106 protein-coding genes and 1 pseudogene (1 of these 107 running past the window's edge) are annotated in these 110620 nt (G+C 60.5%); 52 read left to right on the forward strand and 55 right to left on the reverse strand.

The genetic code is table 11. From position 1 onward, the window contains the following. Positions 1-428 carry the beginning of a PA0069 family radical SAM protein gene (locus ACZZ0Q_RS00230; protein WP_463540499.1) on the reverse strand. It extends 634 nt beyond the left edge of the window, so only the first 428 of its 1062 coding nucleotides appear in the window; the start codon lies at positions 426-428; its stop codon lies beyond the left edge, outside the window. A gap of 85 nt (positions 429-513) precedes the next feature. Continuing rightward, positions 514-1509, reverse strand: a complete 996-nt coding sequence (locus ACZZ0Q_RS00235; protein WP_463540498.1) for a bile acid:sodium symporter family protein — start codon at positions 1507-1509, stop codon at positions 514-516. A gap of 87 nt (positions 1510-1596) precedes the next feature. Between ACZZ0Q_RS00235 and ACZZ0Q_RS00240 the strand changes: the two genes are divergently transcribed. Continuing rightward, positions 1597-2391: an AraC family transcriptional regulator gene (locus ACZZ0Q_RS00240; protein ID WP_463560185.1), complete on the forward strand. Its 795-nt coding sequence runs from the start codon at positions 1597-1599 to the stop codon at positions 2389-2391. Positions 2392-2496: 105 nt separating this feature from the next. On the opposite strand, the gene ACZZ0Q_RS00245 is transcribed toward ACZZ0Q_RS00240, so the two are convergent. From ACZZ0Q_RS00245 to prlC, 3 genes are read right to left on the reverse strand one after another with little or no spacing between them, the layout of a single operon-like run. Continuing rightward, positions 2497-3264: a DUF1835 domain-containing protein gene (locus ACZZ0Q_RS00245; RefSeq protein ID WP_463560187.1), complete on the reverse strand. Its 768-nt coding sequence runs from the start codon at positions 3262-3264 to the stop codon at positions 2497-2499. Between the two features lie 5 nt (positions 3265-3269). After that, positions 3270-3536, reverse strand: a complete 267-nt coding sequence (locus tag ACZZ0Q_RS00250; RefSeq protein ID WP_463540495.1) for a YheV family putative zinc ribbon protein — start codon at positions 3534-3536, stop codon at positions 3270-3272. Then, complete coding sequence (gene prlC, locus ACZZ0Q_RS00255) at positions 3536-5584, reverse strand: oligopeptidase A (protein WP_463540494.1); 2049 nt, start codon at positions 5582-5584, stop codon at positions 3536-3538. Before prlC ends, ACZZ0Q_RS00250 begins: the two co-directional genes overlap by 1 nt. Before the next feature lie 116 nt (positions 5585-5700). Between prlC and ACZZ0Q_RS00260 the strand changes: the two genes are divergently transcribed. Continuing rightward, positions 5701-6252, forward strand: coding sequence for a gamma carbonic anhydrase family protein (locus tag ACZZ0Q_RS00260; RefSeq protein ID WP_463540493.1), 552 nt, complete (start codon positions 5701-5703; stop codon positions 6250-6252). Positions 6253-6344: 92 nt separating this feature from the next. Here the strand turns inward: ACZZ0Q_RS00260 and ACZZ0Q_RS00265 are convergent, their stop codons facing one another. Beyond that, positions 6345-7103, reverse strand: a complete 759-nt coding sequence (locus ACZZ0Q_RS00265) for an SDR family NAD(P)-dependent oxidoreductase (RefSeq protein ID WP_463540492.1) — start codon at positions 7101-7103, stop codon at positions 6345-6347. Between the two features lie 121 nt (positions 7104-7224). Here ACZZ0Q_RS00265 and ACZZ0Q_RS00270 point away from each other — a divergent pair, with 121 nt between their 5' ends. Then, a complete protein-coding gene (locus ACZZ0Q_RS00270) occupies positions 7225-8124 on the forward strand; it encodes a LysR family transcriptional regulator (protein WP_463540491.1) in 900 nt (299 codons plus the stop codon). 243 nt (positions 8125-8367) lie between these two features. After that, positions 8368-9015 (forward strand): HAD family hydrolase, encoded by a 648-nt coding sequence (locus ACZZ0Q_RS00275; protein ID WP_463540490.1) that lies wholly within the window; start codon positions 8368-8370, stop codon positions 9013-9015. On the opposite strand, the gene ACZZ0Q_RS00280 is transcribed toward ACZZ0Q_RS00275, so the two are convergent. Further along, positions 9012-10082: an aminopeptidase gene (locus ACZZ0Q_RS00280; protein ID WP_463540489.1), complete on the reverse strand. Its 1071-nt coding sequence runs from the start codon at positions 10080-10082 to the stop codon at positions 9012-9014. The two genes, ACZZ0Q_RS00275 and ACZZ0Q_RS00280, sit on opposite strands and share 4 nt — an antisense overlap. Before the next feature lie 107 nt (positions 10083-10189). Here ACZZ0Q_RS00280 and ACZZ0Q_RS00285 point away from each other — a divergent pair, with 107 nt between their 5' ends. From ACZZ0Q_RS00285 to ACZZ0Q_RS00295, 3 genes are all read left to right on the forward strand, one after another. Next, positions 10190-10603, forward strand: coding sequence for a PA0061/PA0062 family lipoprotein (locus ACZZ0Q_RS00285; protein WP_463540488.1), 414 nt, complete (start codon positions 10190-10192; stop codon positions 10601-10603). Positions 10604-10643: 40 nt separating this feature from the next. Continuing rightward, positions 10644-11054, forward strand: a complete 411-nt coding sequence (locus ACZZ0Q_RS00290; protein ID WP_463540487.1) for a PA0061/PA0062 family lipoprotein — start codon at positions 10644-10646, stop codon at positions 11052-11054. 97 nt (positions 11055-11151) lie between these two features. Beyond that, entirely contained in the window at positions 11152-12501 is a 1350-nt protein-coding gene (locus ACZZ0Q_RS00295; protein WP_463540486.1) for a cation:proton antiporter, read from the forward strand. A 93-nt stretch (positions 12502-12594) separates the two neighbouring features. On the opposite strand, the gene ACZZ0Q_RS00300 is transcribed toward ACZZ0Q_RS00295, so the two are convergent. From ACZZ0Q_RS00300 to ACZZ0Q_RS00315, 4 genes are all read right to left on the reverse strand, one after another. Next, a complete protein-coding gene (locus ACZZ0Q_RS00300; protein ID WP_122492162.1) occupies positions 12595-13020 on the reverse strand; it encodes an OsmC family protein in 426 nt (141 codons plus the stop codon). Between the two features lie 85 nt (positions 13021-13105). Then, positions 13106-14101, reverse strand: coding sequence for an LLM class flavin-dependent oxidoreductase (locus ACZZ0Q_RS00305; RefSeq protein ID WP_463540485.1), 996 nt, complete (start codon positions 14099-14101; stop codon positions 13106-13108). Positions 14102-14425: 324 nt separating this feature from the next. Then, positions 14426-14650 carry a DUF1161 domain-containing protein gene (locus tag ACZZ0Q_RS00310; protein ID WP_463540484.1) on the reverse strand — a complete coding sequence of 75 codons (225 nt, stop codon included), beginning with the start codon at positions 14648-14650 and terminating at the stop codon, positions 14426-14428. A 151-nt stretch (positions 14651-14801) separates the two neighbouring features. After that, on the reverse strand, positions 14802-15017 hold the full coding sequence (locus ACZZ0Q_RS00315; protein ID WP_463384208.1) for a dodecin: 216 nt from the start codon (positions 15015-15017) through the stop codon (positions 14802-14804). Between the two features lie 138 nt (positions 15018-15155). Here ACZZ0Q_RS00315 and ACZZ0Q_RS00320 point away from each other — a divergent pair, with 138 nt between their 5' ends. Beyond that, positions 15156-15479, forward strand: a complete 324-nt coding sequence (locus ACZZ0Q_RS00320) for a DUF883 family protein (RefSeq protein WP_122492158.1) — start codon at positions 15156-15158, stop codon at positions 15477-15479. Between the two features lie 13 nt (positions 15480-15492). On the opposite strand, the gene ACZZ0Q_RS00325 is transcribed toward ACZZ0Q_RS00320, so the two are convergent. Then, positions 15493-16377 (reverse strand): LysR family transcriptional regulator, encoded by an 885-nt coding sequence (locus ACZZ0Q_RS00325; RefSeq protein ID WP_463540483.1) that lies wholly within the window; start codon positions 16375-16377, stop codon positions 15493-15495. Between the two features lie 116 nt (positions 16378-16493). On the opposite strand from ACZZ0Q_RS00325, the gene trpB reads away from it, so the two are divergent. Beyond that, complete coding sequence (gene trpB / locus ACZZ0Q_RS00330) at positions 16494-17711, forward strand: tryptophan synthase subunit beta (RefSeq protein ID WP_122492156.1); 1218 nt, start codon at positions 16494-16496, stop codon at positions 17709-17711. Further along, positions 17708-18517 carry a tryptophan synthase subunit alpha gene (gene trpA / locus ACZZ0Q_RS00335; RefSeq protein ID WP_122492155.1) on the forward strand — a complete coding sequence of 270 codons (810 nt, stop codon included), beginning with the start codon at positions 17708-17710 and terminating at the stop codon, positions 18515-18517. The genes trpB and trpA overlap by 4 nt, the downstream gene beginning before the upstream one ends. Positions 18518-18673: 156 nt before the next feature. Here trpA and ACZZ0Q_RS00340 read toward each other — a convergent pair whose 3' ends face one another. Together ACZZ0Q_RS00340 and ACZZ0Q_RS00345 are read right to left on the reverse strand one after the other, a co-directional pair. Then, positions 18674-19537, reverse strand: coding sequence for a methyl-accepting chemotaxis protein (locus ACZZ0Q_RS00340; protein WP_463542262.1), 864 nt, complete (start codon positions 19535-19537; stop codon positions 18674-18676). Then, positions 19529-20581 (reverse strand): annotated as a pseudogene (locus ACZZ0Q_RS00345) (methyl-accepting chemotaxis protein); the annotation flags it as partial. The pseudogene ACZZ0Q_RS00345 and the gene ACZZ0Q_RS00340, both read right to left, overlap by 9 nt. A 238-nt stretch (positions 20582-20819) precedes the next feature. On the opposite strand from ACZZ0Q_RS00345, the gene ACZZ0Q_RS00350 reads away from it, so the two are divergent. Continuing rightward, entirely contained in the window at positions 20820-21707 is an 888-nt protein-coding gene (locus tag ACZZ0Q_RS00350; protein ID WP_463540482.1) for a LysR substrate-binding domain-containing protein, read from the forward strand. A 7-nt stretch (positions 21708-21714) separates the two neighbouring features. On the opposite strand, the gene ACZZ0Q_RS00355 is transcribed toward ACZZ0Q_RS00350, so the two are convergent. Beyond that, complete coding sequence (locus ACZZ0Q_RS00355; RefSeq protein ID WP_463540481.1) at positions 21715-22173, reverse strand: metallophosphoesterase family protein; 459 nt, start codon at positions 22171-22173, stop codon at positions 21715-21717. A gap of 186 nt (positions 22174-22359) precedes the next feature. On the opposite strand from ACZZ0Q_RS00355, the gene ACZZ0Q_RS00360 reads away from it, so the two are divergent. Then, entirely contained in the window at positions 22360-23418 is a 1059-nt protein-coding gene (locus ACZZ0Q_RS00360) for an HAD family hydrolase (protein WP_463540480.1), read from the forward strand. Positions 23419-23614: 196 nt separating this feature from the next. Here ACZZ0Q_RS00360 and ilvD read toward each other — a convergent pair whose 3' ends face one another. From ilvD to ACZZ0Q_RS00375, 3 genes are all read right to left on the reverse strand, one after another. Next, positions 23615-25456 carry a dihydroxy-acid dehydratase gene (ilvD, locus tag ACZZ0Q_RS00365; protein ID WP_122492150.1) on the reverse strand — a complete coding sequence of 614 codons (1842 nt, stop codon included), beginning with the start codon at positions 25454-25456 and terminating at the stop codon, positions 23615-23617. Positions 25457-25751: 295 nt separating this feature from the next. Next, positions 25752-26948, reverse strand: coding sequence for a class I SAM-dependent rRNA methyltransferase (locus tag ACZZ0Q_RS00370; protein WP_122453000.1), 1197 nt, complete (start codon positions 26946-26948; stop codon positions 25752-25754). Between the two features lie 161 nt (positions 26949-27109). Then, entirely contained in the window at positions 27110-27649 is a 540-nt protein-coding gene (locus tag ACZZ0Q_RS00375) for a type 1 glutamine amidotransferase domain-containing protein (protein ID WP_463384201.1), read from the reverse strand. Between the two features lie 268 nt (positions 27650-27917). Between ACZZ0Q_RS00375 and ACZZ0Q_RS00380 the strand changes: the two genes are divergently transcribed. The 3 genes from ACZZ0Q_RS00380 (at position 27918) to ACZZ0Q_RS00390 (ending at position 30176) form a co-directional block, all read left to right on the forward strand. Further along, positions 27918-28730, forward strand: coding sequence for an HDOD domain-containing protein (locus ACZZ0Q_RS00380; protein WP_463542261.1), 813 nt, complete (start codon positions 27918-27920; stop codon positions 28728-28730). 76 nt (positions 28731-28806) lie between these two features. Continuing rightward, the gene (gene mutM, locus ACZZ0Q_RS00385; RefSeq protein WP_122492147.1) at positions 28807-29619 is read left to right on the forward strand and encodes a bifunctional DNA-formamidopyrimidine glycosylase/DNA-(apurinic or apyrimidinic site) lyase; all 813 of its coding nucleotides are present in this window, start codon (positions 28807-28809) and stop codon (positions 29617-29619) included. A gap of 206 nt (positions 29620-29825) precedes the next feature. Next, positions 29826-30176: a multidrug transporter gene (locus ACZZ0Q_RS00390; protein ID WP_463540479.1), complete on the forward strand. Its 351-nt coding sequence runs from the start codon at positions 29826-29828 to the stop codon at positions 30174-30176. 78 nt (positions 30177-30254) lie between these two features. Here ACZZ0Q_RS00390 and ggt read toward each other — a convergent pair whose 3' ends face one another. The 6 genes from ggt to ACZZ0Q_RS00420 form a co-directional block, all read right to left on the reverse strand. After that, on the reverse strand, positions 30255-31967 hold the full coding sequence (ggt, locus tag ACZZ0Q_RS00395; RefSeq protein ID WP_463560188.1) for a gamma-glutamyltransferase: 1713 nt from the start codon (positions 31965-31967) through the stop codon (positions 30255-30257). A gap of 4 nt (positions 31968-31971) precedes the next feature. Further along, on the reverse strand, positions 31972-32223 hold the full coding sequence (locus ACZZ0Q_RS00400) for a YfhL family 4Fe-4S dicluster ferredoxin (protein ID WP_463540478.1): 252 nt from the start codon (positions 32221-32223) through the stop codon (positions 31972-31974). A gap of 166 nt (positions 32224-32389) precedes the next feature. After that, on the reverse strand, positions 32390-32869 hold the full coding sequence (coaD, locus tag ACZZ0Q_RS00405) for a pantetheine-phosphate adenylyltransferase (protein ID WP_122492143.1): 480 nt from the start codon (positions 32867-32869) through the stop codon (positions 32390-32392). Between the two features lie 108 nt (positions 32870-32977). Continuing rightward, a complete protein-coding gene (locus ACZZ0Q_RS00410) occupies positions 32978-34573 on the reverse strand; it encodes a GMC family oxidoreductase (RefSeq protein WP_463540477.1) in 1596 nt (531 codons plus the stop codon). Between the two features lie 62 nt (positions 34574-34635). After that, complete coding sequence (locus ACZZ0Q_RS00415; RefSeq protein ID WP_463540476.1) at positions 34636-35181, reverse strand: twin-arginine translocation pathway signal protein; 546 nt, start codon at positions 35179-35181, stop codon at positions 34636-34638. A gap of 81 nt (positions 35182-35262) precedes the next feature. Next, complete coding sequence (locus ACZZ0Q_RS00420; protein ID WP_463540475.1) at positions 35263-36693, reverse strand: coniferyl aldehyde dehydrogenase; 1431 nt, start codon at positions 36691-36693, stop codon at positions 35263-35265. Between the two features lie 306 nt (positions 36694-36999). Between ACZZ0Q_RS00420 and ACZZ0Q_RS00425 the strand changes: the two genes are divergently transcribed. After that, on the forward strand, positions 37000-37659 hold the full coding sequence (locus ACZZ0Q_RS00425) for a TetR/AcrR family transcriptional regulator (protein WP_463540474.1): 660 nt from the start codon (positions 37000-37002) through the stop codon (positions 37657-37659). A gap of 3 nt (positions 37660-37662) precedes the next feature. Here the strand turns inward: ACZZ0Q_RS00425 and ACZZ0Q_RS00430 are convergent, their stop codons facing one another. The 4 genes from ACZZ0Q_RS00430 to ACZZ0Q_RS00445 are packed head-to-tail and all read right to left on the reverse strand — an operon-like array spanning position 37663 to position 42119. Beyond that, a complete protein-coding gene (locus ACZZ0Q_RS00430) occupies positions 37663-38646 on the reverse strand; it encodes a hydrolase (protein ID WP_463540473.1) in 984 nt (327 codons plus the stop codon). Positions 38647-38648: 2 nt separating this feature from the next. Beyond that, positions 38649-39248, reverse strand: a complete 600-nt coding sequence (rsmD, locus tag ACZZ0Q_RS00435; protein ID WP_463540472.1) for a 16S rRNA (guanine(966)-N(2))-methyltransferase RsmD — start codon at positions 39246-39248, stop codon at positions 38649-38651. Further along, positions 39248-40771, reverse strand: coding sequence for a M16 family metallopeptidase (locus ACZZ0Q_RS00440; RefSeq protein WP_463560190.1), 1524 nt, complete (start codon positions 40769-40771; stop codon positions 39248-39250). The genes rsmD and ACZZ0Q_RS00440 overlap by 1 nt, the downstream gene beginning before the upstream one ends. After that, complete coding sequence (locus ACZZ0Q_RS00445) at positions 40764-42119, reverse strand: M16 family metallopeptidase (protein WP_122492135.1); 1356 nt, start codon at positions 42117-42119, stop codon at positions 40764-40766. The genes ACZZ0Q_RS00440 and ACZZ0Q_RS00445 overlap by 8 nt, the downstream gene beginning before the upstream one ends. Positions 42120-42265: 146 nt before the next feature. On the opposite strand from ACZZ0Q_RS00445, the gene ftsY reads away from it, so the two are divergent. The 5 genes from ftsY (at position 42266) to ACZZ0Q_RS00470 (ending at position 46988) form a co-directional block, all read left to right on the forward strand. Continuing rightward, a complete protein-coding gene (ftsY, locus tag ACZZ0Q_RS00450) occupies positions 42266-43645 on the forward strand; it encodes a signal recognition particle-docking protein FtsY (protein WP_463560191.1) in 1380 nt (459 codons plus the stop codon). Continuing rightward, on the forward strand, positions 43642-44310 hold the full coding sequence (ftsE, locus tag ACZZ0Q_RS00455; protein WP_122452983.1) for a cell division ATP-binding protein FtsE: 669 nt from the start codon (positions 43642-43644) through the stop codon (positions 44308-44310). The genes ftsY and ftsE overlap by 4 nt, the downstream gene beginning before the upstream one ends. After that, positions 44310-45332: a permease-like cell division protein FtsX gene (ftsX, locus tag ACZZ0Q_RS00460; protein ID WP_463540471.1), complete on the forward strand. Its 1023-nt coding sequence runs from the start codon at positions 44310-44312 to the stop codon at positions 45330-45332. Before ftsE ends, ftsX begins: the two co-directional genes overlap by 1 nt. A gap of 111 nt (positions 45333-45443) precedes the next feature. Further along, positions 45444-46298, forward strand: coding sequence for an RNA polymerase sigma factor RpoH (gene rpoH, locus ACZZ0Q_RS00465; RefSeq protein WP_122452981.1), 855 nt, complete (start codon positions 45444-45446; stop codon positions 46296-46298). 81 nt (positions 46299-46379) lie between these two features. After that, entirely contained in the window at positions 46380-46988 is a 609-nt protein-coding gene (locus ACZZ0Q_RS00470; RefSeq protein WP_463540470.1) for a hypothetical protein, read from the forward strand. Between the two features lie 12 nt (positions 46989-47000). On the opposite strand, the gene mtgA is transcribed toward ACZZ0Q_RS00470, so the two are convergent. Continuing rightward, positions 47001-47711 carry a monofunctional biosynthetic peptidoglycan transglycosylase gene (gene mtgA, locus ACZZ0Q_RS00475; RefSeq protein WP_463560193.1) on the reverse strand — a complete coding sequence of 237 codons (711 nt, stop codon included), beginning with the start codon at positions 47709-47711 and terminating at the stop codon, positions 47001-47003. Between the two features lie 357 nt (positions 47712-48068). Here mtgA and ACZZ0Q_RS00480 point away from each other — a divergent pair, with 357 nt between their 5' ends. The 10 genes from ACZZ0Q_RS00480 to ACZZ0Q_RS00525 all read left to right on the forward strand — a co-directional run bounded on the left by ACZZ0Q_RS00480 (position 48069) and on the right by ACZZ0Q_RS00525 (position 59114). Beyond that, on the forward strand, positions 48069-48650 hold the full coding sequence (locus ACZZ0Q_RS00480) for a fimbrial protein (RefSeq protein WP_463540469.1): 582 nt from the start codon (positions 48069-48071) through the stop codon (positions 48648-48650). 61 nt (positions 48651-48711) lie between these two features. Further along, on the forward strand, positions 48712-49239 hold the full coding sequence (locus ACZZ0Q_RS00485; protein WP_463540468.1) for a fimbrial protein: 528 nt from the start codon (positions 48712-48714) through the stop codon (positions 49237-49239). Between the two features lie 30 nt (positions 49240-49269). Next, positions 49270-50016 carry a fimbria/pilus periplasmic chaperone gene (locus tag ACZZ0Q_RS00490; protein WP_463540467.1) on the forward strand — a complete coding sequence of 249 codons (747 nt, stop codon included), beginning with the start codon at positions 49270-49272 and terminating at the stop codon, positions 50014-50016. 17 nt (positions 50017-50033) lie between these two features. Then, positions 50034-52613 (forward strand): fimbria/pilus outer membrane usher protein, encoded by a 2580-nt coding sequence (locus ACZZ0Q_RS00495; RefSeq protein ID WP_463560195.1) that lies wholly within the window; start codon positions 50034-50036, stop codon positions 52611-52613. Between the two features lie 5 nt (positions 52614-52618). Then, positions 52619-53887: a hypothetical protein gene (locus tag ACZZ0Q_RS00500; protein ID WP_463560197.1), complete on the forward strand. Its 1269-nt coding sequence runs from the start codon at positions 52619-52621 to the stop codon at positions 53885-53887. Between the two features lie 1411 nt (positions 53888-55298). Further along, entirely contained in the window at positions 55299-55673 is a 375-nt protein-coding gene (locus ACZZ0Q_RS00505) for a DUF423 domain-containing protein (RefSeq protein ID WP_463540464.1), read from the forward strand. 118 nt (positions 55674-55791) lie between these two features. Beyond that, positions 55792-55992 (forward strand): sulfur carrier protein ThiS, encoded by a 201-nt coding sequence (thiS, locus tag ACZZ0Q_RS00510; RefSeq protein ID WP_122492123.1) that lies wholly within the window; start codon positions 55792-55794, stop codon positions 55990-55992. 56 nt (positions 55993-56048) lie between these two features. Beyond that, a complete protein-coding gene (locus ACZZ0Q_RS00515; RefSeq protein ID WP_122452972.1) occupies positions 56049-56843 on the forward strand; it encodes a thiazole synthase in 795 nt (264 codons plus the stop codon). A gap of 95 nt (positions 56844-56938) precedes the next feature. Continuing rightward, on the forward strand, positions 56939-57586 hold the full coding sequence (trmB, locus tag ACZZ0Q_RS00520; RefSeq protein ID WP_241000495.1) for a tRNA (guanosine(46)-N7)-methyltransferase TrmB: 648 nt from the start codon (positions 56939-56941) through the stop codon (positions 57584-57586). Between the two features lie 184 nt (positions 57587-57770). Then, a complete protein-coding gene (locus ACZZ0Q_RS00525; protein WP_463540463.1) occupies positions 57771-59114 on the forward strand; it encodes a DUF1329 domain-containing protein in 1344 nt (447 codons plus the stop codon). A 125-nt stretch (positions 59115-59239) separates the two neighbouring features. Here the strand turns inward: ACZZ0Q_RS00525 and ACZZ0Q_RS00530 are convergent, their stop codons facing one another. From ACZZ0Q_RS00530 to ACZZ0Q_RS00580, 11 genes are all read right to left on the reverse strand, one after another. Next, positions 59240-59494: a hypothetical protein gene (locus ACZZ0Q_RS00530; RefSeq protein ID WP_463540462.1), complete on the reverse strand. Its 255-nt coding sequence runs from the start codon at positions 59492-59494 to the stop codon at positions 59240-59242. Between the two features lie 49 nt (positions 59495-59543). Continuing rightward, entirely contained in the window at positions 59544-59867 is a 324-nt protein-coding gene (locus ACZZ0Q_RS00535) for a DUF3392 domain-containing protein (protein ID WP_122492118.1), read from the reverse strand. A 31-nt stretch (positions 59868-59898) separates the two neighbouring features. After that, entirely contained in the window at positions 59899-61107 is a 1209-nt protein-coding gene (hemW, locus tag ACZZ0Q_RS00540; RefSeq protein ID WP_463560199.1) for a radical SAM family heme chaperone HemW, read from the reverse strand. After that, positions 61104-61712, reverse strand: coding sequence for an RdgB/HAM1 family non-canonical purine NTP pyrophosphatase (gene rdgB / locus ACZZ0Q_RS00545; RefSeq protein ID WP_463540460.1), 609 nt, complete (start codon positions 61710-61712; stop codon positions 61104-61106). Before rdgB ends, hemW begins: the two co-directional genes overlap by 4 nt. Then, on the reverse strand, positions 61709-62131 hold the full coding sequence (locus ACZZ0Q_RS00550; protein ID WP_463384185.1) for a DUF4426 domain-containing protein: 423 nt from the start codon (positions 62129-62131) through the stop codon (positions 61709-61711). The genes rdgB and ACZZ0Q_RS00550 overlap by 4 nt, the downstream gene beginning before the upstream one ends. 26 nt (positions 62132-62157) lie before the next feature. Beyond that, positions 62158-62778, reverse strand: coding sequence for a methionine biosynthesis protein MetW (metW, locus tag ACZZ0Q_RS00555; protein ID WP_122492114.1), 621 nt, complete (start codon positions 62776-62778; stop codon positions 62158-62160). 8 nt (positions 62779-62786) lie between these two features. Beyond that, positions 62787-63926, reverse strand: a complete 1140-nt coding sequence (metX, locus tag ACZZ0Q_RS00560) for a homoserine O-succinyltransferase MetX (RefSeq protein ID WP_463540459.1) — start codon at positions 63924-63926, stop codon at positions 62787-62789. Positions 63927-64048: 122 nt separating this feature from the next. Continuing rightward, positions 64049-66031, reverse strand: coding sequence for a dynamin family protein (locus ACZZ0Q_RS00565; protein WP_463540458.1), 1983 nt, complete (start codon positions 66029-66031; stop codon positions 64049-64051). A gap of 270 nt (positions 66032-66301) precedes the next feature. Further along, the gene (locus ACZZ0Q_RS00570; protein WP_463384183.1) at positions 66302-66892 is read right to left on the reverse strand and encodes a YggT family protein; all 591 of its coding nucleotides are present in this window, start codon (positions 66890-66892) and stop codon (positions 66302-66304) included. A 10-nt stretch (positions 66893-66902) separates the two neighbouring features. After that, entirely contained in the window at positions 66903-67736 is an 834-nt protein-coding gene (gene proC / locus ACZZ0Q_RS00575; RefSeq protein ID WP_463540457.1) for a pyrroline-5-carboxylate reductase, read from the reverse strand. Positions 67737-67788: 52 nt separating this feature from the next. Then, positions 67789-68496, reverse strand: a complete 708-nt coding sequence (locus tag ACZZ0Q_RS00580) for a YggS family pyridoxal phosphate-dependent enzyme (RefSeq protein WP_463540456.1) — start codon at positions 68494-68496, stop codon at positions 67789-67791. Positions 68497-68588: 92 nt separating this feature from the next. Here ACZZ0Q_RS00580 and ACZZ0Q_RS00585 point away from each other — a divergent pair, with 92 nt between their 5' ends. Both ACZZ0Q_RS00585 and ACZZ0Q_RS00590 read left to right on the forward strand, forming a co-directional pair. Next, on the forward strand, positions 68589-69623 hold the full coding sequence (locus ACZZ0Q_RS00585; RefSeq protein WP_110615318.1) for a type IV pilus twitching motility protein PilT: 1035 nt from the start codon (positions 68589-68591) through the stop codon (positions 69621-69623). A gap of 164 nt (positions 69624-69787) precedes the next feature. Then, positions 69788-70933: a PilT/PilU family type 4a pilus ATPase gene (locus ACZZ0Q_RS00590; protein WP_122492107.1), complete on the forward strand. Its 1146-nt coding sequence runs from the start codon at positions 69788-69790 to the stop codon at positions 70931-70933. Positions 70934-70972: 39 nt separating this feature from the next. On the opposite strand, the gene ACZZ0Q_RS00595 is transcribed toward ACZZ0Q_RS00590, so the two are convergent. Then, positions 70973-71572: a C40 family peptidase gene (locus ACZZ0Q_RS00595; protein WP_463540455.1), complete on the reverse strand. Its 600-nt coding sequence runs from the start codon at positions 71570-71572 to the stop codon at positions 70973-70975. Positions 71573-71916: 344 nt separating this feature from the next. Between ACZZ0Q_RS00595 and ACZZ0Q_RS00600 the strand changes: the two genes are divergently transcribed. Beyond that, the gene (locus ACZZ0Q_RS00600) at positions 71917-72321 is read left to right on the forward strand and encodes an NINE protein (protein ID WP_463540454.1); all 405 of its coding nucleotides are present in this window, start codon (positions 71917-71919) and stop codon (positions 72319-72321) included. Positions 72322-72390: 69 nt separating this feature from the next. On the opposite strand, the gene ACZZ0Q_RS00605 is transcribed toward ACZZ0Q_RS00600, so the two are convergent. The 7 genes from ACZZ0Q_RS00605 to gshB form a co-directional block, all read right to left on the reverse strand. Next, complete coding sequence (locus ACZZ0Q_RS00605; protein ID WP_463540453.1) at positions 72391-73662, reverse strand: dihydroorotase; 1272 nt, start codon at positions 73660-73662, stop codon at positions 72391-72393. Further along, positions 73662-74690 (reverse strand): aspartate carbamoyltransferase catalytic subunit, encoded by a 1029-nt coding sequence (locus ACZZ0Q_RS00610; RefSeq protein ID WP_463540452.1) that lies wholly within the window; start codon positions 74688-74690, stop codon positions 73662-73664. Before ACZZ0Q_RS00610 ends, ACZZ0Q_RS00605 begins: the two co-directional genes overlap by 1 nt. A gap of 11 nt (positions 74691-74701) precedes the next feature. Then, on the reverse strand, positions 74702-75217 hold the full coding sequence (gene pyrR / locus ACZZ0Q_RS00615) for a bifunctional pyr operon transcriptional regulator/uracil phosphoribosyltransferase PyrR (RefSeq protein ID WP_463540451.1): 516 nt from the start codon (positions 75215-75217) through the stop codon (positions 74702-74704). Positions 75218-75250: 33 nt separating this feature from the next. After that, positions 75251-75688: a Holliday junction resolvase RuvX gene (ruvX, locus tag ACZZ0Q_RS00620; protein WP_122492101.1), complete on the reverse strand. Its 438-nt coding sequence runs from the start codon at positions 75686-75688 to the stop codon at positions 75251-75253. After that, entirely contained in the window at positions 75685-76254 is a 570-nt protein-coding gene (locus ACZZ0Q_RS00625; RefSeq protein ID WP_463540450.1) for a YqgE/AlgH family protein, read from the reverse strand. Before ACZZ0Q_RS00625 ends, ruvX begins: the two co-directional genes overlap by 4 nt. A gap of 85 nt (positions 76255-76339) precedes the next feature. Beyond that, on the reverse strand, positions 76340-77233 hold the full coding sequence (locus tag ACZZ0Q_RS00630) for a TonB family protein (protein WP_463540449.1): 894 nt from the start codon (positions 77231-77233) through the stop codon (positions 76340-76342). A gap of 194 nt (positions 77234-77427) precedes the next feature. After that, positions 77428-78381 (reverse strand): glutathione synthase, encoded by a 954-nt coding sequence (gene gshB, locus ACZZ0Q_RS00635; RefSeq protein WP_463540448.1) that lies wholly within the window; start codon positions 78379-78381, stop codon positions 77428-77430. A 245-nt stretch (positions 78382-78626) separates the two neighbouring features. On the opposite strand from gshB, the gene pilG reads away from it, so the two are divergent. From pilG to ACZZ0Q_RS00680, 9 genes are all read left to right on the forward strand, one after another. Beyond that, positions 78627-79034: a twitching motility response regulator PilG gene (gene pilG, locus ACZZ0Q_RS00640; RefSeq protein WP_108094981.1), complete on the forward strand. Its 408-nt coding sequence runs from the start codon at positions 78627-78629 to the stop codon at positions 79032-79034. Between the two features lie 46 nt (positions 79035-79080). After that, positions 79081-79446 (forward strand): twitching motility response regulator PilH, encoded by a 366-nt coding sequence (gene pilH / locus ACZZ0Q_RS00645; RefSeq protein ID WP_108094980.1) that lies wholly within the window; start codon positions 79081-79083, stop codon positions 79444-79446. A 42-nt stretch (positions 79447-79488) separates the two neighbouring features. Further along, complete coding sequence (locus ACZZ0Q_RS00650; RefSeq protein WP_122492097.1) at positions 79489-80025, forward strand: chemotaxis protein CheW; 537 nt, start codon at positions 79489-79491, stop codon at positions 80023-80025. 85 nt (positions 80026-80110) lie between these two features. Then, positions 80111-82159, forward strand: a complete 2049-nt coding sequence (locus tag ACZZ0Q_RS00655; RefSeq protein WP_122452945.1) for a methyl-accepting chemotaxis protein — start codon at positions 80111-80113, stop codon at positions 82157-82159. A 44-nt stretch (positions 82160-82203) separates the two neighbouring features. After that, the gene (locus ACZZ0Q_RS00660) at positions 82204-83112 is read left to right on the forward strand and encodes a CheR family methyltransferase (RefSeq protein ID WP_463540447.1); all 909 of its coding nucleotides are present in this window, start codon (positions 82204-82206) and stop codon (positions 83110-83112) included. A gap of 25 nt (positions 83113-83137) precedes the next feature. Further along, positions 83138-90934 carry an Hpt domain-containing protein gene (locus tag ACZZ0Q_RS00665; protein WP_463560988.1) on the forward strand — a complete coding sequence of 2599 codons (7797 nt, stop codon included), beginning with the start codon at positions 83138-83140 and terminating at the stop codon, positions 90932-90934. Further along, positions 90931-91950 (forward strand): chemotaxis protein CheB, encoded by a 1020-nt coding sequence (locus ACZZ0Q_RS00670; protein WP_463540445.1) that lies wholly within the window; start codon positions 90931-90933, stop codon positions 91948-91950. Before ACZZ0Q_RS00665 ends, ACZZ0Q_RS00670 begins: the two co-directional genes overlap by 4 nt. 21 nt (positions 91951-91971) lie before the next feature. Further along, positions 91972-92448, forward strand: coding sequence for a chemotaxis protein CheW (locus tag ACZZ0Q_RS00675; RefSeq protein ID WP_122492093.1), 477 nt, complete (start codon positions 91972-91974; stop codon positions 92446-92448). Between the two features lie 153 nt (positions 92449-92601). Beyond that, positions 92602-93132, forward strand: coding sequence for a ferritin-like domain-containing protein (locus ACZZ0Q_RS00680; RefSeq protein WP_122492092.1), 531 nt, complete (start codon positions 92602-92604; stop codon positions 93130-93132). Between the two features lie 135 nt (positions 93133-93267). Here ACZZ0Q_RS00680 and ACZZ0Q_RS00685 read toward each other — a convergent pair whose 3' ends face one another. Next, positions 93268-93987 carry a 16S rRNA (uracil(1498)-N(3))-methyltransferase gene (locus ACZZ0Q_RS00685; RefSeq protein WP_463560201.1) on the reverse strand — a complete coding sequence of 240 codons (720 nt, stop codon included), beginning with the start codon at positions 93985-93987 and terminating at the stop codon, positions 93268-93270. A gap of 583 nt (positions 93988-94570) precedes the next feature. Between ACZZ0Q_RS00685 and ACZZ0Q_RS00690 the strand changes: the two genes are divergently transcribed. Then, positions 94571-95875 carry an OprD family porin gene (locus ACZZ0Q_RS00690; RefSeq protein ID WP_463540444.1) on the forward strand — a complete coding sequence of 435 codons (1305 nt, stop codon included), beginning with the start codon at positions 94571-94573 and terminating at the stop codon, positions 95873-95875. 92 nt (positions 95876-95967) lie between these two features. Here the strand turns inward: ACZZ0Q_RS00690 and ACZZ0Q_RS00695 are convergent, their stop codons facing one another. Both ACZZ0Q_RS00695 and algB read right to left on the reverse strand, forming a co-directional pair. Then, on the reverse strand, positions 95968-97752 hold the full coding sequence (locus tag ACZZ0Q_RS00695; RefSeq protein ID WP_463540443.1) for a KinB sensor domain-containing domain: 1785 nt from the start codon (positions 97750-97752) through the stop codon (positions 95968-95970). Further along, positions 97749-99095, reverse strand: a complete 1347-nt coding sequence (gene algB, locus ACZZ0Q_RS00700) for a sigma-54-dependent response regulator transcription factor AlgB (protein WP_463384171.1) — start codon at positions 99093-99095, stop codon at positions 97749-97751. Before algB ends, ACZZ0Q_RS00695 begins: the two co-directional genes overlap by 4 nt. 232 nt (positions 99096-99327) lie before the next feature. On the opposite strand from algB, the gene ACZZ0Q_RS00705 reads away from it, so the two are divergent. After that, positions 99328-99762, forward strand: a complete 435-nt coding sequence (locus tag ACZZ0Q_RS00705) for a PA2169 family four-helix-bundle protein (protein ID WP_463384170.1) — start codon at positions 99328-99330, stop codon at positions 99760-99762. 203 nt (positions 99763-99965) lie between these two features. Further along, positions 99966-100130 carry a DUF1328 family protein gene (locus tag ACZZ0Q_RS00710; protein ID WP_110615871.1) on the forward strand — a complete coding sequence of 55 codons (165 nt, stop codon included), beginning with the start codon at positions 99966-99968 and terminating at the stop codon, positions 100128-100130. Positions 100131-100207: 77 nt separating this feature from the next. On the opposite strand, the gene ACZZ0Q_RS00715 is transcribed toward ACZZ0Q_RS00710, so the two are convergent. Then, on the reverse strand, positions 100208-100864 hold the full coding sequence (locus ACZZ0Q_RS00715; RefSeq protein WP_463540442.1) for a DUF3313 domain-containing protein: 657 nt from the start codon (positions 100862-100864) through the stop codon (positions 100208-100210). Positions 100865-101021: 157 nt separating this feature from the next. Between ACZZ0Q_RS00715 and ACZZ0Q_RS00720 the strand changes: the two genes are divergently transcribed. Continuing rightward, entirely contained in the window at positions 101022-102251 is a 1230-nt protein-coding gene (locus ACZZ0Q_RS00720) for a nucleoside recognition domain-containing protein (RefSeq protein WP_463540441.1), read from the forward strand. An 81-nt stretch (positions 102252-102332) separates the two neighbouring features. Next, a complete protein-coding gene (locus ACZZ0Q_RS00725; RefSeq protein ID WP_463540440.1) occupies positions 102333-103943 on the forward strand; it encodes a methyl-accepting chemotaxis protein in 1611 nt (536 codons plus the stop codon). On the opposite strand, the gene ACZZ0Q_RS00730 is transcribed toward ACZZ0Q_RS00725, so the two are convergent. Continuing rightward, on the reverse strand, positions 103944-104237 hold the full coding sequence (locus tag ACZZ0Q_RS00730; RefSeq protein WP_463540439.1) for a GIY-YIG nuclease family protein: 294 nt from the start codon (positions 104235-104237) through the stop codon (positions 103944-103946). Between the two features lie 335 nt (positions 104238-104572). Continuing rightward, a complete protein-coding gene (locus ACZZ0Q_RS00735; RefSeq protein ID WP_463542260.1) occupies positions 104573-105586 on the reverse strand; it encodes a DUF5924 family protein in 1014 nt (337 codons plus the stop codon). 233 nt (positions 105587-105819) lie between these two features. Here ACZZ0Q_RS00735 and ACZZ0Q_RS00740 point away from each other — a divergent pair, with 233 nt between their 5' ends. Both ACZZ0Q_RS00740 and ACZZ0Q_RS00745 read left to right on the forward strand, forming a co-directional pair. Further along, positions 105820-106746, forward strand: coding sequence for a bile acid:sodium symporter family protein (locus ACZZ0Q_RS00740; protein ID WP_463540438.1), 927 nt, complete (start codon positions 105820-105822; stop codon positions 106744-106746). Beyond that, positions 106734-107684: an SDR family oxidoreductase gene (locus tag ACZZ0Q_RS00745; protein ID WP_463540437.1), complete on the forward strand. Its 951-nt coding sequence runs from the start codon at positions 106734-106736 to the stop codon at positions 107682-107684. Before ACZZ0Q_RS00740 ends, ACZZ0Q_RS00745 begins: the two co-directional genes overlap by 13 nt. Positions 107685-107701: 17 nt before the next feature. On the opposite strand, the gene rpiA is transcribed toward ACZZ0Q_RS00745, so the two are convergent. Next, positions 107702-108376, reverse strand: a complete 675-nt coding sequence (gene rpiA, locus ACZZ0Q_RS00750; protein ID WP_463540436.1) for a ribose-5-phosphate isomerase RpiA — start codon at positions 108374-108376, stop codon at positions 107702-107704. A 162-nt stretch (positions 108377-108538) separates the two neighbouring features. Here rpiA and ilvA point away from each other — a divergent pair, with 162 nt between their 5' ends. Together ilvA and ACZZ0Q_RS00760 are read left to right on the forward strand one after the other, a co-directional pair. Further along, positions 108539-110053 (forward strand): threonine ammonia-lyase, biosynthetic, encoded by a 1515-nt coding sequence (ilvA, locus tag ACZZ0Q_RS00755; protein ID WP_463540435.1) that lies wholly within the window; start codon positions 108539-108541, stop codon positions 110051-110053. A 60-nt stretch (positions 110054-110113) separates the two neighbouring features. Continuing rightward, positions 110114-110554 (forward strand): DUF2269 family protein, encoded by a 441-nt coding sequence (locus ACZZ0Q_RS00760; RefSeq protein ID WP_463384162.1) that lies wholly within the window; start codon positions 110114-110116, stop codon positions 110552-110554. Positions 110555-110620 lie beyond the last annotated feature (66 nt).

Below are 110620 nucleotides of genomic sequence, written 5' to 3' on the forward strand. Positions count from 1 at the left end.
TGTTGCTCGCGCTCGATGGGCTGGTAGGCGTCGGTATTGATGCCCAGGGCGATGGGCGCCGGCTCGTAACCGGGCTTTTGCAACTGCTCTTCCAGGCGGCTGGCCAGGTTGGTTTTGGCGATCAGCTTGGTTTCGAAATCGATGCCGGGCGACATGTCCCAGTAGGCATGGCTCGGGCGGGCGAAGCAGTAGATGCAGCCGTGTTCGCAGCCGCGATAGGGGTTCACCGAGCGGTCGAAGCCGACGTCGGGCGAGGTGTTGCGGGTGATCACGCTTTTGGCGAACTCTTCACGCACTTCAGTGGTGAAGGTCAGCGGGGTTTCTTCCTGAAACCAGCCGTCGTCTTCGCGCACCGAGCGGGTGGCGGCGAAGCGGTTGTGCGGGTTGCTGGCCGTACCTCGACCACGGGGCGGGAGAAACTGCGACATGGCGCACCTGCAAACGATTTAACTGGATGGATGTACAGTAAATCGTTTGCCGGAAACGCGCCAGTGCGGGCGGGGAAGTTTCCGCTCAGCGGCTTTCTGCGGTCGCGCTGACCTCGGGTTCTTCGCGTTCGGCGTAGCGTTGGGCCAGCACGGCGCAGACCATCAGCTGAATTTGGTGGAACAGCATGAGCGGCAGAATCAACAGGCCGATGCTGCCGCCCGCGAACAACACCTGCGCCATGGGTACGCCGGTCGCCAGGCTCTTTTTCGAACCGCAAAACAAAATGGTGATGCGGTCTTCCATGTTGAAGCCCAGCCATTTGCCGAGCAGGTGAACCAGCACCAACACCAGCGCCAAGAGCACGCAGCAGGCCAGCACCAGCCAAAGCAGTTTCGGTAACGGCACTTGGTGCCACAGGCCTTCGATCACCGCCTCGCTGAAGGCGGTGTAAACCACCAGCAGAATCGAACCTTGGTCGACGAAGCGCAGCCAGTTTTTATTGGCAGCCACCCAATTGCCGGTCCAGCGGCGTGCGATCTGGCCGGCAATAAACGGCAGCAGCAACTGCACGCTGATTTTCACAATGGCGTCGAGGGTGGAACCGCCCTCGCCGTGTACGTCGAGCAGCAGCGTCACCAGCAGTGGTGTCAGAAAAATCCCAAACAAACTGGAGGCAGCGGCACTGCAAATGGCCGCGGGAATGTTGCCGCGCGCGAGCGAAGTGAAGGCGATGGCCGACTGCACCGTGGCGGGTAACGCGCACAGGTACAACATGCCCATATACAGCTCGGTGCCCACCAGCGGCGACAGCACCGGCTTCAGCGCCAAGCCCAGCAGCGGGAACAGCACAAAGGTGCAGGCAAACACCAACAGGTGCAGGCGCCAGTGGCCGGCGCCGGCGATGATGGCCTCGCGCGACAATTTGGCGCCGTGCAAAAAGAACAGCAGGGCGATGGCGATATTGGTGATCCAGCCAAACGCCACAGCCGCCTGGCCGCTGCACGGCAGCAGGCTGGCGGTGGCGACGACGGCGATCAGGGTGAGGGTGAAATTGTCGGGAAGAAGTCGGGAGCGGGCCATGGGCGGTGGTTCCGGTCGGGTTGTCAAAGGGTAGGGCGGACTTTACCGTGTGGCCCTTGTTACCGACTAACGCAAGAAAGCCAGAATATGCCGGCAAAAGGACAGATTTTTCTCGGGCAACGCCAGGTGCCGGACCTTCCGCGCCTGCCACGCCCCGTGTATTCCCGCGCTGAGTCGTTGCCGCTGCAAGTCAGCACGCCGCGTCATAGCCATCCGTGGGTGCAACTTTCCTACGCCATCCAGGGCGTGCTGCACGTGCACACCAACGCCGGCAGCTTCGTTGCGCCGCCGCAGCGGGCCATCTGGATTCCGGCGGGCCTGGAGCATGAAGTGGTCAGTTCGCCGCGCACTGAATTGCGCGGCTTGTACCTCGATTGCGCCGTCACCGACTGGGCGCCAAGCCATTGCCGCGTGCTGAGCGTGAGCCCACTGACCCGCGAACTGATCAGCCGCTTCGCGGAATTGCCAGTGGAATACGACGAAGCCGGCGCCGATGGCCGCCTGGTGCAGGTGATGTTGGACCAGCTGCGTAATGCCGAAGAAGTGCGGCTCTCGCTACCGCTGCCCACCGACCCGCGTTTGCAGCAGCTGTGCCGGCAGTTGCAGGCGCATCCTGAAGATGGCCGCAGCCTGAGCGATTGGAGCAAGCAATTGGGCGCCTCGGAAAAAACCTTGAGCCGGCTGTTCTTGCGCGACACCGGCCTGACCTTTCGCGCCTGGCGGCAACGGCTGCGCTTGCTCGGCGCGCTGTCGCCGCTGGAACAAGGGGCGCGGGTGACGGATGTGGCGTTGGGGTGTGGGTATGACTCGACGTCGGCGTTTATTGCGGCGTTTCGGCAGCAGTTTGAATGCACGCCGGGGGAGTTTTTTCGGCGGGGGTAGTGCCTGAATGCGAGGTTTGCAGGGATCGAGGCTGAAGCCTCTCCTACAGGTGAGCGGTGACTTCTGTCGGAGAGGCTTTAGCCTCGAGCTTTTAATCGCCCAAACCTAACCCAACCTCCGAACCTCCAACCCCCCATAACTCACCGCCTCAGCATCCGCCGAAAACGCCAACCGCCCCGCCTTCGCCAATTCCCGCGCCCGCCAAAATACGAAGAAGTCGGTGGCGAAAAACCCGTCGCTGCGCTTCATCACCTCGGCCATCACCCGCGCCAACGGCTGCCATTCCTGGGTACACGCTGCCAGCAGGGTTTCGTCGGTGGTGAGGTAACCCTCGCCTTGGAAGCGGTTGTTCGACCAGCGCCGAACTCCCGCATTTTCCGCTACCACCTGCCGCCATTGCCCCGCCAATTGCTGGCGCCGCGAAGAGCTGACCAGCCGAGGTTGGTACAGGCTGAGCAATTCATCCGGCGCATGCATGGCCACGGCGCGGCGCCAGGCCACGCGGCTGTCACCGGTGCCGCAAGGCACTTCGAAGAAGGGCAGGCTGCTGCGCTGCAACGCAGCGGCCACGCGACAGAGCATCAGTTGCTCCGAGGCACTGTCGCCATGCCACACGGTGACCGGTTTGGTTTCGTTGGTGAGGCTCGCCAGCCAGTGCACGTCGTCGCCCAGGGTGGAAAAGTCCGGCACCGGTTGCACGGCGGCGGGCCACACGGCTTGCCAGAACGCCGCGCGCTCGGCGCAGGGCGGCTGGTCGACATCTACCAAAGGCCCAACCGCCAGGTCATCGCGCAACACTTGCAGCGATAACCCTTCACCCACCACGCGTGTTACGCCCTTCACCGCGTTGTCGCCACACACGACATGCCACATAGACGCTACTCGCTTGGTTTCTTCAGCTTGGGATTCGGAAAGAATTGCACGCCCTGCACTTTCGGGTCTGCCGGTTTCGCGGCGTTTTTGTTGACCCGCGTGCCCAGCTCTTTCGGAACCGACTGGCCTTGCTCGTTCAGGGTGTCAGCGTAGCCGCAGGCCACGCATTCGCGGTGGGGAACGCCGTCGACGTCCCACATCTGAATCTTGTCGCCCTCGCTGCACGCCGGGCATACGGCGCCGGCGATAAAGCGTTTTTTGCTGGTGCTCATTACGCGGCCTCCGCGCTCAGGCCGAGGTGGCGAAGCAGGGCGTCGATGCTCGGTTCGCGGCCACGGAAGTCGACAAACAACACCATCGGCGCCTGCGAGCCGCCACGGGCAAGAATGGCTTCGCGGAACGCGCGGCCGGTTTCCGGGTTGAGCACGCCGTCTTCTTCGAATTTGGAGAAGGCATCGGCCGACAGCACTTCAGCCCATTTGTAGCTGTAGTAACCGGCCGCATAACCGCCGGCGAAGATGTGCGCAAAGCTGTTGGGGAAGCGGTTGTAGGCCGGCGGACGCATCACCGAGACCTCGGCGCGGATGTTTTCCAGCACATCCAATACCGAACGGCCGTCGCCATGGGTGGCGTGCAGTTCGAAGTCGAACAGCGAGAATTCCACCTGCCGCGCCATCATCAGGCCGGACTGGAAGTTCTTCGCCTCCAGCATTTTCTCCAGCAGGTTTTGCGGCAGCGCCTCGCCGGTCTTGTAGTGCCCGGAAATCAATGCCAGACCTTCCGGCTCCCAGCACCAGTTCTCCATAAATTGGCTCGGCAGCTCCACGGCATCCCACGCCACACCGTTGATGCCCGACGCACCGGCGTGCTCGACGCGGGTCAGCAGGTGGTGCAAGCCATGGCCGAATTCGTGGAACAGGGTGGTCACTTCATCGTGCGTCAGCAGCGCCGGTTGGTCGCCAACCGCTGGCATAAAGTTGCACACCAGGTTGGCCACCGGGCTGACGATGCTGCCGGCTGCGGTGCGGCGTTTGTCGCGGGCGCCGTCCATCCAGGCACCGCCGCGTTTGTTGGGACGGGCGTAGAGGTCGAAGAAGAAGCGGCCGACGTGCTCGCCGTTTTCCTTGATTTCGAACAGCCGAACGTCGGGGTGCCAGGTGTCGAAGCCTTTCAGCTCGGTGATTTCGATGCCGTACAGCTTCTGCACGATGGCGAACAGGCCGCTCAACACTTTGTCGATGGGGAAGTAGGCGCGCAGGATTTCCTGGGAAATGCTGTAGCGCTGCTCGCGCAGTTTCTCGCTGTAGTAACCAACGTCCCAGCTTTGCAGGTCCGCGCAGTCTTGTTCGGCGGCGTAGGCTTTGAGCTCGCTCAGGTCTTGGGCGGCGAACGGTTTGCTGCGCTGCGCCAGGTCGCGCAGGAAGGTCAGCACCTGCTCGTTGTTCTCGGCCATTTTGGTCGCCAGGCTCAGCTCGGCGAAGTTGGCGAAGCCCAGCAATTGGGCCAATTCCTGACGCAGGTCGAGAATTTCCGCCATCACCGGGCCGTTGTCGTTCTGGCCAGCGTTCGGGCCTTGGTCCGAGGCGCGGGTGCAGTAAGCGGCGTACAGCTCTTCGCGCAGGGCGCGGTCGTTGGCGTAGGTCATTACCGCGTAGTAGCTGGGGAATTCCAGGCTGATCAGCCAGCCGTCCAGCTCTTTGGCGGCGGCCGCCTGGGCCATTTGCGCCTTGGCCGAATCGGGCAGGCCGTCGAGGGCGGCTTCGTCGGTGATGTGTTTGGTCCACGCCTGAGTGGCGTCGAGCAACTGGTTGGAGAAGCGGCTGCCCAGCTCGGACAGTTTCATTTGAATAGCGCCGTAGCGCTGTTGCTCAGCCGGCGGCAGGTCGATGCCCGAGAGGCGGAAATCGCGCAGGGCGTTTTGCAGGATGGTCTGCTGCGCCACGTCAAAGCTGGCGGCGGCGGGGCTCTGGGCCAGCGCTTCATAGGCTTGGAACAGCGCGCGGTTCTGGCCCAGTTCGGTCCAGTATTCCGACAGTTTCGGCAGGCAGGCTTCGTACGCTTCGCGCAGTTCCGGGCTGTTGCGCACGGCGTTCAAGTGGCTGACCGGACTCCAGGCGCGACCCAGGCGTTCGCCTTGTTCGTCCAGCGCCAGCACCAAGCCTTCCCAGGTGGGGGTGGCGGGCTGTTCGGCGAGCAATTTGGCCAACGCCGCGCGGCCTTCGGCCAGCAGTGTGTCGACGGCAGGTTCAACGTGTTCGGGGCGGATGGCGGAGTAGGGTGGAAGGTCGAAGGCTTGCAGTAGAGGGTTGTTCTCGCTCACGACGGTCACCTGTCTGGCTATGAATGGTGTGCTTCATCAACATTGGATGCGCTGAAGCAGATATGGCGCCATCTTAATTACAATCAACCTTTAACGCAGCTTTAGAGGTTTCTATCGTGGCTATTCGAACGTACCAGGGCACCACGCCGCAGCTCGGCGCAAACGCATTTGTCGACGCGTCGGCCGTGGTGATTGGCGATGTGGTGGTGGGCGATGACAGCTCGGTGTGGCCGCTCACGGTCATTCGCGGCGACATGCACCGCATCCGCATCGGCGCGCGCACCAGCGTGCAAGACGCCAGCGTGTTGCACATCACCCACGCCGGCCCGTTCAACCCCGACGGTTTCCCGTTATTGATCGGCGACGACGTGACCATTGGCCACAAAGTGATGCTGCACGGCTGCACCGTCGGCAATCGCATCCTCATCGGCATGGGCTCGACGGTAATGGACGGCGCGGTGGTTGAAGACGAGGTGATTCTCGGCGCCGGCAGCCTGGTGCCACCGGGGCGCGTGTTGGAGAGCGGCTTTCTCTATGTGGGCAGCCCCGCCAAACAAATGCGCCCGCTCACTGACAAGGAGCGGGCGTTTTTTACCTACAGCGCGGCGAATTACGTGCGCTTGAAAGATCAGCACTTGGCCGAGGGTTACGACCAACTGGACGGCTAACACCCCTGTAGGAGAGGCTTCAGCCTCGATGCATTTCAGATCAAACGCATCGAGGCTGAAGCCTCCCCCGCAGGGATCAACGCCGCGCGGTTTTACAGAAACATCCCGCCCGACGCCTCAATACGCTGGGCGTTGATCCAACGGCTGCCGTCGCTAAACAGCAGGGCGATGGCGGCGCCGATGTCGTCGGGCACGCCGACCCGGCCCAGGGCGGTGTTGCTGGCGACCATGGCGTTGAGGTCGGCGTTATCGCGTACCGCGCCGCCGCCGAAGTCGGTTTCGATCGCGCCCGGCGCCAGGGTGTTCACGCTGATGCCGCGCGCGCCCAGCTCCTTGGCTTGATAGCGGGTGAGCACTTCGATGCCGCCCTTCATCACGGCGTAGGCCGCGTAGCCCGGCAAGGCGAAGCGGGCCAGGCCCGACGACACGTTGAGAATGCGCCCGCCATCGGCCAACAGCGGCAACAGGCGTTGGGTGAGGAAGAACGGGCCTTTCAAATGCACGTTCACCAACTGGTCGAACTGCGCTTCGCTGGTGTCGGCAAAGCTGGCGTGAATGCCCATGCCGGCGTTGTTGAGCAGGAAGTCGAATGTGTCGGTTTCAAAATGGCTGCCTAGCGCGGTGCCGACTGTGTCGGCAAACGCGGCAAAGCTGGCGCTGTCGCCGACGTCCAGTTGCAGCATCACAGCGCGGCCGCCGGCTTCTTCGATTTGCTTCACTAGCGCGTCGGCGTCGTCGCGACGGCTGTGGTAGGTGCCGATAATGTCGACGCCCTGGGCTGCCAGGTGCAGTGCTGCGTTTTTGCCGAGGCCGCGGCTGGCGCCGGTGATAAGAGCAATTTTACGCGTCATGGTGGTTTCTCCCGGTGGGCTGGTGGTGAAGTCGATGCCACTGTAGGCTCGGCGTATAAGCCGATAAAGACGAAGAATCTGCACATACCATGCGGATTAACCGAACAATAAGGCCGCCGCCATGAACAAGCTTGAGCTGTATAAAACCTTCGCCCGCGTCACCGAATTGGCCAGTTTCACCGGCGCCGCCGACAGCCTGGGGCTACCGAAATCGACCGTGTCCGAGCACGTGCGTTTGCTGGAGGAAATGCTCGGCGCGCGCCTGCTGCAGCGCACCACGCGCAAGGTGCAAGCGACGCAAGACGGCTTGGTGCTCTACGAGCGGTGCAAAGACATGCTCGACCAAGTAGACGAATTGGAAAGCCTGTTCCGCCAGGATCAGAGCGTGCGCGGGCGCTTGCGCATCGACATGCCCACGGTCACCGCGCGTGAGTTCGTGCTGCCGCGTCTGGCGGAATTCAGCGACCAGCATCCCCTAATCGAAATAGAAGTGAGTGCCACCGACCGCCTGGTTGACTTGGTGCGCGAAGGTTTCGACTGCGTGATGCGCGTTGGTGAACTGCCCGACACCACGCTGGTGGCGCGGCCGCTTGGCGCGTATCGCCAAGGCAACTTCGTCAGCCCTGGCTACTTAAAGCGCTACGGCACGCCGCGTTCGTTGGCCGACCTGGCCGAGCACCGGCTGGTGCATTACGCCTCCACCTTTGGCTCGCGCCCGACGGGGTTTGAATACCAGCTGCATGGCAAACGCCACTGCCTGCCGATGGCGGGCGCGGTGACCGTTAACAACGCCGATTGTTACTACGCGGCATGCCTGGCGGGCTTCGGCATTATTCAGGCGCCGGTGGCCGGCAAGCGCGACAGCCTGGCGCGGGGTGAGTTGGTGGAGGTGTTGCCCGAGTTCGTCCCGGCGCCCATGAAAGTCACGTTGCTGTACGCGCACCGGCGCAATTTGCCCAAGCGCGTGCGGGTGTTTATGGATTGGCTGGCGCAGGTGCTGGAACCGCAGCTGAATGCGTGAGTGGCCCCGCCCACAAGCATCGCGGCTAAAGCGGCTCCCACAAGAGCACCGCAAACCGTAGGAGCGGCTCCAGCCGCGATGTTCTTGATCTGCCGCTTGTGATCCACCGCTTGTGATCTGGCTTGGGTAGGCAGTCATAAACGCGCGGCGGCTGATGGGAATGCCGCCCAGCGGCTGCCACAGGTTTTGGCCGCGTTTGGCTTGCTATCATGGCGCCCCCCGAACCCTTGGGCCCGCCTAGCCATGCATCAGCAAACCATCCTTTTTGACCTCGACGGCACCCTCACCGACCCCCGTGAAGGCATTACTCGCTCGATTCAATTTGCCCTCGCCCAACTGGGCATCGACGAGCCAGACCTGCGCCAGCTCGAGCACTTTATTGGTCCGCCGCTGTTGCAAGCGTTTATGCAGTTTTACGGGTTCGACGAAGCCAAAGCCTGGCAGGCGGTAAATTTTTACCGGGAGCGATTCAAGGTCACCGGTCTGTATGAAAACCGCGTGTTCGACGGCGTCAGCGAGTTACTCGGCAGCCTCACGGCGCAAGGCCGCACGTTGTACATCGCCACCTCGAAACCCCACGTGTTCGCGCGCGAAATTGCCCGCCATTTCGACTTCGCCAAGCACTTCAAAGTGATTTACGGCAGCGAGTTGGACGGCACCCGCACCGACAAAGTCGAGCTGATCGCCCACCTGCTGGAACAGGAAAAACTGGACCCCAGCCAGACCCTGATGATCGGTGACCGTAAACACGACCTCATCGGCGCGCACCGCAATGGCCTGCAAAGCGTGGCAGTGGGCTATGGCTTTGGCAGCGAGGAAGAAATTCAGGCGCAAAACCCGACGTTCCACTTCCGCACGCTGGCCGAGCTGCATCGGGCATTCGCGCGTTAACGGCCTTCGCGTTGCAGCTGAGCCAGGCGCGCTTGTCGCTCGCTGTCCGCTAACTCGCCGAGGCGTTTGACCTCAGCGTAAAAGCGCGGCCAGTCGCCCTGCACCTGGTTGAACAACGCGGCAAAGGCCGGTTGCCATTGGTCATACAGGCCGAAAGGCAGCAACTTGGCGTTGTTGAGCGGGCCGAACATCCAGGCGTCGTACCGACCATCACCGGCCCAGGCGGTGGTTCGCAAGGCGAGGTAGTCGCGGCGCAGGCGCTCAAATTCTGCCGCCTTTTCCGCGCGCATTTGCGCCTCGGGTTTGCCGCTGGCGTAGAGGGTTTGCAGGCGCTCCCGACTGGCCAGCACCAACGTACTGAACTGCTCGCGTTGCCGCTCTCTCGCGCCGCCTTCAGGCGCTTTCAAACCGCGCGCCTGGCGCCATTGGCGCAGGCCTTCGGTTTCGACAAAGCTGGCGTACGACTCGTTGAACGCGGTGTCGCCCGGCAAATAGAACTGCTGGTGCGCCAGCTCATGGAAGATGACGGCCACCCAGCGTTGGTCGTCCCAGCGCAGCATGGTGTTGAGCAGCGGGTCGGCAAACCAGCCGAGGGTGGAGTAGGCCTCGATGCCGGCGACATACGTGTCCAGCCCCTCCTGTTTCATCAGCGCCGCCGCGCCGCGCGCACGGTTCTGATCGTAAAAACCGCGATAGGCCACGCACCCGGCAATCGGGAAACAGTGGGTCTGCGGGTCCAGAGAGAACTCCGGCGTGGCGAACACATTCCACACCACATAAGGCCGGCCGAGGTCGGCGTACAGGCGATAGCTTTGGTTATCCGGCAGCGCGAGTTGGGCGCTGGCGAAGCGGCGCGCCTCTTGTGCCAGCTGCAAACGTTGGCGCAGGGCGGGGTTCAGGTCCGGCTTGGCGAGCAATTCGCTGATGGGTTCGCGGCGCCTTAGCAGGTCGACCTGGCCGGTAAGCAACTGCGTGTAATAGCTGCAACCGTTCAGCAGCAAAACCAGCAGCAGCGGAACCCAGCGCCAGCGCGGCAGGTCGAGTAACCAGGATAAGCAGGGCAGCATCGGGCGATCCGGGCAGGGCGGTGGCGAAGCCACAAAACCTACCCCATCCCGACGGCGCGCTCCAGGCTCGTCCTTATAAAAATCAGACCGACCACGGAGCCCGAACCATGCGCCGATTTTTGCTCGCCACCAGCCTGCTCAGTTTTGGTGGCTGCGCCATGATGCCGTCCCCAGACCCCAGCCAGGCGTGGGTTGATTTACGCACCAGCGAGGCCAACACCCTGCAAGCCGCGAAAGTAGACGCCAGCGAGCTGGAAGATGATCGCTATTTCCAAGTGACCCCCGGCCAGCACGAGTTGCATATGCGCCTGCAATTTGCCGTGGCGCCCAGCAACATCGGCCCCGACAGCCAGGGGCTGGAACGCACCTGCGTGCTCAAACTCGACTACCCCGAATTCGCCGCTGGCCAGCGCTATAAAGTAGTGGCTGGCAGCATTGGTTTTCGCCCATGGGCCAAGCTCTATGATCAGCAGCACCAACTGCTGGCGCGGGCGCGCGAGAGCCGTTGCGGCGAGGTGTGATTGCTCCGATGATGCGAGCTTGTAAAAAAGAGAGACGACCATGCGCCTGCTGCCGATTTTGCTCTGTGCCTTGCCCCTGACCGCCTGCGCTGCGGCGCTGCCTGAGCCCGACCCGCAGCAAGCGTGGATTGAGCTGTACAGCACGCCAGGTAATACCTTGATGGCGCAAAAGCTGGACGGCAAAACAGTCAGCGACGGCCGTTTTTTCCAAGTCAGCCCCGGCAGCCACGAGCTACGCGCGCGCTTTCAATTCGAAGTGGAAACCGGCGGCGGCATGATGGGCAATCCGCGCCAGATCACTTGCCATTTGAAGGTCAACTACGACTTCGTTGCCGGCCAGCGCTATCGCCTGGAAGCGCGGCCGGTGGCGATGAGCACCCAGGCTTGGCTGTACGCCTCGCCGCGCAAAGCGCTCAAGCAAGTGAGCGTGGAAAAATGCGGCCCGGTGTGAACCCTGCGATGGCCTGAACCTAACGGCGTGCCGCTGCCTCGAACCTAGATAGCGCGCCGTCATCCCGAGGCGCCAAGCACCTGGGGCATTTCAGGCGATGAGCTTTCTGCACTGGATGGCGGTGCTCGGCAGCATTCTGCTGATTCTCACCTTGGCTTCGGCCTACCTGCGTTGGTTACCGGTTACCACCTCCGCCCTGTACTTGTTGTTTGGCCTGGCAATCGGGCCATTGGGGCTGGGCCTGTGGGAAATGAAATTCGAAGACGTGGCCCCCTGGCTCGAACACCTGACTGAAGTGGCGGTGCTGTTTTCCCTGTTCAGTGGCGGCATGAAACTGCGCCTGCGCTTCTCCGACCCGGCGTGGCGCAGCGCCTACTTGCTCGCCGGGCCGGTGATGGTGGCGTGCATTCTCGGGGTGGCGCTGGTGGGCCATTACGGGTTCGGGCTGGGCGTTGGGCTGTCGCTGATGATCGGTGCGGTGCTGGCGCCGACCGATCCGGTGCTGGCGAGCTTGGTGCAGGTGAACCACGCGCGCGACTTCGACCGGCTGCGCTATGGCCTTTCTGGCGAAGCGGGGCTGAACGATGGCATGGCCTTCCCCTTCGTGTTTTTTGCCCTGCTATGGATTCAGCACGAAGGCGCGCCGCAGGAATGGGCCGGCGAATGGGCGCTGCACCGTCTGCTTTGGGCGGTACCGGCCGGGCTATTGATCGGCTTTGTGCTTGGTCGTGGCGTCGGGCGCTTGGCCATCTACCTGCGCACCCGCCACCGCGACGCGGCGATCTCGCCCAATGACTTTTTGGCGATGGCCTTGATCGCGCTGTCGTACTGGCTGGCCGAGACGGTCAGCGCCTGGGGCTTTCTTGCCGCGTTCGCCGCCGGCATCGGGCTTCGGCATGCGGAAGTGGCCTCGTCCGACAACTCCAGCGTGCCCGCCGAGGAAGTGGCGCTCGCCGTGCCCAAAGAAGGCGGCACGCTGGATGAAGTGAAAGAGCAAGTCAGCCATACCGACGAACCGAAAGTGGTCGCGGGGTTGTTAGTGGGGGAAATTCTGTCGTTTGGCGACATCGTCGAGCGGGTGCTGGAAGTGCTGCTCGTGACCTTGCTCGGCGCGCTGCTGGCCTTTCACTGGGACTGGCGCGCGGTGCCGCTGGGGCTGGCGTTGTTCTGCATTGTTCGACCGCTGAGCGTGGCGGCCCTGGTGCGCGGCAACTCACTGAGCGAAGGGCAGCGTTGGCTGATGGGCTGGTTCGGCATTCGCGGGATCGGCAGCTTGTACTACCTGGCGTACGTGCTGAACCACGGCTTGGAAGGCCCGGCGGCGCACGAAGCGATTGGACTGACGCTGTCGGTGGTGGCGTTGAGTATTTGCGTGCACGGGCTGACGACGCAGCCGTTGCTGGATCGGTATGAGCGGGTGAAGGGGCGGCGTAAAGGCGCAGAGTAGCGTTTGCAGGAATCGCGGCTGATCGGAATGCCGCATAGCCGCTCCTACAGATCCATCAATCCCCTGTAGGAGCGGCTTCAGCCGCGAGCTTTTTTAGTTTTCCAACGTCGCTTCCAGCGTAATTTCCGCGTTCAGCACTTTCGATACCGGGCAACCGGTCTTAGCGGTTTCCACCGCTTTCTCGAAGGCGTCACGGTCGGCGCCCGGAATCTTGGCGCTGAGTTTCAGGTGCACGGCGGTGATGGCGAAGCCGCCGTCGACTTTGTCGAGGGTCACTTCGGCGTGGGTGTCGATGCTTTCAGCGGTCATGCCGGCTTCACCGAGTTCCTTGGACAGGGCCATGGAAAAACAGCCCGCGTGGGCGGCGCCGATCAGTTCTTCCGGGTTGGTGCCCGGGCCATCTTCAAAGCGGGTGTTAAAGCCGTAAGGGCTTTGTTTCAAGACGCCGCTCTGCGTGGAGATGGTGCCTTTGCCGTCTTTGATGCCGCCTTGCCAGTGAGCAGATGCTGTCTTTTTCATCGTCGTTCTCCTTACCTGTGGGTATAGGTTTCAGAGGCGGCGAAGCGGCAGTCGTTCCTATTTTTTTGGTCAGGCGGCGTTCGGCTTAGCGCAGGCTGGCCAGCACTTCGTAGGAGTGCAGACGGTCGACGAAGTCATACATGTCGCTGGTGAAAATCAGCTCGTCGGCGTCGGTCTGTTCCAGCAACTGGTTGACGTGGCTGCGGATTGTTTCCGGGCCGCCCACCATCGCCAAGCCAAAAAACTCACCGACTGCCTGGCGTTCGTGGGGCAACCACAAACCTTCCATGCTCTGCACCGGCGGCTTTTGCACCAGACTCTGGCCGCGCAGCAGGGCGAGAATCCGTTGATAAGCGCTGGTGGCCAGGTATTGCGCTTGCTCGTCGGTGTCGGCCGGCAGCAGCGGCACACCGAGCATGACGTAGGGTTTGTCGAGCACCGCCGAGGGCTTGAAGTGGTTGCGGTACACGCGAATCGCCTCGTGCATCATGCGCGGCGCAAAGTGCGAGGCGAAGGCATACGGCAAGCCGCGTTGACCGGCCAGCTGCGCACTGAACAGGCTGGAACCGAGCAGCCAGATCGGCACTTCTGTGCCCGCGCCCGGCATGGCGATTACGCGTTGATTGCGTTGCAGCGGGCCGAGGTAGGTTTGCAGCTCGGTGAGGTCTTCGGGGAAATCATCGGCGCTGCCCGAGCGCTCACGGCGCAAGGCGTGCGCGGTGTATTGATCGGCGCCGGGCGCGCGGCCAAGGCCCAGGTCGATGCGGCCGGGGTACAAGGTCGCCAGCGTGCCGAATTGTTCGGCGATCACCAACGGCGCGTGGTTCGGCAGCATCACGCCACCGGCGCCCAGGCGAATGGAACTGGTGCCAGCGGCGAGGTAGCCAATCAGCACCGACGTCGCCGAACTGGCGATACCATCCATGTTGTGGTGTTCGGCCACCCAGAAACGGGTGAAGCCCAGTTTTTCTGCGTGTTGGGCGAGGGCCAGGGAATTGCGCAAAGCCTGCTCGGGACCGCCGTCGGCGCGGATAGGCGCGAGGTCGAGAACGGAAATTTTGATGTCGGAAATGGTCTTCATAAATGCTCTCCGGGCGGGTACCGGGGGAAAACAGCAACGTAATACCCGACTGTTTAAGTGGGGCTTAATGTACTGCTCTACAACCCCTCGGGCAAACAAGCAGCCGTTTTTACGATTTGCCGTTGCGATCTCAGCCTTATGCAAATCGAGAGCGAGCGAGCGAGCTAGAGCAGTGCAAGGCGAAACGTCGTTTTGAAGCGCAGTTGGCTGTACCAATGAGCAGTCAAAGCGGCGTTTCAACGCAGCAATGCCGACGCGCAGCCGCTCGCTCCCGTACCCAAAAAAAACCGGCGCACGGGGCGCCGGTTGTGTACTCAAGCGCGGTCAATTGCGCGCATAAACGATTTCCTTGGTACCTGCTTCGCAGCTGCCAACCACTTGCTTGTCGCCGGCGCTGCCTTTCTCAACAATTTCCAGGCTGTAGGACGTGGCGCCCTTGGCTTGGATTTTCGCGTCAATTTCCGATTTCAGCTCTTCGCAGGGTTTCGCCGCCGCAAAGGCCGAGCCGGTCATCACTAACAGGCCAACGGCCAACATCACTTTTTTCATGGGGTAACGCTCCCTCGTTGGTAACAACAAATGCTCGAACACCGCGCCTAACCTCGAGCAGCAAAATTGGCGACCTGAGTCGCCAAAACAGACACCGGGCGGGCCACGGTGGGTGCAGGCGGCCACGAGCCGCCGTGCGTTAACAGGTCAATCAGCTCGCGTCGATCCGGAAGCCGACTTTCAAGGTCACCTGATAGTGGCCCACTTTTCCGTCAACAATGTGACCACGGGTCTCAACCACTTCGAACCATTCCAGGTTCCGCACGGTTTTTGCCGTTTCGGCCAGTGCGCTTTGAATCGCATCTTCAATGCTGGTAGGCGACGAACCGACGATATCGAGCAGTTTGTAGGTGTGATGATCCGACATGCTGAAGTCCTCTTCTTGTGGAAACGCTTGTACAGATTCAGTCCCGCCTAGCGCTTGATAAGTTCAGATTAGCTGCACTTTCCAACACGGTCGCAGTCACACCCCTACGAGCTACTTAATCGATAGGAGTTACGGACCATGGCTATTTTTGCATCCCGCAATAAATCGCTGCACAGCATCGAAACGGAAATCGAGCACCTGATCTCCAGCCTCGACAGCTTAAAGAGCGAAGTAAGTGATGAATCGCAGAAATCGCTGAAAAGCCTGCGTACCAGCGCTGAGCGTGTGCTCGGCCATTCCCGCGACCTGCTCAGCGACACCTACGCCGACGTGAAGGAAAAAACCTACCAGACCGGCGTGGCTGCCCGTGACTACACCCGCGAGCACCCGGTTGCCTCTGCTAGCCTGGCGCTGGGCGTGGTGGCATTGGCCGGCTACCTGATCTTCCGCAACAACGATTGATCACCCGGCGACACTAGCCGAGTTGGCGCGCCAGCCACTGCGCCAACTCGGCGGCCCGCGCCGATGGCGTGCGCGCCGGCACCCAGAGCGCCAGCTTTGCGGTGGTTTCAACAAAGCCCCAGGGCGCGACCAGCCGCCCCGCCGCCAGCTCATCGGCGACCAGTTGCTGTGGCGCAATCGCCACGCCTAATCCCGCAACCGCCGCCTCCAGCAAGTAATACAAATGCTCAAAGCCTTGCCCGAGCTGTAGTTTCGCGCGCTCGATATTCTGACTGTTTGCCCACTGCGGCCACGCCTGCGGACGTGAGGTGGTATGCAGCAGGGCTTCGCCCGTGACCGCGCTTGGCGTGGCTTCATTGAGAAGAGTAAAGCCTGCGTAGCGTGGGCTCAGCACGGGCCCGATGCGCTCGGCCGCCAGCTCAAACACCTGCATATCCGCCGGCCACGGCGGTTCGGCAAACCATAGCGTGGCGTCGATGCCGGGCCGGCGCGGGTCCAGGTCGCCGTCGCTGGCCGACAACTGCAAGCGCAAGTGCGGCAGCTCGCGGTTCAGGCGGTCCAGGCGTGGAATAAACCAGCGCGCCAGCAAGCTGCCGGGGCAAGCCAACACGAACGGCGCGTCGGCGGTTTGTTGTTTCAGCTCGGCGCAGGCGCTGCGCAAGCGCTCGAAGGCGTCGGCGCTGGCATCACGTAAGCGACTGCCGGCATCTGTGAGTTTTAAGCCGCGCCCGTCTTTGCTGAACAGTGGCAAGCCCAGGTCTTCTTCCAATACTTTAATTTGCCGGCTCACGGCGCCGTGAGTCACGTTAAGCTCAAGCCCCGCTTTGCTCAGGCTGTGCAGGCGCGCCGCTGCTTCAAACGCGCGCAGGGCATTAAGTGGAGGAAGATCGCGAGCCATAGCGGTTTAACCTGTGAGTTTTTCTAACAGATGGCGGCGATCTTATCGCTTTATTCCCGCGGACGTCGCGCCTAGAGTGAACGCCATCGAAATCCAGCTTCCAGCAGGAGCCCACCATGACCCAGACTTCCTACCGCAGCGGTCCCGACGCCACCGGCCTGTTCGGTTCGTTCGGCGGACAGTACGTTGCCGAAACCTTGATGCCGCTGATTCACGACCTGGCGGCCGAATACGAAAAAGCCAAAGAAGACCCGGCGTTCCTCAAGGAGCTGGCCTATTTTCAGCGCGACTACGTCGGCCGTCCAAGCCCGCTGTATTTCGCTGAACGCCTGACCGAGTTCTGCGGCGGCGCGAAGATTTACCTCAAGCGCGAAGAGCTCAATCACACCGGCGCGCACAAGATCAACAACTGCATCGGCCAGATTCTGCTGGCGCGGCGCATGGGCAAAAAACGCATCATCGCCGAGACCGGTGCCGGCATGCACGGCGTGGCGACCGCCACCGTGGCCGCGCGTTTTGGCCTCGACTGCGTCATCTACATGGGTACCACCGACATCGATCGCCAGCAGGCGAACGTGTTCCGCATGAAGCTGTTGGGCGCTGAGGTGATTCCGGTCACCGCCGGCACCGGCACCTTGAAAGACGCGATGAACGAAGCCTTGCGTGATTGGGTGACCAACGTCGACTCCACCTTCTACCTGATCGGCACCGTGGCCGGCCCGCACCCGTACCCGGCCATGGTTCGTGACTTCCAGGCCGTAATCGGCAAAGAAACCCGCACCCAACTGCAAGATCAGGAAGGCCGCCTGCCGGACTCGCTGGTCGCCTGCATCGGCGGCGGCTCGAATGCCATGGGCCTGTTCCACCCGTTCCTGGACGACCAAGGCGTGCAAATCATCGGCGTTGAAGCGGCCGGTCACGGCATCGAAAGCGGCAAACACGCCGCCAGCCTGAACGGCGGCGTACCGGGCGTGCTGCACGGCAACCGCACTTTCCTGCTGCAAGACGACGATGGCCAGATCATCGACGCCCACTCGATTTCTGCCGGCCTGGACTACCCCGGCATCGGCCCGGAACACGCCTGGTTGCACGACATCGGCCGCGTTGAGTACACCTCGATCACCGATAACGAAGCCCTCGCCGCGTTCCACAAATGCTGCCGCCTGGAAGGCATTATTCCGGCGCTGGAAAGCGCTCACGCCTTGGCCGAAGTGTTCAAGCGCGCCCCTAAATTGCCAAAAGATCACCTGATGGTGGTGAACCTGTCGGGCCGTGGCGACAAGGACATGCAAACCGTCATGCACCACTTCGACGAACAGGAAGAACACATATGAGCCGCCTGCAAAGCCGTTTCGCCGAACTCAAACAACAGAACCGCGCCGCCCTGGTGACCTTCATCACCGCAGGCGATCCGGGCTACGCCACCTCGCTGGAAATTCTCAAAGGGTTGCCGGCAGCCGGCGCCGACGTGATCGAACTGGGCATGCCCTTCACCGATCCGATGGCCGACGGCCCGGCCATTCAGCTGGCCAACATCCGCGCGCTGGCCGCCAAGCAAGACCTGGCGAAAACCCTGCAAATGGTTCGTGAATTCCGCGAAGGCAACAGCGACACGCCGCTGGTGCTGATGGGCTATTTCAACCCGATCCACAAATACGGTGTGCCGGCGTTTATCGCCGACGCCAAGGAAGCCGGTGTCGACGGCCTCATCGTGGTCGACCTGCCGCCCGAACATAACGCCGACCTGTGCGACCCGGCGCAGGCAGCGGGGCTGGACTTCATTCGCCTGACCACGCCGACCACCGACGACAAGCGCCTGCCGAAAGTGCTCAACGGCAGCTCCGGCTTCGTTTATTACGTGTCCGTAGCCGGTGTTACAGGCGCGGGCTCGGCAACGCTGGAACACGTGGAGCAAGCGGTGGCCAGACTGCGTCGCCACACCGATCTGCCCATCAGCATCGGCTTCGGCATCCGCACCGCCGAACACGCCGCGACCATCGCGCGTTTGGCTGATGGCGTGGTTGTGGGCTCGGCGCTGATCGACCACATCGCCAACGCCGGCAGCCAGCAAGAGGCCGTAAAAGGCGTGCTGGGCCTGTGCGCCGAACTGGCCGAAGGGGTACGCGGCGCGCGCAAATAAGCGCAGCGTTGCCCAATAAAAAACCGCCACAGCCGAAAGGGTGTGGCGGTTTTTTTATGTCGCTGAGCCAGGCTGTTGTAGGAGCCAGCTTGCTGGCGAACCCTGCAAACGAAAAGCTTCGCCAGCAAGCTGGCTCCTACGGGGAGATCGACGTGGTTAAACCCGGAAATGGCTCACCAACTGCTGCAACTGCCCGCCTAAACGCGCCAGCTCCACGCTGGACGCGGCGGTCTCATCGCTAGCCGCTGCCGTCTGCTCTGACACATCGCGCACATTGAGAATGCTGCGGCTGATTTCTTCAGCCACGGCGCTCTGTTCTTCGGCCGCCGCAGCAATCTGCTGGTTCATGGACTGAATGTTCGACACCGTGGCGGTGATGCTTTCCAGCGCGGTGCCGGCTTTGCGGGTGAGCAGCACGCTGCTGTCGGTGAGGGTGCGGCTGTTGCTCATGACGGTGGCGACCCGCTGCGATCCGCTTTGCAGGCCGGCGACCAGCCCGGCAATTTCTTCGGTGGATTGCTGGGTGCGCTGGGCCAGGCTGCGCACTTCGTCAGCCACCACGGCAAACCCACGGCCCGCTTCACCGGCACGCGCCGCCTCAATGGCGGCGTTGAGGGCCAGCAGGTTGGTCTGGTCGGCGACGGCTTTGATCACGTCCATCACGCTGCCGATCTTGTCGCTTTCCTGTTGCAGCACGTGCATGGCTTCGGTGGAACGCGCCACTTCCTCGGCCAGGCGCTCGATTTGGGCGATGGCTTCGCCCACCACGCGGTCGCCTTCGCGGGCTTCCTGGTCGGCGAGGCTGGCAGCTTGAGACGCGTCTTCGGCGTTGCGCGCGACTTCCTGCACGGTGGCCGACATTTCATGCATGGCGGTGGCCACCTGGTCGGTTTCGATTTTCTGGCTGTTGACGCCCGCGCTGGTTTGCTCGGTGACGGCGGACAGCTCTTCGGCGGCGCTGGCGATTTGCGTAACGCCATCGCGGATGTGGCCAATCAGGTCCCGCAGGGTGGTGCCCATGCGCTGAATGCCTTGTTGCAGCACGCCCAGTTCGTCGCGGCGCGTTACGTTCAGGTTTTGCGTGAGGTCGCCATCGGCTATGCGCTGCACCACGGCCAAGGTTTCCGCCAGCGGACGGGTAATTTGCCGGGTGATGACCACGGCGGCCAGCACACCCAGCAACAACGCCAGCAGCGTGGCGCCCAGCTGCAGTTCACGGGCCTGGGCGCTTTCGGCGTCGCGGCGGGTGATCTGGATTTTGTTCAGCCCTTCGTTCAAGGAAACGATGGCGGCGCCTTGGTCGGTCATTTCCTTGCGCGCCACGGCAATGGCGTCGATGGCGGCTTTGAAACGGCCGAGGGCGGCGCGGTAGTTCTGCAGGTGGCCTTCGAGTTGTTGCAACTCACTGGCATGGGTCTCGCCAAACGGGCCGCGCAAGTTCTGCAGGCCAGCGACGGCGGCATCCAACTGCTTGATGGCTTTCTGCTCGGTGTCGGCGTTTGGCGCGGCGGTGTAACCGCGTACTTCGTAGCGCGCCAGAATCAGCTGCTCGCGCGCCTGGGTGATGGTTTGAAAGGTGTCGAGGCTGGCGCGTTGCACGGCGTCGGCGTTGAGCGTGTCGAGTAACTTCAGCGCGGCTTCGGCGTTGCTCCCCATCTCTGTACGTGCGGCGTTGTTAGCGCTGTAGCCGGCGCGCATGGCGTTGAGGGATTTCTGGTACGCCTCGATCTGCGCTTTCTGCTCATTGAGCAGCTTGAGGTTGTCCGGGCTTTTAAAGGTGTTCAGCAGGTTCTGTTGCTGCTTGGCAAAGCTTTCGAGGGTGGTTTGCACCGTTTGCGCGATGGTTTCGTCGCCGTTGGCGATCATGTATTGCAGCCGGCTCACCCGCAGTTTGGTCAGCGCCGCGTCGAGCTGAGCAATGTCGCCCATCCACATGCTGCGGTTGATAAGGCCGCCGAGGCTGTTCCAGCCAGTGACGGCGAGAATCACGGTAAGGGCCAGAACCAGGCCGAAGCCGAGCCCGAGTTTCTTGTTGACGCTGATGTTGCCGAACCATTCGTTCATAAACACTCCAGTGCTTTTTGCGCGTCTTCGTTGGCATTTAAAGACGTGGCTTACGGTTAAGTCGGAAAGGAAACCTGGAGGTCTTGTTGTTTTTGAACCAGTTCTCGCGTTGCATCGACGCCCCGGATGGCTCTCAGGCCACGCAATCAGTGTGGCTCACTGGCGCTAAACTGCATTTGCGTCACACTTGTGCGCAAAACGCGGGGCTGGCCCGCTTAGTTGTGAGCACCGAGCAACAATGAAAACGACTTTGGATGAATTGCTGGCGTTTATCTCGGTGGTCGACAGCGGTTCGATAACCGCCGCTGCCGAGCAGCTGGGCCAAACCGCTTCGGGCGTCAGCAGGGCGCTGAGTCGCCTGGAAGAAAAACTCGACGTCACCCTTTTGCATCGCACCACGCGGCGCTTGGAACTGACCGAAGAGGGCCATGCGTTTGTGCAGCAGGCGCGGCGCATCGTTGCCAGCGTGGAGGAAGCCGAGGAGCAAATGGCGTTGCGCCGCCAACGTCCGGCAGGGCGCTTGCGCGTGAACGCCGCCTCGCCGTTCATGCTGCATGTGATCGTGCCGCTGGTGCCGGGCTTTCGCGCGCTGTACCCGGACATCGAACTGGAGCTGCACAGCAGCGACCAAATTATCGACCTGATCGAACAGCGCACCGATGTGGCGATTCGCATCGGCCCGCTGCGCGATTCCACGCTGCACGCGCGGCCGCTGGGCAGTAACCGCTTACGGGTGCTCGCCAGCCCCGGCTATCTCGAGCAATGGGGCGCGCCGCAGACGGTGGAAGAACTGAGCGAGCGCAGCGTGCTGGGCTTCACCCAGCCGGAAACGCTAAACCAGTGGCCGCTGCGTCACGCCTCGGGCCAGCATTGGCAGACGACGCCGACGGTTAAAGCGTCCAGCGGCGAAACGTTGCGGCAGTTGGCGATAGAAGGGGTGGGGCTGGTATGTCTGGCCGATTTCATGACTCACGACGACCGCGCCGAAGGGCGGCTGGTGCAGGTCCTAGAAGCGCACACCGTTGACGTTCGCCAGCCCATACACGCGGTGTACTACCGCAACACCGCGCTGGCCTCGCGCATTACCTGCTTTCTCGATTACGTCAGCGAGCAGATGAAGCCGTAGCGCCGAACTACACCGCCAGCTCAAGCAATTCGCCCGTCACCTGGCCGTCGGCAATGTGCAGAAAGCCAACGCTGATGGGCAGCTTGAACCGGCGCGGTCCGGCGCTGCCCGGGTTGATGTAGAGCACGCCGTGCTGTTGTTTTTGCAGCGGCTTATGGGAGTGGCCGGTTACGACCACGTCGATGCCGGCGGGGAGTTGTTCCGGCACATCGGCCATTTCATGCACCACGTAAATGCCGACGCCGTCGATGCGCAGCACCGCATGGGTCGGCACGCTGCTGGCCCAGGTGTCGTCCTGGTCGTTATTGCCGCGCACCACAGTCAGCGGCGCGCGGTCGCGCAGGGCTTCGAGGATCTCCGGTTTGCCAATGTCGCCGGCGTGCACGATACGGTCGCAGCCCTCGAGCGCGGCCAGTGCTTCGGGGCGCAGCAAGCCGTGGGTGTCGGAAATCAGACCGATCTTCATGGGCGTTTCCTCCTACAGGCTAAGCCGTTAAAAAACATAGGGTTGTGGACGACGAGTCGTTTTCGCCGCGTTTTGCTGACGTTTTCACGACAGTGGATGGCGCGCAGAGCGAGCCTACCGTCGCTGCCGGACCGGGCCTGTCATGTCCATTTGTTAGCGTCGGGCTTTCATTCTGGAGGATCGACGATGACATTCGCCCACACCGTATTCGCCGCCGCCGTTGCGCTGAGTCTGGCCGGCCCGGCCGCCGCTGCCACCGAGCTCAAGCACTGGCCTGCCGAGGCCGCCAAGCAGCTGGACGCCATGATTGCGGCGAACGCCAACAAGGGCAACTTCGCTGTCTTCGATATGGACAACACCAGCTACCGGTACGACCTGGAAGAATCGCTGCTGCCGTTTATGGAAAACAAGGGCGTGCTGACCCGCGAAAAGTTGGACCCGTCATTGAAACTGATCCCCTTCAAAGACACCGCCGAGCATAAAGAAAGCCTGTTCAGCTACTACTACCGCCTGTGCGAGATCGACGACATGGTCTGCTACCCGTGGGTGGCGCAGGTGTTTTCCGGCTTCACGCTGAGCGAGCTCAAAGGCTATGTCGATGAGCTGATGGCCTCGAACAAACCGGTGCCGAGCACCTACTTCGAAGGCGATGTGGTGAAGACCATCGAGGTGCAGCCGCCGAAGGTATTTGCTGGCCAGGCTGAGCTGTACAACAAGCTGATGGAGAACGGCATCGAGGTGTACGTGATGACCGCCGCCTCGGAAGAACTGGTGCGCATGGTCGCCTCGGACCCGGCATACGGTTACAACGTCAAACCGCAGAACGTCATCGGCGTCAGCCTGCTGCTCAAAGACCCCAAAACCGGCGCGCTGACCACCGCGCGCAAACAGATCACCGCCGGCGCCTACGACGCCAAGGCCAATATGGGCCTGGAAGTCACGCCGTATCTGTGGACGCCAGCCACGTGGATGGCCGGCAAGCAGGCGGCCATTCTCACGTACATCGACGAATGGAAAAAACCGGTGCTGGTCGGTGGCGACACGCCAAGCAGCGACGGCTACATGCTGTTCCACAGCGTCGACGTGGCCAAAGGCGGCATTCACCTGTGGGTTAACCGCAAGGACAAATACATGGGCCAGATCAACGCCATGATGGCCAAGCATGCGGCGGCGCAAGCCAAGGAAGGGTTGTCGGTGACGGCGGATAAAAATTGGGTGGTGGTGAAGCCGGAAGAGATTCAATAGGGCTCCCACAAAAGAGCCCCTCTCCCCAGCCCTCTCCCGCAAGCGGGAGAGGGGGCCTGACTGCGGCGGATCGTCGTGCACCTATCTGTTCCCCTCGCCCGTTTGCGGGAGAGGGGCTAGGGGAGAGGGCTCGATTTTGATCTTCCACAAAAAAGCCCCGCACTTGGCGGGGCTTTTTCATTTCAGCGCTAAACCATTACAGCCCGTCGAGCATGGCCTTGTTACGCACCGCGCCTTTATCGGCACTGGTGGCCAGCAAGGCGTACGCCTTCAACGCTGTGGTCACTTTGCGTGGGCGTTTTTCCACCGGCTTCCAGCCTTTTTTGTCTTGCTCGTGGCGGCGGTGGGCGATTTCTTCGTCCGTCACCAGCAGGTTGATGCTGCGGTTGGGGATGTCGATCAGCACTTTGTCGCCGTCGCGCACCAGACCAATTGCACCGCCTGCGGCGGCTTCCGGCGAGGCGTGGCCGATGGACAGGCCCGAGGTGCCGCCAGAGAAACGGCCGTCGGTGAGCAGGGCGCAAGCTTTGCCCAAGCCTTTGGATTTCAGGTACGAGGTCGGGTAGAGCATTTCCTGCATGCCCGGGCCGCCTTTCGGGCCTTCGTAGCGAATGATGACGATGTCGCCTTCTTTCACTTCGTCGGCGAGGATGCCGCGCACCGCGCTGTCTTGGCTTTCGAAGATTTTCGCGTTGCCTTCGAACACGTGAATCGACTCATCGACGCCGGCGGTTTTCACCACGCAGCCGTCCAGGGCGATGTTGCCGTACAGCACGGCCAGGCCGCCTTCTTGCGAGTAGGCGTGCTCGAAGCTGCGGATGCAGCCGTTTTCGCGGTCGTCATCCAGGGTTTCCCAACGGGTCGACTGGCTGAATGCGGTCTGGGTGGGGATGCCTGCCGGGCCGGCTTTGAAGAAGTGGTGCACGGCTTCATCGTCGGTCTGGGTGATGTCCCACTTGGCGATGGCTTCGGCCATGGATTTGCTGTGCACAGTCGGCAGGTCGGTGTGCAGCAGGCCGCCACGGGCCAGCGAGCCGAGAATACTGAAGATGCCGCCGGCGCGGTGCACGTCTTCCATGTGGTACTTCTGGATGTTTGGCGCCACTTTGCACAACTGCGGAACCAGGCGCGAAAGACGGTCGATATCGCGCAGGTCGAAATCGATTTCGGCTTCCTGCGCAGCGGCCAGCAGGTGAAGGATGGTGTTGGTCGAGCCGCCCATGGCGATGTCGAGCATCATGGCGTTTTCGAAGGCTTTGAAGTTGGCGATGTTGCGCGGCAGAACCGATTCGTCGCCCTCGCCGTAGTAGCGTTTGCACAGCTCGACCACGGTGCGGCCGGCTTGCAGGAACAGCTGCTCGCGGTCGCTGTGGGTGGCCAATGTAGAACCGTTGCCCGGCAGGGCCAGGCCCAGGGCTTCGGTCAGGCAGTTCATCGAGTTGGCGGTGAACATGCCGGAGCACGAGCCGCACGTTGGGCAGGCGCTGCGCTCGTATTCGGCGACTTTTTCGTCGGAGGCGGTGGAGTCCGCGGCGATGACCATGGCGTCGACCAGGTCCAGGCCATGGCTGGCCAGCTTGGTTTTGCCCGCTTCCATCGGACCACCGGAAACGAAGATCACCGGAATGTTCAGGCGCAAGGCTGCCATCAACATGCCGGGGGTGATTTTGTCGCAGTTGGAGATGCAGACGATGGCGTCGGCGCAGTGCGCGTTGACCATGTACTCCACGGAGTCGGCGATGATCTCGCGGCTCGGCAGCGAATAGAGCATGCCGTCGTGGCCCATGGCGATGCCGTCGTCGACCGCGATGGTGTTGAATTCTTTGGCCACGCCGCCGGCTTTTTCGATTTCGCGGGCTACCAGCTGGCCGAGGTCCTTCAGGTGCACGTGGCCGGGCACGAATTGGGTGAAGGAGTTGGCGATGGCGATGATCGGCTTTTTGAAATCTTCGTCTTTCATCCCGGTGGCACGCCACAGGGCGCGGGCGCCGGCCATGTTGCGACCGTGGGTAGACGTTTTTGAGCGGTAATCAGGCATGACGTGTTCCTGCGGCTAATCAGGTGTCTGTTTATATACGTGTTTGAGCAGAGCCTGGGGCAACGGCAGATGGCCGCGCGGTCGGGGCAGGTCGCAATTCGAAGCGGGGTCACCGCTCGTGCGGCCGGGGCTCATAAGCCCGCCGGGGATGGTTGGCGAGGAATGCGCCCGATTCTACGCCGCTCAGCGCGGGCGAGGAAAGGCTGGCTGTCAGGATGGGGGTTTGCAGGAATCGCGGCTAAAGCCGCTCCCACAGACAGAGGTGGGAGCTTTAGCCGCGATCGGCCTCAACGTCTTAAGCGTTTGGCAGCAACCGGCAGGTCAGGCTCTTGATGTAGCGGGTTTCGGCAATCGCCATGTGCACCGGATGATCCGGGCCCTGGGCGCCGCGCTCGAGCATGATGATGTTGCGGTCCAGGTGACGGGCGCTCTGCAGCAGGATGTTCTGCAGGTTGTCTTCTTCCAGGTGCATGGAGCACGAGGCGCTGACCAGAATGCCGTCCTTGCTGAGCAGGCGCATGGCCATTTCGTTGAGGCGGCGGTAGCCAGCTTCACCGTTTTTGATGTCTTTCTTGCGTTTGATGAAAGCCGGTGGGTCGCAGACGACCACATCGAAACGCTCTTCCGACGACTTCAGCTCTTTCAGCGCGGCGAACACATCGCCTTCGATGCAGGTCACCTTTTCGGCCACGCCATTAAGGGTGGCGTTGCGCTCTACACCGTCCAGGGCGGTTGCCGAAGCATCGACGCAGAACACTTCGCTGGCACCGAACGCAGCGGCTTGCACGCCCCAGCCGCCGATGTAGCTGAACAGGTCGAGCACGCGCTTGCCGTTGACGTACGGCGCCAGGCGCGCGCGGTTCATGCGGTGGTCGTAGAACCAGCCAGTTTTCTGGCCTTCGATTACGGGCGCTTCGAACTTCACGCCGTTCTCTTCCAGGGCCACCCATTCCGGCACCACGCCAAACGGCGTTTCCACGTAACGCGGCAGGCCTTCGGCATCGCGGGCGGCGGAGTCGTTTTTGAACAGCACGCCACGCGGTTGCAGCACTTGCACCAGAGCGGCGAGCACGTCGTCTTTGTGACGCTCCATGGTCGGTGAGCTGATTTGCACCACGAGAATGTCGAAGAAACGGTCCACTACCAGACCCGGTAGCAGGTCGGAATCGCCGTACACCAGGCGGTAGCACGGCTGGTCGAACAAGCGCTCGCGCAGCGACAAGGCCACATTAATGCGGTGCACCAGCAGCGATTTGTCCAGTTCGTGTTTGGTGTCGCGCGACAGCAGGCGGGCGCAGATCAGGTTGTTGGGGCTGATGCCCACAACGCCCAGCGGCTTGCCACCGGCGGCTTCGAGAATGGCTTGGTCGCCTGCCTGAAAGCCGGACAGCGGCGTGACGGCGACATCGATTTCGTTGCTGTAAACCCACAAATGCCCGGCGCGCAGACGGCGATCGGCATTGGCTTTTAGGCGCAGGCTGGGCAGGGACATGGGGGGCGCTCTCCGAAAAAAGAGCGGGAGTATAGCCCAGACAGCACAGCGCCCGAAGCGCTGACTATGACGCCTGTGGGAGCGGCTTCAGCCGCGATGCTTTTCTATAGGATCAAAAGCATCGCGGCTGAAGCCGCTCCCACAAGGTGGCAAGGGCGTCGTTATGCGGCCAGGGTTTCAATCAGCTTTTTGCTAAACGCCGGAATATCGTCCGGCTTGCGGCTGCTGATAAAGGTGCCGTCTTGCACCACTTCTTCATCGACCCACTTGCCGCCCGCATTGGTGATGTCGTCTTTGAGCGAAGGCCAGCTGGTCATGGTGCGGCCTTTGACCAGACCAGTGGACACCAGCAGCCAGGCGCCGTGGCAGATCACGGCGATGGGGATTTCCTTCTGCGCCGCTTGCACCACCAGGCTTTGCGCTTCGGGAATGGTGCGGATGGTGTCGGAGTTCATCACGCCGCCCGGCAGCACCAAGGCGTGGTAGTCGTCGATGTTGGCCGCCTCGAAGGTTTTGGTGACGGGGAAGTCGTCGGCGGGTTTGTCGTGGTTCCAGCCTTTCACTTGCCCGGTGCTCTTGGACAGAATGTCCACCGTGGCGCCGGCTTGTTCCAACGCTTCTTTCGGGCCGGTCAGTTCAACCTGTTCAAAGCCGTCGGTCACCAGAAGGGCAACGCGCTTACCTTGCAGAGAGGTCGTCATGGGAGCTCCTTTTATTTCGTGGAAGGTGTATTTCCGAGGGCGGTGGCGAGGGGAAAGTTCATGCTGTTTGCTCCAGACGAGCGGCGCTGGCCGCTCGCCCGCGCCGTTATTGAAATCTTTCCGTCTGTCGGTGTTTTCCTACGTTGGTGAGGGTTACGTCTGCCAAGTTGGCGGTTAGACTGTGTAACTCGTCACGCTAGCAGCCTGTGCAGTCATGGCCCACGAACTCTCCGCCGAACAAATCCAGAAAGTCCTGCAAGGCATCAGCGTGCCGCCGCAGCCTCAGATCATGGTCGACCTGCAGATGGAGCAGGTGATGCCGCACCCGGATCTGAAGAGCATCGCCAAGCTGATTAGCCAAGACCCGGGCTTGTCTGGCGCCTTGCTGAAAATCGTCAATTCGCCGTTTTTCGGGCTGTCGAACCGCATCGCTTCCATTCAACAAGCCGTGAACCTGTTGGGCTGTAACACCGTCATCAATCTGATCAACGCGCAGTCGATCAAAGGCGAAATGACCGACGAGGCCATCGTCACCCTCAACCGCTTCTGGGACACCGCGCAAGACGTGGCCATGACCTGCCTCACGCTGGCCAAGCGCATCGGCTACCAGGCGGCCGACGAGGCCTACACCCTGGGCCTGTTTCACAACTGCGGCATTCCGCTGATGATCAAACGCTTCCCCGACTACATGACCGTGTTGGAAGAGGCCTACGCCAGCGCCACGGCCGAGCGGCGCATCGTCGACACGGAAAATCGCGTGCTCAATACCAACCACGCGGTGGTCGGTTACTTCACCGCCAAGTCGTGGAATTTGCCGCTGCACCTGTGCGACGCCATCGCCAACCACCACAACGCCCTGTCGATTTTTACCGACGACTCGGTGCGTGATGCGCAGCTGAAAACGCTGTTGGCGATTCTGAAGATGTCTGAGCACATCTGCGAAAGTCACCGCGTGCTCGGGAATCAGACGGACGATTTCGAGTGGCAGAGCATCGAGCAGCTGGTGCTGGAGTACGTCGGGTTGTCGGAGTACGACTTTCAAACCTTGAAGGAAAGCATCCGCGATCTGGGTGTGCACTGAGCCTTCGGTTTGCTGCCGTCCTTGCTAAGGTGCTGCACCCTCTATTTCCGACCCTGCGTCATGCCTGAGCGAACCCATGCCTGAATTGCCCGAAGTCGAAACCACGCGTCGCGGCATTGCGCCGTATCTGGAAGGTCAACGCGTGAGCCGCGTGATTGTGCGCGACCGCCGCCTGCGCTGGCCGATTCCGGAAGACCTCGACGTGCGCCTGTCTGGCCAGCGCATCGAAAGCGTAACGCGGCGGGCCAAGTACCTGCTGCTCACCGCTGAAGCAGGCACCTTGATCAGCCATTTGGGGATGTCGGGCAACTTGCGCCTGGTGCCCATTGATACGCCGGTGGCCAAGCACGAACACGTCGATATTGAGCTGGAGTCCGGCCTGGCGCTGCGTTACACCGATCCGCGCCGGTTCGGTGCGATGCTCTGGAGCACCGAGCCGTTGCTGCATGAGTTGCTGGTGAAGCTGGGGCCGGAGCCTTTGACCGAGCTGTTCGACGGCGACCGCCTGTTCAAACTCTCGCGCGGCAAAAGCATGGCGGTGAAGCCGTTCATCATGGACAACGCGGTGGTAGTGGGGGTCGGCAATATTTATGCGACCGAAGCGCTGTTCGCCGCCGGTATCGATCCGCGACGCGAAGCCGGCTCCATTTCCCGCGCGCGCTATCTGGAGCTGTCGCTGCAGATCAAACGCATCCTGGCCCACGCCATCGAGCGCGGCGGCACCACGCTGCGCGACTTCGTTGGCGGTGACGGTCAGCCGGGCTATTTCCAGCAGGAATTGTTCGCTTACGGGCGCGGCGGCGAGTTCTGCAAAACCTGCGGCACCACGTTGCGTGAAGTGAAACTCGGACAGCGCGCCAGCGTGTACTGCCCACGGTGTCAGCGCTGATACAACGGTGAAAAAGCAGCGTGCTTGAGCGCGCTGTTTGCAGGGCGTGTGTAAGCGCACAGTTACGGGCGGTTTTTCGCTCGCCAATTGCCCTGTAAAACCCGCAGAATGCGTTCTCCAGCGCTTGACGGCCGTCACGCTGACAATTTCCGGGGCGCTGTTATAGTTACAGCCACCGCACTTTGAATCGATGAAGGACCGCACTCATGAACCTGTTCCGCTCAACCGCTGTCGTCCTGGCGCTGTCCACTGGCTTCCTGGCACTGCCGGTAATGGCAAATGGGTCGGGTCCTACCAATCAGAGCGGCGACCCTGCTTATGACGTTCAGGCACCACCTGCCTGGGCGATGATGGGCGACCTGATCGTTGCGCGTCCTCTGCTCATCGCCGCCACCATCATCGGCGCCGGCGCCTTCGTCATCAGCCTGCCGTTCACTGCCGCTGGCGGTAACGTTGGCGAAGCGGGCAAGGCGCTGGTGGTTGATCCGGGCCGTGAAGCCTTCGTGCGCTGCCTGGGCTGCACCGAAAGCGGTTACAAGCGTCCTGAGCAGCAATAACCCGCCTCGCTCGGCGACATAAAAAAGCCGGTCCATGTGACCGGCTTTTTTGCGCCTGGGTTTTGTTGAATCTGGCGGCTAGGGCTTGGCGCCCATCGACAACTTCGCCTGGCCAATGCCGCGAGGGTCGCTCGCCGCTTCCACCGTGCGGCTGTCTTTATTCCACAGCAGCACTTGCTGGTTGCCATAGGGCCGCGCCACCGGTTTGGGCGTGTAGCCGCGCGCTTGCAGGGCGTCGAGTTCGGCGGCCGTGAAGGCGTTGGGTTCGTACTCGACCACGTCGGGCAAATACTGATGGTGATAGCGCGGGGCCGCAGGCCAGCTCGCCACCGGTTGGCCGTCGAGGTATTGCAGCATCGCCAGTAGCACCATGCTCGGAATGCGGCTGCCGCCCGGTGTGCCGAAGGCGCTGAATTGCGTGGGGCTTTCGATAAAGCTTGGGCTCATGCTCGACAGCGGTCGTTTGCCGGCGGCCACGGCATTCGCCTGGCTGCCGCTCAGACCATAGGCGTTGGCGCCTTGCACGTTGGCGGCGAAGTCGTCCATTTCGTCATTGAGCAACACGCCGGTGCCGGGTGGGGTGAAGGCCGCGCCGAAGGGCAGGTTCACCGACAGCGTGGCGGACACCGCGTTGCCCGCAGCATCCAGCACCACAAAGTGCGTGGTGTGGTTGCCTTCTTTCCAGGCCGGCGACGGCGGCAGGGCGCTGCTGGGCGTGGCTTTTTGCGGGTCGATGCCGCTGGCCAGCTGCTTCAAGTAAGCGGGGTCGAGCAGCTTGGCGATTGGGTTGGCGATAAAGTCCGGGTCGCCCAGCAGACCGCGATCCCGATAGGCGCGGCGCAGCACTTCAATCACATAGTGCGCGCGCTGCAATTTGTCGGCCTCGCGCCACGGCAGCTGCTGCAGCATCGCCAGGCTTTGCGCCAGGGCGATGCCGCCGGCCGACGGTGGCGGAGCGCTGATCAGCTCGCGGCCATCCTGTAACGGGTAGCGCAGCGGCTGACGTTCCACCACTTGGTATTGCTCAAGGTCGGCGAGGGTCCAGATGCCGCCAGCGGCGCGAACGCCGTCCACCAGTTGCTGCGCCGTTTCGCCGCTGTAGAAGCCTGGCTTGCCGTAGCGACCCAGCCGCTCAAGGGTGTTGGCCAGCTCCGGCTGGCGCAGCAGGGCAAGCGCTTCGGGAATTTCACCTTTGTCGTCGAGAAACAGCCGCGCGGTTTCCGGGTTGTCGCGCAGCGCCGACAACCGCCATTGGGCGCGTTCGCGGTACACGGGGTCGATGGAGAAACCGTCACGGGCCAAGCGAATGGCCGGGCCCAGCGAATCCATCAGCGGCAGGCGGCCATATTTGCGCGCCAGCTCCACCAGGGCGGCGGGCAAGCCGGGAATCGCGGCGGCGAGGCTGCCGTCGAGCGACAGCTTCGGGTCTATTTTTCCGTCGCGCTTGTACAGGTCGGCATGGGCAGCAAGCGGCGCGCGCTCACGGGCGTCGAGGAAGCGGTACTGAGGTTGGTCGCCGGCTTGGCGCAACAGAAAAAAACCGCCGCCGCCCAAGCCCGAGCTGTAAGGCTCGACCACCGCCAATGCGGCGCTGACGGCGATGGCCGCGTCAAAGGCATTGCCGCCGGCGGCCAGTGTTTCGAGGCCGGCGATGGTCGCGGCAGGGTGCGCGCTGGAGATGGCTGCCTGATTGGGCAGCGGCGCCGCGCTGGCGCTGAATACGACAAGAAGCAGCCAGGCCGCCAAAACAGCCTTGGTTGAGAAGGAGCTGAATCGGCGGCAACGGTGCATGGCGTTACGCTTTCCCTGTGAGGTTTCGATACTTTTGCATCAACTCATCCTTGCTCTCGACGTTGTTTTCATCGAGCGGGATGCAGTCGACGGGGCACACCTGCTGGCACTGCGGCTCGTTGTAGTGGCCGACGCATTCGGTGCACAGGTTGGGGTCGATTACGTAGATTTCTTCACCCTGCGAAATAGCGGCGTTCGGGCACTCGGGCTCGCAAACGTCACAGTTGATGCAGTCGTCGGTGATGATTAAAGACATGAAACACAACTCCTGCCGCAGCTTACGGCCACGGCATGTTCGGACAGCGGAGCGCAAATTGTGCCGGATTGTCGGGGGAGGCGCCAATCGGCATGAGGCGGCCGGGCGATGAATGCCCAGCCGCAGCTGATCGCTCCCACGCCAACCGCGAATGTGGCAGCGGCGTTTAGCGCTTGAAGCGTTCCAGCAACGCCTCGGCCACCGCAGGGTGAACGAATTTGCTGATGTCGCCGCCCAGGTTGGCGATTTCTCGTACCAGGGTGGAGGAAATGAAGGAGTACTTCTCGGACGGCGTAAGGAACAGGCTTTCCACGTCCGGCACCAGTTGGCGGTTCATGTTCGCCAGTTGGAATTCGTATTCGAAGTCGGACACCGCGCGCAGGCCACGCAGGAAAATATTGGCGCCCTGCTCCTTAGCAAAGTGAGCCAGCAGCGTGGAAAAGCCCACCACTTCCACGTTGGGAAGGTGCTTGGTGACTTCACGGGCCAGTTCGACGCGTTGCTCCAGCGGGAACAGCGGGTTTTTCTTGGGGCTGGCCGCGACGGCGATAACCACTTGATCGAACAGGCGCGAGGCGCGTTCAACGAGGTCGCCGTGACCCTTGGTAATGGGGTCAAAGGTACCGGGGTACAACACTCGATTCATCGTGACGTCCTGGCGCAGGCCATAGGGGAGTCGGATGGTAGCGCAGCAACCCCCGTGGGCCAAGTCATCGGCGCGTTGGGGCGTAGGATTAATCCTGCGCCCTTAGTCTCATGCGCTTTTCAGGCGATCAGCCAATTGTGTGGCGAGTTGCGCCGTTAGGCCGTACACCGACAACTGCGGGTTCGCGCCAATGCTGGTGGGGAACAGCGAGCCGTCGTGAATCGACAGATTGTGCAGTTGGTGATGACGTCCGAGGCTGTCGGTTACCGCCTGCGTCGGGTCTTCGCCCATGGCGCAACCGCCCATCACGTGGGCGCTGCCCAGGCGGGTGCGGTAGATCTCCATGCTCAGGCCGTCGATCAGGCTTTTCGCCTCGCCGATGGTTTTCACATAGTCGGCGTCGGCGTGCAGCGGCAGCACGCTTTTCGCTCCGGCCGCGAACTGGATGTCGGCCATGGTGTGGAAGGCGCGGCGGATGCCGTCCCAGGTGTAATCGGTCATTTGGTAGTCAAGCACCGGGCTGCCGTCGCTACGCAGCTCCACCGTGCCAGTGGCGCTGTCCGGATGGAAACCGTCGCGCAGCAAGGCGAGCATGGCGTTGGTGTGCGGCAATTGCTCCATGCGCATGGCGTTGTCGATGCCGAAGCGCCCGAGCAGCGTGGCGGTAAGTGCCGGTTGCATGGGCGGCACTTCGAGCTTGAACGACATGCGCCCGGTGGTGCCGTCGTCCCATTGGAAATGGTCGGAATAAATCGACTGCGGCGCACCGTAGAACGGGTTCACCACTTGCTCGAACTGCGCGGCAGAGAAGTTCACCACGTGAATAAAGGTGCGTTTGCCCGCACGGTTGTGCGGGTCGGGCGCGTTGGAGCGCAGCAGAATGGCCGGCGTGTTGATGCCGCCGCCAGACAGAATGTAATGCTTGGCTTTGACCGTAACGGTGCGGCCCGTGGGCGCCACGCAACGGTCATCCATGGCTTGGCATTGAATGCCGGTGACCTTGTCGCCCTCGATCAGCAACTTGTCGGCGCGCGCCAAATAGAGCAATTCGCCGCCCTTTTCCAACGTGGCCGGAATGGTGGTGACCAGCATCGATTGCTTGGCATTGGTTGGGCAGCCCATGCCGCAGTAGCCGAGGTTCCAGCAGCCGCGCACGTTGCGTGGAATGACTTTCCAGTGATAACCGAGCTTCTCGCAGCCGGCGCGCAGCACGTCGTTGTTGGCATTGGGCGGCATGATCCAGGGCGCGACACTGAGGCGTTGTTCCATTTTTTCAAACCAGGGCGCCATCTCGGCAGCGCTATGGCCTTTGACGTTGTGCTCTTTGGCCCAGTGCTCAAGGGTCGGCTCGGGCGTGCGAAAGCTCGACGTCCAGTTCACCAGCGTGGTGCCGCCCACCGCTCGGCCTTGCATGATGGTGATGGCGCCGTCTTTGCTCATGCGCCCGATGCCTTCCTGATACAGCGCCGGGTAGGCCTCGGCCTCCTGCATTTTGAAGTCGCTGCTGGTTTTCAGCGGGCCTTCTTCAATCAGCAGCACCTTGTAACCGGCCGCGCTGAGAATCTCGGCCGTAGTGCCGCCGCCCGCGCCGGTGCCAACGATGGCCACGTCGGCTTCCAGGGTCAGGTCCTGTTCCAGGCGCGAGCCGTTATAGGTTTTCCAGCCGCGGCTCAGGCCTTCGGCAAACAGATCGGGTACGGGCATGCAGGCGGTTCTCGGTTAAGTCTTCGGTCGGTTCTTATTAGTAGAGGGTGATGCGGCGCGGCTCAGACCTTGGGCGGGCCGGGATAACCGCAATGCGCCCACGACTCTGCGCGGCCGTACCAGGCCATCATCACCAGCTGCAACAGCGAGGCGTAGCCCATGCGCAGCAGGCTGAGCGAGCTGTTCTGCCAGCGGTCGAGGAAGTGGCGAACGTCGTCGCCGCTGGCGTTTTCCCAACTGCCCCAAATGCCCGTCAGCGGGCCGCGCGTAACCGCCATGGCCAGCACGTCGAACAGTTGCACGGTGAGCTTGAGCATTTCCGGGGACAGGCGATTGAGGCTGTAATCGAGGTTTTGCAGGGTGCCGTTCACAGCGCCCGGCATCTGCTCCGGCGGCACGGCGCCGGTCAGCATCACTGGAATCAGCGCCTTGAGAAACGGCAGGTCGGACTCGCGCAAGATGGCGAAACCGTTGGCCGGTGTGCTGGCCGAGCAGCCACTCAAGGTGGCGGTGAGCCCGGCCGTAGCCAGAAAGGCTGAGCCCATCAGGCCCACTTTCAGCAGGCCGCGACGGGACAGGCCAGGTGTAGCGATTACCGAGTCATTCATTTTTATTATTGACCTCGCGCTAGCGCGTTTTAAAACGGCGCTCCGGCAGGCTGAAACCGGGCGCCGCAAGCTCAGCTTGGTTTAGCGGATGAACAGTTTCAGCACCAGTTTTTGCAGGGCTTTGCCATACGGCGGGTAGATCACTTTCGAGGCGTTGAAGCGTTGTTTGATAAACACGCCCTTGGCCTTGGAGAAGGTCAGGAAGCCTTCGTGGCCGTGGTAGTGGCCCATGCCGGAGGGGCCGACGCCGCCAAAAGGCATGTCGTCCTGGGCGACGTGCAGCAAGGTGTCGTTCAGGCACACGCCGCCGGCATGGGTTTCATGCAACACGCGTTTTTGTTCGGCCTTGTTGTAGCCAAAGTAATAAAGGGCGAGCGGGCGCGGACGGTCGTTGATGTAGGTGAAAGCGTCTTCGAGGCGGTCGTACGGCACGATGGGCAGCAGCGGGCCGAAAATTTCGTCCTGCATCAGCTTCATGTCGTCGTTCACGTTCAACACCACGGTTTGGGCCATACGCCGGCCCTGGCCTTCCGGGAATAACGGTATGAGTGTGGCGCCTTTGCTTTCGGCGTCGGTGAGCAGCCCTTTGAGGCGGTTCAACTGGCGGTCGTTGATGACGGCGGTGTAGTCCGGGTTGTCTTTAAGGCTGGGGTAGAAGCTCTGCACGGTTTTGCGGTACGCCTCAACGAAACCTTCCACGCGATCTTTGGGCACCAACACGTAATCCGGCGCCACGCAGGTTTGCCCGGCGTTCATGGTTTTGCCAAAGGCGATGCGTTCGGCAGCGTCGCTCAACGGTACATCCGCAGACACGATGGCCGGCGACTTGCCGCCCAGCTCCAAGGTGACTGGAACGAGGTTTTCCGCTGCTGCGCGCATCACGTGCTTCCCGATGCTGGTAGCGCCGGTGAACAGCAAATGGTCGAAGGGCAGTTTCGAGAAAGCCATGCCGACCTCGGCTTCACCGAGCACGACGCACACCAGGTCTTCCGGGAAGATGCGGGCCAGCAGGTCTTTGATCAGCTGCGAAGTTATCGGGGTGGATTCGCTCATTTTGATCATCACCCGATTGCCCGCCGCCAGGGCGCCAACCAGCGGGCCCATGGCCAGGAACAGCGGGTAGTTCCACGGCACGATCACGCCGACCACGCCCAGCGGCTGATAAATCACTTTCGCACTGGCCGGCTGGAAGGCCGAGCCGACCGATCGGCGCGACGGCTTCATCCATTTTTTGATGCGTTTGGTGGCGTAGTGAATGCCGTGCACGCTGGGCATCACCTCGGCCAGCAGGGTTTCTTCGGCGGCGCGGTTGCTGAAGTCTTGGGAGATGGCCTGAACCAGAGTGTCTTTTTCTTTCAGCAGCAGATCGCACAGGCTGTTGAGCCATTGAATGCGCTGCCCGGCTTCGGGCATGGGGTTGGCGCGGAACGCTTCGCGCTGGCGCTGCAACAATGAATCAAGCTGGTCGATTTGTTGTTGGTTGTGTTGCAGGTAAGCAATGTCGGCGACCATTTTCGAAGGCTCCTGGGCAGTCCAGTTAAAAGAACCCGGAACCGTCTTGAAGGTCGGTTTAGGGTTGCGCAAAACAACGTCGCTGGATTTTTAGAGCAATTACTCTAATGTGTCAAATAGGATGCCGAGAAGGGCTCTGGGATGCACCCCAACGAAAAGTTAGGGTGCGCAGTCGCTGTGGTGATGAGTAACAATTGCTGCGCTTGTGCGTGTACCTTTGGCGCAGCAAGGGAGCTGGACCGTTTAGGCAGGACGCAGTTGCTGACGGCTTTTTGTTCAAGAAACAGTGTGTGAGGTACGAGCGCCATGGCCGCGCCAATGAAAACCCGTGAGCGCATCATTCAAGCCAGCCTGGAGCTGTTCAATCTGCAGGGCGAGCGCAATGTGACGACCAATCACATCGCTGCGTATCTGGCGATTTCCCCCGGCAATTTGTACTACTACTTCCGCAATAAGCAGGCGATCATCGCCGAACTGTTCAGCCAGTACGAACACCAGGTCGACACCTTTCTGCGCCCGCCGCAAGGCCGCCCCATGACCGTGGAAGACAAAACCTTCTACCTCGAAGCCTTGCTCGCGGCGATGTGGCACTACCGCTTTCTGCACCGCGACCTGGAGCATTTGCTGGAAAGCGACGCGGGCCTGGCGGCGCAGTACCAGCAGTTTTCGCTGCGCTCCATGGGGCAGGCAAAAGCGATTTATCAGGGCTTTGTCGACGCGCAGATTCTGGTGATGGGTGAACGGCAGATTGAAGCGCTGACACTCAATGCCTGGATCATCATGACCTCGTGGGTGCGCTTTCTCTGCACCTCGCGAGGCGACATGGGCGACCTCAGTGAAGAGATGCTGCGCCGTGGCATTTATCAAGTGTTGGCGCTGGAGGGTGGCTATATCGCACCACAGGCGCGCGAGGCGGTGGATGCGCTGCAGCAGCGCCTGTTCGTGCCGCTCGATGGCGTGGTGTAAGCCTTAACCGAGTGCCGTTAGCCACTGCGGAATGCGCCGTTCCAGGTAGTACTCCGGGCGGCGCCAAGAGCCCTGAACGAAGCCCACATGCCCACCATGGTCGTGCAATTCGAATTGCACGCAGCTCGCCAGTTCGCTGGCTTGGGGCAGGCTGTGAGGAAACACGAACGGATCGTCGGCGGCCTGAATCAGCAGCGTCGGCGTCTGGATGCGGCCCAGGAAATAGCGGCTCGAGGAGCGCTTGTAATAGTCGTCGGCATCGGCAAAACCGTGCAGCGGCGCGGTGACGCGGCCGTCGAAATCCCAGAACGTGCGCATGTCGGTCAGCGGGCCGAGCTTTTCCAAAATCGATAACTGATCGGCCTGGCCTTTATGAGCAAACAGGCGCTGCTTGTCCTTCACGTAGGCGACCATTTCCCGCATGAAGTGCGCCTGGTACACCTTGGAAAAGCCCAGCCCGATACGGTCAGCGCATTGGTCCAACCGAAACGGCACCGACACGGCGACCGCCCCTTGCAGGTGGCTGTCGGCGCCACTTTCGCCCAAGTACTTGAGTAGCACATTGCCGCCCAGGGAATACCCGGCGGCATACAGCGGTGCCATGGGGCGCTTGGCGCGCAGGTGTCGGATGGTTTCGGCCAAGTCTTCACTGGCGCCGGAGTGATAGCCGCGCGGCAATAAGTTGGGCTCGCCGGAACAACCGCGCCAGTTCAGCGCCACACTCGCCCAGCCTTGGGCGGCCAGGTTTTGTTGCAGACCGAGCACGTACAGCGAGCTCGACGAGCCGGTCAGCCCATGCAGCACCAGCACCAATGGCGCATCGGCTTCGTGCGGGCCGTGCCAGTCCAGGTCGAGGAAATCGCCATCCTCCAGCCACAGCCGCTCGCGCTGACGCTCAAGCGCAGGCGGCTTGCGACACAGCGAGTTCCACAGGGTTTGCAGATGGGGGTTGGGCAGCCACCAGGCCGGGGTGAAACCAGTGCTCATGGTTACGCCGTGCGGTGCCACAGGGCGTAATACACCTGGCCGGCTTTCTGCTCGCGGTGCAGGCGCCAGTTGCCCGGCATGGTCAGGGTTGAGGGTGGGGTTTCGCTTTCGGTGTACACCCACGCGTCGTCTGCCAGCCAACCTTTTTCTTCCAGCAGCGTGCAGGTGGGCTGCAGCAGGTTCTGGTTGAACGGCGGGTCGAGAAACACCAGGTCGAACGGCGACGGGCTCTGGGTTTCCAGGTAGCGCAGGGTGTCGGTTTGCAGCAGTTGGCCGGTCGCGCATTTCAACGCGTCGAGCGTTTGCCGCAGGCTGGCGATGGCGGCGCCATTGAGGTCCAGCGCCAATGCCAGGCTGGCGCCACGCGACAGTGCTTCGAGGTACAGCGCGCCACTGCCGGTGAACAAGTCCAGCACCCGAGCGCCCTGAACATAAGGCGCTAACCAGTTGAACAAGGTTTCGCGCACACGGTTGGGCGTGGGCCGCAAACCGTGAGCCATGGGAAAGCTGAACTGGCGGCTGCGCCACTCACCGGCAATGATGCGCAACTGGCCTTGGCCACCATGGGCGGGGGCGTTACCTGGTTTTACGGGACGGGCCATCAGTGCTCCGGAACGCCAAGCGCGGGCTCGGCGGGATGATCGGTGGGGGGCGGCAGTGGCTTCTGCGGCACGGTAGGCCCGGCCGTGACGATGACCAGGTTATCCGCATTCAAATGCTTGGCCATCGCGGTTTTCACCGTGGCCACGTCCAGCGCTTGTACCTGCTGCATGAAGTCTTCCAGGTAGGTCAGCGACAGGTCGTAAAAGCCAATGGCGCCCAATTGCGAAACTATATCGCTATTGCTGGCGGTAGACAGCGGAAAGCTGCCCGCGAGTTCCCGCTTTGCGTCATCCACTTCTTTTTGCGTCGGTCCATTGGCCAGATAGTCACGCAAAATGTCTTGCACCAGCTTCAGCGCGCCTTCGCTTTGCTCCGCCCGGGTTTGCAGGCTGATCATGAAAGGGCCGCGCGCCTGCATAGCCGTGAAGCCCGAGGAGATGCCGTAGGTGAGGCCGCGTTTTTCTCGCACCTGATCCATCAAGCGCGTGCCGAAGCCGCCGCCACCGAGAATCTGATTACCCAAAAACAGCGCGGCGTAATCCGGTTCGGCTCGGTCGATGCCCATTTGCGCCAGCATCAGCGTGGTTTGTTTGGACGGAAACTCGATATGCGTGAGCCCGGCTTTCGGTTCTTCCGGTTGCGGCATCTTCGGTAACGCCGGGCCTTTGGGCAGCGCGGCCGACACTTGGGCAGCCATGGCTTCGGCCTCTGCACGCGACAAGTCGCCCACCAGCGCAATCACCACGTTGCCGGCGGCGTAGGCCTTGCGATGGAAGGCCTGCATTTGCGCAACGGTAATACGCGGGATGGACCCAGCATCGCCGTCGCTGGAATGCGCGTACGGATGACTGCCGTACAGACGCTTGAACAGCTCCAGGCCCGCGAGGCGGCCGGGGTTTTGTTTCTGGTATTCGAAGCCGGCCAGCACCTGATTGCGGATGCGCACGAGCGAGTCGGCGGGAAAGGTCGGTTTGCCGATCACTTCGGTGAACAGTTTCAGCGCCGGCTCACGTTTGTCGGCGGCGGTGAGGCTGCGCAGGCTGGCCACGCCCATGTCACGGTAGGCGCCGTTACCAAAGTCGGCGCCCAGGTCTTCGAAACCGGCAGCGATGGCGCTCACGTCTTTACCGGCAATGCCTTCGTTGAGCATGGCGTTGGTCATCATCGCCAGCCCTGGCGCATCGCCGTCCTGGCTGCTGCCAGCGGCAAAGGTCAGGCGCAAATCGAACATTGGCAGCTGGTGCGCTTCAACAAATAGCACCTTGGCGCCTTCTGCGGTTTTCCACGTTTGAATGTCGATGGCCCGATGGCTCGGCGCCTGGCCTTCCAGCGCGGCCAGCGACTCCAAGTGGCCTTCGGTTTTGGCTGGCGTTTCTGCAGCCGGTTGCGCGATGGCAGCCACGCTGGGCGCAGGTTCGGTTGGCGCTTGCGCCGGACGGCTGACCACAAACACCAGCACCGCCAGCAAGGCCAACAGGCTTAGGCCCAAGAGGCCGTATCGCAGACCGTTGCGTTCACTCATGGGTTTTTTCCTTCGGCAGAACTTCGGCAACGCTCAGGCGTTCGCGCGTGAAATAGGTGCGGGCGGCTTGCTGGATATCGTCCGGCGTGACGGCCTCGATGGCGGCCAGGTCTTCGTCCATCAATTTCCACGACAAGCCAACGCTCTCAAGCTGGCCAATGGTGCTGGCCTGGCTGCTGATGGAGTCGCGCTCGTACACCAAGCCGGCGATAACCTGCGCGCGAACGCGGGCCAGTTCGGCAGCGGTGGGCGGGGTCTTTTTCAGCGCTTCCAGCTGGCGCCACAAGCCTGCTTCGGCCTGGGCCAGGGTTTTGCCGGTTTGCACGTTGGGCGTGGCGGAGAGCATGAACAGGCTGTCGCCGCGGTTGTAGGCGTCGTAGCTGGCGGAAGCGCCAGACACCAATTCCTCGCCGCGCTCCAGTTGCGTGGGCAAGCGCGCGCTGTAGCCACCGTCGAGCAGTGCCGAAATCAGGCGCAGGGCGTGGGCATCGCGCGGGTTGGCGGCGGTGGCCAGGCTTGGCACGTTGAAGCCCATCATCAGGCTTGGCAGTTGCGTTTGTAGGTACAGACGCAGGCGTCGCTCGCCCGGCTCAGCCAGTTCCAAAGGCGCTTTGGCGGTGGGAATCGGGCGGCTGGGAACGGGGCCGAAGTAGCGCTCGGCCAGGGTTTTCACCTCGGCGACCGTGACGTCGCCCACCACCACCAATGTGGCGTTGTTGGGCGTGTACCAGGTTTCGTACCAGTGGCGCAGTTCTTCCACGCTCATGCGCTGCAGGTCGGCCATCCAGCCGATGGTGGGTGTGCCGTAGCCGCTACCGGGATAGGCCATGGCCTTGAAGCGCTCGTAAGCCAGCGAGCTGGGTTTATCATCGGTGCGCATCCGGCGCTCTTCTTTGATGACTTCGATTTCACTTCGAAATTCTTCCGGCGGCAGGCGCAGGCTGGCCATGCGGTCGGCTTCAAGCTCGAAGGCCACGGGCAGACGGTCGCGAGCCAGCACTTGGTAGTAGGCGGTGTAATCGTCGCTGGTAAAGGCGTTTTCTTCGGCGCCCAATTCGCGCAGCACCAGGGACGCTTCGCCGGGTTTCATCTTGGCGCTGCCCTTGAACATCATGTGCTCAAGGGCGTGGGAAAGGCCGGTTTGCCCGGGCGTTTCGTAACTGGAGCCGACCTTGTACCAAACCTGGGAAACCACCACGGGCGCACGGTGGTCTTCACGCACCACAACCTTCAGGCCGTTAGCGAGAGTGAACTCTTCAGTGGGTTGGGTATCGGCGGCGAATGTGGACAGCGGCAGGCAAAGGGCCGCGAGCAGCAGCCCGGTGGCGCTGCGGGCAAGCATTTTCATGAAGTGAATGACCTGTCGAGAAGGCCCGCTTGGTCTTAGCGTCGGCGGGCGCGGAGGTGCTAGGATACTCATCCATTTTATTGGCGGCCACGGCTGTTGGGTTTTTACCCTGTTGGCGCGTCGCACCCTTGAGATAGCCGCTCTCCATGTTTGGTTCCAAAGACGACAAGAAGACCCCAGCCGCTGCTGGGAACAACGCTCCGGCCCCTTCCGACGAGAAGTCCGGGGAGAAAAAAAGCCTGTTCGGTTGGCTGCGCAAAAAGCCTCAGGAGCCCGCTGCGGCGCCTGAAACTGCGGTCGAAACCGTAGCGCCGAGCGAGTTTGCGCCTGCTGAGGCAGCACCGGTTATCGACGCTCCGGCAACCGAGATGCCCGCCCAGGAACAGCAACCGACCGTGGTGCCTGAAGTGGTCATCGCGCCGGTTCTGGAGCCTGTTGCGGCACCCGTCCCAGCGCCAGAGCCAACTCTTCCCACGCCTGAACCGGTTGTTGCTGAGCCAGTTGTTGTTGCGCCAGTCGCGCCGCCTATAAGCGAAGCCCCCGTGGTGGTCGCGCCGGTGCCTGGGCCCGCAGTATCGGCGTCGCCAGAAAGCAAAGCCGGTTTCTTCGCGCGCCTGAAACAGGGGTTGTCGAAAACCAGCGCCAGCCTCGGCGAAGGCATGGCCAGCTTGTTCCTTGGCAAAAAGGCCATCGACGATGACTTGCTCGATGAGATCGAAACACGCCTGCTGACCGCCGACGTCGGCGTTGAAGCCACCACGGCAATCATCCAGAGCCTCACGCAGAAAGTAGCGCGCAAGCAGTTGATCGACAGCGGTGCCTTATATAAGGCGCTGCAAGAGGAACTGGCGTCGCTGCTCAAACCGGTCGAGCAGCCGCTCGTTATTCCGGCGGAAAAAAAGCCATTCGTGATTCTGGTAGTCGGCGTCAACGGCGCCGGCAAAACCACCACCATCGGTAAATTGGCCAAAAAGCTTCAGCAGGAAGGCAAGAAAGTGATGCTCGCTGCGGGCGACACCTTCCGCGCGGCGGCGGTCGAGCAGTTGCAGGTGTGGGGCGAGCGCAACCAGATTGCGGTCATCGCTCAGCACACTGGCGCCGACTCGGCCTCGGTCATCTTCGATGCGGTCCAGGCGGCGACTGCCCGCGGGATCGACGTGCTGATCGCAGACACAGCGGGCCGTCTGCATACCAAAGACAACCTGATGGAAGAGCTGAAAAAAGTGCGCCGCGTGATCGGCAAGCTCGACGAAACCGCCCCGCACGAAGTGTTGCTGGTGCTGGACGCCGGCACCGGGCAGAACGCCATCAGCCAGGCCAAGCAATTCAATCAGACCGTTAGCCTCACCGGCCTAGCGCTGACCAAGCTGGACGGCACAGCCAAAGGCGGCGTGATTTTCGCGTTGGCCAAACAGTTCGGCCTGCCGATCCGCTACATCGGTGTGGGTGAGGGCATTGACGACCTTCGCACCTTTGAAGCTGAAGCCTTTGTTCAAGCCTTGTTTGCCGAGCGGGAGCACGCATGATTCGCTTTGAGCAGGTGGGTAAACGCTACGCCAACGGCCATGTCGGCCTGCATGAGCTGAGTTTTCGCGTGCGACGCGGCGAATTTCTGTTCGTGACCGGGCATTCGGGCGCCGGCAAGAGCACCTTGCTGCGCTTGATTCTGGCGATGGAGCGGCCAACCTCGGGCAAGCTGCTGCTGGCGGGCCAGGACCTGGCGCAAATTACCACCGCTCAGATTCCTTTCCTGCGCCGCCAGATCGGCGTGGTTTTCCAGAATCACCAGCTGCTGTTCGATCGCACCGTGTTCAACAACGTGGCGTTGCCGCTGCAGATTCTCGGGTTGTCCAAGCCCGACATCGCCAAGCGCGTCGATGCGGCGCTGGAGCGCGTTGCCCTTAGCGACAAGCGCGATCTGTTTCCCGGCGATCTTTCCACCGGTCAGCAGCAGCGCGTCGGCATTGCTCGCGCCGTTGTGCACCGCCCAGCCTTGCTGCTGGCGGATGAACCGACCGGTAACCTCGACCCGCGATTGGCGGCTGAAATCATGGGCGTATTCGAAGACATCAACCGCATGGGCACCAGCGTGCTGATCGCCAGTCATGACCTGGCCTTGATCGCGCGCATGCGTCACCGCATGTTGACGTTGCAGCGCGGCCGATTGATTGGTGACGGGGAGGCCGGTTAATGAGCGCCACACGTAATACTCAGGAACCGTCTTCCGCCGCCGAGCGCGTCGGCGCCGCGCCAAAGAAGAACGATCAGAAAAAAGACGACGGCAGCCCGGACTTCTCCACCTTGCTGCACGCCTGGGTGGAAGCCCATCGTTCGAGCTTGATCGACAGCTTGCGTCGCCTGGCCAAGCAGCCCATCGGCAGTTTCTTTACCTGTCTGGTGATGGCCGTGGCGCTGAGCTTGCCCATGGGCTTGTCGCTGCTGCTCAACAATGTGGAGCGCTTGGGCGGTTCCTGGCAGCGCGCGGCACAAATTTCTTTGTTCCTGACGCTCGATGCCAACGAAGCGGACGGCGAAAAGCTGCGCGCGCAGATTGCAGAAATGAATGATGTGGCTGAGTCCGAATGGATTAGCCGCGAACAAGCGCTGGCCGAGTTTCAGCAGCAGTCCGGCTTGGGTGAAGCGCTGAAAGAGCTACCCGAGAACCCGTTGCCGGCCGTGATTCTGGTGACGCCGAAGGAGGTGGATAAACCTGCGCTGGAAGCCTTGCGCTTACGCCTGGCGGAACTGCCCAAGGTTCAGCAGGCGCAGCTCGATTTGCTCTGGGTTGAACGCTTGAGCGCCATTTTGAAACTGGGCGAGCGGTTCGTCTTCGGGCTGACGCTATTGCTGGTGATGGCCTTGCTGCTGGTGATCGGTAACACCATCCGGCTGCACATCGAAAATCGTCGCACCGAAATTGAAGTCATCAAGCTGGTAGGTGGAACTGACAGCTACGTGCGACGTCCCTTCCTTTATATGGGCGCGCTGTACGGCCTGGGAGCAGGTGTGCTGTCGTGGGCCGTGCTGGCGTTTGGTCTGGACTGGTTGAACGGCGCCGTGGTGCGTTTGGCCGGGCTGTACGGCAGCGACTTTACCTTGGCAGGGGTGCCGTTGTCCGACGGTTTATCGCTGCTACTTGGCGCGGTGTTGTTGGGGTATATTGGCGCCTGGCTTGCGGTGGCCCGTCACTTGAACGAGTTGGCCCCGAAGTAGTAAGTTACTGTTTATTAGTGTTATTTCGTGCTTTTGAACTTTCGAGTCAACTGTCTGGTCTTATCCGGGCAGTGCTCAAAAGGCACGAGTTTCGTGAGTCGGAGGATTCGCATGAGCAATTCTTTGCAACCTGTCCATGCTTTAGTCCCAGGTGCCAACCTGGAAGCCTATGTGCATGCGGTCAATAGCATTCCACTGCTGACTGTTGAGCAGGAGCGCGAACTGGGCGAGAGTCTTTTCTACCATCAAGACCTCGAAGCCGCTCGCCAAATGGTGCTCGCGCACCTGCGCTTTGTTGTCCATATCGCCAGAAGTTATTCCGGTTACGGTCTGGCACAGGCCGACCTGATCCAAGAAGGCAACGTTGGCCTGATGAAGGCCGTCAAACGTTTCAACCCAGAAATGGGCGTGCGTTTGGTGTCGTTCGCTGTGCACTGGATCAAAGCTGAAATTCACGAGTTCATCCTGCGCAACTGGCGCATCGTCAAAGTGGCCACCACCAAGGCCCAGCGCAAATTGTTCTTCAATCTGCGCAGCCAGAAAAAGCGTTTGGCTTGGCTCAATAACGACGAAGTCCACGCTGTGGCCGAAAGCCTGGGCGTGGAACCGCGCGAAGTGCGCGAAATGGAAAGCCGCTTGACCGGCCATGACATGGCTTTCGACCCCGCTGCAGAGGCGGACGACGAAAGCGCCTTCCAGTCGCCGGCCAATTACCTGGAAGACCATCGCTACGACCCTGCTCGCCAGTTGGAAGATTCCGATTGGAGCGACAGCGCTACTGCGAACCTGCATGAGGCGCTGGAAGGCCTTGATGAACGCAGCCGCGATATTCTCTACCAGCGCTGGCTGGCTGAAGAAAAAGCGACCCTTCATGAGTTGGCCGCGAAGTACAACGTTTCAGCCGAGCGTATTCGTCAGCTGGAAAAGAACGCTATGAACAAACTCAAAGGCTCAATCGCCGCCTGAGTGTCAAAGCGAAAGGACTGAAGCCGCACCCAGGTGCGGCTTTTTTCTGCCTGCGTGTTTAACCCTGTTCGGAGACTGTCCATGACCATGCCACCGCTACGTATGCAGCACTGGCTGCTTTTTGTGGCGATCGCCATTGCCTTCTTTGCTTGGGGCGGCTGGTTGATGCACGGGCGAAGCGCGTCAGAACCGCTTGCCGGCATGGCGCGCTGGCAGAAAGAAATTATGTCGCCAATGGCGGAAGGCGCGCTAACGCTGGGACGTTTGAACGCAGTGAGTGCTGGAGAACTATGGTTAAAACCTAGACTGGTCGGCCCTCAGCTGCTTTTTCGTTCCAGCCTGGACAGCATGGGCGAGCAATGGAAGGTCGAAGCAGCGCTGGTGCTCACCGAGCAAGAGCACACCAGCTTGATGACGGCGACGGGCCTCAAGCCTACCGACCCTGAACAACCCCTGAGCAGCCAGATGCTGGGCGAACTGAGCGGTCACAGGCTCTCTTCTTTAATGCTGCGTCCCGAACAGCCGGTGGCCGAAGATCAGGCCGTCGCCACTTTTGGACCGCCGCGTTTGCGCTTGCAGCTCACTAGCGGAGAAGGCTGGGTGTATCCCGCGCAAGGCCTGACGGTTCATGTAGAAAACGGTGCCCTTTTACTACTCCATGTCGTGCCCCGCAGCTCGCTTAAACAGTAAGCGAATCGCCAATCAGGAGCGGCGGCCCTTCTGCATTTGCACGATGTAGTCACTGCCGCCTAACTGACGCATCTGTTGGCGAATCCAGTTGGCCCGGCGGTTGACATAGCCGGTCGGCTTGCCGGCGCTCCACTTCAGCGGGTTGGGCAACACCGCCGCCATCAAACTGGCCTGCCGGGCGGTCAGGTAGGGTGCTCCCACGCCAAAGTGCGCGCGCGCAGCCGCCTCCGCTCCAAACACCCCGCTACCCCACTCCACGGTATTTAGGTAAACCTCAAGGATTCGCTGCTTCGGCCAGAGCAACTCCAGCAAGCCGGTAAACCACACCTCCAGCCCTTTACGCAGCCAGCTTCGACCGGGCCAAAGGAAAAGGTTCTTCGCCACTTGCTGACTGATCGTGCTGGCGCCGCGCAGATTGCCGCCACGTTCGTTGTGATCAAGGGCCGCCTGAATAGCCTCCACGTCGAAACCCCAGTGTTCAGCAAACTTCTGGTCTTCACCTGCGATTACGGCAATTTTCAAATCATCCGACAGCTCCGCCCATGGGCGCCAAGTGCGCTTGAGGTCGATTGGTTTGCCATCAATCCATGACTCAACCTTTCGCTCAACCATAAGAGCGGATCCAGGGGGCGGCACCCAGCGCAGAACAAGCACCAGGAGCACTGAGGCTGCGGCGAACCAGAGCAAAGACCTGAACATACTTCGGAAAAGTTTTCGAACCATGCGTAGCGGGGCCTTGAGAGTAGGCACAGGAGTATAGCGTTGCTCACATAAACAGCCTCGCCCACATTAAGGCTTTTAAAGTCAAAAGCCCCCCACGCTCCCGTGAGCGCCTTCGAGGCGTGTTTGGGAGTAAACATTTCTGAGTCGCGTCTACCGAAGTCCGGCATGCAGTGCACAGTAGTCGACGACACCTTACGCATAAATCCGTTTTTCAGGTCGGGAAATTCCAACTTCTACGGATTATTCCCACGCCTCGGTCGGAGGCTGATTGCAGTTTCGAATGGAGATTTAACTAATATTACCGGGGCTTTAGATATCAATACCTTTTCACGTTAAACATAATTCTACGAGTCTTCTATGAAAAACAAATTGGCTGCACTCAGCTCTAGCCTCGTTCTGGCTGGCTTGGCCCAAGTGGCGACTGCGAACGAAGGGAAAATCGACTTTGAAGGCGGTGTTTCTGATACCACTTGCACGGTATCAGTAAATAAGCAAGGCAATAACGCAACGGTGAAACTGCCCATCGTTTCGTCCAAGCTTCTTACGGCGAAAGCCTCTACAGCCGGTCGTACTTTCTTAAATTTTGAGCTTTCCGATTGCTCGGCGGCGACGGCGTCGGGGACCCCGTCCCCGTTGGCAGGTAAGGCTTCAGTGTATTTCACAGCCGGAAATACCATTACTGCGGATGGGCATTTGCTGAATACCGAGACAACGAACGCAACCACGAATGTCGAACTTCAAATATTAAACAAAGATACCGATCCAATGGATTTGTCTTTGGGACGTGGTGCTCAAGGCGCTACCGAAGAAGCCCTTGTTGAGACTAACAGTATAGGATCTGCATCTCTTAGGTATTTTGTCGAGTACATCTCAGTAAAAGGCGGTGCTACTGCGGGTGGCTTGAAGTCCAGCGTGGACTATGAAATTGACTATCAATAAAGTCTAAGTTAAATGCCTGGCGGCCCCGCCAGGCATTGCTTTTCATTATCCTGGGTGCTACATGAAAAAATCCATAATATATGCACTCTTGTTTTTGTTCTCGCACTATTGCAATGGGGCAACTGCGAGTTTCACCGTCGAGGGAAAAGTAACCGCCGCTACATGTGTTGTTGTAGGCAAAGAGCAGCTTGTTAAGTTACCACTCGCGCCGAGTTCCTCATTAAGGAATGCCAGCGATACGACTGGCCGGACACCGTTTTCAATAGAGATTAAAGGGTGTCCAGCTGATTCGTTTATCTACTTCGAAGGCGATCCGCTCGCATCAATTGCAGTCGGGACTTCAGGACGACTGCCAAATACTGCGGTGGACGGAGCGCAAAATGTCCAGTTGCAGATTCTTAATTCCGCTGGGATTGCAGTGGATGTAAATGCAGCGAAAGGCCAGCAAGTTAGTAGCACGGGCAATGCTATAGGAGCGGCGGGCGAAAATAGAGCGAAATTCGATTTCTTTGTTCAGTACTACGCTACCGGTGCAGCCACGGAAGGAAAAGTTAGTGGTACAGTTACTTTTTTAGTCGAGTCAAATTAATAGTTTTAGTTTTCGGTGTCAGGTGAAAACATGCGCACTAATATCCTTCAGTACTTACGGTCAGCTTTTAAAATATCCCCGTTTATTATTTCTGTTATTTTTTCCGGTCCTGTTTTTGCCTCGGTCGTTTTGGATGGCACGCGCGTGATATATCCCGAGGAGAAGACCGAAGTTTCTATACGTATGACAAATGAAGGCGCAGAACCAAAACTCGTTCAGATTTGGATTGACGATGGCGACAAAAAAGCGAGTCCGGAAAATATTCGGGTTCCATTTGTCGTGACGACCCCAATATTCCGAATTGATCCGAAAAAGGGGCAGGTCGCGAAGATACAGTACACCCGTAGTCTTCCGGTGCCGTCGGACCGAGAGTCAGTGTATTGGTTGAACGTTCTGGAAATTCCCAGCAAGCCTAAGTTAAACGCTGATGATAACTATCTACAGTTTCGCTTTCGAACACGCATAAAAATATTCCTGCGGCCTAAGGGGTTGGATGGGGTCGCGAATGATGCGCCGGAAAAGTTGATTGTTAAATACCAGCCTGGGAGAGTGATGTTAGAAAACCCTACTCCCTATCACGTGAATATCAGCACATTAGGCGTCGGATCTAACGATGATGGAGGCGTTGTAGAAGCGGAAATGATAGCGCCTTATACGACAAAAATATTTGAATTAAAAAGAGTGCGTAGCTCTCAGCATTCGCCATCAGTTACCTATAAGTCGGTAAATGATTATGGCGGGTCCCCTGTTTGGAAAAAGCCCGCCGCTACGTTCTAATATCTTCTGGTTATAATATGAAAAATCAAAGCCGGAATCTGACAGCGTTTTCAATCATATGCGCGCATTTGGTGTTGATCTTCGTTGCTCCAGCGCTGGCCACACCAGAAAAATACGCCGCCGTGGAGTTCGACAATAGTATGTTGTGGGGCGCGCCTGGCGAGAAGCACAGTGCAGATTTATCGAGGTTTACTGACGGTAATCCAGCGCCTCCTGGAAACTTTAAAGTAGATTTATATCTGAACGACGAACTACAAAGGTCAACTTCGATAAAATTTATTTCTGTGGCAGACAAAAAGTCTGCAATAGCCTGTTTTACTGCAAAGGATTTTTCCTTGCTCGGTATTGATATCTCAAAGTTACTTGAAGAAGACTCTAAGTGGATTTCGGAGGGCGCAGCCACTGGTAAATGCCGTCAGATAGAAACCGTCGTACCCGGCGCCTCGGTGAACTTCGATTTTTCCGAGCAACGTCTTGAAGCTTACATTCCTCAGGCCTATTTAATAGAGCGGCCCAGGGATTATATTAGTCCGCTTGAATGGGATAGAGGCATCAATGCCGCGCGGTTGAACTATTCCATAGACGCATTTAATTCAAGCAGTTATGGTAACGCTTCGACTCAAGCATTCGCGTATTTTGAAAGCGGAATGAATGTCGAGGGGTGGCGGATTCGGAATATCTCCTCTATAGCGGCTGACGGTGAAAACCGTTCATATCAAAATCAGCGTACCTATGCGCAGACGGATATAGAGCGGTTGAGCAGCACCCTTACGGTTGGGCAGAATTATACCGATGGCCAACTGTTCGACTCCTATGGCTTGCAAGGCGCGTTTATTTCAACAGATATGCGGATGTTGCCTGCCTCGCTTAGAAGTTATGCGCCGGTGGTAATCGGAACGGCGGATTCGAACGCTAAGTTAACGATCAAACAGGGGGGCGCAATTATCTATGAACGGGCCGTGCCGCCGGGCCCTTTTGAAATCAAAAATCTAATGCTGAGTGGTTACGGTAATGATCTGGACGTTACCGTAACGGAGGCGGATGGCTCGATTAAAAGCTTTACTGTGCCGTACTCGTCTTTAGTGCAATTGCTCCGTCCTGGTCAGTCCAAATACTCGGCGAGTCTCGGGGAAGCTTGGACGCCGTCTTACAGCAATTTTAAACCCGTGGTTGGGCAGGTTAACTTTCAGCACGGCGTAAACAACTACGTTACAGCATTCGGTGGATTTGTCGGAAGCGAAGCCTACCAGGCTGTGGCCCTAGGTAGTGCCGTTAGTACGTATTTGGGCGGTATATCGGCTGACTACACCTACTCAAGTGCGAGTCTGGGAGGATCGGATGCTATCAATGGCGATAGCATCCGATTTGTCTATTCAACGCTTTATGAGCCAACTGGCACTAACGTCACGCTATCCAGTTACAGGTTCTCCAGTCGCGGCTTCTGGTCATTTAGTGAGTTTGTTACGAGCCAGGATTCAAATTTTCAGAACGGACCCACCGATGACGGTCTGGGATACGGTTACCGGGCGAAGCAGAAAGGGCGTTTTGATATGAACTTGCGCCAAAGACTCCCTTACAATCTTGGCGCTGTATCTGTCAGCGGCTCTACGCGCAATTTCTGGAATCGCGAAGGGTCAGATACGCAGTTTCAGCTGTCGTATGCAAATCGGTTCCGAGACCTAAATTATGACGTCGCTCTATCACGGGTCAAAGATAAGGATGACAGGAGGTATAACGAATTTCGGCTGAACTTTAGCATCCCGATTTTCGCTTCTAATTATGGCCGAAACTATGTTTCGGCAAGTACGACGCGTAATTCGGAGTCGGGCAGTTACGGGCAGATGCAACTGGGTGGTATAGCGGGCAATGACCAAGAGTACACCTACGGCATCTCAACCACCCAAGGTCTCGACAGTCAGAACACGTCTGCCAGCTACGGGCTCAATGGCACCTATCAAGGCTCCAAAGGATTTGTCGCTAGTGGTTATACCAAAGGGGACGACTATCAGCAGGCTTCTTTAGGTGTGTCTGGATCGGTGCTGGTCCATGAAGGGGGCGTGACGTTAGGTCAAACTTTGGGCGAAACCGTTGCATTAATAGAAGCCAAAGATGCCGATGGCGCTCGTATCACCAATTCCAGCGGCGCGGTGGTAGATGGCCGGGGCTACGGAGTCGTTCCATATCTTTCAGCGTATTCGCGTAATCGGGTCGAAATTGACTCGGAGGGATTGTCGTCAGATATTTCAATTGCCGATACAAGCAGTGAGTCGGTCCCTGTCGCGGGATCAATCGTTAAAGTCAAGTTTGAAACGCTGCGCGAAAACACCATTGTTATAAATGGTATGTTCGAAGATGGCAATCCGTTGCCATTTGGAGCGGAAGTGTTCAACAACACGTCGGGCAACGTTGTGGGATATGTAGGGCAGGCAGGTAGTATTTTTGCCCGGGGTGTGGACGCGCAAGGAAAGCTTCTCGTGAACGTGGGTGGACGCACTTGCATGATGGATTATCAGTTTAACAAGCAGGATAGCGCTGCGAACTTGGATATGCGCGCTTCAGGTAAGGACAGAAATTACACCACATGTAAATATGAGTAATCTCCATGCTTGCGTTAGCTGGGCTCTTTATCCGACGGGTAATCGTTGTCACGTGTTCGGGGGGCGCTTTGTTCTGGTCGTTGATGGCGTCGGCTTCTTGCTCTTGGGGCGGAGCGTCGTCACCGAATGCCATTACTTCACCCATCGTTTTCCAAACCGCAGGTTTTAAGATGTTGGCGAACAAACGCTGGTATAACGATTCCCGTCATCCCGTCGGAACGTATATGGGAATGTCTTTGACAACCGTAACAGCATCTCTATGTAGCAACCTTCGAGAGCTGAAAGGGCAGCAAGCGGCCGTTGTTTACGCCCCCCCATTGAATGCAATACGGACTGGATCCGGATTTCGAATACCGACTAATGCTGCGGGTGTTGCCATTGAAATAGAGTTTCCGAACGGGACACCCGAGGCGGCCGGAGGCATCTATCTTACTGCCAGCGCAGGGAATGTCGGTAACACTGGCGCTCTCATATCCCCCAAACTCACTATCCCTGTAAAACTGTCAGTGGTTAAAACCGGCTCATTTGCCAATACTTCCGGCGACTCCAGTAAAGGCGAGATTACCGTTGCAGGCGGACTGGGTTGGTTCACCTATCGCGGAGTTCAAAATCCTAGCTTAGTTTCAGCGGCTCAAGATCAACTGTTGATGCCTGCCCGTTATGGCGGCAGCGGGGGAAATAACATTACCTTTCTCGGAATGGCCAGTGCGCCGAGCTGCGAAATTTTGGGGTTTGACAAAATCCCCCTGAACTCAGGGACTAGAATTATCTCCATGTCGCCGGTGAGCACATCTGCGTTTCAGGGCATCGGACCGGTCGAAGCGTCGTCCAAGTCTCATCAATTCAGGTTTTCCTGCAAAGGGGTCGAGGATACCAAACCTGCCGTTTCTTTTAGTGCAACGTACCCACTTAATAAAGGGGCGGAGGGTGTCGGTATGCCTGAAGCCGGCAGCGATATCGGCATACAACTGCTTCTGGATGACGTGCCAGTAAAGTTTGACGTTGCATCGAAAGCGTTACTTTGGAACCTGACCCCCCTCAGTAACGATGTTACAGACCCGTTTTACGGGGTTCTTAAACAGCAGGGTTGGATTTGTAAGAAAAATTGTGATGCAGAAATGACTGGCCCCAACTGGGAGAACAGCGGCGCTGCTTCGGGTAACAATGATGGTCTGGGTGCGACGGTTACTTTTAAATATTATCAAACGACCGCGACTACGCCTCAGCCAAGCACTTTCTCGGTTCCGTTTACCGTAACGTTAGATGTGCTTTAGTTCGGCGTTTTATTTAGGTTTATAGGTTTACTTTGCAAATGGATTTGCAGGAGTAGCGAAGATGGATCTTGGCTCATGTAGTTCGGTTGGTAGGTTTTCCGGATTTCTTTTTATCTGCTTCATCTCACATTCTCCTAGCTTGTTTGCCGGCTGCGATTGGTCAAGTGCAAGCGCTTGCGTCAGTAGCTCTGTGGCCTCTCGGGATATAGTGTAAGAGGCGCCCAGTTATCGGATGTTATTCAATCGTTCATGGCGTGAGGATTCTCGCTTTCCTGCTGGCTCCTTATTAGCGCTAGAAACGGTGACGCTCAGCGCCCGAATGTGCAGCGACTTGTACGAGCTAAGCGGCAAACTTCTTGATGTCATTTATTATCCTCCTGCTAACTCCAGTGCCCGCGGCTCGGGCTTTATGGTGCCGAGCAGTGCCGATGGCGTTTCGATGTTTGTCGAATTTCCGTCTGGAAGCGTCCGTGCCGGTGCCGTCCTGCTTGCCACCAGCAGTGAAACGGTTCGTCCGGGTGGACAACTACTGCTAAATCAAACAAGCATCCCTCCAGTCCCATTCGGTTGAGCTCGGTGAAGACGGGACCATTTTCCGGCGATACAGCTAGTGGCGTCCATTTTCCTCAGGGTGTCGGTTTCATTAAGTACTTCGCCGCCGGCCAGGTGGAAACGTCGGCGGTTGATAACCAACTCGTAGTCTCTGGGTTACTGAATCCCGCTGTCGCAAACGATGTTAGCCGTCTCGCCAACGCTAGAAGTCCTGCATACCAAGCCCACGATTCAAGTGCGGCAGGCATGAACGCTCTGTCCACGATTCGGTTAGCCTCGCTACCAACAACTTCCTTCCTTGGTCCTGACGCAACTGACTTTGCATTGCTCCGGCAGCGCTTTTATTTAGTTGTGACGCCGCTTTGGATAGCACCGTTTCTGTATCGTTTACGCCGGTTTTCCACTCAACAATGGCGTCGACGGTGTAGGCATGCCGTCCGAGACGAGCGATGTCGGCGTGCAGATCCTGCTTAACGATTCGCCAGTGTTATTGGGACAAAACTCGCTCGCATTGCCTTGATCTCCTGTTAGCTATGACGCGCAGGGCCGAGACTACGTCGACCCGGCTTCAGGCACCGTCTCTTCCTCACATGGTCATTATTGCCGGGCGGATTGCGGGGACCATATGGCCGGTTCGAACTGGTTCGACGGTGGGCCTGCGTCGGGAAGTAATCGTGGGGTCGGCGGCGCGTTGTTGACGTTCAGGTACTACCAAACCACCACCGACACCCCGGCTGCGCAACAGTTTTCCGTACCGTTTACTATCAGCCTGTACGTGCATTAATGAGCCCAGCCGTTGCTGTTCGGCGCAACGCACGTTTTGAAGGTCTTCTGCTGTCACCCACTCCGGAGGTTTACGTTGCGTCGATTTTTATTGCTGGGGGCGTTTTTTGGTTTCACTGGCGTCGCGTTAGGAGCCTTTGCAGCGCACGGCCTCAAGGCCACGCTGTCGCCCGAGTACCTGGCGATCTTCCAGACGGGCACCCATTATCAAATGCTGCATGCCCTCGGGTTATTGGCTGTGGCCCTCTTGGCGCCGCATCTACCGAGTCGCTCCCTAAGTGCGGCAGGCTGGTTATTTGCAACCGGCAACGTGTTGTTTTCCGGAAGCCTCTACTTATTGACCCTGACCGGGATGACGAAGCTGGGCATTGTTACGCCGTTTGGCGGCGTGGCTTTTCTCGGCGGCTGGTTTTGCTTCGGGCTCGCGGCCTGGCGCAAACCGGGCCGATGAGCGAAATGAGACAACCTGACCGCGGCGTCAATTGTGAGACGAATGGCGTGCCTTTGCCTTGGTCGGCGCTTGCGTTGGGGCTAGAATGCCGGCCCCCTCACTTTTGTGATTGCCTGTTATGCGCATTCAGTTGAATGGTGAACCTTTCGAAATGGCTGACGGCCAGACCGTTGCGGACCTGCTGGTACGCTTGGATCTCACCGGTCGGCGCGTTGCGGTCGAGCTCAACCTCGACATCGTGCCCCGTAGTCAACATGGCGAAACTGTTTTGCACGAAGGCGACGCGCTGGAAGTCGTGCACGCCATAGGCGGCGGTTAACACGTTCGCTTCCGACTGTCGCCCACCCGATTAGCGTTACTGCATGAGGATTTTCGATGAGCCAATCTCGCACCGATAAGCCGTTTACCCTGGCCGGACGCACTTATCAGTCTCGCCTGCTGGTGGGCACTGGCAAGTATCAAGACCTCGATGAAACCCGCCGCGCCATCGAAGCTTCAGGCGCCGAGATCGTGACGGTGGCCGTGCGCCGCACCAACATCGGCCAGAATCCGGATGAACCGAATCTGCTCGATGTCATTCCGCCAGATCGTTACACCATTCTGCCCAACACCGCCGGCTGCTACGACGCGGCAGAAGCCGTGCGCACATGCCGTCTGGCGCGTGAGCTGTTGGACGGTCACAAACTGGTGAAGCTGGAAGTATTGGCTGATCAGAAAACCCTGTTTCCCAACGTCATCGAAACCCTCAAGGCCGCCGAAGTGCTGGTTAAAGATGGCTTCGACGTGATGGTTTACACCAGCGACGACCCGATCATTGCGCGCCAGCTGGCCGAGATGGGCTGCATTGCTGTCATGCCGCTGGCGGGGCTGATTGGCACGGGGCTAGGCATCTGCAACCCCTATAACCTGCGCATCATTCTTGAAGAAGCGAAGGTTCCGGTGCTCGTCGATGCCGGCGTCGGTACGGCCTCCGACGCTACCATCGCCATGGAACTCGGTTGTGAAGCCGTGCTCATGAACAGCGCGATCGCCCACGCGCAAAACCCGGTGCTGATGGCCGAAGCCATGAAGCACGCCATTGTGGCTGGGCGTATGGCGTATCTCGCCGGGCGCATGCCGAAAAAACTCTATGCCAGCGCGTCTTCGCCGCTGGATGGTCTGATCAAGTAAGAGCCAACATGACTGAACCGTTAGATCCCCAGGCTGACGTCCAAGACGAAGCCCCAGCCGATACGCGCAAGCACCGCGCAATCAAGAGCTTCGTGATGCGCGCTGGCCGCATGACCGAAGGACAGCAGCGTGGCCTGGACATCGGCAAGCCGCTGTTCGTGCTGCCGCTGGCGGACGACTTTGTGGATTTCGATCAGGTGTTCGGCCGCTCGGCGCCGCGCACTCTGGAAATCGGTTTTGGCATGGGCCACTCGCTGCTGGAGATGGCCGCCGCTGCGCCCGAGCAAGACTTCATCGGCGTCGAAGTGCACCGTCCCGGTGTCGGCGCGTTGCTCAATGGCGTGTTGACCCAGGACCTGAAAAACCTGCGCGTGTATGACTGCGATGCGATCGAGGTGCTCAAACGCTGTGTCGCCGACGCCAGCCTGGACCGCCTGCTGTTGTTCTTTCCGGACCCTTGGCACAAGGCGCGTCACCATAAGCGTCGCATCGTGCAGCCTGAATTCGCTGAGTTGGTGCGGCAGAAGCTGAAGGTCGGCGGCGTGTTGCATATGGCCACCGATTGGCAGCCCTACGCCGAAGTGATGCTGGAAGTGATGCAAGCCGCCCCCGGTTACCGCAACCAGGCGGCAGACGGCACTTATGTGCCGCGTCCCGAAGAGCGTCCGATCACCAAATTCGAGCGCCGCGGCGAACGGTTGGGGCATGGCGTGTGGGATCTTAAATTTGAGCGTCTAGACTGATCGATAAATGCCCTGGGCTGGCGGCAGTTAACGCCTACCGCCAGCCTGGAACATGTTGAAAGCGTGCTGCACCGTTACTAAACCAGACCGGCCCAAGCCGGCTACCTCACCACAGCAATACGCAAGACTGGCTGGATAAATAATAAAGGTGGCGCGTTACCGACTCGCCCCAAGGAGAAAGTCTGTGTTGAGAAGTATTGGAGTACTGCTGCTCGCGATGTGTGCAGTGAATGCATACGCCAAAGTCGACGCGGTTCAGGCCAACCGGCTGAATGGCGACCTCACCCCGCTGGGCGGCGAACGCAAAGGTAATGCCGCCGGCACGATTCCCGAGTGGAACGGCGGTCTGGCGCAGCCGATTCCTGGCTATAAGCCCGGCATGCACCACCCCGACCCGTATGCCAACGAGTCTGCGCAATACACGGTCAACAGCAAAAACGTCGCGCAGTACCAAGCGCAACTGCCGGTCGGTTTGAAGACATTGCTGGAAACCAATCCCGATTATTACCTGCGCGTATTCCCGACCCACCGCAGTGCTGCGGCGCCGCAACGCATCTACGACGCTACCCGCTACAACGCCAGCAACGCCGAACTGATTTCCGGCGGTAACGGCGTTCAAGGCGCAGCCTCCGGCATCCCTTTCCCGATGCCACAAACCGGGCAGGAAGCGATCTGGAACCACGTGATGCGCTACCGGGGCGAGCAGATTCACTTCGTCACCAACCAGGCTGCGGTCCTGTCCAACGGTGCGTACAACCTGCTTAAGCTCGACCGTGACATCTATTTCCGCTACGGCCGTGAAGGTGTGACCCCGTCGGATCTGGACAACACGTTGTTCTTCTACAAATACAGCGTGGTCGCCCCTGCCAAGCTCGCCGGGTCGGCGTTGGTGGTGCAGGAAACGCTTGATCAGGTGCTGTCCATCCGTAAGGCGTGGCGTTTCAACCGGGGCGAGCGCCGCGTGCGTCGTCTGCCGATGCTGGCCTTCGACACGTTGCAGCCAGACACCAACGGCATGGCCACCGCCGACATGGTCGACTCCTACAACGGCGCGCCGGACCGTTACGACTGGACGCTGGTAGGCAAGAAAGAAATGCTCGTGCCGTACAACAGCTATGCGGTGCACCAGAAAGGCATTCCGTACGACATGATTCTGCAAGCCAAGAGCATCAACCCCGAGTTGTTGCGCTACGAACTGCACCGCGTGTGGATCGTCGAAGCGTCGCTGCGCAAAGGCTTCAGCCACCCGTACGCCAAACGTCGCTTCTACCTCGATGAAGATAGCTGGCAGATCCTGGCGGTAGACCTGTACGACAAGGACGACAAGTTGGTCGGCCTGCAGGAAAGCCACCCGATCAGCTATTACGATGTGCCGATGTTCGGCAGCACGCTGGAAACCATTTATGACTTCGCCGGCAAGCGCTACTTCGCCGATGGTCTGGATAACAATGAAATCATGTACGACTTCAACGCCAAGCTCGGCCCAGGTGACTTCACGCCGCAGGCGCTGCGCCGCGAAGGGAATTGATTGATGGGCTGCTCGCAGCCCGCTCTGAAATAGCGTGACGTTTAAAAGAATCGCGGCTGAAACCGCTCCCACAGAGGCTGGATTGTGTGGGGGCGGGGTCAGCCGCGATTTTTTATGGGCGACCGTTAATCCACCAGCACCGCGCCCACCAGGGTTGGCTCCGGCAGTGACGACGGCGCGGGGCTAATTTGCAGGTACTTGATGCTGTCACGCGGAATCATCAGCAGGTCGCCGTTAACGGCGATGCTCAGGAACGGTGACTCGAGTTGCTGACGTAAGGCGCGAGCAATCACCACCGGATCGTCGCTTTGTTCGGGGAAGCGCATGATCAAGCGCTGCCCGTCCTGGAAATACAGATAAAGATGTTTGAGCGCTTTCATAGCCCTGCTCCTCTGCTGGCTGCCGCATGGTCGCCAGGCGGAAGCCGGCTTAGTTGCGGTCGGCGATCACGCCGATGAGGAAGAAGACTAGTAGCAGAACCGGCGCCAGGGTGTAGTTATTGAAGTAGCCAAGACCCTTGGCCACCCACGGCGTGAGGAAGATCATCGCCAGGCCGTAACCGACCGCGCAGATGAGCACGAACAGCAACGTACGGAAAATAAAATTCAGGCCGCCGATACGTTGCTGAATCCAGGTGTTGATCCCTGGACCAAACAGCACCAAGACGGTGGCCATAATCGCCAGCGAAATGTCGTAAAGATGGCCGCGAGTCCAGCGCGAGACGGTGGCGATCAGGTCGAGAATCAGGTCCATCTGGTGTCCTTAGCCCAGCGGGGCGTCGAAGTCAGGGCAAAAAATACTGCAGCAGGTCGTTGAGAAACAACTGACCTTCAGGCGTCGCCACCAGCCGGTTTTCGTCGGCGACCAGCAGGCCTCGCTGTTGTGCTTGTTCACGGGCTTTAGCTAACGCTGCCAGGGGCAAACCGGTGCGCTGGCTGAACAGCTCGGCCGCTACGCCATCAGTCAGGCGCAATGCGTTCATCAAGAACTCGAACGGCAGTTCCTCGGCGGTTAGCGCCTTGGCACCGGCTTGGAAATTTTTTGTCGGGTCGAGGTAATCCTTGGGCAACCGCGTTTTCCAGGTGCGCAGTATCTGCCCGTCCGGGCTGCTCAGTTTGGCGTGAGCGCCCGCACCGATGCCGAGGAAATCGCCAAAGCTCCAGTAATTCAGGTTGTGCCGCGCACGCTTGCCGTCTCGGGCGTAGGCCGACACTTCGTACTGCGCGAAGCCGTGCTCGGCCAGCAGCGCCAGACCGGCTTCCTGGATATCCCATAGCGTGTCGTCCTCGGGCAGCGTCGGCGGCTGATTCCAGAACACCGTGTTCGGCTCCAGCGTCAGCTGGTACCAGGACAAATGCGTCGGCGACAACGCAATGGCCTGACGTAAATCGCTTAAAGCATCGTCCAGCGACTGATCCGGCAGGCCGTGCATCAAGTCGAGGTTGAAGTTGTCGAAGCCGGCGTTACGCGCCATGTCGGCGGCGCGCATGGCTTCATCGCCGTTGTGGATACGGCCGAGTGCTTGCAGCTTGGTCTGCTGGAAGCTTTGCACGCCGATGGAGAGCCTGTTGATACCGAGCTGTCGGTAGGCGCGAAACTTGTTCTGTTCGAACGTGCCGGGGTTGGCTTCCAGAGTGATTTCGATGTCGGTCGCAAAGCGGATGCGTTGCTCGACGCCTTCGAGCAGTCGCCCCAATGCATCGGCGCTAAACAGGCTGGGCGTGCCGCCGCCGAAGAAAATCGAGGTCAGCTCACGGCCGTGGGCCAGCGGTAAATCACGCTCCAGATCCGCCAGCAGAGCGTCAACGTAGGCGACTTCCGGCAACTCCGGGCTCGCAGTGTGAGAGTTGAAGTCGCAGTACGGGCATTTGCGCACGCACCAGGGAATATGGATGTACAACGCCAAGGGCGGCAATTGCAGGAGGTTGCCGTTATCTAACGAACCTTGATCAGCGGCGCGCGGAAAGATCAGCCCGCCTGTGGTGTCGTTCATGCCAGGCCCAGACGCTCGCGCAGCAATGCCATGGCGCGGGCGCGGTGGCTCAGCTGGTTTTTCTCGGCGGGGGTCAGCACGGCGCTGGAGCAGTTGCGTTCCGGCACCCAGAACAGCGGGTCGTAGCCGAAACCATGTTCGCCCTCGGCTTGTTCAAGAATGCGCCCATGCCAAAGGCCTTCGCAGATGATTGGCAGCGGGTCGTCGGCATGACGAACCAGTGCCAGGCAGCACACGAACTGCGCGGTTCGTTTTTCGGCCGGTAGGCCTTGAAGGGCGAGCAGCAATTTGGCGTTGTTCGCCGCATCGCCCTGGCCATCGGCATAGCGTGCCGAATAAATGCCCGGCGCGCCGCCCAGGGCATCCACCGCCAGGCCGGAGTCGTCGGCTAGCGCCGGCAGGCCGGAAACTCGCGCGGCGTTGCGGGCCTTGAGGATGGCGTTTTCGATAAACGACAAGCCGGTCTCTTCCGGCTCGATCTGACTGAACTCACCCACCGAGCGCACCTGCACGGCGTCGCCGAGCATGGCTTGCAGTTCCTTCAGCTTGCCGGCGTTGTGGCTGGCCAGAACCAGTTGGCTGAGGTCAAACGTGGCGTTGCTCATTTGTCGTCCGGGAAAAATTCTTGGTTGAAATCGAGGCTGTTCGCCGCGCCTTCGCCGACTTGTACCGTCAGTTTGAAACGCAGCACTTCCCGTTGTTCAAAGGGGAATTGCGCCAGGTAGTAAATGGCACCGCTCTCGGTAACCTGCTTGAACTCCAGCGGCCGCGCTTTGCCCAGCAGGTCAGTGACCGTGCCGGTGACGTTGGCGGCGCTGGCTTTGCCGGCCTTCAGTACGGCGACGTTGAGCACGCCAAGGGTTTTGCTGCGGGTCAGGCCAGCGGCGGCGGCGATGTCGGGTTGCAAAAAGCCGGAGTTGAAAGCGTTGTAGTGCACATCCAGCTCCCCAAAGCTGACTTTGCGTTCGGCCAGCACTGGCAAGGCCAGGCAAATACTGAGAAGGAAAAGGGCGAGGCGACGCATGGGAATTCTCCTGAAACGAGGGCGGATCAAACGGCGATGCGGTGTTCCTGAACGCCAGGTCCGCTGACGCGATAGATGCCGATTTCACCCAATAGATTAGGCCACATACGGCTGGCCCAGCTGTGTCGATGCAAGTGGTCGACGGCCAGGCGGTCGAGCACCTTTACGCTGCGCTCAAGGCACAACGCTTCAAAATCTTTAAAGGTGCAGAAGTGAATGTTCGGCGTGTTGTACCAGGTGTAAGGCATGAAGTCCGACACCGGCATGCGACCGTTGCGCGCCAGGTAATAGCGGCAGCGCCAGTGGCCGAAGTTCGGGAAGGTAATGATGCACTGGCGCCCGACGCGCAGCATTTCTTCCAGAATTTTGTCCGGGTACTGCACCGCTTGCAGCGCCTGGGTCATGACCACCACATCGAAGCTGTTGCTGGCAAAGTTGCCCAGCCCCAGGTCGAGGTTTTGCTCGATGACGTTCACGCCTTTGGTGACGCACTGAGCGATGTTGTCGGGGTCGATCTCCAGCCCGTAGCCGGTTACCTGTTTATGGTCGCGCAGCCAGGCCAGCAGTTCGCCGTTACCGCAGCCCAGGTCGAGCACGCGGCTGCCGGCGGGTATCCAGTCCTGGATGATTTCAAGATCGGCTCTCACGACAATCCTCAGAGGCTGATGCGGTTCATGTAACCGCTGAATGCTTGCAGGTAACGCGGGATGGGCATCAGGAAGGCGTCATGGCCTTGCGGCGCATCCACTTCCAGGTAGCAAACGTTTTTGCGTGCTGCCATCAGCGCATCGACGATTTCTCGCGAGCGGGCTGGTGAGAAACGCCAGTCAGTGGTGAAGGAAATCACGCAGAAGTCTGCTTTGACGCCAGCCAGGGTTTTTGCCAGATCGCCGTCGTGCACGGCGGCAGGATCGAAATAGTCCAGCGCCTTGGTCATCAGCAAATACGTGTTGGCGTCGAAGCGGCCAGAGAACTCTTCGCCCTGATAGCGCAGGTAGCTTTCCACCTGAAACTCAACGCTGTGGAAGTCGTAATTGAGCTTCTCGCTCTTGAGCCCGCGACCGAATTTTTCGCCCATGGCGTCATCGGACAGATAGGTGATGTGCCCGACCATGCGTGCCAGCATTAGCCCGCGTTTGGGAATGACGCTGTGCTCCTGGAAATGGCCGCCGTGGAATTCCGGGTCGGACAGAATGGCCTGACGCGCCACTTCGTTGAAGGCGATGTTTTGCGCCGACAGCTTGGGCGCCGAGGCGATGGCCAGGCAGTGACGAATGCGATCCGGGTAGCTGATAGCCCATTGCATCGCCTGCATGCCGCCAAGGCTGCCGCCGACCACTGCTGCCCATTGCCCGATGCCCAGCCGATCAGCCAACAGCGCCTGGCTGTTGACCCAATCTTCCACGGTTAGCACCGGGAAGTCCGCGCCGTAGGGTTTGCCGGTCGCCGGGTTGATGCTTGAGGGCCCGGTAGAGCCGTTACAGCCGCCAAGGTTGTTGAGGCTGACGACAAAAAAACGGTTGGTGTCGATGGCCTTGCCCGGGCCGATGCAGCTGTCCCACCAACCGGGCTTGCGCTCATCGGCGCTGTGGAAACCGGCGGCGTGGTGATGCCCTGACAGGGCATGGCAAATGAGGACGGCATTGCTGCGGGCTGCGTTCAGTTCGCCGTAGGTCTCGTACACCAATTGGTACTGACCCAGGCTGCGGCCGCACGCCAAGGCCAAGGGCTCGGCAAAGTGCTCGACTTGCGGCGTAACCAGACCAACGGAGTCTTCGGGAAAGGCGGTGGGCATCGACCCTGCTCTCGCAAAAAGGAGGCGCCAGTCTAAAGAGCACCGTCCCGTGCGGCAAGCAGCGTGGCGGCCGGCTAAGCCCCTGAATTGTCATGGCAAAACCGGCGGCTGAGCGCCGGTGATTACTCGCTCGTCTGCGCCTGACGAGCCGAGGAGGGCAGCGTCACCACTTTGCCTTGGCGCGAAATCGGCGCGGGGCGGCGCAGCGTGCGCAGCATTTCGTTGGCCTGGCTCAGTTGCAGCTCCAGCCCTTTCATATAGCCCAGCATTTGCTGGCTGCGGGCGCGGGCCTGTTGGGTGTTCTGCGCCAACGATTTAAGCCGCAGCATGTGGGTTTCCAGCAGCTGCTTGTGTTCCAGCGTGTGCTGCATCAGCGGCATCAGCGCGTCGGCGGCCCACTGTTCCACTTCGCGGCGCAGGCGTTGGTGCAGGCCGATGACTTCCTGTACCAAGGTAGCGAAGAAGCGGCGGGTCACGGTGCGTTGTTCGGTGAGCAGGGTGCGCAGGTGCAGGCGGAACTGGTCGGCTTTGCCTTGCAGCCCTTTGAGCTCGCGTTGGTAACGCTTCACGTTGAACTGCGGGGCGTCCACGCCGTTCAGCGGGTTCTCTTCGTTATGGCGACGGTAAATGGCCGAGACCATTTTGTTGGCCATCTCAACTTCCTGGCCGAGGTTGGCGAGGTCGTGGTCCACGGAGCGGAAGAAATGCAGAATCGCCTGGTTGATGCCCAGCGTGGTCCAGCTTCCGGTGAGGTTGGTGCGCACCTTGTTCAGGTGCTCTTCCAGGCGCTCGGAGCGGGCGGCGTTGCGCAGCAGGTCACCCTGGCGCTTAAGCAAGCGTTGGTTGGTTTTTAAACCCAGCAGGCGACGGTGGTGTTGGCTGTGGTCGTCTTTGGTTTTGGCAGTCAGTTCGAACAGCAATTGGCCGTTGTCGTGCTGATGGTTGGCCAGCAGCGCTTGCTGCTCGCGCACTTTCTCCAAACGCAGGTTGAGCACGTGTTGGCTGTTTTGCAGCAAGGCCAGCACTTGGTTAACCACGCGATCCTCAAGCAGCCGCTCTTTCTGCGCCACGATGCGTTCGCACAGCAGGTTTTCCAAGTGGCCCAACTGGCTGCGTTCCAGCAGCGGTTGGTCTTTGCGCACTTTGGCCAGCAGCGCCTGCTTGGCGGACAGCGGCAGCACGTCTTCTATGCCGATGCCGAGTTGTTTGGCCGTGGCGCTCTGAATCTGGCTGATGGCGTTCTGCACAAACGCCTCGCCAGCGAGGTCGTCCCACAATACGTCGATTTTGTTCAGCACGGCGAACAGGCTGCTTTGGGTTTCTTCGTCGAGCTGGCGAATGTGGGTTTGCCACACGGCCATGTCGCTGGCGGTGACGCCCGTGTCTGCCGAAAGCAGGAAGATGATGGCCTGCGCGCTTGGCAGCATCGACAGGGTCAGTTCCGGCTCGCTGCCTAACGCGTTGAGGCCGGGCGTGTCGAGAATGCGCAGGCCCTGGCGCAGCAGCGGGTGGTCGAAGTTGACGATGGCATGGCGCCAGGCCGGCACCAGAACCTGGCCGGGTTTGCCGGCGCTTTCGAGCATATCCGGGTGGAAGCCCAGTTGAATGGCCTGCTCGACCGCCATGGGTTTGGTCTTCGCCACTTGGGTGAAGGCTTGCACCATGTTGTCGGGGTCGGTGATGTCTAGCGGAATATTCACCCAGTGCCGTGGGATGCGCTTGAACTGCGCGACGCTGGCGTCTGTCATGCGCGTTTCAATCGGCAGCAGACGGATGTAGGAACGCTCCGAGCGTGGGTCAAAAAACAGCTCGGTCGGGCACATGGTGGTGCGTCCGGCGTGAGACGGCAGCATGCGCTGGCCGTATTCGGAGAAAAACAGGCTGTTGATCAGCTCGGTTTTGCCGCGAGAAAACTCGCCGACAAAGGCCAGGGTGATGTGATCGGTGCGCAGTGTGCGCAGGGCGCGGTCGAGCTTGGCTTCAACGGCGTCGGTGATGAGGCGGTTAGTGGCGAGCCAACTGCGGTAGCGGGTGATTTCCCGAACCAGTTCGCGCTTCCAGCCTACGTATGCACTGACTTGTTGGCTGAGACGTTCCATGCTCATTCCTGCACTCCTGTGGGCAACGCATCCTGCGACTGGTTTTTAGCGATGATCGGCGTGGTCAACAGTGGCGGCAAGCGCCGAGGCGGCACGCTGTGACGGGTGCACGCTAGAGTGGCAGCTTGCCACTGCGGGGCATTATGCGGGAAGCATCCTACGCGTCAATCAGCCTTGGATGGCAGCCCGCCTTAAGGTCGGCGGGCGTGACCGAGCGGTCGTGCCGGGAGAGATGGACGGGCGCTGGGTTTGCCACCCAGCGCCCCGCTACAGGCGCTACAGCAGCATGCGCAGCACATCCGGCATGCCGCTCATGATCATCAGGTTTTGGATGACCAGCATGTCCAGCAGCTTCAACGCCAGGAACGCAAAGATGGGCGAAATATCCAGGCCGCCCAGGTTCGGCATGATGCGGCGGATCGGCGACAGCACCGGCTCGCAAATCTGGTTCACCAGTTCCACGCCCGGGTTGTGGCTGCCCTGAGCCACCCACGACAGAATCACGCTGATGATCAGGGCGAAGAAGAACACCTTGAGGAACAACGCGGTGATGCCAATCAAGGACCAGATCAGCATTTGCAGCGGGTTGGCGATGATGCCGTAAGTGAGCAGCAAGGTCAGCGCGATCAGGATGAATTGCAGCACAATCGCCAGCACCAGCGAGGCGACATCGAGCCCGCCGAAGCCCGGAATGATCTTGCGCAGCGGTTTAAGCAGCGGCTGGGTGGCGCGAACAATGAACTGGCACAGCGGGTTATAAAAGTTGGCGCGCACCAGTTGCAGAATAAAGCGCAACAGCACGATCAACAGGTACAGGCTGCCCAGCGTTTGCAGGATGTAAACGGCAGCGGTGTTCAATCCAATCATCGTCAGCTCCTTATTGGCCCAATTGCTCGGCCAGTTCCGCCGAGCGATGCGCCGCGGCGTTGAGTGCTTGCTCGACCAGCGCTTCAAAACCGCCGGCCTGGAAGCTTTTGATCGCCGCTTCGGTGGTGCCGGCGGGCGAGGTCACGCGGCGGCGCAGTTCGGCGGCGTCCACGTCGCTGGCGACTGCCATGCGTGCAGCGCCGAGCGCGGTTTGCAGGGTCAGCTGTGCAGCGGTGGCGGCAGGTAGGCCGAGTTTTTCGCCGGCTGCAGTCATCGCTTCGATCAGCAGGAAGAAATAGGCGGGGCCGCTGCCCGACACGGCGGTCACGGCGTCAATCAGGTGCTCTTCATCCAGCCACAACGCTACGCCGACTGCCGACAACAATTGCTCGGCCTGGGCGCGTTGGTCGCCGGAAACGTCGGAGTTGGCGAACAGACCGCTCACGCCTTGGCGCAGCAGCGCCGGGGTGTTGGGCATGCAGCGCACGATGGGGCGGGTGGGGATCGACGGCGTGCTGAGCCAGGTTTGCATGCTCGCGCAGGTGATACCGGCGGCAATCGAAACGACTAGCTGGTTACTTTTCAGGTGAGGCGCCAAGGCCAGGCACACGCTTTTCATCGCTTGCGGCTTGATCGACAACACCACCACATCGGCGCCATTCACCGCGTCGGCGTTGTCGGCGAACACCTCGATGCCGTGTTCGCTGGCAATTTTGCTGCGCTGCTCGGCGCCCGGATCGCTGGCACAGAGCTGCTTGCTGTCCATGCCCTGGGCGCGCAGGCCGCCAATCAAACTGGCGGCCATGTTGCCGGCACCAATAAAGGCAATACGGGGGTTGCTCATAAAACGCTTCCTTTATAGAGGCATGGGTTGTGACCGTTTATGCAGGTCAGGTTCATGGAGTGGGGGCGCCAGCGGCCTGGCCGTAGTCGCGGGCGCCGAACAATGCGGTGCCGATACGCACCCAGGTGGCGCCTTCGGCCACGGCGGCTTCCAGGTCATGGCTCATGCCCATCGACAAGGTGTCCAGCGCGGGCATGTTCAAAGCGGCTTGCAAGGTGCGCACCGTGGCGAAGGCTTCGTGCTGGGCGCAGTGGTCGTCGGTGGGCTCGGGAATGGCCATCAGGCCGCGCAGTTTCAAGCGCGGCAATTGCGCGACGGCGGCGGCGAGGGCGGGAAGGTCTTGCGGCGTGCAGCCAGACTTGCTCGCTTCGCCGCTGACGTTTACCTGAAGGCAGATATTCAGCGGCGGCAGGTGCGCGGGGCGTTGTTCAGAGAGGCGTTGAGCGATTTTCAGGCGGTCCACCGAATGTACCCAGTCGAAGTGCTCGGCTATGGCTTTGGTCTTGTTCGACTGGATGGGGCCGATGAAGTGCCAGATCAAGGGCAAATCGGTCAACTCGGCCTGTTTGCTCAGGGCTTCTTGCAGGTAGTTTTCGCCGAAATCGCGAAGGCCGGCGGCGTGTGCTTCGCGAATGGCGTCTGCGGGTTTGGTTTTGCTCACGGCCAGCAGGCCGACCTGTGAAAAATCTCGCTGCGAGGCTTGCGCCGCCTCACGGATACGCTCACCGAGCTTTGCAATATTCTCTGCTATCGTGGACATTACCTACACCAGCCGCCAGTGGTTCAGCGGCATTCTACCTGCTTGCTTGTCATTTGATGCTCGTCATTAGACGCACTTAATTAGGGAATTCCATGGATATCACTGAGCTGCTCGCCTTCAGCGCGAAACAGGGCGCTTCGGACCTGCACCTCTCGGCGGGTTTGCCGCCGATGATCCGGGTTGACGGCGATGTCCGCCGCATCAATTTGCCGGCGCTGGACCACAAGCAAGTGCACGCGCTGATCTACGACATCATGAACGACAAGCAGCGCAAAGATTTCGAGGAATTCCTGGAGACCGACTTCTCGTTCGAAGTGCCGGGCGTGGCGCGTTTCCGGGTAAACGCCTTTAACCAGAACCGTGGTGCCGGTGCGGTATTCCGGACCATTCCCTCCAAGGTTTTGTCCATGGAAGATCTGGGCATGGGCGAAATCTTCAAGAAGATTTCCGATGTGCCGCGCGGTCTGGTGTTGGTAACCGGGCCGACCGGTTCGGGCAAATCCACCACCCTGGCGGCCATGCTCGACTACATCAACAGCAACAAATATCACCACATCCTGACCGTGGAAGACCCGATCGAATTCGTTCACGAGTCGAAGAAATGCCTGATCAACCAGCGTGAAGTGCACCGCGATACGCTCGGCTTCAGCGAAGCATTGCGCTCGGCACTGCGCGAAGACCCGGACATCATTCTGGTCGGCGAGATGCGCGACCTTGAAACCATCCGCCTGGCACTGACCGCCGCGGAAACCGGTCACTTGGTATTCGGCACGCTACACACCACCTCCGCCGCTAAAACCATCGACCGCGTGGTCGACGTGTTCCCGGCAGAAGAGAAGTCGATGGTGCGTTCGATGCTGTCCGAATCGCTGCAATCGGTTATCTCGCAAACCCTGCTGAAGAAAATCGGCGGCGGTCGGGTAGCCGCACACGAAATCATGATCGGCACCCCGGCGATCCGAAACCTGATCCGCGAAGACAAAGTGGCGCAGATGTATTCGGCCATCCAGACCGGTGGCGCGCTGGGCATGCAGACGCTCGACTCGTGCCTCAAGGGCCTGGTCGCCAAAGGTCTGGTTTCGCGCGATGCGGCAAAAGAAAAAGCGAAAACCCCGGAAAATTTCTGACGCGTATCCCATCCTGCGTCACTGCTGTCTTGGAACTGTGGGCCAGACAGCAGACTATGCGTCGATCTTTACTTGTCTCGGTGGCGGTACACGCTCGCTGCCGATTCGTCCTATTGGCTGACGGCACTCGCCGTCGCCCAGCTGCGTGATAGGCGAGAACCTCGATGGAATTTGAAAAGCTGCTGCGTTTGATGGTCGAAAAGGGCGGTTCGGACCTCTTTATTACCGCCGGCGTGCCGCCGTCGATGAAGGTCAACGGCAAGATCATGCCGATCACCAAGACGCCCATGTCGCCTGAGCAGGCGCGCGAAACCGTGCACGCGGTGATGAACGAGCAGCAGCGCCGCGATTTCGCCGAAAACCACGAGTGCAACTTCGCGATCAGCGCCCGGGGCATCGGCCGTTTCCGCGTCAGCGCGTTCTACCAGCGCAACCTGGCGGGCATGGTGCTGCGTCGCATCGAGACAAATATTCCGACGCTTGAAGACCTCAAGCTTCCTGAAGTGCTGAAGAAATTGGCGCTGACCAAGCGTGGGCTGGTGCTGTTCGTGGGCGCAACCGGTACCGGTAAGTCGACGTCGCTGGCGGCCATGATTGGCTACCGCAACAAGAACAGCAGCGGCCACATCATTTCCATCGAAGACCCCATCGAATACATCCACCAGCACCAGAGCTGTATCGTCACGCAGCGCGAAGTGGGCATCGATACCGAGTCTTTCGAAGTGGCCCTGAAGAACACCCTGCGCCAGGCGCCGGACGTGATTCTGATTGGTGAGGTGCGGACCCGCGAAACCATGGACCACGCCGTGGCCTTCGCTGAAACCGGTCACTTGTGCCTGGCCACACTGCACGCCAACAACGCCAACCAGGCGCTGGACCGGATCATCAACTTCTTCCCCGCCGACCGTCAGCAGCAGGTGTGGATGGACTTGTCGTTGAACCTCAAGGCCATCGTCGCGCAGCAGCTGATCCCAACCCCGGACGGCAAAGGTCGTCGCGCTGTGATCGAGGTGTTGATCAACACCCCGCTTGCCGCCGACTTGATTCGAAAAGGGGAAGTGCACGAGCTCAAAGCGCTGATGAAGCGCTCGACTGAGCAGGGCATGCAGACATTCGACCAGGCGCTGTATCAGCTCTACAGCCAGGGCGAAATTACTTACGAAGACGCGTTGGCCTATGCCGACTCGGCGAACGACCTGCGCTTGATGATCAAGCTGGGCTCGGAAACTGACGGCGATCACCTGACCACCATGTCGCAAGGCCTGTCGCTGGAAACCAGCGACGAAGACAGCGGGCGCCGCTTCCGCTGATTGGCGCATAGAGTGAAGCCCCTTCCGGGGCTTCGCTTTTTATCTCGACGTAACCCGCAGCTGCGGCTCGCTGCTTGGCAGGACGCGCTTAGCCAGGGCGTAGCGATTTTTCCAATACGGTTTGTTCAAGGTGTCGATGGTGACGGCCTTGCCGCGTCGTGACGCATGGATAAAGCGGTCGTTGCCCAAGTAGATGGCGACGTGATTGACCCGAGCACCGCGCAGGTTGAAAAACAGCAGGTCGCCAGGTTTCAGGTCATCGCGCGCCACTTTCTTGCCTTCGGCGCGGGCCATGGCGTTGGAGGTTCGGGGCAGGTCTACCGAGTCGATATCGTTAAAGGCATAGCGCACCAGGCCACTGCAATCGAAACCTTTTTCCGGGGAACTGCCGCCCCAGCGATAACGAACGCCGAGCGTATTTACTGCGCGGCCGAGTACCGAGCTGCTGTTCTTGGCGGCCTCATCGGCGGCAGGAGACGTGCTGGTGATCTGGTTGGACGTTGAAGAGGTAGTCGCGGTGTGCCCGGTGGAATGGGCGGGTAACGGTTGGTACCGGTTGCTGGCCTCGGCTGAATTGAGGGCTGCAGCAAGCGGGAAACACAGGCAGACAGATAGCCAGGTTTGATGGAAAAAACGCATACGGCAAAGCTCTTGGTTTCACGAAAGCGCAACTTTATAACAGATTTTTTGCTCATTTTTTGACCATCGGTCGATTGGAACTCTGGTCCGATGCGCAAAAGGTAGTGATTAAACCCTGCTTTTTTAGACTTTGCAGGGACAAATCCTGAGTGTTCCGCTCGGTACATTTTCCCTGCATCGTCCCCTTTATCGCCGTTAGGCAGGGGTCCAACGTACATCAGGAAAACTCGCTCGCGCCCCCGACTTCAGCTCTGCGCTATCAAACAGCCGACCGCAGCAGTTGAATCCGCAACCCTTTCCCGTAGCCTAGGTCCAACGTCGCGACTGATTGAGGAACCCACTAAATGAACGTACAGCGAGACACCCACAGCAAGCTCATTGGCTACCTGCTGTGGATTTTTGGTTTTTTGGGCGCGCACCGTTTTTATTACGGTAAGCCGGTCACCGGTACGATCTGGTTTTTCACCTTCGGCCTGCTGTTTGTAGGTTGGATCATCGATTTGTTTCTGATCCCGTCGATGGACCGGGAAGCGGATCTGCGTTTCAACGCGGGCGGCCTGGACTACAACGTCGCCTGGATTCTGCTGACGTTCCTCGGCGTGTTTGGCGTGCACCGCATGTACCAGGGCAAATGGATTACCGGGCTGATCTACCTGTGCACCGGCGGTTTGTTTTTCGTGGGCGTGCTGTACGACTTCTGGACGCTCAATGATCAGGTGTCCGCGCGGAACGTAGCCCAGCGCATCTAGCTGAAACGCGCATAAAAAAACCCGCCTGATGGCGGGCTTTTTGTTGGGCTTGGTTCAGCGGCTCAATGGCTAGGCCTGATAGCTGACATGTCCATCCACCAAGGTGTACCGCACCGCGCCAGGCAGGCAATGGCCCATAAACGGACTGTTCTGGCCCTTCGAGAACCAGCGCTCGCCGGCCACGGTTGAGGCTTGTGGGTCGAACAGCAGCACGTCGGCCGGGCTGTTCACCTCCAGTTTGCCAGCCGGTAGGCGCAGCGCCGCAGCTGGGCCAGCGCTCAGGCGTGCGAGCAGCGTGGGCAGATCCAAAAGGCCATCTTGCACCAGGCTCATCGCCAGCGGCAGCAGCAATTCAACGCTGCTGATGCCCGGTTCGGTAGCACCAAACGGCGCCAGCTTGGCGTCGGCTTCGTGCGGTTGGTGGTGGCTGGCAATCGCTTGAATTACGCCCGCCTTCACGGCAGCGCGCAGGCCGTCGCGGTCGGCGCTGGTACGCAGCGGCGGTTGCACATGGTAGAGGCTCGAGAAATTGATCAGCGCCTCGTCGGTAAGAATCAGCTGATACAACGCCACATCCGCCGTCACGGGCAGGCCGCGTGCCTGGGCATCGGCGATCAGTTGAGCGCCGCGGGCGCTGGTGAGCTGGCTGAAGTGCGCGCGCACGCCGGTCTGCTCGACGAGCAACAAATCCCGCGCCAAGGCCACGGTTTCGGCCGTTTCCGGAATACCCGGCAGGCCGAGGAAGCTAGCCGTGGCGCCTTCGTGGGCGAGGCCGCCTTCCGCGAGGTCGTGGTCCTGAGAATGAAACACCACGGTCAAATCGAACGTGGCCGCATATTCCAGCGCGCGGCGCAGGGTGCGGTTGTTGCGAAAGCTGTCCAGGCCGTTGCCAAACGCGACGCAGCCGGCATCGCGCAGGGCCACCAGTTCAGCCAGTTGCTCACCCGCCAACCCTTTGCTCAAGGCGCCAACCGGGAACACTTTGGCGTGGCCGGCATTGCGGGCGCGGTCCAGGATCAGCTCGGCGACTGCCGGGGTGTCGAGAATCGGTTTGGTGAACGGCGGGCAGCACAGGCTGGTAACGCCGCCGGCTGCTGCGGCGAGGGTTTCGCTGGCGATGCTGCCTTTGCGGCTGTAGCCCGGCTCGCGCAGGGCGACGTTCAGGTCAACCAGTCCGGGACTGGCGATCAGGCCGGTGGCATCGATGCTTTTATCCGCTTCGAAACCGGCCGGCTTGGCGCCGATGCCGGCAATTTTGCCGTCGGCAATAAACAGGTCAGCGACCTTATCCAAGCCACTGTTTGGGTTGATTACGCGGGCACCGAGGATTTCAATACGCATCAGTTGTGCTCCTCAGTCGCGGTGTTGGCTTGGGCTTCCTGGTTGAGCAGCCGCTGCGTGGTTTGTCCGCTCATGGCCATGGACAGCACGGCCATGCGGATGGCGATGCCGTAGGTGACCTGGTTGAGGATCACCGACTGCGGGCCGTCGGCCACTGCCGATTCGATTTCGACGCCTCGGTTAATGGGGCCGGGGTGCATCACCAACGCATCGGGCTTGGCCAACTTCAAGCGTTCGCTGGTCAGGCCGTACAGACGGTAAAACTCGCCTTCGCTGGGCAACAGGCCGCCGGTCATGCGCTCGCGCTGCAGGCGCAACATGATCACCACGTCGACGCCTTTCAGGCCTTCGGCCAGGTCGGTGTAAATATTCACGCCGTACTGCTCGATGCCTACTGGAAGCAAGGTTTTCGGACCGATCACGCGGATGTCCGGGCAGCCCAGGGTTTTCAGCGCCAGCATGTTCGAGCGCGCCACGCGCGAGTGCAGGATGTCGCCAACGATGGCCACCGACAGGTTTTCAAAGCTGCCCTTGTGCCGGCGAATGGTGAGCATGTCGAGCATGCCCTGGGTCGGGTGCGAATGGCGGCCGTCGCCACCGTTGATAATCGCCATGTCCGGGCATACATGCTCGGCAATAAAGTGCGCGGCGCCGGAGTCGCCGTGGCGTACCACGAAAATGTCCGCCGCCATGGCTTCAAGGTTGCGCAGGGTGTCGAGCAGGGTTTCGCCCTTGCTGGTCGAGGAGGTCGACACGTTCAGGGTGATCACGTCTGCCGACAACCGCTGCGCCGCCAGTTCAAAGGTGGTGCGGGTGCGGGTGGAGTTTTCGAAGAACACGTTGCACACGGTCTTGCCGCGCAACAGCGGCACCTTCTTCACGGCGCGGGCGCCGACTTCGAGAAAGGAGTCGGCGGTGTCGAGAATTTCGGTCAGCAACTCGCGAGGCAAGCCATCGAGCGAGAGGAAGTGGCGCAGCTGGCCCAGGTCGTTGAGCTGCAGCGGGCGCTTGGCGTCTGTTGGCGTCATCGGGAGAAGTCTCAGTGGGCGGCGGAGGCGGGAGCCTGATGCTCGAGGGTGAGCGGGGCGGGGCCGAGCACTTTTACGCGCTCGTTGGGTGCCAGCGACAAGGTGGCGCCGACCACGTCCGGGCGAATCGGCAGTTCGCGTGAGTTAAGGTCCAGCAGGTTGACCAGCGTTACGCTGGCCGGGCGGCCGTAGTCGAACAGCTCGTTGAGCGCCGCGCGGATGGTGCGTCCGCTCATTAATACGTCGTCCACTAGGACCAGGTGCTGACCTTCGATTTCGAACGGCAGCGCAGAGGGGCGCACCTGCGGATGCAGGCCGTTCTGGGTGAAGTCGTCGCGGTAGAACGACACGTCGAGAATGCCCAGCTCAGTCTCGCGCCCCATGGCTTGCAGCAGCGCCTGCGCAACCCACACGCCGCCGGTGTGAATACCGATAAAGCGCGGCTCGGTGATGTTTCGCTTGAGCAAATGGTCGGTGAGCGCGGTGGCCATTTGCGGCAGCAGCTCGGCGGGGTTGGGTAGCTTCATGGTCTCTCCTTGAATCGCAAAAAACGCAGAGCTTCAGGCGCCGCTGTGTTCGGCCAGCCAGCCCTCAAGCAGCAGGGCGGCGGCGAGGGCGTCGACCGGGTTGTCGCGATAACCGCCGCGTTGGCCCTGTTGAAGTCGCTCGCCTTTGGCAGCGTAGGTGGTGAGGCGCTCGTCGTGGGTGTGCACCGGCAAATTGAAACGGCCATTGAGGCGGCGGGCGAACTTCTCGGCGCGCTCACTCATTTCGCTAGGCGTGCCGTCCATGTTCAACGGCAGGCCAACCACAATGGCGTCTGGCTGCCATTCGCGCACCAGTGCTTCGACTTTCTGCCAGTCCGGCACACCGTTTTGGGCTTTTAGTACGCAAAGCTCGCGCGCCTGGCCGGTTATGACCTGGCCGACTGCAACGCCGATCTGCTTAGTACCGTAGTCGAAACCGAGCAGCAGGCGTAGGGGCTTGTCGGCCATCAGGCGTGCCCGGCTTGGGAAGTCAGGAGGCTCAGGTTGATGCCTAAACGAGCGGCTGCGGCTTCCAGGCGTTTGTCGTAGGGCACGTCAAACAGGATGTTCGGATCGGCCGCACAGGTCAGCCAGGTGTTGCCGATCAGCTCGCTTTCCAGTTGTCCGGCTTCCCAGCCCGCGTAACCGAGCACGATGATGTGTTTGTCTGGCCCGAAGCCGTCGGCGATGGCGAACAGCACATCTTGCGAGGTGGTCAGTGCCAGTTCACCCAATTCGGCGGTGGCCTGAAATTGAGGGCCGCTGGGGTGCAGCACGAAACCACGGTCGGTCTGCACCGGGCCGCCGGAGAAAATCGGCAGGCTTTGGCAGATGGCTGGCGGCAGGGTTTCGGGGCGCAATTGTTCGAGCACGTCGGCAAGGTTCAGGCCGTTGGGGCGGTTGATCACCAAGCCCATGGCGCCCTGTTCGTTGTGTTCCACCAAGTAGGTGACGGTGTGCGCGAAATTCGGATCGGCCATGTGCGGCATGGCGATCAGAAGATGATTTTTCAGGTAGCTGGGGTTGGCTGCTTTCATGGCGCGTAGTGTCGCCGCTGGCTGGTGGCGATGACAAGCTGAGGGGGCGATTTGCTCAAGCGGCGAGTCGTCGCTGGCTCCGATGCTATTTGCTGGAGAGCTTGTCGCCGCGCTCGAAGCGCCAGGTGCGGATGATTTCCAGGCGGTCGATGTCGGCCAGGTCGCCGGTGAAGGGTGCGAATGGTGCGGAGAGCCGCACGATGCGCAGCGCCGCCTGATCCAGCAATGGCTGGCCGGATGATTCCAGCACCTGCACTTCGTACAGGCTGCCGTCCCGGTTGATCGACACCAGCAACCGCAGGCTGCCGTAAACCCGCTGCTTGCGGGCCTCTTCCGGGTAGTTGAGGTTGCCCACGCGTTCCACTTTCTTGCGCCAGTCGTCCTTATACCAAGCGCCTTTGTCGCGCATGGTGGATGCGGCGTTCAGTCGATGGATTTTCGGGCGTTTGGCATACAGCTGCTGCTCTTGCGCCAGCTCCGCTTCCAGGCCGGCGATTTCGGCAGACAGCTGCTCGGTGTCGAAAGCGGGCGCTTTGCGCGCGTCGGGCTGTGGCTTGGCCTCTTCACGTTTGACTGGGGTTTTCTCTTGCTTGGGCGCGGTGGTGGCCACGGCGGCTTTTGGCGCTTGCTGCTTGGTGGCCGGTGCTGGCGCGGTCGGCAGAGTGATGCGTTTGATTTCTTTGTCTTGGAACAGCGCTTGTTCAGTGGTCTTGGGCGCTGCTTTTTTATCCAGCGTGCCGCTGCCCTGCTGGTTGTCCTGAGCGAGGTAGTCGGCCTCTTTGGGCTTTTCCTGGCTTTTGAAGGTGGACAGCGTGATTTCCAGGGTTTTGCTGATCTGGCTCGGTGGCACGAGGGTGAAGCTGACGCCGAGGATCAGCGCCGCGTGCAATGCCACCGCGAGAAACAGGGTAAAGCCCAGCCGGTCCGCGGGGCGGACGCCGTAGTCAGGAAGTTCGGGCAGGAGGGCGGGTGATTTCATCGCGCAACGGGGTCAATTCAGGTTGCCGCGCAGTCTGCCGAGGGCTCGGTGAAAAGTCCATGAAGCACTGCGCGGCTTGGTGAAGCACTGGGCATTTCTGCGCTGTGGGTCTCGTGTCGCACCTACGCGTCGCTCTGTTCCTCTATGTGCTGAGGACAAATCGACGCGCGGTGGCACTTTCCTTTCGCGAGCCGTTAGCGGGCGTCCAGTTGAGCCTGAATGGCGGCCATCAACTGATCGCCAATGCCGGTGTTGAAGGCGTTGTCGATTTCGCGGATGCAGGTCGGGCTGGTGACGTTGATTTCGGTGAGGTAGTCGCCGATCACGTCCAGGCCCACGAACAGCAAGCCTTTCTCGCGAAGCGTCGGGCCCACCTGGGCGGCAATCCAGCGGTCGCGCTCGCTCAGCGGTCGCGCTTCGCCCCGGCCGCCAGCGGCGAGGTTGCCGCGAGTTTCACCGGCTGCCGGAATACGCGCCAGGCAGTACGGCACCGGCTCGCCATTGATCATCAGGATGCGTTTGTCGCCGTCCTTGATTGCCGGCAGGTACGCCTGCGCCATGATCTGCTGCTGGCCGTGCTGGGTCAGGGTTTCGAGAATCACTGACAGATTCGGGTCGCCCTCGCGGTGGCGAAAGATCGAGGCGCCACCCATGCCATCCAAGGGTTTGAGAATGATGTCACGGTGCTCAACGGCAAACTCGCGCAGAATGTCGGCGCGGCGGCTGACCAGTGTCGGTGGCGTGCAGTGTGGGAATTGCGTGGCGAACAACTTTTCGTTGCAGTCGCGCAGGCTCTGAGGGCGGTTAACCACCAGCACCCCGGCCCGCTCGGCTTGCTCCAGCAGGTAGGTGCTGTAGACGAACTCCATGTCGAAGGGCGGATCCTTGCGCATCAGGATCACATCCAGCTCACTCAGAGGCGCGTCGGTTTCATCGCCCAGCTCGAACCAGTGCTGAGGATCGGCGAAGACTTTAAGGGCACGCATGCGCGCCTTGGCTTCTCCGGCAACCTGATACAGGTCGTGCTGTTCCATATAGAACAATGACCAACCACGGGCCTGAGCGGCCAGTAGCATGGCCAGCGAGCTGTCCTTCTTATAGGAGATGCCCGAAATTGGATCCATGACTATGCCGAGGCGAACGCTCATGGGGTAAATCCTCCGCAAAACGAATGCGACAGTTTAAATGTGTCGCGACTAGACTGTGTGGCGCCAGAGTGGCGATGGCGACCACTTCGGTCAAGGAAAAACCTTACGCTTCTGGGGCTTATAGATTGCTTCTAGAGAGTGTGCTAAAAAGGCCTACGATTGGGTCGCAGCCCGTAGCTGGTAGGCCTCAGGCGCACTGAAAACGTAGAAAAATAACGACTCATCGAGGCGATGGTAGGGCGAACATGGAACAGCATTCCGAAGGATTAAGGGTCATGGTCATCGACGATTCGAAAACGATTCGTCGCACCGCTGAGACCCTGCTGAAAAAAGTGGGTTGTGAGGTGATTACCGCCGTCGATGGTTTCGATGCGTTGGCCAAAATCGCTGACACACACCCCAATATCATTTTTGTCGACATCATGATGCCGCGGTTAGATGGCTATCAGACCTGCGCCCTGATCAAAAATAACAGTGCTTTCAAGTCCACCCCGGTAATCATGTTGTCCTCCAAGGACGGTCTGTTCGATAAGGCCAAAGGCCGAATCGTGGGTTCCGATCAGTACCTCACCAAGCCTTTCAGTAAGGAAGAGTTGCTCGGCGCCATCAAGGCACATGTCCCAGATTTCACCCCGGTGGAACAAGCATCTTGACGTTCGACCGCTAGGGCGGTGACGCAACCTTCCATAGGGAAACACCATGGCTCGAATTCTGATTGTTGATGACTCTCCCACTGAGATGTACAAGCTGACCGCTATGCTCGAAAAACACGGTCACCAGGTACTCAAGGCGGAAAATGGTGCTGATGGCGTGGCGCTTGCCCGTCAGGAAAAGCCCGACGCTGTGTTGATGGATATCGTGATGCCGGGCCTCAATGGCTTTCAGGCCACCCGTCAACTGACCAAAGATGCTGATACCAATCACATTCCGGTAATTATCGTCACCACCAAAGACCAGGAAACCGATAAGGTCTGGGGCAAGCGCCAAGGCGCGCGTGACTACCTGACCAAACCGGTGGACGAAGACACGCTGCTGAAAACCTTGAATGCGGTGCTGGCGGGCTAATACCGCCACCACACCTATAAAAACTAGAAGGTTAAGGCCGACATGTCGGACGTGCAGACTCCCTTTCAGCTTCTCCTCGAAATCGACCAGCGTTGTCGACTGCTGGCTGCCGGCTTGCCGTCGCAGCGGGCCGTGGTGCAGACCTGGAGCGGAATCGGCTTTCGCATGGGCGACCGCCTGTTCGTAGCACCGATGGGCGAAATTGGCGAAGTGCTTCACGAACCACGGTTCACCTTGTTGCCCGGCGTTAAGAGCTGGGTAAAGGGCGTGGCCAACGTACGTGGGCGCTTGCTGCCGGTAATGGATATGTGTGGCTACTTCGGAACCGAGCTCTCTGCGCTGCGCAAGCAACGCCGGGTGCTGGTCGTAGATCACCAAGATGTTTTCGCTGGCCTGACCGTCGATGAAGTGTTTGGTATGCAGCACTTCCCGGTGGACAGCTTTACCGAGCAGTTGCCAGCGCTCGAAGCGGCTATTGAGCCCTTCATACATGGGGTTTTTCAACGCGAACAGCCATGGCTTGTGTTCAGCCCTCACGCGCTGGCACAGCATCCGGGCTTTCTCGACGTTGCGTATTGAATAAATCAGGTTGGGTCGGCGTTTGCCGGCCCTTTGGCGTTACACGGGAAAACGTAGTGCGGTGGGTCCAGGCGGGGGCCAAACAATGAAAAAACTTAACGCAGGCAATCTATTGGCTGGAGTGCGTAGTAGCTCGTTGATCGCGGGACTGTTTATCGTCCTGATCGTATCGATCGTGCTGCTCTTCGCCAACTTCGCCTACATCAACACCCAGTCGAACTACGACAAGGAATACATCAGCCACTCCGGTGAGCTGCGTGTGCTTTCCCAACGTATCGCGAAAAACGCCACGGAAGCTGCTGCCGGTAAGACAGAGGCGTTCGCCCTGTTGAAAGACGCGCGCAACGACTTCGAAAAGCGTTGGAGCTTCCTGGTTTCCGGTGACAACAACACCGGCCTGCCACCAGCGCCTGCCATCGTGAAGCCAGAAATGGACGCGGTGCAGCAAGACTGGGACAGCCTGCGTAAAAACGCCGACGCCATTCTCGCCAGCGAACAAACCGTACTGTCTCTGCACCAGGTTGCTGCCACCTTGGCCGAAACCATTCCGCAGCTGCAGGTTGAGTACGAAGAAGTGGTCGACATCCTGCTGGAAAGCGGCGCGACCGCTGCCCAGGTATCGGTTGCCCAGCGTCAGTCGCTGTTGGCCGAACGTATCCTCGGTTCGGTGAACAAGGTACTGGCCGGTGACGAAGACTCGGTACAAGCCGCCGACATGTTCGGTCGTGACGCCAGCCTGTTCGGTCGCGTACTCAAGGCGATGATCGAAGGCAACGCTGCCATGAAGATCACCAAGGTCAGCGACCAGGAAGCCCTGGAGCGTCTGTCCGAGATTTCCGAGCTGTTCGAGTTCGTATCCGGTTCGGTAGACGAAATTCTCGAAACCTCGCCTGAACTGTTCCAGGTTCGTGAATCGGCGAGCAGCATCTTTACCGTGTCGCAAACCCTGTTGGACAAAGCCTCGAAACTCGCCGGCGGCTTTGAAAACCTGGTGGGCGCGCGTTCCATGAACACCCTGGCCGGCTACGTGCTGGGTCTGCTGGCTATCGCCTCGATCGTATTGATCGGTCTGGTAATGGTTCAGAGCACCCGCAGCCGACTGGCTGAAACCGCCGAGAAAAACGAACGTAACCAGGCGGCGATTCTGCGACTGCTCGATGAAATTGCCGACCTCGCGGACGGTGACTTGACCGTAGCGGCGACCGTAACCGAAGACTTCACCGGCGCCATCGCGGACTCGATCAACTACTCGATCGACCAGCTGCGCGACCTCGTTGCCACGATCAACCTGACAGCTGTACAGGTGGCCGCCGCCGCCCAGGAAACCCAGGCAACGGCGATGCACCTGGCCGAAGCATCCGAGCACCAAGCGCAAGAAATTGCCGGTGCATCGGCGGCGATCAACGAAATGGCCGTGTCCATTGACCAGGTATCGGCGAACGCCTCGGAATCGTCCGCGGTAGCGGAGCGGTCCGTAGCCATCGCCAACAAAGGTAACGAGGTGGTGCATAACACCATCACCGGCATGGATAACATCCGTGAGCAGATCCAGGACACCTCCAAACGTATTAAACGTCTGGGTGAATCGTCCCAGGAGATTGGTGACATCGTTAGCCTGATTAACGACATTGCCGACCAAACCAACATCCTCGCACTGAACGCCGCGATCCAGGCCTCCATGGCCGGTGACGCCGGTCGAGGCTTCGCCGTGGTAGCGGACGAGGTACAACGCCTCGCTGAACGTTCCTCCGCTGCAACCAAGCAGATCGAGGCGCTGGTTAAAACGATTCAGACCGACACCAACGAAGCTGTTATCTCCATGGAGCAAACCACTTCCGAAGTAGTACGCGGTGCGCGTCTGGCGCAAGACGCCGGTGTGGCACTGGAAGAGATTGAAAAGGTATCCAAGACCCTCGCGGCCTTGATCCAGAACATCTCCAACGCCGCCCGTCAGCAAGCGTCCTCTGCGGGCCACATCTCCAACACCATGAACGTGATCCAGGAGATCACCTCGCAGACGTCCTCGGGTACCACCGCTACTGCCAAGAGCATTGGTAACTTGGCCAAAATGGCCAGTGAGATGCGTCGTTCGGTTTCTGGTTTTACCCTGCCAGAAGCAGCGGACCAGGCCTGATCGAGGGGAGTGCGATGACCTGAAAAGGTCATTGCCACTGGGCCATGAGCGAGGGAGACGGCATGCAACCGAGCGGGGCGCCGGGCGGGGCGTCAAGTGGAACCTGGGTTCTCAAACCCCTGGTCGACATGACGCCTGCCGAATTCCACGACTGGCAAGCGCTGCTCGAAGAGCGCACCGGTGTGGTGATCAACGAACAGCGCCAGGCCTTTTTGCAGACCAACCTCAGCGCGCGCATGCGTGAGCTCGATGTGCCGGACTACGCCAGCTACTACCGGCAAGTCACGGCGGGTCCGCGTGGCGCTGTGGAGTGGTCAACCCTGCTGGACCGCCTGACCGTTCAAGAAACCCGTTTCTTCCGCCATCGCCCTTCGTTTGAAGTGCTTGAGCAATACCTGGCATTGCGCCTGGCGCAGGCCCAGCCCGGCGAACAGCCATGGGCGTTATGGAGCGTGGGTTGCTCCAGCGGAGAAGAACCGTACTCCATGGCCATAAGTGCCGCGGAAGTGCTGCGTGATAGCGAGCTGCCCGACCATTTTGGCGTAACGGGCACCGATATCAGCATGAATGCCTTGAGCAAGGCGCGTGACGGGGAATACGCCGCGCGCAAGTTCGAGCAGATGGATATAGACCTGTGCGAGCGCTACTTCGACGTGCAGGACGATGGTCGTTTGAAGGTAATACCGAGCCTGGCCGCACGCGTGTGTTGTGCAAGGCTCAACGTGCTGGAGTTGGCGAAAGCGCCAATGACCGGCATGGATGTCATTTTCTGTCAGAACTTGCTGATCTATTTTCGTCGCTGGCGTCGCCGCGAGATCCTCAACCGCCTGGCTGAACGCCTTGCGCCCGGTGGTCTGTTGGTAGTCGGCGTTGGTGAAGTGGTCGGTTGGCAGCACCCGGACCTGGAGCCGGTGGCCGACGAGCGAGTTCTGGCTTTTACCCGAAAGGGGTAACGAGCGGTTTATGAGTGGAGTTGCTATGGGTGATCGGCACGATTATGTCGCCCTGGAGTGGGTTAAAGGCGAGATCGCAGAAACCCTGAAACAGGCACGGCAGGCCCTTGAGGCGTTCGTTGAGAACCCCGAGGACTCGACGCGCATGCGGTTCTGCCTGACCTATGCGCACCAGGTTCACGGCACTCTGCAAATGGTGGAGTTCTACGGCGCAGCCTTGCTCGCCGAAGAGATGGAGCACCTCGCCCAGGCCCTGATGGAAAACCGCGTCAGCAATCAGGGTGAAGCCCTGGAAGTGCTGATGCAGGCCATCCTGCAACTGCCTGTTTACCTGGACCGCATCCAAACCGCTCGCCGCGACCTGCCCATGGTCGTGCTGCCGCTGCTTAACGATTTGCGCTCGGCCCGTGGCGAAAAGCTGCTGTCCGAAACCAGCCTGTTCTCCCCCGACATGACCGTGCGCCAGCCGGCGCTCTCTGCCGATTCCCTGGCCCAACTGCGTACCGCCGACTTGCCGGTGCTGCTGCGCAAACTGCGCCAGATGCTGCAAATGGCGCTGATTGGCGTAATCCGCAATCAGGACCTGGGCACCAACCTGGGCTATATGGCCCGCGTATTCGCGCGCCTCGAAGTGCTGTGCAAAGACGCGCCGCTAGGCCCGCTCTGGCAAATCGCCTCGGGCATCGTCGAAGGTCTGTCCAACGGCAGCGTGCTCAACGGCAGCTCCGTGCGCACCTTGCTGCGCCAGGTTGATAAAGAACTCAAACGTCTGCTGGAGCAGGGTGCCGACGGCATCAACCAGCCGGCCCCGGACGAACTGACCAAGAACCTGCTGTTCTACGTCGCCAAGTCCAGTCCGCAATCGCCGCGCATTCGCCAGCTCAAAGAACAGTACCGCCTCGACGAAGCGCTGCCTGACGACGACATCGTCGACGAAGAGCGCGCCCGCCTCGCCGGTCCGGACCGTGACGCCATGCGTTCGGTGGTCGCCGCGCTTTGCGAAGAATTGGTGCGGGTCAAAGACAGCCTCGACCTGTTCGTGCGCAGCGACCGCAGCAAAGTCGCCGAACTGGACAGCCAGTTGGCGCCGCTCAAACAAATCGCCGACACCCTGGCCGTGTTGGGTTTTGGCCAGCCGCGTAAAGTCATCCTCGATCAGATTGACGTGGTGCATGGCTTGTCGCTCGGACAGCGTGAGCCTAGCGATGCGGTGCTGATGGATGTTGCCGGTGCGCTGCTGTACGTCGAAGCGACCCTGGCCGGCATGGTCGGCCCTGCCGATGACGGCCGCCGCGAAGAAAGCCATCTGCCGACTACCGACGTTGGCCAGATTCACCAGTTGGTGATCAAGGAAGCGCGCAACGGCCTGGAACAGGCCAAAGACGCGATCATCGAATTCATCGCCTCGCAGTGGAACCACGAGCACCTGGCCCGCGTGCCAGAGCTGCTGACCCAGGCCCGTGGCGGCCTGGCCATGATTCCGCTGGAGCGTGCCGCCGCGTTGCTGCAGGCGTGCAACCGTTATATCCAGGAGCAACTGCTGGCGCGCAAAGCCGTGCCGAACTGGCAGAGCCTCGACACCCTGGCCGACGCCATCACCAGCGTTGAGTACTACCTCGAACGCTTGAGCGAAGACCACGCCGCCCAAGGCGACCTGATTCTCGACGTCGCCGAGGAAAGCCTGGAAGCCCTGGGTTATCCGCTTAAAGAGAAGCCGTCGATCCTTGATCGCGTTGAGCCGGAGCCTGAAACATTCGCGCCCCTGGCCGACCCGATGCACGACATCGACGTGCTGGAGCAAGCGCCTGAGTTGGCCGAAGAAGCCGAGCCGGCTCCCGCGCCGTTTGAGGCCGAGCTGTCGTCGTTCGAATCGGACTTTGGCGTTATCGAAGAAAGCTTCAGCCTCGAAGACCTGCCGGTTGTCGAGACGGCGAGCGCACCCGCCAGCGGCGACGCCGGCGGTATCGAATTCTCCCTGGAAGATCTGCAAGCGCCGGAGCCGACTGCACAGTTGGCCGACGACGAGCTGAGCCTGGACTTCAGTGAACTGCAAAGCAGCGAACTGGAAAGCACTGAGCTGGAAATTGCCGAGCCCGATATGCTCGCGCTCGAAGACAGCTGGACCCTCGAAGACCTTCCTGCCGCACCCGGCGAAGTGGTTGAGCTGAGTTCGTTTGAAGAACTGCCAACGCTGGACCTCAACGACGAACCGCTGACCCTTGGCGAAGCTTCGACTGAGTGGAACAGCGACAGCCTTGAGCTCCGCGACCTTGAACTCGACGCCCCCGAGGCGCCGGCTTTCTCGTTGGAAGAAGGTGGTCTCGAAGAACTTAGCCTGGACGCGCTGGACGACAATCCGGCCGACTGGAACGAAGCCGAACTGGCTGAACTGGAGTTGCCAGAAGTCGACCTGCCAGTTGCCGAGCCGCAAGCGCCTGTCGCTGCGGCACCGACTGAGAAGCCGATGTCGATGGCCGATGTCATGGCCACCCCGGTGCAGGCCATCAACCCGCCGGCGCAAGATGTGCCGCCGAGCCTGCTGCCGCCGCCTGAAGGCGAAGAGCCGATTGATGAAGACTTGCTCGAAGTCTTTATCGAAGAAGTCGGCGAGGTGCTGGAAACCATCGCCGAATACCTGCCGCAGTGGCGCGCCGACACCGACAACAAAACCGCGCTCACCGAAGTGCGCCGCGCCTTCCATACCCTTAAGGGCAGTGGTCGCATGGTGCGTGCGCTGATTATCGGCGAGCTGGGCTGGTCCATCGAAAACCTGCTTAACCGCGTGCTCGACCGCAGCATTCAGCCCGACGAAGACGTGCAGCAAGTGATTGCCGACGTGGTTGCGCTGATGCCCGCGCTGGTCGATGAGTTTGCCGCCAAGGCCCAGCGTCAGCGCGACGACGTCGATGCGCTGGCCGCCACCGCCCACGCCTTGGCGCGGGGGCAGCGCCGCCCAAAACCTGAAGCCCCGGCGCCCGTGCAGGCAGCCGACGCCGTGGGCGAAACGGCGGCTGTCACCTCGCCAGAAATCGAAGCGCTGGATCCGCAGCTGATCGAGATTTTCCGCAATGAAGCGGAAACCCACCTCGACACATTGGTGGGCTTCCTCGCCGACTGCGCCCAGCAGCTGCCGCAGGAAATCACCGATAACCTGCAACGCGCCCTGCACACCCTCAAGGGCAGCGCGCACATGGCCGGTATTCTGCCGATTGCAGAAATTGCCACGCCGCTGGAAAAACTGGCCAAGGAATTCAAAACCAACCTGATCCCCATGGACCTGGCCGAAGCGGAATTGCTGCATACCGCCGAGCAGCTGTTCCGTCAGGGTCTGGAGCAACTCGAAACCCATCCGCTGGCACCGATCGAGGGGGCTCCCGAGTTCCTCGAACGCGTCGCCAAGCTGCACCAGGAACGCCTGGAAACCGCTCAGGCGGCCCGTGAAGACCTGCAAGGCAGCGACAAGCGCGACCCGCAACTGATCGGCATTTTCCTCTCCGAAGGCATGGACATTCTGCTGGACGCCGAGGACCTGCTGCGCAAATGGCGCGAGCACCCCTCCGAGCGTCAGGAACTGAGTGCCCTGCTCGACGAACTGACCACCCTGGGCCGTGGCGCCGAGATGGCCGAACTGCCGCAAATCGATGAGCTGTGCGAGGCCCTGCTGGACCTCTACGGTGCCGTCGAAGAAGGCAGCTTGGCGGTGAGCGAGCGCTTCTTTAGTGAAGCGGAAAGTGCCCACGAAGCGCTGATCAGCATGATGGATCAGGTGGCTGCCGGCCTGCAGGTGAGCGCCGAGCCGCAACGCGTCGAAGCCTTGCGTCAGTTGCTGGGCGAGGCACTCGACCCCCAGACTCTGGCGCTGTTGAGCCCCGGCGGTGAAGCGGGGCTGAATATTGTCGAGCTGGACGAAGCCACCGCCGACCTGCAAATGGCCGAGTGGAGCAACGACTCCAGCGAAGAACCGGTGCAGGAATACGACCTGTCGGCGTTCGACGCGTTGCCGGATGTCGAAGCGCTCGCGGCCGAGCCGGTTGTGGATGATGTGCCGGAGCAGCCGCCGACCGTAGAAATACTGCCCACCGCAGATGTGATGCCAGCCGTTGAAGAGTTGGCATTGATTGAGCCTGCGCCAGAACCGTTGGCGCCCGCTCCGGCAGTGGTTGCCGAGGCTGATCCGCTCGACGCCGAGATGGTGGAAATCTTCCTCGAAGAGGCGGTGGACATCCTCGAAAGCTCCGGCCAGGCCTTGGACCGTTGGCTCGGTGAACCAGACAACAACTTGGCCCTGTCTTCCCTGCTGCGCGACTTGCACACCCTGAAAGGTGGCGCGCGTATGGCGGCCATTCGCCCAATCGGCGACCTGGCCCACGAGCTGGAAACCCTATACGAAGGCTTGGTCGACCGCCGTTACAGCTATTCGCCTGCGCTAGCCGGCCTGCTGCAACGCAGCCACGACAAACTCGCCGTGCTGTTGGATCAGTTGCAGGCTAACCAGCCGCTGCACGACCCGGCGGACTTGGTTCAGGACATCCGCAACTTTCGCCAGGGCGGCGCGCAGAGCCTCTCCGCCGCAGCGGTAATGCTCGATGACCTCGACCTCGCTGAACCGGTTGAACTGACCGACGTCGACGCGGCCCTGGTTGAAGATGTGCCCAGCCCGGAAGCGCAATTGATTGCTGCCGAAGACGAGCTCGAAGAGCTGCCGCTGGTGGAGCTGGTGGACGCTGAGCTTGAGCCGGACGCTATCGACTTCGACGACGTGACAGCTACCGCCGAACTGAGCGCTGAAGAACTGCACGACGTGCTGCCTGAGCCTGAGCTCGATGAGCTTGAGCAAGAAGCGCCGGACTTGGCGAACGACGAGCCACGCGTTGAAGACCTCGCCCCGGTCGTCGAGGTTGCCGACGTTGCTACGCTGCCTGAGCCCGAGCCGCAGCCTGTCGTTTATGAAGCCCCGGCCCCGACCGCCTTCGACGACGAGCGCGATCCGGAGCTGGTGGAAATCTTCCTTGAAGAAGGCTTCGACATCATCGACAGCTCCAGCGCCGCCTTGCAGCGTTGGAAAGATGACCTCGATAACAGCCTTGAACTGGAATCGTTGCAGCGTGATCTGCACACCCTCAAGGGTGGCGCACGCATGGCCGAGATTCGCGAAATTGGCGACTTGGCCCACGAACTGGAATTTCTTTACGAAGGCTTGGGCGATGGCCGTCTGCGCGCGAGCCCAGGTTTGTTCGTGTTGCTGCAAAGCTGCCACGACCGTCTGGCCGAGATGCTTGAAGCCGTGCGCGACAAGCGTCACGTGCCCAAGGGCGACGACCTGATCGAGACCATCAAACGCTTTCGCGCCAACCCCGACGAACAACTAAGCATGCCGTCGAGCGTGCACCTGGTTGCCGCCGCCGAGGAGCCTTTCGCGGATGACGCTGAGGATGACGACATCCTCGACATCTTTCTCGAAGAGGCCGACGACCTGCTGGAAAGCATGGAAAGCGCCATCGGCCGTTGGGAAGAAAAGCGTGACGACAGCGATGCCATCGACGACATGCTGCGCATTCTGCACACCCTCAAAGGCGGTGCGCGCCTGGCCGGCCAGAAAGCCCTTGGCGACCTGACCCACAACCTCGAACAACACCTGACCGAGGCGCAGCAACAAGGCGCGCCATGGCCGGAGAGTCTGTTCCTCGATGTGCAATCGGGCTTCGAGGCGCTGCAAGGCGAACTTGATCAGCTGCGTCAGCGCGTCAACGACAGCATGGCGGCCGACCTGGCCCAAGCCAGCCACGAGCCCGCTGAATCGACAGAGCCTGCGCCGCAGCCGAGCGCCGTGCCAGCCGTGCATACGTTGGCCAATCCGATTGTTGCTGCCAGCGAATTCTCCTCGGCGCCGGTTGCCTCCAAGGTGCTGCCGTTTGTACGCCGCGCCCAGGAAGCCGCGCTGGACGCCGCCGCTCGCCGCGCCCCGCAAGAATTGGTGAAAGTACCGGCCGAGTTGCTGGAAGGCCTGGTTAACCTGGCCGGTGAGACCTCGATTTTCCGGGGTCGCGTCGAGCAGCAGGTCAGTGACTTCGGTTTCACCCTTGGCGAGATGGAAGCCACCATCGACCGGGTGCGCGACCAGTTGCGCCGCCTCGACATCGAAACCCAGTCGCAAATCATCAGCCGCTTCCAGGCCGAAGCCGAGCGCGTGGGCTACGAAGATTTCGACCCGCTGGAAATGGACCGTCACTCGCAGTTGCAGCAGCTCTCGCGCGCACTGTTCGAGTCGGCCTCCGACTTGCTGGAACTGAAAGAAACCCTGGCCGCGCGTAACCGCGATGCCGAAACCCTGTTGCTGCAACAGGCGCGCGTTAACACCGAACTGCAAGAAGGCCTGATGCGTACGCGCATGGTGCCGTTCGACCGCTTGGTGCCACGTCTGCGCCGTATCGTTCGCCAGGTGGCGAGCGAGCTGGGCAAACAGGTCGACTTTATTGTCGGTAACGCCGACGGCGAGATGGACCGTACGGTTCTGGAACGTATCGTTGCGCCGCTGGAACACATGCTGCGTAACGCCGTCGACCACGGTATCGAACCGAGCGATGTGCGTCGTGCGGCGGGCAAAAGCGAGCAGGGCACCATTCGCCTGAGCCTCGGCCGCGAGGGTGGTGACATTGTGCTGACCCTGGCCGACGACGGTGGCGGCATCAAGCTCGACGCCGTGCGCCGTAAAGCGCTTGAGCGCGGCATGATGGACAGCGCCTCGGACCTGACCGATTACGAAATTCTGCAGTTCATTCTGGAAGCCGGTTTCTCCACCGCCGAGAAGGTCACACAGATCTCTGGCCGTGGCGTGGGCATGGACGTGGTGCACTCCGAGGTGAAACAACTCGGCGGCTCCATGAGCATCGACTCGGTACCGGGCGAGGGCACCACCTTCCGCATCCGCCTGCCGTTCACCGTGTCGGTAAACCGCGCGTTGATGGTGCTTTCCGGTGAAGACCTGTACGCCATTCCGTTGAACACCATCGAAGGTATCGTGCGGGTGTCGCCGTACGAGCTGGAAGCCTATTACGCACCGGACGCGCCGCGTTTCGAATACGCCGGCCAAGCATACGAGCTGCGTTACCTGGGCGACCTGCTGAACAACGGCCAGCAGCCGAAGCTGGTAGGCCAGAGCCTGCCGCTGCCGGTGATTCTGGTGCGCTCCAGCGACCACGCCGTAGCCGTGCAAGTGGACTCACTGGCCGGTTCGCGCGAGATCGTGGTGAAGAGCCTCGGCCCGCAGTTCGCCGGTGTGCATGGCATTTCCGGTGCGACCATCCTCGGGGACGGTCGCGTGGTGGTGATTCTCGACCTGCTGGCGACCATTCGGGTGCGTCACGCGCACCTGCTCAACCAGCTGCAAACCCGCACCGTCAGCCGTACCGCCCTGCCCGCCGAGGTGGAAGTGGAACGGCCGACGCTGGTTATGGTGGTCGACGATTCGGTTACCGTGCGTAAGGTGACCAGCCGTCTGCTGGAGCGTAACGGCATGAACGTGCTCACCGCCAAAGACGGCGTGGACGCCATCTCGCTGCTGCAGGAGCACAAGCCGGACATCATGCTGCTGGACATCGAGATGCCGCGCATGGACGGTTTCGAAGTGGCCAACCTGGTGCGTCACGATCAGAACCTGCAAGACCTGCCGATCATCATGATCACCTCGCGTACCGGTGATAAACACCGTGAGCGGGCGATGAACATTGGCGTTAACGATTACCTCGGCAAGCCGTACCAAGAGTCGTTGCTGCTGGAAACCATCGCCAAGCTGGTCGCCGAACACCCGGTTAAACGCACATGACCGAAAAAAACAGCGCACGCATCGCCGTGCTCGCCGACACCTCGTTGCAGCGCCATGTGCTGCAACAGGCGCTGACGGGCAGCGGCTATAACGTGGTGCTCAACACCGACCCCGCGCGCCTCGACGCCGAGGCGCTGGCCGCCTGCGAAGCGGACTTGTGGTTGGTGGACTTGGCGCAGTCTGAAGACTCGCCGCTGATCGACACCCTGCTGGAACATGCCGACGTGCCGGTGCTGTTTGGCGAAGGCCATGCGCCGGAGCGGCATTCTGAAAATTACCCACGCTGGGAGCGCCGCCTGGTCGGCAAGCTCAAGCGACTGGTAGGCGACCCCACGCAAGCGGTCGGCCCAAGCCTGCAAGCCTTGTTTGACGAAGCGCAGCGTCCGGCGCGGTTGGATTTACCAACAGCGCTGGCCAATACGCCGTTGGCCGCCGGTGCGCCCGCGCGTCAGGTGTGGCTGCTGGCCGCTTCATTGGGCGGCCCGGCGGCGGTCAAAGCTTTTCTCGATGCGCTGCCGGGCGGCTTGCCGATTGGCTTTATTTACGCCCAGCACATCGACGCCAGTTTCGAAGCCACCTTGCCGCAAGCCGTGGGCCGTCACAGCCAATGGCACGTTAATTCCGCACGCCAAGGCGACGCGGTGCGCTGTGGTGAAGTGGTGGTGGCGCCCATTCAATACGAACTGGGCTTTGCCGAAGACGGCGCCATGAAGATTGCCGACCGAGGCTGGCCGGAACCGTACAGCCCGTCCATTGACCAGATGATGCTCAACCTCGCCCAGCATTTCGGTGCCATGAGCGGCGTGATCGCCTTCAGCGGCATGGGCAGCGACGGCAGTGCCGCCGCTGCGTATGTGCGTCGCCAAGGCGGCGCCATCTGGACCCAACGCGCCGACAGTTGCGTGTGCGCGAGCATGCCCGACAGCCTGCGCGAAGGCGGCTACAGCGCCTACAGTGGCGACCCGCGCGAACTGGCGGAAACGCTGGTCAACCATTTAGCGTCGCAGTGCGCCTGATAGCGCCGACAGGATTTCCCCATGAGCCAAGCCGTCACCCCAACCACCGCCTCAACCGCCACCAGCATCACCGGGTTGCTGGTGCCCCTGGCCGACCGTACCTTGTTGCTGCCGAACGTGGCCGTGGCCGAGCTGATTCCCTATCGCGCGCCGCAGGTAACGCCTGGCATGCCGGCCTGGTTCCTCGGGCAAATGGCCTGGCGGGATTTGAGCTTGCCGTTGCTGTCGTTTGAAGCCGCTTCCGACGGCCAGCCGCAAATTCGCCCCGGCGCCCGCGTGGCCGTGATCAACGCCCTGGGCGGCCGGCCCAACGTGAAATTCCTCGCGCTGCTGGTGCAAGGTATTCCGCGCTCGCTGAAAGTGGGCACCGAGCTGGCGCGGGCCGACGTGCCGCTGGCGCCGTTGGAACTGGACGCCGTGAGCTTCGGTGAAGCCGTGGCGAAAATTCCCGACCTGCTGGCCCTGGAGCAGATGCTCGCGGATGCCGGCTTGATCTGATGCCCCCTCGTTGGGCTTCGCACCGCGAAGCCCAACGCAAGCCCCTCACAAAACTTCAAACTTTTCCCCGCCTCGCCACTCACACCTCAGTACACCGAGACGCCGGCCGCTAGAGCCTGCGCTACCGACCGTTCTGCTGATGGAGAGTGAAAAATGACTGTTGTTCTGATGACCGACGTGGCCACGCTGCGTCAACGCGCGCGCCAGCACATTGAAGAAGGCGCGATTACCGAGGGCTACTCGGCCAACCGCGAAGAAGTGATCAAGCTGCTCAACACCGCGCTGGCCACCGAGCTGGTGTGCTACCTGCGCTACAAACGCCACTACTTCATGGCCACCGGGCTGAAAGCCAGCGCCGCTGCCGCCGAGTTCCTTGAGCACGCTCAACAAGAGCTGGCGCATTCGGACCAACTGGCCGAGCGCATCATGCAGCTGGGCGGCGAGCCGGACTTCAATCCAGCAAGCCTGACCGAGCGCTCCCACGCCGAATACGTCGAAGGCGCGACGCTAAAAGAGATGATTACCGAAGACCTGGTGGCCGAACGTATCGCCATCGACAGCTACCGGGAAATCATCAACTACCTGGGCAACGACGACCCGACCTCGCGCCGCCTGTTCGAAGAGATTCTGGCGCAGGAAGAAGAGCATGCCGATGATTTGGCGGATTTGTTGAAGGATTCTTGAGGATAGGCGTTTCGCCCGGCCCTCTCCCCCAGCCCCTCTCCCGCAAGCGGGCGAGGGGAGCTAACCGAGTCGCTGCTCAATTCCCCTCTCCTTTTGGGAGAGGGGCTAGGGGAGAGGGCCGGGGCAAACGTAGAACTAAAAATCCCCCCACAACTGCTGCGCCACGCTCAACGCCACCACCGGCGCCGTCTCCGTGCGCAACACCCTCGGCCCTAACCGCGCCGCCTGAAACCCCCGGCCCTGCGCCTGCGCCACTTCGGCGTCCGACAAACCACCCTCCGGCCCAATCAGAAACGCCAGTGACTGCGGTTTGTCATGGCTGGTCAGTGGCTCTGCCACCGGGTGCAGCACGAGTTTCAAGTCGGCCTGGGCCTGCTCAAGCCACAGCCCTAAAACAACCGGCGGATGAATCACCGGCAACACCGAACGCCCGCACTGCTCGCAGGCGCTGATCGCCACTTGCCGCCAGTGCTCCAGGCGTTTGTCTTCACGCTCGCCTTTCAGGCGCACCTCGCAGCGTTCGCTAACGATGGGCGTGATCTCGTTGACGCCCAGTTCCGTGGCCTTCTGAATGGCCCAGTCCATGCGCTCGCCGCGAGACAACCCCTGGCCCAAATGAATATGCAGCGGCGATGGCGCTTGCCCCGGCAGCGCCTCGCGCAGTTCCACGCGCACATTCTTTTTGCCTACTTCAATCAGCTCGCCAAGAAACTCCTGGCCGCTGCCATCGAACAGCTGCACCGCATCGCCAACGGCATGACGCAGCACGCGGCCGATGTAGTGCGCCTGGGTTTCTGGCAGGTCGTGCTGGCCGATAGAGAGGGGGGCATCAATAAAGAATCGGGAGAGGCGCATGGCGAAAACGGCAGTCGGCGATAGGGGCGGCAAGCATAGCCCAGAGCGTGTTTGAAATTCTCGTTCGCGCATGCGGGGCGCGCTTCAAAAAGCCGGGAAAAGTTCATCGATGCCCCGGTAATACTTCGGATAACGCCAACTAATGTAGGTGTTTTGAAGTCTGCGAAAGTTGACTATCTGAATGTTGAAAGCGTGCACGCGATTTAATAGGAAAACGCTTGTGCATCAGCGGGATAGGCCGCTTTCGGTACGCTAACAAAGTGCCGTTTTATGACTTGTCCGACCCGACAAATTACACCTCAGTCGTCAACTTTCCACGCCACGAGCGTTGGCGTAATAGCACGTCAATATGTCGTGAATTGAACAGGACGTAACGCGCGAACATGGGGCAATGAATGGGGCTTTTGTTAGGCCCATGGGTAACTCGGCCAGCGGCGCGGATTGCATCTCCCACCGCAAAGACTGAGCGAGCGGGCGGCCATCGCTGGGTGCATCAGGTGGCCGCCAGGCTCAACCCATTTGAATGACGCCCGGGCGCTGGTGCGGGTGCATGCCGACACATTCACTTAATGGGGACGACACGATGAAACTGAAACACACCGGATTGGCACTGGCGGTGGCGAGCGCCAGCGTTTTCACCTTGTCCGCAGCGCAAGCCGGGCAGGCCGATTCCAAAGGCTTTGTGGAAGACAGCTCACTCGATCTGATCTCGCGCAACCTCTACTGGAACATGGACCGCCACGACCGCGGCACCGGCGATAACCGCGAGTGGGGCCAGGGCTTCCAGCTGGATTACGTGTCTGGCTTCACCCAGGGCACTGTGGGTTTTGGCGTGGACATGAGCGCCTACGCTGGCATCAAGCTCGACAGCGGCGGCGGCCGTGCCGGCTCGAAAATGTTCCCGCAGGATTCCGACGGCAATTCCGAAGACGACTTCTCATCCCTGGGCGGCGCGGTGAAAGTTCGCCTCTCCAACACCACGCTGAAATACGGCGACCTGCGCCCGTACAACCCGGTTATCGCCATGGCCGACGCGCGCTTGGTCCCGGCCACTGCAACCGGCTTTCAACTGGACAGCGCCGAAGTCAAAGGCCTGAAAGTCGACGCCGGTCACTTCACCTCGTCCAAAGACAACAATCGGTCCGGCAGCCACGACGGTTTCTATGCGGGCTATGCCGGCAAGGAAGGCGGCGATGTCACCTTTCTCGGCGCCACGTACAGCATCACCGACACCCTCAGCGTCACCGGCTACGGCTCCGAATATGAAGACCTGTGGAAGCAGTACTACGGCAACGCCAACTACGTGATGGCGCTGAGCGACGACCAGTCGCTGAGCTTCGACTTCAACATTTACCGCACCCTCGACGAGGGCAAATCGCTGGCGGGCACCATCGACACCACCGCCTGGTCGTTCGCCACCGGCTACACCATTGGCGCCCACACAGTGACGCTGGCCTTTCAGAAAAACCACGGCGATCAGCCGTTCGATTATCTGGTACTGGGCGGCGGAATTTTCCAGGACTCCATCTACCTGGCCAACTCCATGCAACTGGTCGACTTCAACGGCCCGCGCGAAGAGTCCTGGCGTTTGGGTTACAACCTGAACATGGCTACCTACGGCGTGCCGGGCCTGACCTTCTACGCCGGCTATACCCGTGGCGACAACGTGGACGGCAGCCACATGGATGCCAGCAGTCCGTACAACTACTACGCCGACAACGAGAAACATTGGGAGCGGGATCTTTCGGTTAAATACGTGGTGCAGGATGGGCCAGCGAAGGACTTGTCCTTTCGTGTGCGGCAAGCCACCCACCGTATTTCCGGGACCTCGGATGTGGACTCCGATCAGGTTCGTCTGATCATCGAGTATCCGTTGAGCATTTTGTAAGGGCTGAAAAGCATCGAGGCTGAAGCCTCTCCTACAGGTTAACGTTTTCTGTAGGAGAGGCTTCAGCCTCGATTTTTCACGGCGAACAGCGGCTAAATCGGCAACGCCATATAAAACTGCGAACCCTTGCCTGGCCGCGAATACACGCTGATTCGCCCGCCATGCAACTGCACGATTTCCTTGCACAAGGCCAAGCCCAACCCGGCGCCGCCTTTGCGTTTACCGATCTGTACAAACGGCTCGAAAATGCGCGCTTGCTGGCTGAAGTCGATGCCTTCGCCGAAGTCCTGCACGCTGATGATCAGGCGTTCACCATGGCGCCGCGCTTGCACCTGAATTTCGCTGCCGCTGATGCTGTGGCGCAGGGCGTTAGCAATCAGGTTATCGAGCACGCGCTCGATTTGCTGGCGATCGATGTTCACCTGGGTCAACGGTTCCAGCACTTCCACCACAATGTTGATGTCGCGCTCGCTGGCTTTGGCGGCGAAGCGTTGTTGCGTTTGGCCGATCAGCTCGTGCAGGTCGCACGGGGCGCGCTCCAGTTTTTGCAGGCCGTTCTGGTAGCGCGAGAAGTTCAGCAAGTCGGTGATGAGCTGCACCAGGCGCGCCATCTCTTCGTCGACGGTACGAATCAGGTCTGCCTCGCGTGATTCCTCGCCAAACTTCAACCGCTCCTGCAACAGGCTGAAGGCCATGTGCATGCCCGTCACCGGCGTACGCAATTCATGGGAGGCGCGCAGCACAAACTCCATGCGGATGCGCTCGAAGGCGCGCTGTTCGGTGACATCGCGCAGCACCATCACGGCGCCCACGGTGCGGCCGTCGATGTGGTGCACCGGGGTCAGCGCCCAGGCCAACAGGCGCTTTTCGCCCGCGGTTTCAATCAGCAAATCTTCTGGCACCTGCTCCAGCTGTTTGCCGCTAAGCACCAGGCTTACGGCTTCATCCAGTTCCGGGCGATTGATCACCGCGCCAAAGCTTTTGCCCAGCAGGTCGTGCTCCCAGAACAACTGGCGGATGGCAACCGGGTTGGCGTGCTCGATGTCGCCGTTGACGTCAATGATCACCAGGCCGTCGTCGATGCTGTCGAGCACCGCTTGCAGGCGTTTCTGGCTGGCCAGCAGGGCTTCGACATTGGTTTCTTTAAGCTGGCGAAGCGCATCGGCCATCAACCCGAAGCGGCGGCTGAGCAGGGCCATTTCGCTGACCGAGGACACCGGTAGTGCCACGTCGAAATCGCCCTGGCTGATCTTATCGGCGGCGGTGGCGAGCGCTTCGATGGGGCCACCAAAACGACGGGCGATGCTTTGCGCGGTGAGCAAGCCAATCAGCAGCACCGCCGCGCCCAGAAGGCTTAGCAACAGCGCAATCAACTTCGCCCGGTCGCGGGCCTGGGCTTCAGCCATGCTGACGTTATTGATGGCCACCTGCTGAACTTGCAGCATCTCCTTGCGCACGTCGTTGAAGGCCTGGCTGACGGTGTCGTCGTCATTGACGCCGCCGTTGGCCGGGTCAGCCTTGTCGAGAATCACCAGAAACTCGCTATAGGCCTTTTCGATACGCTCGAAGCCTTCACGGTCGCTGCGGTTTTCCAGGTCCAGGCTTTCTTCCAGCAGGCTGCGAAATTGCGCTTGCGAGGCGCGCAGCGCCGGCATGTCCGGTTTAACGCTGAGCATGATGGTCAGCTGGTCGCCAAAGCTGGTGCGCAGGCGTTGGCTGAGGTCGATGGTGGCGAAGCTGTTTTGAATCAGGCCTTCCTGGGTTTGGGCCATGCGCAACACGCTGACCACCCCCAGCAGCAAGCCCAACAGCGCGACGGTGATCAACGCTGAGAAGCTCAGGAAGAACCGCGTTCGCAGGGTCATGGCTGGCTTCATAGGTTGTACTGTTTGCGTTTGCGGTAAAGCGTCGAGGCATCGATGCCCAGGGTTTTGGCGGCTTGGTCAAGGGTGTCGCTGGTGGCCAGTACCGCGGCGATGTGGGCTTTCTCCAAGTCTTCGAGACTCAGGTCAGCGCCGACCCGTGGGGCGTTGCTGCTGGTGGGCGCAACCAGGCCGAGGTGGCTGACATCCACCAACTCTTGCGGGCAAATGATGCTCGCCCGCTCGATCACGTTGCGCAATTCGCGAATGTTGCCGGGCCATTGGTAGTCGAGCAGGGCGTTGCGCGCTTCTTCGGTAAAGGCGCGGGCAGGGCGCGCGTAGTCTTTCACGAAGCGGGCGAGGAACCGTTCGGCCAGCATCAGCACGTCGTCGGCGCGCTCGCGCAGCGGCGGCAGCTTGAGGGTGATGACGTTCAGGCGATAGAGCAGGTCTTCACGGAACTTGCCTTCACGCACCATGGCGTCGAGGTCGAGGTTGGTGGCCGCAACGATGCGCACGTCGGCGCGACGGGTCACCGGGTCGCCGACCCGTTCGTATTCTTTGTCCTGAATAAAGCGCAGCAATTTAGGTTGCAGGCTCAGGGGGAAATCGCCGATTTCGTCGAGGAACAACGTGCCGCCGTCGGCCTGGCTGACGCGGCCCAGGGTGCTTTCGCTGGCGCCGGTAAACGCGCCTCGGCTATGACCGAACAGCTCGCTTTCCATCAGCTCGGCAGTGAGCGAGGGACAGTTAATGGTGACCGAGCCTTTCTTCGAACGTTGGCTCCAGCCGTGAATGGCGCGGGCCAATTCACCTTTACCGGTACCGGATTCGCCAAGGATCAGAATGTTGGCGTCGGTGCCGGCCACCTGCCGGGCGGTTTCCAGAACGGCCATCATCGCCGGGCTGTGGGAGTCGAGGTCGTCGCCTGGCTTGCGCGCCTGGCCTTCCAACTGCTCTAGGCGCGCGGCCAGGGAGCGGATTTCCAACTGCTTGGCGGCGACCATGCGCAGTTGGTCGGGGCTGCACGGCTTCACCAGGTAATCGCTGGCGCCGGCTTGCATGGCGTCTACGGCGGTGTCGATGGCCGAGTGCGCTGTGACGATGATCACGCGCATCCACGGCGCTTGCAGGCGCATCTGCGCCAGCACTTCCAGACCGTTGTCCTCACCCAGGCGCAGGTCCAGCAGGCACAGGTCAAACACCTGGCGTTGCAGCAGGGTGTCAGCCTGCATGGCGCTGGTCGCCGTGGCTACGGTGTAGCCCTCGTCTTCCAGGCAATAGCGGAAAGTACGAAGAATTGCCGACTCATCATCGACCAACAAAATACGGCCACTTTTCGGGCTTGAGGCTTCCATGTGTGTTCTCAGATCGGTTGCAGTGAGCGTTAGTCACGGAAAGTTCGGGCAAGTTCGTGCAACTTGCACGGTGGATTTAAACCCATCCTGCAAGCTGCATGGCGAAGCGTCTCGCTTGGACTGGTTAAGTTATTGTTTTTAAAAGAAATAAAAAGTTTTAAAAAGCTGGCACAGCGCTTGCGATATCCCTTGCAACAGGCCAAGAACGGCCCTAGACCGAGAGGAAATCATCATGAGCAGTCGCACTAGCCAACTGAACGAACTGATCGAAATCACCCGCGACGGTCAGCGCTTTTATGAGCACGCCCGCACCGAGGTCAAAGACCCGCAACTGCAGGCCCTGTTCCGCGATATGTCGCAAGCCAAAATCCAGGTGATTCAGGCGCTGGCCGTGAAAGTAGCCGCCAACCACGAGACCCCCGCCCAGGGCGGCACCGTGATGGGCAAGCTGCGTCAGGTTTACGCCGACACCAAAGCCAGCATGTCCAAAGATGAAGGCGCCGCTTATGTCGCCGAACTGGAAGACACCGAAGACCGCATCCTGCATGCCTTCGAAGACGCCATGGAAGATGCCGACCCGGATCTGCGCGCTGCCCTGGCCGTAGAAATGCCGAAAGTGCGCGCCTGCCACGACCGTATGCGTGAACTGAAGCATTCGCTGAAGTAAGCCTGTTCGGTGTGGGTTGGGCTGAGCCAAGCGAAGCCCAACCGCCCGCCACCGCAGGTTTTGTTTTAACCAGGCTGTACCGAATTTTTTAACGCAAGACGAAACAAGGAACCTGAACCAAGCCAGAAGGCCGTGGTTCCAACCCAGTAAGGGTTCCTGACAAACAGGGTTTCGAACCCGAACCAAACGTAAGGAGAGACATCATGTTGAGTTGGGCCATTACCTTTCTGATCATCGCCATCGTCGCAGCAGTGTTGGGCTTTGGTGGTATTGCGGGCACCGCAACCGGCATCGCGAAAATTCTCTTTGTCGTGTTCCTGGTGATGTTCGTTGTTTCGCTGATCTTCGGCCGTCGCGGTCGAGTCTGACGCCATCAGCGCCACACCAAAACGCCCTCGTTAGAGGGCGTTTTTTTATGCCTGCGTTTTAGCGCGCAGCCCAGCGTTTAAGGCTTGAAGTTGCGTGCATCTTTGGCCCAGACGTCCAGCACCGGGGCGAGGTCTTTCACCGTCAGTTGCGTGGTGTCGTTTTCCAGCCGCAGCCCGGTGCCCTTACGGACCACTTCGGCGACCGGCTTGCCCGTCGCGCCATCCAGCGCCTGCATTTCTACAAAGATGGTGGTGTCTTCATCGCGCGTGCCCGCTGCCGCCGTAGCCGCCGCGACTGCCAGCGCGATCGGGATGACTTCATAGAACTGCAAACCCTTGGCCGAGGTGTCGACGGCGGTAATGGCTGAACGCAGCACCAAGGTGTCGGCGTCGGCTTGGTTGACGATGCGCAAACGGCCTGCCAGTTCGCGTTTCATGGACTGTTGCAGGTAGTTGGAAATGTCATTCAGTGCTTTCTGACTGACCTGCTCATTGGGCTTGGGCGCCGGGTAGAACTGCGGCTTTTCCACCAGCACGGAGCTGTAGTGGTTGAGGTCCAGGCCCGGCTTGGTCCAGCGCAGCACGGGCGCGCCACTGGCCGAGGTGGCCGGTTTAAGAATGGAATAGTCCGACAAAAAGCCCGAGTACTGCTCAGGCTGGGTGGTGGAGCTGGAGCAACCCGCCATGAGCAAAGCGCTGCTCAGGGCAAAACTGGCGATCAACCGTTTAGTCATCCTTGAAACTCCTAAGCGAAAAGTGAACCGGTGCGCACCGGCGGGCACTGCTGGCGAAGTGAGCCTAGCTGAGAAAAATGACCGTGCTGGTGCGGGTGTCGGTGGCAATGCAGCAAAGGGCGCCGCTATCATCCGCGGCACATCAAGAGGACGAACCATGCTCAACGGCTTGTGGCTGAGCTTTTTCATTGTTGCCGCCATTGCGGCGTTATCGCAGTGGTTGGTGGGCGGCAACGCCGGCGTGTTTGCGGCCATGGTCGAAGGCCTGTTCGCCATGGCCAAACTCTCGGTCGAGGTGATGGTGTTGCTGTTCGGCACCCTTACGCTGTGGCTCGGCTTTTTGCGCATCGCTGAGAAGGCCGGCATCGTCGATTGGCTGGCCCGGGTGCTCGGCCCATTGTTCCGCCGCCTGATGCCCGAAGTGCCGCCAGGCCATCCGGCCCTGGGGCTGATCACCATGAACTTTGCCGCCAACGCCCTGGGCCTGGACAACGCCGCCACGCCCATTGGTCTCAAAGCCATGCGCGCCCTTCAGGAACTCAACCCCAGCAGCACCACGGCGAGCAATGCGCAGATTCTGTTTCTGGTGCTTAACGCCTCGTCGCTGACCCTGCTGCCCGTGACCATTTTTATGTACCGCGCCCAGCAGGGCGCGCCCGATCCGACCCTGGTGTTCCTGCCGATTCTGTTGGCCACCAGCGCCTCGACGCTGGTCGGTTTGCTCTCGGTGGCGGTGATGCAGCGCCTGCGCCTCTGGGACCCTGTAGTGCTCGCGTACCTGATTCCGGGCGCCTTGCTGCTCGGCGGTTTCATGGCGCTGTTGGCCGGGTTGTCGGCCACGGCGCTGGCCGGCTTGTCGTCGTTGCTGGGCAACCTGACCCTGTTCGGCTTGATTTTGCTGTTCGTGCTGGTTGGCGCGCTGCGCAAAGTGCCGGTGTACGAAACCTTCGTCGAAGGGGCCAAAGAAGGCTTCGACGTAGCCAAGAGTTTGCTGCCGTATCTGGTCGCCATGCTTTGCGCCGTCGGCGTGTTGCGCGCCTCGGGTGCATTGGATTTCGGCCTGGATGGCATTCGCTGGGTGGTCGAACAGCTGGGCTGGGACAACCGCTTTGTCGACGCCCTGCCCACGGCGCTGGTGAAGCCGTTCTCCGGCAGCGCGGCGCGAGCGATGCTGATTGAAACCATGCAAAGTCAAGGCGTCGACAGCTTCCCCGCGTTGGTGGCGGCGACGGTTCAAGGCAGTACCGAAACCACCTTCTATGTGCTGGCCGTGTATTTCGGCGCCGTCGGCATTCAGCGCGCGCGGCACGCCGTGGGCTGTGCGCTGCTGGCGGAATTCGCCGGGGTGGTGGCAGCCATTTCGGTGTGCTACTGGTTTTTCGGCTAACGCACCACACGACGAGCCGCCATGCAGGTGACGGTTCGCTGACTAGACTCAGCGAATCGCCAGCGCGCTTGGGAGTCGGTTATGTCTCTACGTTCAGTCAGTGTGGGTCTGCGTAACTTCATCGGCTTTGGCGTGTTGACGCTGTGCTTGTTGGTCACAGGAGGCGTCGCGCTCACCGAGTTGTCGAGCCTGCGTACCGATTTAATGGAAGTGAAAGACGTGTGGATGGGCGGTCTGGACCTAATGGCCAAGATCAAATCCGACCGCCAACTGATGCGCCTGGATGAAAACGAAATCGTCGCTCAGCCCAACGAGTTGACGTCGCTGACGGCTGAAATCCGCACCATCGAACAGCGCGTTCGCGGTTACGAGAAGGACTACCAAGGCACCATTATTCTCGACGAAGACCGCCGTCTGTTTAGCGCTTACGCAGAGAAGAGCAGCGCCTACGAACAGGCATTGGACGCCGTGCTGACCGGCATGAGCAGCGGTGGCGCGACGCCAGCCGTTGCGGCTCAGTCGGAGCAGGCCTTCGATGCGTTGATCGCCTCCCTTGACGCATTGATCGCTCTCAACAACCGGGGCGCCGCCGAAGCGGGGTCGCGTGCCGAAGCCAGTGCCAACAACGCCACCGTCACCTTCAGCCTGATTTTGCTGGCCAGCGTTATTTTCACCGTGATTGCCGCCGTGCTGCTCAGCCGCAGCATCACCCGGCCGCTGGCGGTTCTGGCGGCATCGGCCGAACGCATTGCCGCCGGCGACCTCAGCCAGCCGGTGCCGGCTGAAGGCGCCGATGAAGTGACCCAGGTGCAGCGCTCGCTCAGCGGCATGCAAGGCACGCTGCGCGAAACCCTGCTGAACATCCAGAACTCCGCCACCCAACTCGCCTCGGCGGCCGAGGAGCTGCATGCGGTAACCGACGATTCTTCGCGCGGCATCACCCGGCAAAACGACGAAATTCAGATGGCCGCCACGGCGGTGACCGAGATGTCTGCCGCTGTCGACGAAGTGGCGCGCAACGCCAACCACACCTCTGACTCCTCCCGCGAAGCCCAGGAAACCGCCCAGGCCGGGCGCGAGCAGGTAAGCAGTACGCGAAACACCATCGAGCAACTGACAGAACGCTTGAACATCACCTCGACCACCATCGCCACGCTCGCCGACGAGGCCATCGCCATCGGCCGTGTGCTGGAAGTGATCCGCACCATTGCCGAACAAACCAACCTGCTGGCCCTGAACGCTGCCATTGAGGCGGCGCGCGCCGGCGACCAGGGCCGAGGGTTTGCGGTGGTGGCAGACGAAGTACGCGCGCTGGCGCAGCGTACGCAAACCAGCACGCAGGAAATCGAGCGGATGATCAGCGCCATCCAGACCGCCAGCCAGCAGTCGGTAAGTGCGATGGAACAAAGCAGCGAATACGCCAGCCGCAGCCAAATCATGGCCAGCCAGGCCGATAGCGCGTTGCAACTGATCGCCGAGCGCGTCAACCAAATCAACGACATGAACCTGGTGATCGCCAGTGCGGCTGAAGAGCAAGCGAGCGTGGCGCGGGAAGTGGACCGCAATCTGGTGGCCATCCGTGACATTGCCGAGCAGAACGCCACGGGTGCGCATGAGACGTCGGTGGCCAGTGATCAACTGGCTAAGTTGGCGAGTGATTTGAACGCGATGGTGCAGCGGTTTCGGTTGTAGCTAAGGGAGGAGGGCGGGCCAGAGGTTGGACCAGGTTGGGTTGGTGGATTCGATGAGGTCAATTTTCCACTCGCGTCGCCATTTCTTCAGCTGCTTTTCGCGGGCTATGGCAGTGAGCATGTGCTCGTGGACTTCGTAATACACGAGGCGGTGAACGTTGTAGGTTTTGCTGAAGCCGGGCATGGCTTCGGCTCGATGCTGCCAGATGCGTTGGACTGGGTTTGAAGTGACACCGATGTAAAGCGTGCCGTTTTTCTGGCTGGCGAGGATGTAGACCGTGGGAATCCTTTCCATGAGGTTTTTTCGTGTTGAGGGGGCGCTTAGGTTTGTCGCTCGGCGCTGAGGGGGGAATCGGCTGGGTCCCCTTGTCCGACGGAAGATTCTGGATCCCCGCGTTCGCGAGGATGACGGTGCCTCGCGGGAAAGACGGTGAAAGCCCCTAAAACCTCCGTCATCCTCGCGAACGCGGGGATCCAGTCTTTGGAAGGAAGGTGCGGCGTCCGGCTCGCGGTAGTTTGCGAAGGGCATGAACGCAAGGCTTCTTTAATCCTCCGTCATCCTCGCGAACGCGGGGATCCAGGCTATTGAACCGAAGTGCCATCCCGCGAAAAACTACCAAACCAAACCCCCTAAGGCGTCACCTCAAACCGCAACACCCCAATCACCTGCCCATCCTCGGTCAACACCCGCACCTCCCAATCCCCTTCCACGTCCTGTGGAAAGTTCTGTTTGTGCGTCCACGACCGATACCCCTTCGCCCGCCCGCCGCTGATGTCCAGGGCGATGCGGTCCATCTCTTCGCCGTTGTGGCGCCATACGTGGTAGATGCGTTCAGCCAAACCACGCGGCGCATTGATGGCGGTGTAGGCGTACAGGCCTTTGGTGCGCAGGTCGTCGGCGGTCATGGTGCTCAGGCTTTCCCCCGGCGCGCGGTTGAAGTCGTCCAGTTCAGTGGTCACGGCCACTTCGGTCAGCCAGAGCGTGGCCGGCGGCACCCATGAGCGCAGCAACCAACCCGCGCCGCCCAGTGCCAGCGTCAGGCCGATCAGCGCCAAGCCACGCCACCAGCGTTGAATAGGAAAGGTCACCAGCAAACTTGGAAAAGACAGCGCAACCGCAATGCCCAGCGCCAGCTTGTAACTCTGCGCAGTGGTCAGGTGCAGGATGATGGGCAGCGCCGTCAACAGCGCGGCGAACAGGGTCAGGGTGTGCATGGCCAGGTACAGCCAGCGGCGTGGGGCCAGCCATTTGTTGTAGATGGGGTCGATGATGCTCACCAACCCGGCGCAGGCCAGCAGCCCGGTGAACATCAGTTGGCCGCTGTTCCAGGTGGTGGTGATGATGAAAAACGGCAGCACGAAGAACAGACTTTCCTGGTGGATCATTTGCGTCAGGTAACGCACCAGGGGCTGCGGCAGTTCACGGCCGAAGAGCTTGGCAAACACGCGGGTGACGACGCTTTCCAGGGTCAGCCATAGCCAGCTGATTAGCAGCATTACCGCAATGGGCGTGGCCAGCCGCGCTTGGCGGTCGACGAGCACGAAGCTTAAGACTCCCGAGATAAAACCGAATGCCGCCACCACGCCGGGGTAGCGTTGCAGCAGGGCAATAACGGCGAGTGCGCGGGTTTTCCAGGTGTCTATCACGGTGGCAGGCCGGCAGGTTGAAAAGCAGGAGCGCAGAATACGGGCGGACACAGCGGGGGTCCATGGTGGCGCTTTAAGTAGGAGTGCGGCGCGCTGATTACGTTGCGCTTGTTTGCGTGGCGGCGCCGCTGGCGCAATTGGCCACCGCCGCTGGCCGCCGTTGCCACTGTTGCGCGCCCGTTTGCGCCCGTACAGTGCGGCGGGCTAAAACAAAAATAAAAGGCCCGTTTATGAATTACGACGCGAGTTCCCAACTCATCCTCGGCCTGGTGCTGGCGGCGCTGATTTTCGGCGTGTCGCTGGAACTTCGCGTGGCGCAATTTCGCGCCATCGTGCGGCATCCACAACCGGTGCTCGCCGGCATGTTGGGTCAATGCCTGCTGCTGCCCTGGCTCACGCTGCTGGTGACCTTGCTGGTCGACTTGCACCCTGGCCTGGAGCTGGGCCTGCTGTTAGTGGCCTGCTGCCCCGGCGGCAATCTCTCCAATGTGATGACTCACCTGGCGCGCGGCAACACGGCCCTGTCGATGAGCATGACGGCGCTGTCCAGCCTGCTGGCGCTGGTGCTGTTGCCACTCAATTTCGCCTTGACCAGCGCCTGCAACCCCGAAGCGTCCGCCTACCTGGCCGAGCGCCTGAGCAGCCTGCATGTCGATCACCTGAGCATCATCCTCAACCTGCTGTGGCTGCTCGGTCTGCCGCTGGCGCTGGGCATGCTGGTGGGCAACCTGTGGCCCCATGTGGCCGAGCGGATCATGCCGTGGTTCAAGCGCTTCGCCCTGCTGGCGTTCGCGTTTTTTGTGATTGGCGCGCTGGCGAGCAACTGGAAAATGTTCACCGCCTCGCTCGGCTTGGTGCTGGTGTTGGTGGTGGTGCACAACGCCAGCGCCATCGTGCTCGGTTGGTTGATGGCGAAGTTGGCGCGCCAGCGCGGCGCCAATTTGCGGGCCATGGTTATCGAGATTTCCATGCACAACTCCGGGCTTGCCCTGGGGCTGATCTTTTCCCAGTTTGGCGGCGAGGCGAACATGGCCCTCGTCGCGGCGCTGTGGGGTACCTGGCACCTGGTCAGCGGGTTGCTGCTGGTGCTGTTCTGGCGCAATCGTCCGCTGCCGGCAGCTGACCAAGACAAGGAGACGCTGACATGCGCGTCCTGATTACCGGCGCGGCAGGTTTTATCGGCCACCAGCTACTTAACGACTTGGCGGCGCAGCATCCGAAGTGGACGCTGATTGCCGCCGACATCCGCGCACAGACCAAGCAAGGTTTGAAGATGAATGTCGAGCCGGTACTGCTCGATATCAGCCAGCCGAACCAGGTGCGCGAATGCGTGGCGGCGTGGAAGCCCGAGGCGATTGTTCATCTGGCGTCGGTGGTAACGCCGCCGCGCGGCATGAGCGACGCGCAGTTGCACGCCATTGATGTCGGCGGTACACGCTCGATTGTTGAAGCCGCTGTGGCCAACAGCGTGAAGCAGCTGATCGTTACCAGCTCCGGCGCGGCGTATGGCTATTTCCCGGAAAACGCTGAGTGGATCGACGAAAACGATCCGCTGCGCGGCCACCCGCATTTCGCTTACGCCAAGCACAAACAGGAAGTGGAGGTGTTGCTGGCCAATGCCCGCCGCCATGATCCGCAGCTGCACCAGCTGGTGCTGCGGCCGGGCACGATCTTGGGTAAGCGGGTAAACAACCAGATCACCGACATGTTCAGCAAGCGCGCTGTGCTCGGTATTAAAGGCAGTGACAGCCGCTTTGTTTTTATCTGGGATCAGGACGTGGTCAGCATCATTCGCAAAGGTTTGGAAACCAACGCGCACGGCATTTTTAACCTGGCCGGCGACGGCGCCCTGAGCCTGCGCGAGATTGCCGCGTTGCTGGGCAAGCCATATCGGCCGTTGCCGGCCGGCCTGATCCGCAACGCCTTGCGCGTTCTTAAACCGTTGGGACTGAGCCAATACGGCCCGGAGCAACTCGATTTTCTGCGCTACCGGCCGGTGCTGAGCAACCGCCGTTTGAAAGAAGAGTTCGGCTATCAACCGCGTTACAGCAGCCGCGAAGCCTTTATGGCGTTTTTGGCTGCGCGCAACGGCTAAGGCTTCGCGGCGCTTGCTTAGGCGCGCTTCAGGGTTTTGACGCCTTCGGCAGTGCCCAGCAACAACAAATCGGCGCCGCGCGCGGCGAACAGGCCGTTGGTGACCACGCCGACGATGGCGTTAATCTGGGTTTCCAACTCAGCCGGGTTGGTGATCTGCATGTTCATCACATCCAGAATGATGTTGCCGTTATCGGTAATCGCGCCTTCGCGGTACACCGGGTCGCCGCCCAGTTTCACCAGTTCGCGGGCCACATGGCTGCGGGCCATGGGAATGACCTCTACCGGCAAGGGGAAATTGCCCAGCACCGGCACCAACTTGCTGCCGTCGGCGATGCAGATAAATGTTTGCGCCACGGCGGCGACGATTTTCTCGCGGGTCAGCGCAGCGCCACCGCCTTTGATCAGATTCAGGTGCTCGTCGCTTTCGTCGGCGCCGTCGACGTAGAACTCCAGGTCGCTCACGCTGTTGAGTTCATACACCGCGATGCCATGGCCTTTTAGGCGCGCGGCGGTGGCTTCGGAGCTGGCGACTGCGCCGTCAAACGCGCCTTTGTGCTTGGCCAACGCATCGATGAAACAGTTGGCCGTGGAGCCGGTGCCGACGCCGACGATGCTCTTGTCATTGAGCTTCGGAAGAATGAAGTCAACGGCCGCCTGGGCCACGGCTTGCTTGAGTTGATCCTGAGTCATCGCGGGTTCTGCGCCTGAAGGTAAACGGGGAGGCGCGGATTATAGCCTTGGCGCCGGGTCGGGTGGCGCCAACATAAAAGCCCAACAACAAGCGCCCGGTGGCCCCAGGCCAGAGCGCTGGAGTAGACTGGCCGACCCGCCCTGTAAGCCAAAGATGCCGCCATGCTTGAACAGTACGTGAAGAAAACCCTGACCTCGCGCGTGTACGACGTCGCGGTGGAAACCCCGTTGCAGCCCGCGCGCCAGTTGTCGGACCGTCTGGGCAATCAGATTCTGCTCAAGCGCGAAGATTTGCAGCCGGTTTACTCGTTCAAAATTCGCGGCGCGTACAACAAGCTGGCGCAGCTCAGCGCCGAAGAACTTTCCCGTGGCGTGGTCACCGCTTCGGCCGGCAACCATGCCCAAGGCCTGGCATTGGCCGCCAAACACCTGGGCGTTAAAGCCACCATCGTGATGCCGCGCACCACGCCCGAGCTGAAGGTTAACGGCGTGCGCAGCCGTGGCGGCAAAGTGGTGCTGCATGGCGATGCGTTCCCCGAGGCGTTGGCGCATTCGCTCAAGCTGGTTGAGGAAAAAGGCTACGTCTATATCCACCCGTACGACGACGAGTACGTCATCGCCGGCCAGGGCACGGTGGCAATGGAAATTCTTCGTCAGCAGCCGGGCGCGCTCGATGCCATTTTTATCCCGGTCGGCGGCGGCGGGCTGATTGCAGGTATGGCGGCGTTCGTGAAATACCTGCGCCCGGACATCAAGATCATCGGCGTCGAGCCAGACGATTCCAACTGCCTGCAAGCCGCCCTGGCGGCGGGCGAGCGCGTGGTGCTGAGCCAGGTGGGCCTGTTCGCCGACGGCGTGGCGGTGGCGCAAATCGGCAAGCTGAACTTCGACATCTGCCGCGAGCACGTGGACGAAGTCATCACCGTCAGCACCGATGAAATCTGCGCGGCGATCAAAGACATCTACGACGACACCCGCTCGATCACCGAGCCGTCCGGCGCCCTCGCCGTGGCGGGCATCAAGAAGTACGTCGAGCGTGAGGGCGTGACCGGCAAGGTGCTGGTGGGCATCGACTCTGGCGCCAACGTGAACTTCGACCGCCTGCGCCATGTAGCCGAGCGCGCCGAACTGGGCGAAGGCCGCGAGGCGATCATCGCCGTGACGATTCCGGAAAAACCAGGCAGCTTCAAAGCCTTCTGCGAAGCCATCGGCAAGCGCCAGATCACCGAATTCAACTACCGGTACCACACCGATAAAGAAGCGCACATTTTCGTCGGCGTGCAGACGCACCCGGACACCGACCCGCGCGCGGCGCTGGTGGAAGGGCTGCGCGCCCAAGGCTTCCCGGTGCTCGACCTTACCGATAACGAACTGGCCAAGTTGCACATTCGCCACGCTGTGGGCGGCCATGCGGCGGCGGTGCCGGATGAAAGCGTGTTCCGTTTCGAATTCCCGGAACGGCCGGGTGCGCTGTTCAACTTTCTCACCAAGCTGGGCGGGCGCTGGAATATCACCATGTTCCACTACCGCAACCACGGCGCCGCGGATGGCCGCGTACTGGCTGCGCTGCAAGTGCCGGAAGACGAGCGCCATCTGCTGCCGGCCGCGTTGGAGGAAATTGGCTATCCGTACTGGGATGAAAGCGCCAATCCGGCCTACAAACTGTTTCTTGGTTAATTAATGATCAGATGCGCAGCCGCCATTCGGCGGCATGGGCACGCCTGACAGGGACGCGACATGGAACATTATCTGCTCTTCAAAATTCTCCACAGCGCCGTGGCCGTGCTGCTGCCGCTGGGCGTGATCGCCCACATCTTTATGCTGTGGAAAGCGCAGCGGCGGGGCGACCTGGCCGTGCTGCAACGCAAAGTGCGGCGCACCCGCGTGATGAGCCTGCCGGTGTTCGCCGTGCTGGCCGCCACGCTGCCGGTGAGTGGTTTTTACCTGGTGCACATCGCCGGCTGGCCGCTGAGCCAGTTGTGGCTGCTGGTCAGTTCGGTGCTGTTTATCGTGCTGTTTATTGTTGGCCTGCTGCTGTCGGGTCGACTGGCCGCGTGGGAAGCGCTGGGCCCGGTGGCAGCACCGCAACGGTTGCAGCGCTTTGCGCTGGTGTACGGCGTTTTGATTCTGGTGTTGCTGGTGGCGATTCTTGGCCTGATGGGCGCTAAGCCGGCATAACAAAGAGCAAAAACTAGAGGCTAAAGCCTCTCCCACATGGGACTGGTCCCTGCAGGAGAGGCTTTA

The organism is Pseudomonas sp. AC070 (genome assembly GCF_979258635.1).

Excerpts from the sequence above, each read along its gene's own strand:
- rdgB (WP_463540460.1), bottom strand. The coding sequence starts at position 61,712 with ATGAGCAACGCCACGTTTGACCTCAGCCAACTGGTTCTGGCCAGCCAC.
- ACZZ0Q_RS00325 (WP_463540483.1), bottom strand. The coding sequence starts at position 16,377 with ATGGCTCGCGATCTTCCTCCACTTAATGCCCTGCGCGCGTTTGAAGCA.
- proC (WP_463540457.1), bottom strand. The coding sequence starts at position 67,736 with ATGAGCAACCCCCGTATTGCCTTTATTGGTGCCGGCAACATGGCCGCC.
- ACZZ0Q_RS00730 (WP_463540439.1), bottom strand. The coding sequence starts at position 104,237 with ATGGAAAGGATTCCCACGGTCTACATCCTCGCCAGCCAGAAAAACGGC.
- ACZZ0Q_RS00300 (WP_122492162.1), bottom strand. The coding sequence starts at position 13,020 with ATGAAAAAGACAGCATCTGCTCACTGGCAAGGCGGCATCAAAGACGGC.
- ACZZ0Q_RS00585 (WP_110615318.1), top strand. The coding sequence starts at position 68,589 with ATGGATATCACTGAGCTGCTCGCCTTCAGCGCGAAACAGGGCGCTTCG.
- rsmD (WP_463540472.1), bottom strand. The coding sequence starts at position 39,248 with ATGGCCCGTCCCGTAAAACCAGGTAACGCCCCCGCCCATGGTGGCCAA.
- ACZZ0Q_RS00500 (WP_463560197.1), top strand. The coding sequence starts at position 52,619 with ATGCTTGCGTTAGCTGGGCTCTTTATCCGACGGGTAATCGTTGTCACG.
- ACZZ0Q_RS00715 (WP_463540442.1), bottom strand. The coding sequence starts at position 100,864 with ATGACTAAACGGTTGATCGCCAGTTTTGCCCTGAGCAGCGCTTTGCTC.
- ilvD (WP_122492150.1), bottom strand. The coding sequence starts at position 25,456 with ATGCCTGATTACCGCTCAAAAACGTCTACCCACGGTCGCAACATGGCC.
- ACZZ0Q_RS00660 (WP_463540447.1), top strand. The coding sequence starts at position 82,204 with ATGAGCGAGGGAGACGGCATGCAACCGAGCGGGGCGCCGGGCGGGGCG.
- ACZZ0Q_RS00710 (WP_110615871.1), top strand. The coding sequence starts at position 99,966 with ATGTTGAGTTGGGCCATTACCTTTCTGATCATCGCCATCGTCGCAGCA.
- ACZZ0Q_RS00570 (WP_463384183.1), bottom strand. The coding sequence starts at position 66,892 with ATGATTGGATTGAACACCGCTGCCGTTTACATCCTGCAAACGCTGGGC.
- ACZZ0Q_RS00355 (WP_463540481.1), bottom strand. The coding sequence starts at position 22,173 with ATGAAGATCGGTCTGATTTCCGACACCCACGGCTTGCTGCGCCCCGAA.
- rpiA (WP_463540436.1), bottom strand. The coding sequence starts at position 108,376 with ATGACTCAGGATCAACTCAAGCAAGCCGTGGCCCAGGCGGCCGTTGAC.
- ACZZ0Q_RS00650 (WP_122492097.1), top strand. The coding sequence starts at position 79,489 with ATGTCGGACGTGCAGACTCCCTTTCAGCTTCTCCTCGAAATCGACCAG.
- ACZZ0Q_RS00235 (WP_463540498.1), bottom strand. The coding sequence starts at position 1,509 with ATGGCCCGCTCCCGACTTCTTCCCGACAATTTCACCCTCACCCTGATC.
- trmB (WP_241000495.1), top strand. The coding sequence starts at position 56,939 with ATGCGCGCTGGCCGCATGACCGAAGGACAGCAGCGTGGCCTGGACATC.
- trpB (WP_122492156.1), top strand. The coding sequence starts at position 16,494 with ATGACCCAGACTTCCTACCGCAGCGGTCCCGACGCCACCGGCCTGTTC.
- ACZZ0Q_RS00315 (WP_463384208.1), bottom strand. The coding sequence starts at position 15,017 with ATGTCGGATCATCACACCTACAAACTGCTCGATATCGTCGGTTCGTCG.
- ACZZ0Q_RS00625 (WP_463540450.1), bottom strand. The coding sequence starts at position 76,254 with ATGAAAGCAGCCAACCCCAGCTACCTGAAAAATCATCTTCTGATCGCC.
- mutM (WP_122492147.1), top strand. The coding sequence starts at position 28,807 with ATGCCTGAATTGCCCGAAGTCGAAACCACGCGTCGCGGCATTGCGCCG.
- mtgA (WP_463560193.1), bottom strand. The coding sequence starts at position 47,711 with ATGGTTCGAAAACTTTTCCGAAGTATGTTCAGGTCTTTGCTCTGGTTC.
- ACZZ0Q_RS00550 (WP_463384185.1), bottom strand. The coding sequence starts at position 62,131 with ATGCGTCGCCTCGCCCTTTTCCTTCTCAGTATTTGCCTGGCCTTGCCA.
- ACZZ0Q_RS00370 (WP_122453000.1), bottom strand. The coding sequence starts at position 26,948 with ATGTCCCTGCCCAGCCTGCGCCTAAAAGCCAATGCCGATCGCCGTCTG.
- ACZZ0Q_RS00680 (WP_122492092.1), top strand. The coding sequence starts at position 92,602 with ATGACTGTTGTTCTGATGACCGACGTGGCCACGCTGCGTCAACGCGCG.
- ACZZ0Q_RS00485 (WP_463540468.1), top strand. The coding sequence starts at position 48,712 with ATGAAAAAATCCATAATATATGCACTCTTGTTTTTGTTCTCGCACTAT.
- ACZZ0Q_RS00530 (WP_463540462.1), bottom strand. The coding sequence starts at position 59,494 with ATGAAAGCGCTCAAACATCTTTATCTGTATTTCCAGGACGGGCAGCGC.
- ACZZ0Q_RS00295 (WP_463540486.1), top strand. The coding sequence starts at position 11,152 with ATGAGCTTTCTGCACTGGATGGCGGTGCTCGGCAGCATTCTGCTGATT.
- ACZZ0Q_RS00675 (WP_122492093.1), top strand. The coding sequence starts at position 91,972 with ATGAGCCAAGCCGTCACCCCAACCACCGCCTCAACCGCCACCAGCATC.
- ACZZ0Q_RS00350 (WP_463540482.1), top strand. The coding sequence starts at position 20,820 with ATGAAAACGACTTTGGATGAATTGCTGGCGTTTATCTCGGTGGTCGAC.
- ACZZ0Q_RS00280 (WP_463540489.1), bottom strand. The coding sequence starts at position 10,082 with ATGCTGCCCTGCTTATCCTGGTTACTCGACCTGCCGCGCTGGCGCTGG.
- ACZZ0Q_RS00430 (WP_463540473.1), bottom strand. The coding sequence starts at position 38,646 with ATGAGCACTGGTTTCACCCCGGCCTGGTGGCTGCCCAACCCCCATCTG.
- ACZZ0Q_RS00610 (WP_463540452.1), bottom strand. The coding sequence starts at position 74,690 with ATGACGCCAACAGACGCCAAGCGCCCGCTGCAGCTCAACGACCTGGGC.
- ACZZ0Q_RS00655 (WP_122452945.1), top strand. The coding sequence starts at position 80,111 with ATGAAAAAACTTAACGCAGGCAATCTATTGGCTGGAGTGCGTAGTAGC.
- ACZZ0Q_RS00630 (WP_463540449.1), bottom strand. The coding sequence starts at position 77,233 with ATGAAATCACCCGCCCTCCTGCCCGAACTTCCTGACTACGGCGTCCGC.
- ACZZ0Q_RS00740 (WP_463540438.1), top strand. The coding sequence starts at position 105,820 with ATGAATTACGACGCGAGTTCCCAACTCATCCTCGGCCTGGTGCTGGCG.
- ACZZ0Q_RS00670 (WP_463540445.1), top strand. The coding sequence starts at position 90,931 with ATGACCGAAAAAAACAGCGCACGCATCGCCGTGCTCGCCGACACCTCG.
- ACZZ0Q_RS00410 (WP_463540477.1), bottom strand. The coding sequence starts at position 34,573 with ATGCCCGTACCCGATCTGTTTGCCGAAGGCCTGAGCCGCGGCTGGAAA.
- ftsX (WP_463540471.1), top strand. The coding sequence starts at position 44,310 with ATGAGCGCCACACGTAATACTCAGGAACCGTCTTCCGCCGCCGAGCGC.
- ACZZ0Q_RS00685 (WP_463560201.1), bottom strand. The coding sequence starts at position 93,987 with ATGCGCCTCTCCCGATTCTTTATTGATGCCCCCCTCTCTATCGGCCAG.
- ACZZ0Q_RS00340 (WP_463542262.1), bottom strand. The coding sequence starts at position 19,537 with ATGGGCACCACCCTGCGGGACCTGATTGGCCACATCCGCGATGGCGTT.
- ACZZ0Q_RS00580 (WP_463540456.1), bottom strand. The coding sequence starts at position 68,496 with ATGTCCACGATAGCAGAGAATATTGCAAAGCTCGGTGAGCGTATCCGT.
- pyrR (WP_463540451.1), bottom strand. The coding sequence starts at position 75,217 with ATGAAGCTACCCAACCCCGCCGAGCTGCTGCCGCAAATGGCCACCGCG.
- ACZZ0Q_RS00745 (WP_463540437.1), top strand. The coding sequence starts at position 106,734 with ATGCGCGTCCTGATTACCGGCGCGGCAGGTTTTATCGGCCACCAGCTA.
- trpA (WP_122492155.1), top strand. The coding sequence starts at position 17,708 with ATGAGCCGCCTGCAAAGCCGTTTCGCCGAACTCAAACAACAGAACCGC.
- gshB (WP_463540448.1), bottom strand. The coding sequence starts at position 78,381 with ATGAGCGTTCGCCTCGGCATAGTCATGGATCCAATTTCGGGCATCTCC.
- ACZZ0Q_RS00400 (WP_463540478.1), bottom strand. The coding sequence starts at position 32,223 with ATGTCTTTAATCATCACCGACGACTGCATCAACTGTGACGTTTGCGAG.
- ACZZ0Q_RS00305 (WP_463540485.1), bottom strand. The coding sequence starts at position 14,101 with ATGAAGACCATTTCCGACATCAAAATTTCCGTTCTCGACCTCGCGCCT.
- coaD (WP_122492143.1), bottom strand. The coding sequence starts at position 32,869 with ATGAATCGAGTGTTGTACCCCGGTACCTTTGACCCCATTACCAAGGGT.
- ACZZ0Q_RS00490 (WP_463540467.1), top strand. The coding sequence starts at position 49,270 with ATGCGCACTAATATCCTTCAGTACTTACGGTCAGCTTTTAAAATATCC.
- ACZZ0Q_RS00695 (WP_463540443.1), bottom strand. The coding sequence starts at position 97,752 with ATGAAGCCAGCCATGACCCTGCGAACGCGGTTCTTCCTGAGCTTCTCA.
- ACZZ0Q_RS00705 (WP_463384170.1), top strand. The coding sequence starts at position 99,328 with ATGAGCAGTCGCACTAGCCAACTGAACGAACTGATCGAAATCACCCGC.
- ACZZ0Q_RS00470 (WP_463540470.1), top strand. The coding sequence starts at position 46,380 with ATGACCATGCCACCGCTACGTATGCAGCACTGGCTGCTTTTTGTGGCG.
- ACZZ0Q_RS00720 (WP_463540441.1), top strand. The coding sequence starts at position 101,022 with ATGCTCAACGGCTTGTGGCTGAGCTTTTTCATTGTTGCCGCCATTGCG.
- ACZZ0Q_RS00310 (WP_463540484.1), bottom strand. The coding sequence starts at position 14,650 with ATGAAAAAAGTGATGTTGGCCGTTGGCCTGTTAGTGATGACCGGCTCG.
- ACZZ0Q_RS00600 (WP_463540454.1), top strand. The coding sequence starts at position 71,917 with ATGAACGTACAGCGAGACACCCACAGCAAGCTCATTGGCTACCTGCTG.
- ACZZ0Q_RS00420 (WP_463540475.1), bottom strand. The coding sequence starts at position 36,693 with ATGGTCGCCGACATTGCTTACCTGCAACACAACCAACAACAAATCGAC.
- ACZZ0Q_RS00285 (WP_463540488.1), top strand. The coding sequence starts at position 10,190 with ATGCGCCGATTTTTGCTCGCCACCAGCCTGCTCAGTTTTGGTGGCTGC.
- ACZZ0Q_RS00270 (WP_463540491.1), top strand. The coding sequence starts at position 7,225 with ATGAACAAGCTTGAGCTGTATAAAACCTTCGCCCGCGTCACCGAATTG.
- metX (WP_463540459.1), bottom strand. The coding sequence starts at position 63,926 with ATGCCCACCGCCTTTCCCGAAGACTCCGTTGGTCTGGTTACGCCGCAA.
- ACZZ0Q_RS00275 (WP_463540490.1), top strand. The coding sequence starts at position 8,368 with ATGCATCAGCAAACCATCCTTTTTGACCTCGACGGCACCCTCACCGAC.
- rpoH (WP_122452981.1), top strand. The coding sequence starts at position 45,444 with ATGAGCAATTCTTTGCAACCTGTCCATGCTTTAGTCCCAGGTGCCAAC.
- ACZZ0Q_RS00535 (WP_122492118.1), bottom strand. The coding sequence starts at position 59,867 with ATGGACCTGATTCTCGACCTGATCGCCACCGTCTCGCGCTGGACTCGC.
- hemW (WP_463560199.1), bottom strand. The coding sequence starts at position 61,107 with ATGAACGACACCACAGGCGGGCTGATCTTTCCGCGCGCCGCTGATCAA.
- ACZZ0Q_RS00320 (WP_122492158.1), top strand. The coding sequence starts at position 15,156 with ATGGCTATTTTTGCATCCCGCAATAAATCGCTGCACAGCATCGAAACG.
- ACZZ0Q_RS00495 (WP_463560195.1), top strand. The coding sequence starts at position 50,034 with ATGAAAAATCAAAGCCGGAATCTGACAGCGTTTTCAATCATATGCGCG.
- ACZZ0Q_RS00375 (WP_463384201.1), bottom strand. The coding sequence starts at position 27,649 with ATGACGACCTCTCTGCAAGGTAAGCGCGTTGCCCTTCTGGTGACCGAC.
- ACZZ0Q_RS00245 (WP_463560187.1), bottom strand. The coding sequence starts at position 3,264 with ATGTGGCATGTCGTGTGTGGCGACAACGCGGTGAAGGGCGTAACACGC.
- ACZZ0Q_RS00725 (WP_463540440.1), top strand. The coding sequence starts at position 102,333 with ATGTCTCTACGTTCAGTCAGTGTGGGTCTGCGTAACTTCATCGGCTTT.
- ACZZ0Q_RS00480 (WP_463540469.1), top strand. The coding sequence starts at position 48,069 with ATGAAAAACAAATTGGCTGCACTCAGCTCTAGCCTCGTTCTGGCTGGC.
- ACZZ0Q_RS00360 (WP_463540480.1), top strand. The coding sequence starts at position 22,360 with ATGACATTCGCCCACACCGTATTCGCCGCCGCCGTTGCGCTGAGTCTG.
- ilvA (WP_463540435.1), top strand. The coding sequence starts at position 108,539 with ATGCTTGAACAGTACGTGAAGAAAACCCTGACCTCGCGCGTGTACGAC.
- ACZZ0Q_RS00265 (WP_463540492.1), bottom strand. The coding sequence starts at position 7,103 with ATGACGCGTAAAATTGCTCTTATCACCGGCGCCAGCCGCGGCCTCGGC.
- ACZZ0Q_RS00415 (WP_463540476.1), bottom strand. The coding sequence starts at position 35,181 with ATGAATGACTCGGTAATCGCTACACCTGGCCTGTCCCGTCGCGGCCTG.
- ftsY (WP_463560191.1), top strand. The coding sequence starts at position 42,266 with ATGTTTGGTTCCAAAGACGACAAGAAGACCCCAGCCGCTGCTGGGAAC.
- ACZZ0Q_RS00605 (WP_463540453.1), bottom strand. The coding sequence starts at position 73,662 with ATGCGTATTGAAATCCTCGGTGCCCGCGTAATCAACCCAAACAGTGGC.
- ACZZ0Q_RS00515 (WP_122452972.1), top strand. The coding sequence starts at position 56,049 with ATGAGCCAATCTCGCACCGATAAGCCGTTTACCCTGGCCGGACGCACT.
- ACZZ0Q_RS00665 (WP_463560988.1), top strand. The coding sequence starts at position 83,138 with ATGGGTGATCGGCACGATTATGTCGCCCTGGAGTGGGTTAAAGGCGAG.
- ACZZ0Q_RS00290 (WP_463540487.1), top strand. The coding sequence starts at position 10,644 with ATGCGCCTGCTGCCGATTTTGCTCTGTGCCTTGCCCCTGACCGCCTGC.
- ACZZ0Q_RS00590 (WP_122492107.1), top strand. The coding sequence starts at position 69,788 with ATGGAATTTGAAAAGCTGCTGCGTTTGATGGTCGAAAAGGGCGGTTCG.
- ACZZ0Q_RS00690 (WP_463540444.1), top strand. The coding sequence starts at position 94,571 with ATGAAACTGAAACACACCGGATTGGCACTGGCGGTGGCGAGCGCCAGC.
- ACZZ0Q_RS00760 (WP_463384162.1), top strand. The coding sequence starts at position 110,114 with ATGGAACATTATCTGCTCTTCAAAATTCTCCACAGCGCCGTGGCCGTG.
- ACZZ0Q_RS00445 (WP_122492135.1), bottom strand. The coding sequence starts at position 42,119 with ATGAAAATGCTTGCCCGCAGCGCCACCGGGCTGCTGCTCGCGGCCCTT.
- ACZZ0Q_RS00425 (WP_463540474.1), top strand. The coding sequence starts at position 37,000 with ATGGCCGCGCCAATGAAAACCCGTGAGCGCATCATTCAAGCCAGCCTG.
- algB (WP_463384171.1), bottom strand. The coding sequence starts at position 99,095 with ATGGAAGCCTCAAGCCCGAAAAGTGGCCGTATTTTGTTGGTCGATGAT.
- ACZZ0Q_RS00250 (WP_463540495.1), bottom strand. The coding sequence starts at position 3,536 with ATGAGCACCAGCAAAAAACGCTTTATCGCCGGCGCCGTATGCCCGGCG.
- pilG (WP_108094981.1), top strand. The coding sequence starts at position 78,627 with ATGGAACAGCATTCCGAAGGATTAAGGGTCATGGTCATCGACGATTCG.
- ACZZ0Q_RS00565 (WP_463540458.1), bottom strand. The coding sequence starts at position 66,031 with ATGAGCATGGAACGTCTCAGCCAACAAGTCAGTGCATACGTAGGCTGG.
- ACZZ0Q_RS00390 (WP_463540479.1), top strand. The coding sequence starts at position 29,826 with ATGAACCTGTTCCGCTCAACCGCTGTCGTCCTGGCGCTGTCCACTGGC.
- ggt (WP_463560188.1), bottom strand. The coding sequence starts at position 31,967 with ATGCACCGTTGCCGCCGATTCAGCTCCTTCTCAACCAAGGCTGTTTTG.
- ftsE (WP_122452983.1), top strand. The coding sequence starts at position 43,642 with ATGATTCGCTTTGAGCAGGTGGGTAAACGCTACGCCAACGGCCATGTC.
- ACZZ0Q_RS00595 (WP_463540455.1), bottom strand. The coding sequence starts at position 71,572 with ATGCGTTTTTTCCATCAAACCTGGCTATCTGTCTGCCTGTGTTTCCCG.
- pilH (WP_108094980.1), top strand. The coding sequence starts at position 79,081 with ATGGCTCGAATTCTGATTGTTGATGACTCTCCCACTGAGATGTACAAG.
- ACZZ0Q_RS00440 (WP_463560190.1), bottom strand. The coding sequence starts at position 40,771 with ATGAGTGAACGCAACGGTCTGCGATACGGCCTCTTGGGCCTAAGCCTG.
- ACZZ0Q_RS00240 (WP_463560185.1), top strand. The coding sequence starts at position 1,597 with ATGCCGGCAAAAGGACAGATTTTTCTCGGGCAACGCCAGGTGCCGGAC.
- thiS (WP_122492123.1), top strand. The coding sequence starts at position 55,792 with ATGCGCATTCAGTTGAATGGTGAACCTTTCGAAATGGCTGACGGCCAG.